Below are 115,343 nucleotides of genomic sequence, written 5' to 3'. Positions count from 1 at the left end.
TAATGTCAAGGGATCGAGCATCGCCAATAATATGATGAACAGTTAAACCAAAGATAAATTCTTCTGAGGTAATCTGCACTAATAAGACTCGCAAAAGGGGCAATTGTTCAAGATTAAAAGGCAAATTTGCGCACTCTTGAATTAAATCATCTGCTAGGGTTTGAGGGTTTTTTTCTCCTCTTAAATCTTTAAAAGTGATAAACTGTTCCGTTGGTATTTCTTCATGAATAACTTGGTGAATATCACCCTTAAAACTGGCAAAAGTTGTGCGCAAAATTTCATGACGATTGACTAATTCTTGAAAAGATTTGGCGAAAATAGAAACATCTAATTTACCCTTAATTCTCATGGCCAATCTAATATTATAAGCACTAGAAAATTCACTGATATGTTGCAAAATCCAAAGCCTTTTTTGACCGTGAGAAACTTCGTAATAATTTTGTTTTTCCGGTGGTTTAATTGAGTTTGATTGTTGTAGATTAATCATTGTTTTTGTCGTGATTGAATTAATAAAGCCTGTTCTTTTAACGTATTATAGGTGAAAATTTCCCGTAATCGCAAGGAAATGCCGAATTGATTGCGGATTTGAGACACTAATCGCATCGCTTTAAGACTATTTCCGCCCAATTCAAAAAATGATTGATTACTGTCAATTACTTCCACTTCTAATAATTCACCCCAAAAAGAAGCTAATAAAGTTTCTTGTTCATTAAAAGCAGGAATTAAGTTAATTGAATGGGAAATATTTTCTTCAGGTTTTGGTAAAGAAAAACGGTTAATTTTGCCATTAGGTAACAAAGGAAATGACTCTAAATGTATTAGAAAACTAGGCTGCATATAAATTGGTAAAAGTTGTTTTAATTTGCCCCTGATGTATTCCTCTTTAACCTGATCTTGTGCTTGATAATAGGCAATTACGGTTACTAATTCTTCTTTTTTATTGGCAATAACAAGAGCTTTTTCTACTCCTTGAATAGAAGTGAGTACATCTTCAATTTCCCCTAATTCAATGCGCACTCCATTTAATTTAATTTGATTGTCACTACGTCCGATCACTTCTAAAGTTAAATCAGGAAGCAGTCGGCCTAAATCTCCTGTTCGATAAACCAGATCCACGCCACCATTCAGAGGATTAGGTACAAAAACTGAGTTAGTTAATTTTTGATCCTGATAATAACCCTTGGTTAAATAAGGCGATTTGATGAAAACCTCCCCGACTTCGCCGATCGCACAGGGACGATCCCCATCAACCACTGCATAAGCCGCATCTGGTAAAGTTTGCCCCCCTGGGACTCGTCCATAAGGGATTTGATCGGGGTTAGGAATACGATAAAAATGTTTAACAAATGTAGTTTCACTCGCTCCATAAATATTAACAAATTCGGTTTGAGAACCAAAAATTTGATGCCATTCAGCTAGTTCTTTAACAAATAAAGGCTCACCTCCTAACACAAAAACTCGCAAATTTTTCAAAAGATTATGAGCATTAGGTAAACTACGCCCCATTTTTAAAAATAGACGCATAACCGAGGGAACAGTGTGCAGTAGATTAATTTCCCATTCTCCTATTTTCAGTAATAAAAGCTCTAAATCTTCTCGCTGTGTACTATCAGGAATATAGAGAGTGCCTCCTGAGCATAAAGTAACACAAGTTTCCCTCAAATAAGCATCAAAATTAATTTGAGCAATTTGTAAACAGCGCCAATTTTGATCAATGGCAAATTCTAATTTTTCCCAATTAATAAAATGGCGCAAACTGCCATGACTGCCTAAAATTGCTTTAGGTTCACCTGTTGAGCCTGAAGTAAACATAATATAATTAGAGTCATCAGCATGAGGCATAAGTAGACCTTCTTTTTGTTGATCTAAGTGTAAAGAAAAGCTTTGATAATCAACACTATTCCACTGATAATATTGCTTAATTTGATGATCATTAACAACTAAAATTAGAGGCGGTTTTTCTAAGGCTAATAATTTAAGTTTTACTGCTTCTAAATTTTCAGTAGCAACTAAAATAATTTCAGGAGAAGTTTTACTAATCATGCGTTGCCAACGCCCTTCAGGTTCATCTAAGCGTAGGGGTAAATAGATTCCTCCTGCTTTAAATATTGCCATCATTCCTATTAGTTGACGGTAATCTCCTTCTAGGATCACTCCACAAACTTTATCTTTTTGAAGGCCTAACTTTTGCAATTGATAAGCCCAAAAATCAGTCAATTCATGTAATTCTTGATAGCTAAAATTTCCTGCTGGATAAATCATTGCAGTTTTATGAGGTTGGGCTTTTACTTGATCAATAAAATCATGGATAACTGTGCGGTTTTCTAAGCGTGGAATAGGATTAATAAAACTTTCTATAAAAGTTATTTCTGTGTCTGATAATAGGGAAACTTTACTGATAGATTGATAGGGATTAGATAACATCTCATTTAACAATTTATCAAAATGAATGAGACATTTTTCCATTCTTTCTGCTTGGAATAAATCGGTGTTATAAATCAGATCTAATTTTAAGTTTTCCTGATCTTCACTAAATACAAAAGAAACATCAAATTTACTGGTTTTAGTAAGAGAATTGAGGGATTTTATTTCTATATTTTCTAAGGCTTGAGGTTGCTCAAAATTTTGTAGTAAAACCAATATATCAAATAAAGGAGTGCGGTTAATTTCTCTGGAAACGGCCAATTCTTCTAATAAAAGATCAAAAGGATAATCAGAATTTTCTAAGGCTTGTGTTACCGTTTCTCGAACTTGTGTTAGTAGATATTTATAGCCCTGTTGGGGTTCAATTTGATCACGAATAACCAAGGTATTAAGAAATAAACCGATTAAAGATTGAAGTTTAGGATGATTTCGAGTAGCAATTTCCGTGCCAATACTAATATCATGTTGACCAGTATAACGATATAATAAAACCTTAACGGCGGCGATCAAGGCGGTAAATAAAGTTATCTGACTTTCATGACAAATTCTTCTTAATTTAGACACAGTTTGAGGTGCAAATGTCCAGCTTAAATGAGATCCCTTAAAAGTTTTAATTTGGGGGCGCTGAAAGTCAGTAGGTAAATGTATTCTAGGAAGTTGGCCATTGTCAAGTTTTTCTCGCCAATAATCTAATTTTTGTTGATGATTTTCGCTTTTCAAAAGAGTATTTTGCCATGTGGCATAATCTTTATATTGTATGGGCAATGACTCTATTTTAGGCTCTAATTCTTGTACTAAATCATGGTAATATTTTAAACATTCTTTAGCTAATAAACCCATTGACCAACCATCACAAATAATATGATGAATTTCTAATAATAATATATATTCCTGATGGTCTAATTGATAAATTTTAGATCGCAAAAGAGGACTATTTTCTAAGTCAAAAGCGATTCTTTCTTTTTCAATTGTTTCCATAATCATATTTTGCGCATTAGGTTGATTGATCAACTCTTGAAATTCAAAATCAAAAGGACGATCTTTGAAGATTTTTTGTTTAGGTTCACCATTAATTAAAACAAAAGAAGTGCGCAAAGATTCATGGCGAGAAATCAATAATTTGAGGGCTTTTTGAAAAGCATCAGGGTTAAATTTTCCTTCTAATTTTAAGATAGAAACAATATGATAAGCAACATTATGAAGATCCATCTGTTGCAAGACAAAAAACCGCTTTTGAGCATGGGATGTTTCGTAGGTTTCCTGTTCAGAAATAAGGGGTATATCCTTTATTGTAAAAGGGCTAACGGAGTTTAATAATTCAGCTTGTTTGGCAATTGTAGGATGGGAAAATACTTGTTTAACCTGCAAAGATTGACCTAATTTTTCTTGAATTTTACTCACTAAAGAAATTGCTTTTAAACTATGGCCTCCCAACTCCAAAAAGTTATCATTAACCCCTATTTTTGAAAGATTAAGAACTTCTTGCCAAATCTGAACTAAGATAGTTTCTTTTTCATTTCTAGGGGGAAGATAGGTTGATTCAATGATTGAACTTTCATCGGGAATAGGTAACTTTTTAAGATCTATTTTTCCATTATTATTTAAGGGAAAATCTGGCAATCTTACCCAGGCCGAAGGAATCATATAAGCAGGGAGTTTTTGTTGTAAAAAGTGACGTAATTCTTTGATATTTAATGAAGCAAATTTACCCACTATATAAGCCACTAATCTTTGATGATCTTCTAAATCTTCTCGTAAAATAACTACTGCTTTTTCCACTTCAGAATGGCTTTCTAAAACCGTTTCAATTTCTCCTAATTCTATTCTTAATCCCCTTAGTTTTACCTGATGATCAATGCGCCCGATAAATTCAATATTTCCATCAGGAAGATAGCGCACTAAATCCCCCGTTTTATATAATTTTGTGTGGGTTTCTTTGGTGCTTTTTTCTGTTAGTTTTTCCCCAAAAAAAGGATTAGGAATAAATTTTTCTTGAGTTAATTCTGGGCGATTGAGATAACCGCGCGCCAAGCCTACACCACTAATATGTAACTCTCCAGGTACACCAATCGGAACAGGTTGTAAATTATGATCTAAAATATAAATTTTAGTATTACTAATGGGCTTCCCAATGGCAGGAGATGACAATTTTTCTTGAGTATCATAACATACTAAACCGGAAGTAGTTGCTACTGTATTTTCTGTGGGTCCATAGTTGTTAAAAAGCTGAAAAGGCATTAACTTAGAAGGGTAATGATGGAGTTTATCTCCACCAGTTGTGATAATTCTGAGGGCTATATTTTGATCCCATTCTAAAAATAACATCTTTTCAACTAGGGGCGTTGGCAAAAAGCTGACTGTAATTTTTTGACTAACTAACCAGTCTCTTAACTCTGGCGGTGTGGATTGCAGGATCTCAGGTTTAACTAAGACTAGAGTGGCACCGGCCGTTAAACAAGGCCATAACTCCCAAACCGTTGCATCAAAAGCGATGTTTGCTAGTTGAGTCGTTTTGTCTAAAGAGCTTATTTTAAAAGCATCTTGATACCAACAAATTAAATTAATTAACCCCCGATGATTAATTAATACCCCTTTCGGTTTACCTGTTGAGCCTGATGTATAAATAACATAGGCTAAATTGTCCGAATTGGTAATTTTAAGAGGATTTTTAGAGCTATAATTAGCTATTTTAGCCCAATCACGATCTAAACATAATAATTGAGCGCTAGTTTCTGGCAGAAAATTGAGGAGGGATTGCTGAGTTAAAATCAGAGAAACATCTGAATCTGCAAGAATATCAGCTAAACGAGCTTGAGGATAATTGGGATCTAAAGGCACATAAGCCCCCCCCGACTTCAGAATGGCTAACAACCCGATCACCATTTCTAGGGAGCGTTCCATCAAAATTCCTACTAAAACCTCTGATTTTACTCCTTTTTCCCGTAAATAATGGGCGACTTGATTGGCACGATTATTTAATTCTTGATAAGTTAATTTTTGTTCATCATAAATAATCGCTATTTTATCAGGATAATGATTAACTTGATTCTCAAATAACTCTATGAAAGATGTATCTAAAGGATAATCAACCTCAGTATTATTCCATTCTATTAATAATTGATTTCGTTCTTGTGGAGTTAAGAGAGGTAATTGTGTTATTGGTTGATTATGATGGGTAATAATAGCAGATAAAATAGTCTGTAAATGTCCGGCCATGCGCTCGATCGTATCCTCAGCAAAACGGCTAGTATCATAGATTAATTTAAGCATTAACTCCTGATTAGGAATGGCCGCCACCGTCAAAGGATAATTAGTTTCCTCAAAATTTTCCACCCCACTCACCTTGAAAACTTGATCCGAATTTTCCGAGATTGCATCTCTTGGATAATTTTCAAAGATGACCAAACTCTCAAATAAAGGCACTCCGGGTGCAACGTCACTCATTCTCTGCACCTCAGCCAAAGGGCTGTAAGCATAATCCTGAAGTTCGGCCGATAAATGCTGTATTTTTTCTAACCAAGGTAAAACTAAATCAGATTCATTAATTGAGAGGCGTAGAGGTAAAGTATTAATAAATAATCCTACCATATTCCCTACCCCCGCCAAATTATGAGGCCGTCCCGAAACCGTAACCCCAAATAAGACTTCTGACTCCCCACTGTAACGACTCAAGAGGATGCCCCAAGCGGCCTGCACTAGAGTAGATAAAGTCAGATTATGGTTTTGTGCTAAGGATTGTAGTTTTTCAGTAATAGAAGGGGATAAATAACAGTTAAACTCTTGATAATTGGGCTTTTGAGGCGATTTAATAAACTGAGTTCGTTCTACTCTTAAAGGGGTAGGAGTGGTAAAACCTTTGAGAGTTTGCCGCCAAAAATCCTCAGCAACGGAGGGATTTTGTTCTTTTAACCAAGCAATATAATCTTGGTAGGGGCGGGGCGAGGGAAGATCATAATTTTTCCCTTGAGTCAAAGCTTGATAAAAAGCTAAAACCTCTTGATAAATAATCGGCAAACTCCAACCGTCAAGAATGATATGATGGCGATTCCAGAGGAACTTATAGACTTGATCTGATAACTGGATCAGATGACACCGCATTAAAGGCGCAACCTTAAAATCAAACCCTTGTTTGCGCTCGTTTTCCAATAGGAGATCTAAACGCTTTTGTTGTTGATGAGGGGACAGATCACGCCAATCTATGACATACCAAGGTAATTCTACCTGTTTTCGCACAACTTGCAAAGGTTGTTCCCGTTTTTCCCAAAGAAACAAAGTCCTTAAGACGGCATAACGGCCGACTACCTTTTCCCATGCCTGTTTAAAGGCCGTAACATTAACTTCTCCCTCAAGAGTAATCAAGGTTTGGGTACAATAAACCCCTGCATCGGGAGTATAAAGACTGTGAAAGAGCATCCCCTCCTGCATCGGAGACAGAGGGTAAATAGACTCCACATTTTTGGCGACTTGAGTTTTTTGGGATACCATGAGCGAATGTTTTTTAAATGTCAATTTCTTCCAGAATATCATCTAAATGTTGTTGATTCAAATTGGCCAAGGGAAAATCTGAAGGGGTATAACCTCCAGCTTCGGGGGAAAGGCAATGATCAATCAACTTAAGTAAAGCATCTCGATAGCTATTGATTAAATATTCTACGGTGGACGCTTTATAGATGCGATCACTATAAGTCCAGCTTACTTGTAATTGTCCATCTAAGACTCTAGCGGTAATCTCTAATAAATGGGTGCGATTACTTTTAAGACTATGTAAAGTGCCGGATGACTCAGGGGCTAACTTCCAAGCTTCTTTTTCCATTGTGCTTTGATCAAATTGACCTAAATAATTAAAAACAAGCTCCCTTGGGGGAAGATCCGCCATTAATTCCCTAATGTTAGGATCAGGGCTTAAATAACGTAACATTCCATAGCCAACCCCTCGATCGGGAATCTGGCGCAACTGCTCTTTAATAGACTTAAGCCCCTCTGGGAGTTGATCATGGTCACATCGCAAAACTACGGGAAAAAGACTGGTAAACCACCCCACTGTTCGTGATAAGTCCACTTCCGAGAATAAGTCTTCCCTGCCATGGCCTTCTAAGTCAAGGGCTATGACCGGATTTTGCGTCCATTGTGTCAAAGTTTGCGCCAAAGCCGTTAATAACACATCATTAATTTGGGTATTGTAAGCAGAAGGCACTACTTGTAACAGATTGCGGGTTTGTTGCTCATCAAGGGTAATGGTGAGATTAACCGCAGTTTCTACCTTATTATTGTGTTTTCCCTGTTCATCATCCACTGGTAAAGGTTTTACCTCTGACCAAGGCCGGTTTAACCAGTAATCTAACTGCGATCGCATTTCTTTTTGTCTCAGAAGTTGCGCCCAATCTTGAAAAGACACCGTTTTTGGTGGTAATTGGGGTTTTTCTCCCTTTTCTAGCTGATAATAAGCATTAACTAAATCTTCCAACAAAATACGCCAAGAAACGCCGTCAACCGCCAAATGGTGAATAATAATCAGTAAACGGTGGCCTTGATTTTGGCCAGTAAATAACACCACTTTAACCAACTGCCCAGACTCAAGACTTAAGCTTCCCTGTTGAGTAGTCGCTATTGCTTCAAGAGTTTTTGCCTTTTGGGAAGGGGGAACATGGGCTAAGTCCACCACCTCAAAAGGCACATCCCCAACCATTCCTTCGTTGACTTGTTGCCATTGCCCTTCGCAATAGCTAAAGCGTAAGCGCAAAGCGTCATGGTGTTCTAGTAATTTTCTCAAAGATTGGCTCAACAAATCCCCCTTAACGTGATCGGGAATTTCTAAAAGGACGGATTGATTAAAATGGTGCATTTCCTCCCGATTTTGCTCAAAAAACCACTCTTGAATGGGAGTCATAGGTATAATTCCAGTTACCAAGCCCTGTTTGCCCCGAACTACGGTACAATCATCCGCCACTGTGGCCAATTCTGCAAGGCTTGGATATTGGAAGATCTGTCTGGGGGTAATTTTCAAGCCTCCTTGACGTGCTAAAGCCACCACTTGAATACTCAAAATCGAATCGCCTCCAATTTCAAAAAAGCGATCATAACGGCTCACCTGTTTAACCCCTAACACATCCTGCCAAATTTGCGCCAAAAACTGCTCATTTTTAGTTTGGGGTGCAACAAATTCCTGCTTACTTGTGAGGGTCATTTCAGGTTCTGGTAACTTTTGGCGATCGACTTTTCCATTAGGGGTAAGGGGGAGAGCATCTAAGAACACCCACAAAGCCGGAATCATATAATCGGGTAATTTTGCTCGTAAAAAACGGCGTAAATCCTCGGTATTAATTTTTTCTTGATCCCCTGCTAGATAGGCGACTAATCTTTTATTTCCTTGATGATCTTCCCAAACCCTCACAACTGTTTTAAGTTCTTGGGGGTAAGTCTCTAGGGTGGCTTCAATTTCCCCTAATTCAATGCGAAAACCGCGCAATTTAACCTGATTATCACAGCGCCCTAAAAATTCAAGATTGCCATTAGGTAAATACCGAGCTAAATCCCCCGTTTTATAGAGTTTGAGGGAACTGTTCTCAACCTCCTCAACAAAAGGATTATTAATAAATTTCTGGGTTGTTAACTCAGGTTGGTTCAAATAACACCGTGCTAAACCCTCACCGCCAATATATAATTCTCCCATCGTACCCATCGGAACGGGCAACAATAAAGAATCGAGAATATAGACTTGAGTATTAGCAATGGGGCGGCCGATGTTCGGTTGGTCAGTAGCGCCCTTCTTAACGAGGCTAAAAGTGGAATAGGTGGTGTCTTCTGATGGCCCATAGAGGTTGTAAACCTTTTCTATGGTTTCCTGTTGATAAAGTTTTTGGGGTAAATAGTTTGATAGGGGTTCTCCGGCAAGGTTTACCGTTCCCACCGTCTCAGGGATATTGCCGATCAATTGGGCGATCGCCGTTGGTACGGTGTTAATTAATGTCACCTCATCGGCGGCCTTTAAATTCGGTAATTCCAGAGCATTCTGAGCCATGATAATCTTACCCCCCACTGCTAAGGGTAAAAATAGCTCAAATACTGACAAATCAAAACAAATAGAAGTAGAGGCTAATACCCCCGTCAATTCTTGCTGAGTAAAGACTTGTTTCGCCCAATTAATGAGGGTAGAAGTGCTATGATGCTCAATTACCACCCCTTTTGGTCTGCCCGTTGAGCCTGAAGTATAAATTACATAGGCGCAATGACTCAAATTAACACCAGAATCAACATTTTCACAACTTTCTAGGGCTATTTTCTCTTTTTGCCCATCTAAGCTCACTATCTCTCCATGATAATCCGGTAAGCTCCCGATTACTTTCTCTTGCGTGAGCAAAACGCAAACCTCAGAATCTTTTAAAATCAGATCGAGGCGCGAAAGTGGATAAGCTGGATCTAAGGGAATATAAGCCCCTCCCGCCTTCAGAATAGCCAATAAACCGATCACCATGTCTAGGGATCTTTCTAAGCAAATTCCCACTAAAAACTCTGGTTTTACTCCTTTTTTCCGTAAAAAATGCCCTAATTGATTGGCTTTTTGATTAAGTTGGTCATAGGTTAAGCGTTCATTTTGATCAACAATTGCGATCGCATCTGGAGACCTTTTCACCTGTGCCTCAAACCATTCATGAATACAATGATCTGGGGTTTGATTTTGAGTTTGATTCCATTGTCTTAATAATAAATGCCGTTCTCGATCGCCAAGCAAACAATAATTTTCATAAGGTTCTAAAGCTTGAGTGGCAATCGTGGAGAGGGTTTTTTCATAATAGCCACCAATTAACTCCATTTGCTTTTCCCCTAAATAATTCCCATCATATTTAAGGGTAAGTTCCACTTCAGAGGATAGGGGATGAAGGCTAAAATTGGCTAGTAAAGTAAAATTAGTTTGATTATAAAATTTACCTCCCAATACCTCTAAATCTTCTATGCCGATAATACTTTGATAAACATGAAAATGGATAAAATTAAACGCTGTATCAAATAAAGAATGAGAGCCTAAAGACTTCTGTAATTCAGCAAGGGGGTATCGGCGCCATGACAAACACTCTCTTTCTGTTTCAAAAGTTTGCTTAATTAAATCGCTCCAAGTGCCTCCAGACAAATTTAAACGTAAAGGTAAAGTATTCAAAAATAAGCCTAAAACCCTTTCCCCGTCCGTATCTTCCAAACGTCCATTAGAAACTAACCCTGTGACAACGTCTTTTTGATTATTTAATAAACTAAGAACTCTGAAATGAGCGGCTAATAAAACGCTTTTTAGGGGAACTCCTACTTGTTTACTCAATTGTTTTAACTTTTGAGAAACCTCAGCCGAGATAGGCACAACCCAATTCCAATCCTGATCCCTTTCTTGAGATTTTGACCATTGAGGAAGCTTTGTCAGGGTAACATTTTTCAGCTTTTCGTGCCAATAATTACGACAATCCTCAGATTGTAAAATTTTCTTTTCCAAAGCCACAAAATCACGGAACTCAAGCTCAGGTGGTGGTGACAGGGGCAAAACATTTTTATCAATCAAATAAAGATATTGCTGTAACAACTCAGTCAATAAAGAAGCCACACTCCAACCATCCAAAATAGAATGATGAAAGCTAAATGTTAAATTAAAAGTTTCTGCACTGCGCCGATGAAGATGAAAGCGAAGTAAAGGGGGAGTCGCCCAGTCAAAAGGCCGGTTTTTCTCTTGTTCAATCCAATCATCAATCACCGCCTCTTGTTCAAAAGTTGATAAATGAGTTAGATCCTCAACGCTTAAAGGCAGATCAACCTGCTCATAAACCAATTGTAACGGCTCTTGGTAGTCCGTCAGTGCAAAGGCTGTGCGTAAGATGCCGTGACGGCCGACTACCTCTTTAATGGCAGTGTGGAAAGCGGGAAAATTGAAATCTGCGCGAATATGATAGGTAAAAACATCATGATAAACTGCTTCTTGGGATTCACTATGGAAGATCATGCCTAACTGTAAAGCCGTTAGGGGATAAGCGTCCACTATTGGCGCAGGTAAATTGGCTCGATCTTCTGAAAGTAGGGAAAAAGGCTCTGTTTTTTCAGTGGCCACACAGGTCATTTCTTGGCTGACTAAATTGGCTAATTCTTGGATGGTTTGATGTTGTAATAATTGGGGTAGGGTAAAATTAAAACCCATCGCGCGCGCCCTTGCAATTACTTGTATGCCTCGAATGGAGTCGCCCCCAAGTTCAAAAAAGTTATCATGAATGCCCACTTGTTCAACTCCCAAAACTTCCGCCCAAATTACGGCTAAGATTTCCTCAAGAGGGGTACAAGGTGCGACAAAATTATCCCCTAACTCTAAGCGTATTTTTTGTGGAGAGGGTAAAGCCCTGCGGTCAATTTTGCCGTTATGGGTTAAGGGGATGGCATCTAATAGTACAAACGCATTCGGAATCATATATTCCGGCAGTTGAGTTTGAAGATCACGGCGCAGTTGGGGGATCAATTGGCTGTTTAAATTAGATTGTAAGGGATGATTAGCGTAGAGATGCCATTGTGCTTTAAGAGGGGGAGAAAGGGAGAAAAGCTGACAGGAAATTTGAGGTTGGGTAAAAATAACATCGTAGGTGTCAATGGTATTTGATAAAGTCACCCTGACAAAATAGGATAATTCCTCTCCTAAACTCCAAAAAATGGACGGATCTTGACCATCTTCTCGGCTTATGGTGGAGATCATCTCTTTTAAATCGCCCAAATTCTCTAAATCTTGGGGATTTTTGAGCAAATCTGCACATTTTAAAGGTTTAACTAAACGAGCATTAGGAACTCCTCGCACCCATAAAATTTGGGGATGGGTACAAATTAGCTCATTTTTGATCTCACTGAGGTTGGTTGATTGCCAGTTTAACTCTTGAATGGCGGGACTAGGCTCCATCAAAGTTTTAGTATGGAGGACAACATTATAACGGAATTGACTTAACTCATTTTGAGAGCCGCGCTCTAGTTGAATTTCTACATCATTAATCTGAGGAAAATAGTCTTTTATTGCCTTAAAGAAATCAGGATCTATTAATAATTCATTTTCTTGTTCAATTTTTCTGTATATACGCTGTTTTAATTGGCTGATGGAAGTGTCAGGACTGGCTTTTTCAAATTCTACGTCAGCCTGAAAAGCTTCCATCAATTGCAAATTGCGCACATCCCCAAGGAAAATACACCCCCCCGGTGCTAGTACCTTAAGCCCCCCTTCTAACACCCTTAATAAGTAGTCAATATGAGGGAAATACTGCACAACCGAGTTAAGGATAATCGTGTCAAATTTGTGAGCCTCTAAACCCTCAAAATTATCCGCTCCACGCTGTAATAACGTCACTTGAGTGGAGAGGGGTTGACTCAACTGTTGACGGATGTAGTCTAGGGCAACTGATGAAATATCCGTTCCCCAGTAGTGGCCACAATGGGGGGCAACTTGGAATAAAATTAAGCCTGTTCCACAACCAATTTCAAGCACGTTTTGAGGTTTACTGTGGAGAATGGTTTTAACTTTATCCTCAAGCCATTCGGCCATTTCTTCCGCTGGGATCGGTTGTCCATTATAACTACTATTCCAGCCCACAATGTTAAACATTGGGGAAGATTGGGGGGATATTTGGCTATAGGTCTCGTTGTAAAGGTTTTGCCATTGGCCGACTTGAGCATCGAATAGTTGCCCTTGTTGTTTGTGGGGTACAACATAAGCAATCAAGGTTTTACTGCCAGTTTCGGCTTCATGAGCGATGACTACGGCCTGTTCTACGGCGGGATGTTGGCTGAGGGTGGTTTCAACCTCTCCTAACTCAATGCGAAAACCTCTGATCTTAACTTGGTAGTCAATGCGCCCCAAAAATTCAATATTCCCATCGGGTAAATATCGCGCTAAATCTCCGGTTTTATACAATTTTGAACTGATTGCTCCCCCATCCTTCGTTTTAAAGGGATTATCAATAAATTTCTGGGCGGTTAGTTCTGGACGATTGAGATAGCCACGCGCTAAACCGATCCCCCCAATGTGCAGTTCTCCCACCATTCCCACGGGGACTGGTTGTAAATCGGCGTTAAGAATGTAAATCTGAGTGTTGGCAATGGGGCGGCCTATGGGTACGATCGAGCGTTGGGAGTCGGGTAAACAAGGCCAATAGGTGACATCAATGGCCGCTTCTGTGGGGCCATAGAGGTTCTGGAGTTCACAGTTAAAATGTTCAAAAAATGATTGTGTTATGTCTAAGGTTAGGGCTTCACCGCTACAAATGACTCTTTGAAGGCAATTACATTTTTCTAGCCCCGGTTCTTGTAAAAATACCCGCAACATTGAGGGGACAAAATGAAGGGTTGTAATTTGTTGCGCTTGGATTAATTTAATTAAATAGGTACTATCTTTATGACCTTCGGGCTTGGCTACCACTAGGGTGGCTCCGGCCAATAAAGGCCAAAAAAATTCCCACACCGACACATCAAAACTGAAGGGGGTTTTTTGTAAGATGCGATCGCTTGGGGTAAGGTGATAAGTTTCTTGCATCCATAACAAGCGGTTTTTAATTCCTTGATGGGTGTTCATTGCACCTTTAGGCTTCCCAGTAGAACCTGAAGTATAAATTACATAGGCTAAATTTTCCCCCGTTACACCGCTATTACAATTGTCTTGATTTTCTTGAATAATTGTTGGCCAATCTGTATCTAAACAGATAACAATTCCCTGATATTGTGCTAATAATTCTCTGTTAAATTGATCGGTAATGATTATTTTTAGTTGGGTATCTTCTAAGAGATAATTTAAGCGCTCTTGAGGATAATTTGGATCTAACGGAACGTAAGCTCCTCCTGCTTTTAAAATTCCCAATAATCCCACTACCATTTCTAAGGATCGCTCTAAGCAAATTCCTACTAATTCTTCTGATTTTACCCCTAATTTTTGTAAGTAATGGCCTAGTTGATTGGCTTTTTGATTTAATTGTTGATAGGTTAATTCTTGATTTTCAAAAACTACCGCAATTTGAGAGGGAAAAAGTTTGACTTGCTCCTCAAATAGTTCATGAATCAATTGTTTTTGCGGATATTCAATTGTCGTATTATTCCAGTTTTTGAGCAATTGTTCTTTTTCTGGATCGGTTAATATGTCAATTTCTGATAAATTTAGATCGGGATTATTGGTTACAATTTCTAAAATGTTACAGAAATGTAGTAACATTCTCTTAATTATATCTTGAGAAAAAGTATCTTGAGAAAAAGTTACACCAACCTCATGATCATGCTCTGAAATTGTAAAAATTAATTGAAAATTATCTAGGGAAACAATATTACTAGAAAACCCTTCTTTGATCACGCAAACATCAAAAATTTGATTAAGATTACCCCCCCTTGCTAAAAAAGTTTTAACTAAATTTTCTATAGTATAATTCTGATGACGATAACCTTCTTGTAAATCTCTACGAATAATTTTTAATAATTCTTTAAATGAAATAACATTTTGTCGCTCGAATTTGCAAAAGATCAGGCTATCCGCCTTGTCTGTATTGATGGCGCTCGTAGCTGTAACAAACTCAATTTGTCCTGTATATTTAAACATTAAAACTTGGACAATCGCCAAATATAATGCTAATTTATTAATGGGATTTTTAGCGGTTAAATCATTAATTTTTTCCCGTAAATTTTCAGATATAATTTCAATAATGTGATCTTGTTGTTTAATTAGATCATGATTGACAGTATTAAATAAAGGGGTTACTGGATCTATTTCCTGAATTTGCTGAATTTGATAATCTATTGAAATGAGATTTGTTTCCATCACTGCTTTAACTTTGTCTGTAATAGGTACACAATATTGACATTGTGGCAAAACTGCTGTTCAGTATATCATGGTTTGGTCTATTACTGAACTTCCCCCTAAGAAAAATAACAAAAACCCTGAGCGAAGGTAGTTTCAGCGATTTTTAACTACCTATTAATGGATACATTTTTTGGAGAGGGATTGTGGTGAGTGGTTGAGGCGATTACCCTCTCGATCATTATATCCTAATCAACACTCAATTAATGTTAAGAAATCGTTATAATTACATGGACACAGAAAAAGGAGTAGTTGATTCGTAACAAATTTACAATGACAAATAATTAGTCACCTGTCAATTGCCAAATTATAAGTACCTAAGCAAAATTAATTACATATTCCGTTCCTAATAAATCAAGGACTTTTTTTAGATAGTTATAGCAATCCTAAATAGGTCATAACAGATATAATATTAATTATAATCTAAATTCAAGGAAAAAAAATGAACATTATTTCTGAGTTAAATGATTTTATCAATCAAACAAAAGAGGCTAAAGAAATAAAAAGGGCTTTAGCTGTCAAAATGATTTTAGAAGGAAAATCATACCATGAAGTAAAAGAATTATTACAAGTTTCTCATAGCTTTATTAGTATGTGGAAAAATCAAGCTCTTTTTTGTGGAGTAGAAAGCTTGAAATTACAGTTTAAAGGAACTAAAAGTGAATTAAAACCAGAAGAAAAAGACCAAGTTATTAATTGGTTAAGAGAGCAAGAATATTTAAGATTATCAGATTTAAAAATTTATTTAGAGCGAGAATATAATATTATTTATAAATCCAATCAAAGTTATTATAGTTTGCTCAAAGAAGCGAAAATAAGTTGGAAAAAACTCAAAAAAGAATCCGGCTAAAAATGACGAATTAGTCGAAGCTAAAAAAAAAGAAATCAGTGAAAAATTAGAGATTTGGAAAGAAGAAATAGAGAGTGGAGAGCTTGTAGTGTTTATGATTGATGAATGTCATTTACTTTGGGGAGACATTTTAGGTTATGTTTGGGGAAGAACAGATCAAAGAATAGAAATTCCCATTAAAAATGAAAAAAGCCGACAAACTTATTATGGGGCATTAGACTATCAAACTAAAGAATTTATTGTCAAAGAATATGAAAGTGGAAATACAGAAAATACGATCAAATTTATCAAGTATTTACTATCAAAAAGAAAAGGAAAAAGATTAGCAATATTTTGGGATGGAGCAACCTATCATGACTCAAAAGAATTTAGGGAGTATTTAACTATAATAAATCAAGATTTATTGGAAGAAGAATGGTTAATTACTTGTCATAAATTTGCCCCTAATGCTCCAGAACAAAATCCGGTAGAAGATATTTGGCTACAAGTGAAAAATTTTATTAGACAATTCTATCATTTATGTAAATCATTTAAAATAGTAAAGTGGCTATTTAAGTTTTTTGCGCATGGTCAAATATTTGATTTCCCCAAACTTTATCAATATGGAATTTTGCCACAACCTATTTAGGATTGCTATACTAAGACGCTATGCTGACAAGATTTGTAGCGATTATGGCATTAGCCGTAGTTGCCAATATGGTGATCTGCTTTTTGGCTTTTGCCGAACGTGGATCCGGCCGTGACTCTTGTAAATCTTCTCAATGTGAGGTGAAACGATGATCAGAAGCTTAGGCTATTACAGACTGAAGCATTTTGGCTGTAACCGCCAACAATTTTCAGAACTAATTAGAGCCTCATCGAGAACAGTTGATGCTTGGGAGCGTGGGGAGGAACTACCCTCTCCACGCCGTTTAGAACAATTAGCAAAATTCTTTGATGAAGATTTAAAAATTTTCAGTGAAGATTTAGCCAAATTTGCCGAACTTTCAAGCATTGAAAGAATGGAATATTTCAGGAAACAAATTAAAGCAGAAAAACGCAAAAACTTTCCGAACAAAGAATTTTTAAGAAAAAGAAATCTTGAGTATAAGCGGAAAGAGCAACCCACGAGATACATTGATGTAGAGGCTAACACAGCCATTACAAAGATTATCGCAAATGGGAGAAAAGCCAAGCTTAGTTTAACAGAAATAATCGTGCAGATTAGAAAATCAAACCCCTTTGATCCAAAGAATAAAAACGGCATAATCCGTAAATATTCAAAAATTTGGAAAAAAGAGATTCAAAAAAGAGTTGAAAGATTAGTTAATCATTCATCTTTTCTTGAGGGCGATCCAAAAAGAGGGAGGTTTTTATGATGAAATATAAACCGCATTCATGCCCTAAATGTAACGGTGAGATGCTAGTCAATACCTTTGACAGCAACGAATACCCCGATTATTACCAATGTTCACAATGTTTACACTGTGAAGATTTTTATATCCCATTTTCTGAACCATTAGAGGAATGGGAATTAGAAATTAACCTTGATGAAATTCCTTATTAACCTATGGATTTAAAAAAATTTTACGACAGATTACAAAACCTTAACCAATCTGTAACAGAGCTTTCTGAAGACGTAGCGGATTCAGAAGATTCAACAGTTAACAGTTATTCAGATGAAATTGATGATCTTCTTTTTGAAGTCGAGTTGGTCATCAATGCACTTAAAAACTTTCACAAAGAAGCCTTGAAAGAGGCGGGAGTAGAGATTTTATGACGCACATTCTTATTAAGATATTGAAACCTTATTCTCATAAAACCGAAGATTATGGCCTAGTTTTTGAGAATCAAGAAAACCATAAACACGCCGGAATAGCCATTAAAGACATCAAATCATGGATTTGGAAAAGTTCAGATAATGCAGAAATCAAATTCATTGATAGCAACGCTCAGGAAAACGTGATTCTGCTTAATCAATCAAGAGTTGATCTTAATGTTTTAAAGGCAGAAGGAATGTATTTAAGACATCGTACTCAAACGATGGGAGGAATACGACAAGGGCTAATGTCCACTGGATTATTCACACAAAATAACTTATTTGGAGTTTAGCCATGATCATCGAACTTAACAACATTTTTGAGAATAGCAAAATCAAAGTTGAGGGAGAAATCTTCAAACAAGATTTAGCTCTATATTCTCAAACTTACCAAATGAAAAACGGCAAAGAAAAGTTAATCAATCACTGGCACATGATCGCCCACATTCCCACCGGAATAGTTCTAGTCAATCAGGCTAAGGAATTAGAAGAAAACGGCAGAATGATTAACGACCGTCAAATGCGCAAAATTGCCGAAACATTAGAGCCATTTGTTTTTGGGGATAGCCCACAGCAATTAAGCAAAGATGTGGAGGCTCAAAATTGGATTTATAAAAGCATTTGTAGCTATGTTTCCGAAATTGTTAACAGCGTCTTAGAACAAAAAGAGCTTGAATACTCAAATTCAAGCCCTAACAAATAAATTCAAATAACTTAATTTAACCCTAAAAATGCAATTCCCTCTCGATTTTTTTCGAGAGGGGTTGACACTACAAAAACTCTATTTTATCCACCGGAGCATGAGATTTATGAATACTAGAAATACTAGATTAGCACAAGAAAACCCTAAAATGCAAGTTTTAAGCGATGCCCATTTACAAGAATTACAAGAATCAGGCTTAACAGAAATTCCCTCAAATTATGTTTCTTTAAGTGCAAAAGAAGCTAAAGAATTAACAGGTTATAGCGTTGATGGATTAGCAATTTATTATCATCAAAAAGACGGTAATCGCTTCTTTTACAAGAAACACGGCAACAAACAGCAGAAAATGTTTGTTAGATTTAAGCCAAATTGGAAAACAGCAGAAACCGCTTATCGTGAAAAATTTGAAGATGAATCGGGAGAACTTCCCAAATACTTAACTCCCAAAGGTGCAGGTTGCCGTCCTTATTTCAGTCAATTTGTGAAAGATTGGGAATTAAAACTTAAAAGAGCTAAAGAAGAAATTGACATTACTGAAGGTGAGAAAAAAGCCGATAAAGCTTGTTTAGAAGGGTTTACCACCATTGGTTTAAGTGGTGTAACTTGCTTTATGGACAAACGGATTCAAGAGCCAACATTTGATAACGCCCAAGGATCTCAATGGGATGTTGAGGAAGTAGAAGAACAGGTTAAGCCTGAAAATTCTAGCTTTTTACCAGAATTAGAAGAAATTAAATGGGGTAATCGTAGCGTTGGGATATGCTATGACTCTGATATTTTACGCAAATTATCTGTCCAAAGAGCTTTATTAAAATTATTTACGGAATTGAAAGGAAGAAACGCTTTTCCCTTCCCTATCTTTCTGCCATGTGAATTAGACGGCAGAAAAAACGGCTTAGATGACTTTTGGACTTTGGACAAAAAGAAATTGGTAGAGGTTAAAATAGAAGATAAAAAAATAGACAAAGTAAAACTAACCTAAAATAATTTTAGGGGAAAAAAGATTAATTAACAGTCGTTTCTAACAGCAATTTAGCTATTTTGTTGACATTTTTGATTCTTTTTTATAACCTGATAACGTGGTCTTTTCACTTGTATTTCACCTTTTTCCGTCCAGAAGAATAACCACGGGGTTTGGGAAAATTAGAATTGATCTCAATGGTGCTAATAATTCTATAAAAGTCTCTCTGAACAGCACTGGGGTAATCTTACTCTCACGAAAATTAGGCAAATATTTCTCCCAAGGGCGGGGTAAGCAAACAGCTAAATTCCTTGCATTCCACAATTGAATATAAGCAATTAAAATTAGGTTCATCCAGTTTTCTTCATAACTTGTATGAGAGGTTAAATAGTCGTTCATTAATAATCTTTGTTTGCCAAATCGAAAAAGTGTTCCAAGTCAAAACGTTGACGATAAGATTGATAAATTTCAAGCAAAGTTAATTCGTTACGGCGTTTACCAATGGCAATTAACCACATTGGTTTCCAAATAGAATTACCTTCTTGATCAGTAACAGTAATTTCCAATAATGTAAAGGGATAATCATGCAATTTATGTTCCTTTGTTCCCTTCATTAACATATTATTCCAACCCTTAATTTTGACATTTAATAATTTACCACGTTTCGTAGTAAAATTAGTTTGAATTAAATCATCAGGGGGATGCCAAGAAGTTGAATCTTTTAAATCAAATTTATCACCATACCAACGTGGATGTCCACTTTTTAACTCAGAAGAATCTTTGACAAAAGGACGAAAAAAAACACGATTACTTTTAACTCTGGTGACAACAAGTCGATCTTGATTAAGAACTTGTTTGCCAATAAAATCTTTTTGACTATAAAGACAATCTACGACAATAACTGATAGAATTATCTTAAATAATAATGAATCTGTCAAAACTTTATTAATCTGTTTATGAGCAACAGAAACATCTTTTTCATCGCTTTTTACTCGTTGAACTGATAAAGGAATTGTCCAAGAAGCATCACAATTAGATATTTTTTCAGGTAAGTAAAAAGCCAAGAATAAGCATGACCAATATTGATGGGTTTATTGCCTTTAATACTGTTAGGTTGATGAATAAACGTTTTATCAGATACAGTAGGAGAAAACTGGCGTGAATTAGGGGTTACATCAATGCCAAATAGATGAAACTTTCGCTGATTATTTTGAGGAATACTCTCTAAAATAATCTTAGATATTTCGGCTTTATTTGTGATTTGTGATTTCTTTTTTCCCGCTTTATTAAAATCAGCAATTGCTCGATAAATACTTTGGTATTTATGTTTAAATAGAGGATTTAAACTTAATTCCACGACTGTTTTAGCATCTTGATTACTACTAAGAGCATCGAGTAAATTCATCAAGGCATCTTTTCTTAAACCAAGACTTTGATATAATCGTTGACGACCTTGAATAAATTGTTCAACTTCTTGGTAATTTTTATTTTTGATTTTCATATTATTTTGAATAATAAACTATCTATTTATTCTAATCTATAGAACAAACTTGTTGAGAAAGAAAGTTTATTATTTGACATTATGCTATTAGACAATATTCAATTTCTCTTAATATAAATATCTTATTTTAATTTTTTCGGTCTGATGTGAGCTTCATTAAATCTAATTTTTTGTCCAAAGTCCAATCTTTACCTAATGGTGAAATTCAGGAGTTTCAAACTTTACGTTTGGCGATCGATCCTAGACGGCTTAACCAAGTTACTCAATTTTTGGATTCTTACTCGGTTAATTATCAACAAATTCCGGTGGAGCATCCTGAAATTGAACCGGAAACTCAACGAGGTTATGTGGTTTTACGCATGATTAAGGATGAAATACCCTCTGATTTACAGGCTAAATTAGATGCTAAGTTAGGACAACCTTTGGACGCTAATGTGACTAATTTTAATACTTTGAGTCCCTATCATCAAAAACTTGAGCAAATTCCCCTGAAAAGCAACGATGAAGTTAGAAGGATGAACGAGGAAAAAGAGGTTAATTCATCCCTCATACCTCATCCTTCATCCCTTCCCATGCGTGTTTTACCGACGGTATTATCAGTAGAGGAATATGAGTGGCAACGTCCTGATGGTTCAATGAGTTCTGCAATGACAACTTTAAGGTTATCCCTTGATCCTACGAAAACTGATATTACTCAATCATGGTTAGAAAAACAAGGTATTACTTTTGAAAAGGCTACTCATACAAAGGATATTGAAGCTGAATCAAAGCTTGGTTATGATTTAATTCGTTTAAATCCTGATTCAATTTCTCCTCAATTTCAACAACTTTTAGAGGGCAAATTTGGTTCTTCTTTAGATGCAACTAACCTTGAAGGCAGTTATTACAAGGCTTTGGATGTTATTAAACGAGGTGAAAGAGTCAATCCTCATCCTTCAGAATTACCTCAAATTTCCGGTAAAATAGTGTCTATGAACTATAATCTACGGTTACACGGTGAAGAAAATTCCTTACCTGTAACGACTACCATTGAGGCAATGAGAGGTTATGGACGTACTCACACCACCCGTAATTTTGAACCTTACAAAGCTTATTGTTTTCAAGAGGGGGATCTAGCGATCGCATCTGATGGTAACAAACAAGTTGCTTTTCGGGTAGGCAAACAATATCAGATTACACCTGAGATGATCCATGATCCTAACTATCGTCAACATTGGGCGAATGTTGAAAAGCATAGTTCACAGGAATTAGACACCTTTCAAGGTAAATCTAACGTTTGGGGCTTAGAAATGCAACCTTTAGGGGATTATGTGGATGGTAAAATTGTTCCCTTTCCTGAAATAGGCAATAGTAAAAAACTGGTCACTGGTCACTGTTCACTGGTCACTGAAAAAAATCCTCTGGCTAACTTACAACCTCTTAATTCCTCTGTTGCCCGTCATCAGGTTAAGGATGTGGCAATGGCAGAGGTAGCGACTCAATTTATTGGTTATTCATCCGCACCTCCTCACACTTCTTCTACTACCCGTAATTATCAACAGGCATGGGGTGATCGAGCCAATACAGGGAATTACAGCCCTTCTGATCTGATTATGGTTTCCGGTTCTGGGCCTTGGCGTGGTGTTACTAATCAACAAATCCAAACTACTTTTGATACCCATTATCAACCTCTTTTAGATCGGGCGATCGCTGCTAAAGCTCAGTTTGTGGTAGGTAATGCCCAAGGTACAGACCAGTTAGTACACAATTACCTTACCCAAAGAGGTTATCAGCTTAGTGATACAGGGAAAAGTTATTCGCACCTTGTGCCTTCAAGGGAACTTAATTTCCCACAAAACAATATGCAAAATCAAGAAAAACTGGTCACTGGTAACAGTTCACTGGTCACTGAAAAGCCATCATCCCTTAAAAATCTACCTTTAAACCTTGAATTTATGACAAATAACTTAGCAATCCAACAAGAACGCACAGACACCGTTGCACCCATTGTAACGGCATTCCTTGAAGCCAATCAAACCCATCATTTAGAGGGTAAATTTTATACTGCCTCATGGGACGGACAAAAACTCAGTTTAATTGATAATCAAATCCAACAACCCATTATGATTGCCTCTTATCAAGGGCGAAAAGATGATGGTAATGTGATTTGGCAATCTGAGCCTTTACCACAAGGGAGTTTAGGTTTAGCTGAAAAAGACGTTAAAACCTTTGTGGAGATGGTTCCGGCGATTAAACAAAAGATTTTAGACAATCATTTACAACAGAAGAAACAAGCCTCTGTTTCCGTTGAACATTAATTTAAAAAGACATCAATTCTATCACGAATTGATGTCTTTTTATTTAATAAAAATCTAATTGTTTGATAAAGGACTAGAGTCTTATATCAAGACACAAATTATTTTTCTGTACCAATAATATGTAAATCAATCTGTCTTTTAGCAATAAATTTCATAATTTTTTGGGTAAAAGAACCTTGAAAAAGTTGTTTCCAAAAAGACTGTAAACTTTCTCCAATGACAATTTGGGTAATTTTTTCTTGTTGAGCAATATCGGCGATCGCTCTGGGGACATTATAACTTTGAACTCGTAAAAAATTACCTCCAAAATCTCGACAAAGTTGTTGACAAGTTTCAAGATGTAAAGCTTCAGTTTTAGTTAAAAAATGATCAGGATTTTCGACAAATAAAATGAAAAGGGGTGCATTCATATAATTAGCTATTCTCGCCCCTCTACGCAATAAACGCAAAGAATTTGGATAGGTAGAAACACAAACTAAAACTCTTTCTTGAATAGGGCAAGTTTGTGCTAAAAATAATGATTGTTCACCATCATCTTCTACCGTATTAGCTACTTCTCTTAAAGCTAATTCTCTTAATGCAATTAAATTTCTTCTTTGAAAAAAGTTGGCTAAAGAAGTGTTAATTTTGTCAGGTGCATAAATTTTCCCTTGTAATAATCTTTCTTCTAAAGTTTCTGCTGTTACATCTACTACTACTACCTCATCCGCTTCTTCTAATAGGCGATCAGGGATTCTTTCCCTCACAATAACTCCTGTGATTCTCGCTACTAAGTCATTTAAACTCTCTAAATGTTGAATATTAACAGTTGAATAAACATCAATACCCGTCTTTAAAATTTCTTCCACATCCTGATAACGCTTTTCATAAGTAGAGCCGGGGATATTAGTATGTGCCAATTCATCAATCAGAGCTAACTGAGGTTTACGCTCAATAATTGCCTGAGTGTCCATTTCTGTTAAAATCAGATTATTGTGAGTTACTGAGAGCCGAGGGATAATCTCTAAGGTCTTTGCTTTATCGGCTGTTTCTTGACGATTGTGAGTTTCTAAAAGCCCAATTACCACATCAATACCCTGTTTTTTTAGATTTTTTCCCTCTTGTAACATTTTATAGGTTTTTCCCACCCCCGGAGCCATCCCGATAAAAATTTTATGTCGTCCACGTTTTTCTAACATCATTAATTTTAGAGGAGATCGAGTGCTAAATTTAATTTTAAAACATTAATTCTTGGTTCACCGAAAATACCTAAAAATCGCCCTTCAATCTGTTGTTTAATCAGTAATTCTAATTGATTTTTGTCCAATTTTCTTGCTTGGGCAATACGATTAATTTGATTTTGAGCAGACTGAATACTAATATGAGGATCTAAACCAGATCCTGAACTATAAATAAAATCAGCAGTAGGTTGAATCTGATTATTTTTTAATAGGTCAATTTGAGCAACAACATTATTAGTTAATTGTAGATTACTGGGAGCTAAATTACTAGCACTTGAAATACCACTATAATTATTAACACTGGGGCGACTCCAAAAATAGCGATCGCTGGTAAAAGATTGACCGATTAAAGTTGAGCCGATCACCACATTTTGGTCATTTTTAATTAAACTACCATTAGCTTGAAAAGGGAAAACTAATTGTCCAAAACTGAAAATAATTAAAGGATAAATTACGGCAGTAATTAACCATAAAATTAAGGTAACACGAAAGGCTTTTAAAATTTCTCTTAATAACATAACTTTAAAATTTCTCTGGTTGAAAAATAACGATAAAAAGATAAATAAATAAACTAAAAGTAACTAATCCTAATAAGACTAAAGCATAGGATTGACCTTTAGTTAAAACTGCACCTGTAGCACTATAAACCGCCGGAGCGATCATAATATTAATAATTAGAAGAATTAACAGGTACAGAGGTAATTTTTTCTGACGGAATTTTGACAAAATTTCGGTAATTGTTTCCATTGATTTTAAATAATTTGTCTTCATAATTAAAAATTTAATTGGTGAGAGTTAATAACGGATGCTCCTCATAAATACCTGCACGACTAACAGCATAATCAGAAAGAAAAGGTAGATGATCGCCAACTTCAATTAAAATTTTTTTGCGTCTTTGTGCCTTGGCGAGACATAAATTAAACCAACCCAATACTACTAATTAAAACATCAATCAATTTAATCGCAATAAAAGGAGCAATAACCCCTCCTAAACCATAAATTAAAATGTTTCTTTGTAATAATTGATCGGCGGTTAAAGGTCTAAATTTTACCCCCGTTAAAGCAATGGGAATTAAAACCGGAATAATTAACGCATTGTAAATTAAAGCTGATAAAATTGCTGATTGAGAACTACTTAATCCCATAATATTTAATTTACTAATACCAACTCCGGCAAAAATAGCAGGTAAAATAGCAAAATATTTGGCTACATCATTGGCGATCGAAAAAGTAGTTAAAGCCCCCCTTGTAATTAATAATTGTTTACCAATGGTGACAATATCAATTAATTTAGTAGGATCAGAGTCCAGATCCACCATATTAGCCGCCTCTTTTGCCGCCTGTGTACCTGAGTTCATCGCTACCCCCACATTAGCCTGAGCTAAGGCAGGAGCGTCATTTGTTCCATCCCCTGTCATTGCAACTAACTTCCCTTTTGCCTGTTCAGTGCGAATTACCTCTATTTTATCCTCTGGAGTAGCCTCAGCAATAAAATCATCAACTCCGGCTTCTGAGGCTATGACTGAGGCGGTAATAGCGTTATCTCCCGTTAACATAATGGTACGAATACCCATACGACGCATTTGATCAAAACGCTCTTTGATCCCCGGTTTAATAATATCTTTAAGATAAATTACGCCGTAAATATCACTACCCTGACAGACGGCTAAGGGTGTACCCCCTAAACGGGAAACCTGCTCATAAGTCTCATCTAAGTTACTCGGCAGTTGTCCTCCTCTCGATCGCACAAACCCTTTAATAGCGTCTACCGCACCTTTGCGCACCTCTAAGCCATTTGGTAAATCTGTCCCACTCATCCGAGTACGAGCGGAAAATTCCACACCAGTGGCGGTATCGGTATCAAAATCGAGAGCTACGCCCAAATTATTAGCTAAACTAACGATCGAGCGACCTTCGGGAGTTTCATCAAAAAGACTGGAAATGAGGGCAATTTTCGCCACTTCTTCCACACTATGACCATTAACGGGGATAAACTCCTCTGCTAAACGGTTTCCTAACGTAATTGTACCCGTTTTATCCAATACTAAAGTATTAATATCACCACAAGCCTCCACCGCTCTCCCTGACGTAGCGATGACGTTAAATTGGGCAACTCTGTCCATTCCGGCAATACCGATCGCACTTAAAAGTCCGCCGATGGTAGTGGGAATTAAAGCCACTAATAAAGCCACTAAAACCGCCACTGTCACAGGGTTTTGCACATAATTAGCAATAGGGGTAAGGGTGGCGATCACGATTAAAAACACTTGTGTTAACACAGCAAGTAATACCGTTAAAGCGATCTCATTAGGGGTTTTGCTCCTTTCCGCGCCCTCAACGAGGTTGATCATCCGATCAATAAAACCTTGTCCCGGATCCGCCGTAACCCTGATGGTTAACTCATCTGAGAGAATACGAGTCCCCCCCGTAATGGAACTCGCAATATCAGTCCCCGGTTGCTTCAAAACAGGAGCAGACTCCCCTGTAATAGCCGATTCATCTACCGAAGCCATCCCACCAATGACTTCACCATCCGCCGGAATAATATCACCTGCGATCACTTTAATAATATCACCTCGCTTTAAACTGGTGGAGTTGACTTCCTCAAGAGACTCATCAGGTAAAATTTTCCGCGCGATCGTATCACTTTTAGTAGCCCTTAAAGCATCCGCTTGAGCTTTACCTCGCCCTTCGGCCACTGCTTCCGCAAAATTAGCAAATAAAACCGTAAAAAATAAAATTACAGTAATTAAAGCATTAAATAAGATTTGATTAGACTGAGTAACATTACCAAATAAATTAGGATTAATCGTAACTAAAGCAGTAATAATTGTCCCAATCCAAACTAAAAACATCACAGGATTTTTAATAGCATGACGTGGATCTAGTTTGAGAAAAGATTGTTTAATTGCTCGTTGATAAAGGCCTTTATTGGTGGCTTTAGGAGTGTGTTTTCTTTGGTATCTTAATAATTTTCTCATAATTTAATTTGTGTTGACAAAGGTTTAATTTATTTCTCGCAAAGTAGCACAAGACGCTAAGATTTTCTACTCATTTTACCCTCCTAAATTAAAACCTTCGGCAACGGGGCCTAATATCAAGACAGGGAAAAAGGTTAACGCTCCTAAGATTAAAATTACTCCGCCTGTGACGGTGGTAAATAAAAGGGTATCGGTGCGTAATGTGCCTGTGGTCTTTGGTACTGGCTGTTTACGGGAGATATTATCTGCTAGTAATAAGAGTGATATGATGGGAATATATCGCCCCATTAATAAGACGACGCTACAACTTAAGTTCCACCAGAGGGTATTATCTCCTAATCCTTCTAATCCTGAGCCATTATTAGCGGCGGCGGATGTATACTCATAAATGACTTGGGTTAAGCCATGAAAACCGCTATTACTTATTCCTGCTAATGTTTCAGGGAATGCTAAGGTAATGGCACTAGGTATTAAGATGGCAATGGGATGAACTAAGAGGATCACACTAGCTAAAATAATTTCTTGTTTTTCAATTTTTCTCCCTAAAAATTCTGGTGTTCTTCCTACCATTAATCCTGTTAAAAAGACGGTAAGAATTAAATAGATAAATAAATAGGCTGTTCCTGTGCCTTGTCCTCCCCAAATTATTTGTAAAAATAAACTAAATATTGTGCTAAAACCGCCTGACGGCATCAAAGAGTCTAGCATTCCGTTAACTGCCCCGCACATGGTGGCGGTGGTGGCGATCGCCCATAAAGCCGTTTGTGACCAGCCGAAACGCACTTCTTTTCCTTCTAAATTAGGCTGTTGTCCTCTGATTATATTATTAATTAATTCGTTTCCGTTATATTCACCAACTGCTGTTATAGTAATTAAAATCAGAAATAAAATTAATACCAGACTAAAGATTAACCATGCTTGACGTTTATTTTCAGCAAAAATTCCATAAGTATAAATTAAAGCGGTGGGAATACTCAGCATTGCTACTGTTTCAATTAAGTTAGAAAAGGGAGTAGGATTTTCAAAGGGATGGGCAGAATTAGCACCAAAAAAACCTCCGCCATTTTCTCCTAATTGTTTGATGATTTCAAAATGTGCAAGGGGGGCAACTGGTATCATTTGTGATGATCCCTCTAAAGTATTTATGGTAATAGGAGAAGCCCAAGTTTCAGGCACACCTGTCAAGATTAAAATTACAGCACCAATCACAGAAATTGGTAATAAAATTCTAGTAATAGATTTAATTAAGTCTACATAAAAATTACCTAATGGTTTTCCTGTTAAACCTCTAATAAAAGCTATTCCAACTGTTAAACCAGTGGCGGCGGATGTAAACATTAAAAAACCTAAACCTAAAACTTGAGTGCTATAACTTAAAGTAGTTTCTCCTGTATAATGTTGTTGATCTGTATTAGTTAAAAAAGAAATAGTTGTATGTAAAGCTAAATCCCAACTAGGTGCATTTATTTGATTAAAATTAAAGGGTAATAATGGTTGTATGATTAAGATTAAATAAACCAAAAATCCCATAATTAAATTACTAATTAATATATTTCTGGCATATTGCCAACCCGTCATACTTTCTTGATTACGAATTGACATTAAAATATAAAGTTTTTGTTCAATATCATTAAAAAACGAATCAAAAACAGTCTTTTTCTCTAAAAAAACATTAGCAATATAATTCCCTAATATAGGTGTCAAAATACTGACAATCATTAGAGTTACAATAATTTGAATAAAACCTTCAAACATAAAATTAATATTTGCATAAATTATCTAAACAATGTTACAACAGTAATTAGTAAATTAACATTTTATTTGTTTAAATTTCTGTTTATTTTTTGTTTAGTTTAGAGCTAAACATGATCTAAACAAACTTAAACAATCAATAAAAAAACTTTGTGCCTTTGCACCTTGGCGAGAAAAATTAACTATCATCTCAAATTCTTAACTTATGATATTAACCAAAAAAGTATCTAAAGCAACTTTAATTATTGTCTTATTTTTGATTGTTTTTATCCTTGAATTAATGACACCTCCTGCTTATGTTTTTAGCTATTTATATACAGGATCAATTTTATTAGTCAATAATTATTTTGGACGAAAATTAACCATTGTTATTACTATAGTTACGGTGTTTATTACTTTACTTAATTTATGGTTTCCCTTAGCTGAAATTAACAATTTATCAACGATTGCTAATCGTTTAATTGCTGTATTTTCTTTAATTGTTACTGCTTGTTTATCAGAGCAAAATCGTTATCATCAAGAAAGATTAATTCAACAACAGTCTTTATTACAATCTCAAGAAAAATTAGTGCGCTTAAAACAAGATTTTGCTTCCACTTTAACCCATGATTTAAAAACGCCTTTATTGGGGGCGATCGAAACGATTAAGGCTTTTCAAGAGCAAAAATTTGGGGGGGTTACTTCTGAGCAACAGAAAGTTTTAAATACCATGATTCGCAGTCATCAATCTAGTTTACAATTAGTTGAATCTTTATTAGATGTTTATCGTAATGATTTGGAGGGTTTAAATTTAGATTTAAAACCATTAGATTTAACAGTTTTAATTGAAAATGTGACTAATACTTTAGCTGAATTAGCTAACTCTAATCAAGTCTATCTGGCTATTAATTTTGGTGAGTCTAATTTTCGTCAATCTTTATGGGTAAATGGTGATGAGTTTCAATTACAACGGGTTATGATTAATTTATTAGTTAATGCTATTAATCATTCTCGACGGGGCGATCTCATTGAGATTATTCTTTCTTCCCAATTTAATCAACAAACTGTTAAAATTTTAGATCAGGGAGCGGGTATTAAACCGGAAGAATTTTCTTATTTATTTGAGCGTTTTTATCAAGGAAATAGCGATCGCCAAGCTAAAGGCACGGGGTTAGGTTTATATCTTTGTCGTCAAATTATTGAGGCTCATGGTGGTAAAATTTTAGCGGAAAATAGACAGCCTTCGGGGGCAATTTTTGGCTTTATTTTGCCCCGTTTATGTCACAATGATGGTTAACTTTTTCTCGCAAAGGTGCAAAGTCGCAAAGGGGTTTTATGGCTGATTTAAAAATTTTGTTGGTGGAAGATGATGAGTTATTTCGTCTTGGTTTATCAGTAAGATTACAACAGGAAAATGATTTTAAACTGGTGGCTGAAGCTGAAGATGGTGAAACGGCGGTAGAATTAACTAATCGTTATGCTTTAGATTTAGTCTTATTAGATGTGGGTTTGCCTAGAATGAGCGGTTTAGAGGCTTGTCAACGCATTAAACAGCAACATCCTCACTTACCGATTTTAGCTTTAACTTCACACTCTGAATCCTCTTTAATTAATCGTTTAATTGAAACGGGCATTCAAGGTTATTGTTTAAAGGGGATTCCTGCCGAAAAGTTAATTTTAGCCATTCGCTCGGTGGTTGCTGGTGCTTCATGGTGGGATCACCGTGCCACTCAAGAGATTTATTCTGTTTTTAATCACTCTATACCTCTTAAAGATAATCTGATTAATACTTTAACCAAGCGAGAAAAAGAGATTTTTCAGTTAATGATTGAGGAAAAAACCGATCAGGAAATTGCTCATTTACTCTATATTTCTACGGCTACGGTGCGTGTACATATTCATACTATTTTACAAAAGTTAAAAATCAGCGATCGCCATCACGCTGTTTTGTTATTTAAAACCCAGATTCCCCATTTCAATTCATAGTATAAAAAAATACACAAACAACGAAAAAATAAGTAGAAATACTCAAATAATCTTAAAGATATTATCTCTTTCTTTTCTTTTTCTTCTCAGTGGCAAAATAAACACCTTCTTCAGCTAAAAAACGCTGTCGAAAACGTCTTTTTGCCATTTGTTGAGCCTCAGCAAAAGTCCATTGTTTCACTTTCGGTAATGGTTCAACTTCTTTTAATACTTCTAAAAATTCATAATTTCCTGTTAATTTAGCAATCACTTGAGCAATTTCTAAACAACATCTTTTCGGATATTTTACCACTTGTTCCTCCGCAAATCTAATCACCACCCAATTACCATTTAAAAAGTATTGATTACGGTTATAATCTTTATTGGACTTTGGACAAAAAGAAATTGGTAGAGGTTAAAATAGAAGATAAAAAAATAGACAAAGTAAAACTAACCTAAAATAATTTTAGGGGAAAAAAGATTAATTAACAGTCGTTTCTAACAGCAATTTAGCTATTTTGTTGACATTTTTGATTCTTTTTATAACCTGATAACGTGGTCTTTTCACTTGTATTTCACCTTTTTCCGTCCAGAAGAATAACCACGGGGTTTGGGAAAATTAGAATTGATCTCAATGGTGCTAATAATTCTATAAAAGTCTCTCTGAACAGCACTGGGGTAATCTTACTCTCACGAAAATTAGGCAAATATTTCTCCCAAGGGCGGGGTAAGCAAACAGCTAAATTCCTTGCATTCCACAATTGAATATAAGCAATTAAAATTAGGTTCATCCAGTTTTCTTCATAACTTGTATGAGAGGTTAAATAGTCGTTCATTAATAATCTTTGTTTGCCAAATCGAAAAAGTGTTCCAAGTCAAAACGTTGACGATAAGATTGATAAATTTCAAGCAAAGTTAATTCGTTACGGCGTTTACCAATGGCAATTAACCACATTGGTTTCCAAATAGAATTACCTTCTTGATCAGTAACAGTAATTTCCAATAATGTAAAGGGATAATCATGCAATTTATGTTCCTTTGTTCCCTTCATTAACATATTATTCCAACCCTTAATTTTGACATTTAATAATTTACCACGTTTCGTAGTAAAATTAGTTTGAATTAAATCATCAGGGGGATGCCAAGAAGTTGAATCTTTTAAATCAAATTTATCACCATACCAACGTGGATGTCCACTTTTTAACTCAGAAGAATCTTTGACAAAAGGACGAAAAAAAACACGATTACTTTTAACTCTGGTGACAACAAGTCGATCTTGATTAAGAACTTGTTTGCCAATAAAATCTTTTTGACTATAAAGACAATCTACGACAATAACTGATAGAATTATCTTAAATAATAATGAATCTGTCAAAACTTTATTAATCTGTTTATGAGCAACAGAAACATCTTTTTCATCGCTTTTTACTCGTTGAACTGATAAAGGAATTGTCCAAGAAGCATCACAATTAGATATTTTTTCAGGTAAGTAAAAAGCCAAGAATAAGCATGACCAATATTGATGGGTTTATTGCCTTTAATACTGTTAGGTTGATGAATAAACGTTTTATCAGATACAGTAGGAGAAAACTGGCGTGAATTAGGGGTTACATCAATGCCAAATAGATGAAACTTTCGCTGATTATTTTGAGGAATACTCTCTAAAATAATCTTAGATATTTCGGCTTTATTTGTGATTTGTGATTTCTTTTTTCCCGCTTTATTAAAATCAGCAATTGCTCGATAAATACTTTGGTATTTATGTTTAAATAGAGGATTTAAACTTAATTCCACGACTGTTTTAGCATCTTGATTACTACTAAGAGCATCGAGTAAATTCATCAAGGCATCTTTTCTTAAACCAAGACTTTGATATAATCGTTGACGACCTTGAATAAATTGTTCAACTTCTTGGTAATTTTTATTTTTGATTTTCATATTATTTTGAATAATAAACTATCTATTTATTCTAATCTATAGAACAAACTTGTTGAGAAAGAAAGTTTATTATTTGACATTATGCTATTAGACAATATTCAATTTCTCTTAATATAAATATCTTATTTTAATTTTTTCGGTCTGATGTGAGCTTCATTAAATCTAATTTTTTGTCCAAAGTCCAATAAACGATAAAATTTAGATTGATCTACCCGTTGATTATAACAAGCACGAATTAAAGCAAAAAAATCATCAACTTTAAAATTTAAACTAATGATACTATCAATTTCATCAATAAAAATTACAATATTTTCTGTGATTAAATCTAATAATATTTCTAAAAATTTACCGAATCTTTGAACCGTAGATAATTTGTCATTTTCTTCCCACCATTGATCCACATCAAAATCATCATATAAATCAAAACTATTAATAATTGTATCTATTAAACCAAAATACCATTCTTCTGGATTAATATTACTTGTACCGATGCTTGTAATATCAATAGAAGCACATTTTATTCCTTCATTTTGTAAGCGTTTCATTGTTTGTACTCTTAAAGAAGATTTACCCATTTGACGACTATTTAAGACATAACAAAACTCGCCATTTTTAAGGGCATAATATAAATCTTCATCGGCTTTTCTTTTAACATAAGTGGGGGCATTTATGGGTAAACTTCCCCCCACTTGATAGTTATAATTAGACATAATTAGTTCAAGATATAGTCAGAGAGAGAAACGACGCAATCTCTATCAGGTTATTTTGATTAAATTTTATAATTAATTAGACATCTCTATAATATAATATAAATAAAAAAATTAAGCTATCATCAACAAAAATTTTAAGGAGAAATAGCCAAAATGAGTAATTATACTTGGCAATATATTCAAGATCACAAACAAGCAACTAAAAGATTATTAGGAATTAATTATGAACAATTAGAACTGCTAATCGCACATCTTTTGATCTTGGAGAAACAAGCAAAAGAAGAATCCGAAAAACAAAAAACTAGAATTATCAATTCCGGTGGTGGTAGAGAGAGTAAGCTTTCAAAAGAAAACCAGATTATTTTGACTTTAATTTATTTAAGACATCACCTGAGTTTTCAACTATTAGGTATCATCTTTCAAGTAAGTGAATCAACGGCGAATAATTTGTTTGATTATTGGCAAAAATTATGAGAGAAGCTTTGCCATGCTCTTTACTAGAACAAGTAAAAAAGTCCCCAGAAAAAATAGAAGAAATGTTGGAAAAATTGAAGGAAAATGAATTATTAGTAGATAGTGAAGAACAGCCAAGAGAAAGACCTTTAGACTATCAAGAACAGAAAAAATATTATAGTGGAAAAAAATGTGAACATACTTTTAAAAATCAATTAATTAGTCTTCCAAAAGGCCGAGATATTGTGGATGTAGTGGCGGGAAAACCAGGGCCTTCAAGTGATATTAACATTTGTCGTCAAAATCTCAAGAAGTTTGGGATAGATCAAAGGTTTAAAGGGGATAAAGCTTATGTGGGAGAGCCACAAATTATTACCCCGAAGAAAAAACCGAAAAAAGGAGTATTAACTCAGGAAGAAAAAGAAGAAAATAAAAAGATTTCATCGGTCAGAATATTTATAGAACATTTAATTAGAATCATAAAAATATGGCGAGTAGCAAGAGAAAGATTTAGATTAAGAAAAGATAAATATCAGTCAGTATTTTTAACAGTTTGTGGGTTAGTGAGATTAAGAATTGAGAGTTTAGTTTTAGAAATAGTGAAATCATCGTCATCAAGTGAAGTAATTGATGTTTTAATCAGTCATACTTTTGGGACGAAATTAGATTTAGAGGAAATTTTGACGTGAAATTAACTTTACGGCGATTGATTGCTGAGTGCTGATTAAAGATGAAACTGTTACCATATAAGCTTTATCAGTTATTGGAGATGTCTATTATACCCACCTATTTATATTTTATTAAAACTTTCTCATTTTAACTGTTCAGAGGCGATAAATTTAAGTGATAATTGTATAAAGCAACGGGCTTATTTTGATATTTAAAATAATTGGGATCTTGGGGTGATAAATAAATAGAAGTAATTTGTTTTGCCTGAATATTGCCTGAAGGTAAATAATAATAATCGGTGGTAGTTTCCACTTCATTAAGATAAATTTCCGCTTTTCCTCTAAATATTTGTTGGGTAATTTCAATGGTTAAAAATTCTTGATCAGCAATAGTTTCTGTTAATCTTCCTGTAATATTAGAAATTAATTGTGTTCCATCTTTAAAGGTGGTAATTTGTTGATTAGGATTGTTAGAATCAACTTTCACTGTTAAAATATTTTCTTTGCCTAAATAAGTTTCTGCTATTTGTAAACCGTTAAAAGCTCGATCGGCAATAATGGCATTTTTATTAGTAATTAAAGATGGTAACAAATACTGTTTTTCACTGGTAAGAAGAGTGGGAATATATTGAACTTGAAAATTAATTTTTTGGTTTAAATATTGACGATTTCCCTCAAAACCCGGACTAATAAATTCAGGTGCTAAAGGTGCTACCATCTCAATTAAGGTACTTTCCACATTCCATTTTCCCGCAAACCATTGGGGGAAAATTAAATCTCCTTTAGCTATGTTTACTGTGGGTTTATTCTGCCAATTTGGATAATGATTGACTCGCTCTTTGATGGTTTCTGCGATGGCAATTTGACTATTAAAATTGAAGACTAAACATACACATAGTAAGAAATTAATGAGCTTAAAAATTACTTGAATTAAGGATGATTTGATCAGCATTTGTGATGAGAATTAAATTAAAATTTTATAATAATTAAATTACCAAATATTCGTATCACCTTGCCCCCAAAAACCGTCATATTTTTTAATAATTACATCATCTAAAACTTGAGTTTGACAGGCTAAACGCAGTTTTTGCTCAGGAGAATGGGGCGGTAAAGATAGTCTTGTTTTTTCTTTCCAATTAATTTGGGAAACTTCCCCTTCAATCATCACGGCACAAGTGCCACAAGTGCCGATTCCTCGACAATTAATCCATTTTGATTTACCATTATGGAGAGGAATCTTATTTTTGAGACAAATTTGACGAAGATTATCCCCTTTTTCACAGGTGATTATTGTATTTCCGGCAGTAATTTTTGGCATAATTTCTATTGTTAATTAAGGATTATTTTACTATTATAAACTAAAATAGAAATTTTAGTCTGATGAATTTAATTTTAACTATTTAATCTTTTAATTATCTCTTGATGTTGAGGAAATCTTTGGCTTAATTCTTGTGCTTTAAACATGGAAAAATCCTCAAATAAAAATCCGGGTGTCACTAAACAACTCACTAAAGAAAAAGAATTATTCTCCACCACTTCAGCCCCAAAAATTACCCCTGCTTTAATTAAAACCTGTGGTAATTGTCCATTTTCTACTTCAATTACTAATTTTAAAGTGTTGAAATTACCCTCTAAGTCAATGGTATGAATTAACAGAGATGAACCATAATGATAAAACCAAATTTCATCGGAAGTTAAACAATGAAATTTAGACACTTCTCCCGATTTTAAGAGATAATAAATTGTGGAAGCAAGTCCTCTTTTTTGGAGAAAATCATTAGGACATTCTTCATAATTTCGATAAATTTCTTTAAAATAACCCCCTTCAATATGGGGTGAAAGATTTAATTTTGTAATAAAATAGTCAGCAGTTAACATATTATTTTAAAATAAATTCAATGACAAATTTTTCACCATTTTCTTTAACTTTTCCTGTGCTTGGTTGTGGCACATGGGCTTGGGGTAATCGCTTTTTATGGGATTATAACCCCCAAATGGATCAAGAATTACAAAAAGTTTTTAATTTTTTGGTGGATCAGGGGGTGACTTTTTTTGATACGGGGGACTCCTATGGTACGGGTGTATTAAAAGGACGTAGTGAAATTCTCTTAGGGCAGTTTAGCAAAAATTATGGGGGCAAAAACAAAGATCGTTTAATTTTAGCCACCAAACTCGCCCCTTACCCTTGGCGTTTAACGCCTCAAGTTATGATCAGCGCCGCCCAACAGTCAAGCGATCGCTTGGGTCGTCCGATAGATTTAGTACAATTGCACTGGTCAACTCGTAATTATTTCCCTTGGCAGGAAAAGCCCTTATTAAGGGGTTTAGCCATGCTTTATCAACAGGGGTTAGTTAAAGGGGTAGGTTTATCTAATTTTGGCACAAAAGGGTTATTAGAGGTGGATCAGTGGTTTAGGGAATGGGGTGTACCGATTGTGAGTCTTCAGGTACAATACTCGTTATTATCCACTACTCCGGTTAATGAGTTGGGAGTGAAGGAAACCTGCGATCGCCTTGGGATTAAATTAATTGCCTATAGCCCCCTTGCCTTGGGCTTATTGACAGGAAAATATCGAGTGGGGGGAGTTTTACCCAAAGGGGTCAGAGGAAGCACCTTTAAACGAATTTTACCGCAAATAGAACCCCTTTTGAAACTATTAGAAGAAATAGCCCAACAACGTGGCAAAACAATGGCTCAGGTGGCTTTAAATTGGTGTTTAGTGAAGGGAACAATGCCTATTCCGGGTGCTAAAAATTTAGCCCAAGCTCAAGAAAATTTAGGGGCTTTAAATTGGCGTTTAACTTCAGCAGAAATGGAAGAATTAGACACAATTAGTAGTACAATTAAGGGTAAAATGGTACAAAATCCTTTTCAATCTAAATAAATTTAAACTGTTAGTTATTAATTGATAATTAATAATTAATTTTCTTTTTTATACTGAATTATTAACTATTAAATAATGCTGAATTTTAATCCCACAATTCTTGACTCGATCGCTAATTATCATTTATTAAAAATTCAATATCCTAACCAAAAAATTCAATATATTTTAGCTTTATATTTATCAGGAAAAGACTTATATACTCAAAGCGAATTTCCTTATCAAATTCTTAAAGTTAGTGATGAACCTTTTAATTTACCATTAATAGAAGAATGTCAAAAAATACATCATCAATTGATAATTGATAATGGTTTAACTTATCACTCTTTTTAAGTAGAGAAAATTATTAATAATTGATTATCCTAATAATTTAATTTTACTAGATTGAGAATTGCTAATTTGATGATTCATATTAATTTGATTACCCGCACTATTTCCCTCCTCATAACCCGACTGATTACTAATTATAATACTTTTAGTTGTTCTGAACTTATAATTTTGTTGATTGAGAAAATTAGTCACCGCCAAATTTTCAGAATTAAACCAATTTTGTACCGTTAAAGCACTAATATAATTAACTTCATTACTAGCAGAAATACCTTGATTTAATCTACTTTCAAAATCTGCTCTTAATCGTTCATTAAAATTATAAGCAATGCCCACTCTAAAAGCATTCCAATAAGCTCGATTTTGTTTAATTCCTTCCCTTTTTAACTCTTTTTGCTTCAATTTTACTAACTTTTCTAAAGCTTCTTCTAAATAATCATATAATAAAACTACCTGTGCTAAACGATGTTCTCTCCCAATCATTTTCCATTGAATATAACCGACTTTTCTTTGCCAAAATAATTGACAAGCATTAACATAAGCTAACCCCGATAACAAAATTTTACGCCAACTATCTGCTACTTTTGAAATAGCGATAACTTGTTCTTCTAATTGGGGTAATTCCTGTGCTAATAATAACGATTCATCAGTTAATTGTAAATCATATTGTTGTAAATATTGGGTAAATTTAGCGGCGGCAATCATCGCTTCATGTTCATTATTACTTTGGGTTCTTGCTAATAAAGCCCTTGCTTTTCTGAGGATTTTTTCAGTTTCAGGCATTTGATAATCATGGTAAATTTTAATAGCATCTCTGCCTAAAATTCCATTAATTCGATACATTTGAGTCCGAAAAGATTTACCATGAGGAGGTTGAATTACTATGCTATCATCAGGATGATTATATTGCCATAAATGGATTAATTCATGTAATAATGTTTCTTCTATTTCCTCTAACATTGTGGGTTTTAAAATCAAATTATTAAGAGCAATTGATTGGTTTTTATGGTAATAACAACCTGCCTTTTTTTGTCCTAAGTTACCCCAATTTACATAACTTAATTTCCACATCCAATCGCATTCTCGCCAATATTCTTTGATATAATTAAAAGCTAATTTAGTTAATTGTTCACTATTCATAGAGGTATAAAAATGAATCAAGATTTAATGTTATTTTTGTTGACTATTTTTGGTTTAATTGTTTATCTAATTCTATCAGCCAAAACCGAAATGTTTACTAAATTACCAGATTTTTTGAGAAAAAATCAAGTAAAATAAGATATATGAAAATAAGTTCAGATATTTAATTAATTTTATGCCAAAAACCCCCACCCACAACATCAAACCATTACCAAAATGTGAAGCCCACCCGATCGATCCCCAGAAAATAACTCTTTCTTCTACTTACCCCGATCTTTTGGATCTAGAAAAAGCCCAACGGATGGCAGAATTTTTTAGCTTACTTGGTGATCCCAATCGGTTAAGAATTGTATCAGTTTTAGCCCATCAGGAACTATGTGTGTGCGACTTGGCACAGACTCTAAAAATGACAGAATCCGCCGTTTCCCATCAACTGCGGACTCTTAAAGCGATACGTTTAGTTGGTTATCAAAAAAGAGGTCGTCGAGTTTATTATCATCTAAAAGATCATCATGTGTTCAACCTGTATCAATCAGTTTCCGAACATTTAGACGAGATCGACTAAAAATCAGATTATACCTCTAATTAAGCGTGACATTCGCAACCATGGTGAGAACATCCCGCACCTTGGAGATGCCCATTGGCACAAGCATCTGAACAGTAATATTTTCCATCTTTGAGAATATAGCAATCCTAAATAGGTTGTGGCAAAATTCCATATTGATAAAGTTTGGGGAAATCAAATATTTGACCATGCGCAAAAAACTTAAATAGCCACTTTACTATTTTAAATGATTTACATAAATGATAGAATTGTCTAATAAAATTTTTCACTTGTAGCCAAATATCTTCTACCGGATTTTGTTCTGGAGCATTAGGGGCAAATTTATGACAAGTAATTAACCATTCTTCTTCCAATAAATCTTGATTTATTATAGTTAAATACTCCCTAAATTCTTTTGAGTCATGATAGGTTGCTCCATCCCAAAATATTGCTAATCTTTTTCCTTTTCTTTTTGATAGTAAATACTTGATAAATTTGATCGTATTTTCTGTATTTCCACTTTCATATTCTTTGACAATAAATTCTTTAGTTTGATAGTCTAATGCCCCATAATAAGTTTGTCGGCTTTTTTCATTTTTAATGGGAATTTCTATTCTTTGATCTGTTCTTCCCCAAACATAACCTAAAATGTCTCCCCAAAGTAAATGACATTCATCAATCATAAACACTACAAGCTCTCCACTCTCTATTTCTTTTTTCCAAATCTCTAATTTTTCACTGATTTCTTTTTTTTTAGCTTCGACTAATTCGTCATTTTTAGCCGGATTCTTTTTTTGAGTTTTTTTCCAACTTATTTTCGCTTCTTTGAGCAAACTATAATAACTTTGATTGGATTTATAAATAATATTATATTCTCGCTCTAAATAAATTTTTAAATCTGATAATCTTAAATATTCTTGCTCTCTTAACCAATTAATAACTTGGTCTTTTTCTTCTGGTTTTAATTCACTTTTAGTTCCTTTAAACTGTAATTTCAAGCTTTCTACTCCACAAAAAAGAGCTTGATTTTTCCACATACTAATAAAGCTATGAGAAACTTGTAATAATTCTTTTACTTCATGGTATGATTTTCCTTCTAAAATCATTTTGACAGCTAAAGCCCTTTTTATTTCTTTAGCCTCTTTTGTTTGATTGATAAAATCATTTAACTCAGAAATAATGTTCATTTTTTTTTCCTTGAATTTAGATTATAATTAATATTATATCTGTTATGACCTATTTAGGATTGCTATAGCATCACTAAGATTAACAATACAAACACAAGACGGACAGGCACATTTCATTTGAGTTACGGTGGTTGTAGCCATTTCTTTGTCTCCTACTCTTTTGAGCTTTTCTTTACCATAACATCTGAACACACTTTCAGATATTCATTTGTAATAAAACTTAACATTTCATTTTTGGTAGAAGTTAGGGAATAGGAAATTGATTAAAAATAAGAAAGAAATGATTTGATTTATCATAGTTTTAATCTTGTAGATCAATTACTATTCCCTCTTTTGTGTGAAAAGTATCTTATTCAAACTAATAGCTGAATAAGATAATTTAGGCAGACAAAATAATTTCAGTTACGGGTGTTTGTTTTTGGTCATAAATTAATTCAGTAGTTAACTTTTTCACAATCATTAAATTATCATTTTTGATAATTTCGGCTTTAACCATTGCATCTAAAATACTACCAGATAAATTATCAATATCACCTTTTCTTGAATGTTTCCCAATAAAATTAATCGTAATTTCGATGGGATTAATGATAGTTGATAAATTCATTTGTAGTTTCTGACATTTTAAATCAAAGACTAATTCATCCTGATTTAGTACATAATGTTCAGGGTGAAATGTGCCATTATAGGTTACTCTTGGACGAGCTTTTGGGATCACTTTACCTTGGTAATGTAATCGAATTGTCATTATTTTTAATAATTTCTTTATAATGTTATCATCTTACCATAATCTTGACTTAATCTGTCAATCAGTAAATTAATTCCTCATTAAATCTTGCATGGCTAAACGGATTTGTTCTAATCTACGACGATTAACACCTAAATCTGATTGCCCTAATCTGGAAGCTGAACGTAAATGAATTACTTTTTGCTCCTCTGGAAAATAAAACTCTACATCATCAATAAAACCTAATAAAGCACTACCAGATTCTGTGCGAATATAGTTATCTTTTTGTTCAACAATTGTGGTTCTAGGTACAACTGTTAATACTTTTAATAATAACTGTTTTACCTTTTCTATCTCCATTGTATAACTAATTGGTTCAATTTTATGAAGGGGATCTGCCCCTTGACTAACTACACAATTAGGAGAAGGTGGACAAGATTGTAATAAACCAGAATGTACACCTAAATTAGTAGGAATTTGTCCTGCAAAGAGAGAAATATTAAATACTGGTTTGGCTACAATAACCAGTATTAATAAAGAAAATAAACCCACAATCATCGCCGTAACAATTTTTTTAGTCATCATCTAAAATTAATTTTTTGCTAATAGAAATAATCTTGATTAATCTTACCAAAATATAATAAAATATGTCTTGATGTCAAAAAAAAATATTATGGAAAAATCTGCTATTATCGCTTTAGCACAAAATTATTGTCAAAATATCATCCCTGAAATTATTGATCAAAATGAGACGGCTTTACAACAGGCTTTACAAGGTTTAGGCAAACATCAACTATTAGCCTTAAAAGTGCCTCAGTCTTGGGGTGGGGCGGGTTTTTCTGAGTTAGAATATCAACAATTTCAAGTGTTAATGGCTAGAACTTCGGGCATTTTAGCGTTTTTACAAACTCAACATCAAAGCGCCGCTAATCTGATTTTTCAGGGGAATAATAACGCCTTAAAATCTGAATATTTACCTAAAATGGCTACGGGTGAGAAGTTAGTAGGTATCGCCTTTTCCCATTTACGCAAAGATCAACCCTGTATCACTGCTATTCCCACCACTGACGGCTATCTTCTCAATGGTAACATTCCTTGGCTCACTGGTTGGAATTTTTTTGAGGAAATCATTGTAGGGGCGACTTTGCCAGATGGTAAGGCTTTGTATGGTATTATCCCTTTCAAAAGTAGTCAAACTCCACAGGGCAAAATTAATTTAAGTCAGCCTTTGCCTTTAGCGTCAATGATGGCAACAAATACCGTTAGTGCTATCGTTGAAAATTGGTTTTTACCTTGTGCTAAAGTGGTGATTATTAAACCGGAAAATGCCATTTTTCAGAGCGATCGAAATAATGTTTTAAATCATGGTTTTTTAGCATTAGGTTGTGCTTTGGCTGGAGTAGATTTGATTGAGAAAATAGCACAAGAAAAACAGTTATTATTCATCTTAGAAATATTACCAAAATTAAAGCAAAAAGTTCAATCTTGTTATCAAGAAATGTTAAAAGCAATTGATTCTAATGATTATAATTTGAAGTTAAAATTAAGAGTTTCAGCGATTAAATTAGCCCTACGTTGTAGCCAAATAGGAATAACAGTTGCCAGTGGTGCAGGTAATAGTTTAAACCATCCTGCCCAAAGAATTTATCGAGAAGCTTTAATCTTTACCGTAGCGGGGCAAACCTTACCCGTTATGTCGGAAACTGTGACACAATTATTCGATTTTTAAACAAAAAGATTTACTTTTAATTATCTTTAAGGATGATAGTAAAAATTTTGTTGAGTGTTAAGTAAATCAAAGTTTTGTTGACGAATAGGATTATATTTTAGTTTAATTTCTGCCACTTCTTTTTCCTTAACAATTGTTTCTAAATAATTATGTTTAAAAATAGGAAAATATGCCCCTTTTTGATAACACTTTAAAATAGAAAATAACATCATTTTTAAGCTATTATAAACAGGAAAATTAGCATGATAAATAAACCAAATTAGCCCACTACGTTGTTCTTTTTCACTACATTCTATACCATAATATTCTCCTTCAAAGCTAAATAATGGCAGAATATTTATTGGATAAATTGACCAATCTTGATTTAATTTTAACCATTCATTTCTGATAGCTAAAGCTTGATCAAGGGATAAAAAAGAATGATAATAAAATAATTCACAATCACTTTCCATTTTCATTCCATTATGCCATTGATAAAGTAACTGTGCTTCTTGAGGTAAAATAAAAGGAAAATTATTAAGTTTTGAGGCAATTTCTTCGGAAGAAATCCCCTTTTGTAAACTGCTTTTTAATTGTGGGTTAATACCCGTATAAGAAACTATTTTTTCAAGAATTTCAACTAATGTTAAATTATTCATTTTGCTTATCTAACATATTATTTTTCTGAATTATTGCTAATTATATTAATACTAAAACCTTGATCAAAAAAGATCAAGGTTTTAGAAAAAGAAAAGCTATCTTAATTAAGATCAACTACACAATATTAAATAGTGGTATGATTAGCCCAAGTAACTTTTTTTTGTTGTAAAAAAGAGAGGATCGAAGTTTTTTCTAATAAACCAATTAAACCTTGATTTTCAGAAACTACCGCTAACTCTTTTAAGCCCATCATTTCTAATTGTTTAGCCGCCTCTAATAAGGATTGATTACTATTAATAATACTGGTGCTAGGAATGGGTTTAGTTAACTCTTTAACTGAGGTAATATTCCAATCAGAAGTGTTAATTAATTTTAAATCATTCACATTAATTGCCCCTAATAAATTACCATTTTCATCAGTTACTAAAAACCGTTGCCATTTATTCTGACCAATGATATAATTATTGGCTAATTCCCGTAAAGTTAAATCACCAGAAATGATCGGACTATCAGCAATGACAGCATCTTCAGCTTTATATTGTTCAAGGGTTTCTTGTACTGTGGCAAATTGGGCAGAATTACCAGCATTTTGTAATAAAAACCAGCCAATTAATAGAGTCCAAAAATTACCCACAGGGAGAATATTAAGTATACCTAAAATACCTGCAATTACCCCTACCCATCCGAATAATTGCCCCACTCTACTGGCAAAAATAACTCCTCGATTAGCATTACCTGTAATTTGCCAAACTATTGCTTTTAAGATATTGCCACCATCGAGAGGTAAGCCCGGAATTAAGTTAAAGATTGCTAAAATTAAATTTACAGATGCGGTAGTATAAATGATAGCATTGAACGGTAAAGATAGGTCAAAAATACCTCCGGAAATTGTTAATATTCCCCAAATCAAAAAACTAACAAAAGGGCCGGCAATGGCAATTAAAAATTGTTGTAAAGGGGTTTTAGATTCTTCTTCTAAATTAGCTAATCCACCGAATAAAAAGAGGGTAATTTCTCTTACTTTAATCCCTTGGCTCATGGCAACTAAACTATGTCCTAATTCATGTGCCAATACAGAAATAAATAAGAGTAAAGCTGTAATTAATCCTAATAACCAAGGTGTAATTCCATTTAATTGAGGAAATCGGGCAAAATCTCCTCCATAATTTAAAGTAACGAGGGCTAAGATTAAAAACCATGAAGGATTAATCTTTACCGGAATCCCAAAAATTGTACCAACGGAAATGTTATTCATTGTTTTTCTTGAATCAATGTTTATGATTGAGGATTGATCCTTAAGTTTTGTTTGTTCGGTGTTATTAACTAATGTAACGCATTGTAAAGAAATATTACAGTGACTTGACAAATGAATAGATATGATTGTAATTACAGTTTTGATGTGATTGGAATATGGGATCAGGGTGATCGATCGGGCAAAACACAATCAAGCAAAGGAATCATTGCTTAAAATTGAATCAAAAACCAATTCTATTTATTGAAAGTTTTGAAGAAAAAGATGGTATTTTTCTAACATTTCTGGGGAAAATTTAGGATTAAACCAAGCCATAATCATTTCAGATTCAAAATTGCCTTTAATATTTCTAATTTTATCACGGCTAGAATTTTCCATAACAAAACCATGTTTAACATAGAAATTAATTGCTTTTTGATTACTCGCAAAAGGTAATACTTCAAAACGATAAATATGACGCAAATTTGTTTTAATTTCTGTTAAATAAGCATTCATTAATTGACTACCATAACCCTGATTTTGCCATTGAGGATCAATCATCATAGTGGTGTTAGTTAGCACATGGGCGCAACGTCTATAAGGGGAAGTAAAAGCTTTTAAATAACCAATTAAAGAGGAGTCTTTTTCTAATAAGAGAATTAAGCCACGTTTTAACCCATTGTTTAACATTTCTTGAACATAAGAAATAGAAATTTCATCTATTCCTTGCATTAAATTATTAGGATTGGCTGAGATCACTTTTTGATAGAGTGAATAAATTGGTTTTAAATCGGCTAAAGTTGCTTGACGAATCATCACTTTAAAATGTAATTATCTAGTTATTTTTTATTAGAAAATAGAGCAAAAATACCTCATGTATTAAGATAAAAAACCACCAGTTTCTAACCGATGAAGCAAACCTGAACGACGGCGATATTTTTGACGTATTTGTTCTATTTGACTGTTGAAAAAGGTTACTTTATTTTGATAGACAGCTAACTGATAAAGTTCTTTTAATAAGCTAATAGCAGAATCATAAGATTTTGATGTTCCTGTTACAATTAATTTGTCAACTTCTTGCCATAGTTCTTGTTCATTTTGAGCTAATTTTTCTAAGGCTTTAATACGTTGTGCTTCTGCTTCTTGTTTTTGTTTTAATTGCTCTTGGATTCTTTGATTTTCTGCTTCTTTTAATAAACTTTTTACACTTCTTTTCTCTTGAATTTTATCTTGAGATAAGAAATTTTTTGATAATTTTTGATAGAGTATTGCTTTGACTGCTGTTTCGCCTTTGGCTAATTGAAATAAGATTTCATCACATTCAAGCCTTGTCAGTTTTTGAATTGCTTTTTGTAAATCTTGATCCGATCTTTCTTTTAAATTTTGACTTGATTGGGAAGCAATTTTAATTAATTTTTCCTCTATCTTAAATAGTTCAATGAATGCTTCTAATGCAGGAGATAATTGATTTAATCCTTGGGGAATTGGTGGTTCTAATATTGATTGATCTACTTCCATCAACTCAGACATCGCTTTTAAGTACATTAAATATAAACAGCGATAATCTTGTTGTAAAATCTCATCTCGTAAACCAATTAATGAATCAAGATAACCCTCTCCTTCTAACCATCCAAAACTATCTTCTTGCTCAACTGTCATTGTTAAAATTAGATGCTCTTTTCCCACGGAAATATTCAAAAATTCTTTGACTTCTTTTGAACAATAAGCTTTAATTTGGGGTAGATCAATTGACTTTTTGGGAAAGCGAAACATTAACTGAATTGTTCCCCAATTAGCAATATAAAATAAAGCATCAAAATATTTTTCTAATATCTCTTTTTCATCGGCTGGAAAATCCCCATAACTATATACAAAAATGGCTCTTTTTCCACTCAATTGAACACGAGAAGATAATTTCTTAATTTGAGCTTTTTCCTCTGCTGTTAACGAGCACTCTAGCGTTTGAAATTCGTAATATTGATATTCACTCATAATCTTGTTTTTGATTTAATTTATTTGGACTTTTTATTTATTTTACTTTCAATGACAGCAAAAATTTTAGCAAAAGTTGGTTCTGTTATGATAAATTAATGATTATAATTTAGTGCTTAAACTTTGACAAATAATAATAGATTAATTATGACTAAAAAAACCGAATCTCAATTTGAAAGTAAATACCCTCATCTTACTCGCTTTGTGGAGGAAGAAGGCTGTATCGAAATAGGCGAGGATTATAATACATCTTCCTTTGTCAGAGCATATAATGAAGGCGGTACAGTTTATGAGGGTGAAAGCAGTTATCCTAATTTAGATTTAGCTCTTGAAGATTTAGACAGGGGAATCAAAGAATTTATGGAAGATTTAGGTATTTGGTAATTTTTTTTTACAATTAGAAGAATGATCAATATTTTTGTTTATGGAACTCTCAAACCTAATCAAGTAAATTATCACATAATTGAACATCAAGTAATTAATGTAAAAGAAAGTTTTGCTAATGGAGAATTGTATGATTTATCATTAGGTTATCCGGCTATGATTAAAGGTCAATCAAAAGTTCAAGGCTTTTTATTATCTTTTGATGATCAAACTGTTTTAGAAATTTTAGATCAATTTGAGGATGATTTTTACCAAAGATCTTTAATTCCTGTTTCTGATCAAAAAGGTCATAAAATAACCGATGCTTGGGCTTATTTAACTACTTTGGAACAAGTCAAACAGTTGGGAGGTATTCTCATTCCTTCTGGCTGGTGGCAACCACATCATTTATTTTATTGAAATAAGATGACTCCTTTTTATTGGCAAGAGGCGATTAATTTTCTTCATCAACAAGATACAATTTTAAGTAATTTAATTAAAATTTATCCCGATTGTATTTTAAAAAATTATCATAATCCTTTCCATACTTTAACCAGAGCGATCGTTGGTCAACAAATTTCTATCAAAGTTGCCGATCTAATTTGGAGTAGATTAGAAACAAAACTTAATTCAATTTCTCCAGAGCATTTTTTAAGATTAGAAGAACAAATGTTAAGAGAATGTGGATTATCTCGTCAAAAAATTAATTATATTACTAATGTGGCGATCGCTTTTGAGCAAAATATTTTAACTCCTCAACAATGGCCACAAATGAGCGATCTTGAGGTAATGAAACAACTCACCAGTATTAAAGGAATTGGACAATGGACGGCTCAGATGTTCTTAATTTTTCATTTACACCGTCCTGATATTCTACCATTAACGGATTTAGGTTTAATCAATGCAATTAAACTCCATTATGGCGATATGACGATTGAGGAAATCAAAGTTTTTTCCCAACAATGGAAACCTTATCGCACCGTGGCCACATGGTATTTGTGGCGTAGTCTTGACCCCGTAACGGTTCAATATTAGTCTTTTTTGCCTCCATAACGCTGTTGTTGCCATGGATCCCCTCGATGATGATAACCTGCTTTTTCCCATAATCCCAATTCCTGATGATCCAGAAACTCTAATCCATTTAACCATTTCGCACTTTTCCATGCGTATAGATGGGGAATTACACTTCGCATCGGATAACCTCTTTCTTGAGATAAAACTTCCCCATTTAGTGCGATCGCTAAAAAGTTTTCCTCACGTTTAAAATCAGCAAAAGTAACATTAGTAGTATAACCGCCGTAACAATGCTGTAACACATGGGTAGTAGTCGGTTCAATTTCTAGTAAGTTGAGGAAATCAGTAATTTTAATCCCCGTCCACTTCACATCTAACTTTGACCAACGGGTAACGCAGTGAAAGTCAGCCGTAAACTCAGATTGGGGTAATTTCATCATTTCTGACCATGTAAAACTTTGCTCTTTAACTAATTGGACTTTGGACAAAAAATTAGATTTAATGAAGCTCACATCAGACCGAAAAAATTAAAATAAGATATTTATATTAAGAGAAATTGAATATTGTCTAATAGCATAATGTCAAATAATAAACTTTCTTTCTCAACAAGTTTGTTCTATAGATTAGAATAAATAGATAGTTTATTATTCAAAATAATATGAAAATCAAAAATAAAAATTACCAAGAAGTTGAACAATTTATTCAAGGTCGTCAACGATTATATCAAAGTCTTGGTTTAAGAAAAGATGCCTTGATGAATTTACTCGATGCTCTTAGTAGTAATCAAGATGCTAAAACAGTCGTGGAATTAAGTTTAAATCCTCTATTTAAACATAAATACCAAAGTATTTATCGAGCAATTGCTGATTTTAATAAAGCGGGAAAAAAGAAATCACAAATCACAAATAAAGCCGAAATATCTAAGATTATTTTAGAGAGTATTCCTCAAAATAATCAGCGAAAGTTTCATCTATTTGGCATTGATGTAACCCCTAATTCACGCCAGTTTTCTCCTACTGTATCTGATAAAACGTTTATTCATCAACCTAACAGTATTAAAGGCAATAAACCCATCAATATTGGTCATGCTTATTCTTGGCTTTTTACTTACCTGAAAAAATATCTAATTGTGATGCTTCTTGGACAATTCCTTTATCAGTTCAACGAGTAAAAAGCGATGAAAAAGATGTTTCTGTTGCTCATAAACAGATTAATAAAGTTTTGACAGATTCATTATTATTTAAGATAATTCTATCAGTTATTGTCGTAGATTGTCTTTATAGTCAAAAAGATTTTATTGGCAAACAAGTTCTTAATCAAGATCGACTTGTTGTCACCAGAGTTAAAAGTAATCGTGTTTTTTTTCGTCCTTTTGTCAAAGATTCTTCTGAGTTAAAAAGTGGACATCCACGTTGGTATGGTGATAAATTTGATTTAAAAGATTCAACTTCTTGGCATCCCCCTGATGATTTAATTCAAACTAATTTTACTACGAAACGTGGTAAATTATTAAATGTCAAAATTAAGGGTTGGAATAATATGTTAATGAAGGGAACAAAGGAACATAAATTGCATGATTATCCCTTTACATTATTGGAAATTACTGTTACTGATCAAGAAGGTAATTCTATTTGGAAACCAATGTGGTTAATTGCCATTGGTAAACGCCGTAACGAATTAACTTTGCTTGAAATTTATCAATCTTATCGTCAACGTTTTGACTTGGAACACTTTTTTCGATTTGGCAAACAAAGATTATTAATGAACGACTATTTAACCTCTCATACAAGTTATGAAGAAAACTGGATGAACCTAATTTTAATTGCTTATATTCAATTGTGGAATGCAAGGAATTTAGCTGTTTGCTTACCCCGCCCTTGGGAGAAATATTTGCCTAATTTTCGTGAGAGTAAGATTACCCCCAGTGCTGTTCAGAGAGACTTTTATAGAATTATTAGCACCATTGAGATCAATTCTAATTTTCCCAAACCCCGTGGTTATTCTTCTGGACGGAAAAAAGGTGAAATACAAGTGAAAAGACCACGTTATCAGGTTATAAAAAAGAATCAAAAATGTCAACAAAATAGCTAAATTGCTGTTAGAAACGACTGTTAATTAATCTTTTTTCCCCTAAAATTATTTTAGGTTAGTTTTACTTTGTCTATTTTTTTATCTTCTATTTTAACCTCTACCAATTTCTTTTTGTCCAAAGTCCAAGATGAACATAACCACAGTTTAACTATTAGCAAAATTAGTCTCAATCTCATTTCTATTTTATTACTGACTATTTCCATTACCACTTTAATGATTATTCCCGTTGAGAAAAATGCTCACAAAACATTAAGATTATGGAGTTTAGTGATTGGTGCGATTTCTTCAGGAATTTGTCTTACTTTAACTAAACCTTTAGAAACAATAGAAAAAGAATTACAAGGTCAGGATTATCTCAAAACAGAAGACAGAATTACGAGAGTTGGTGTTAGTCAATATCTCAATGAGCAGAAGTATACTCAACCTTTTCTTTCTCAAGAACCAGAAACGCATCAACCTTCTTACCTTGATTCTATAATGAAAATGTTTGATGAGGTTGAAGTTAAACCTGAGCCAAATCATAACCAACAAAATTTAACTCATTCTCAATCTAATGAGCTTATTCCTAATAGTAATCATCTAACTATTACTAACCATAATCACCTAACTTTGTTTGACTGGAATAACTTTAAAAATAAAGATGAATTTCCTAATCTCGCCGTCATCGGTAAACCCGGAAGTGGTAAAAGCACTCTTGCTCAATGGTTAGGCTCTATTTTTAGCGGTTTTACCATTGCGATTGCTCCCCATTACAAATCGGGAGATTTCCCTACGGCGGATCTAATTTGTGGAAAAGGCAGGAATTATGGTGCTGAAGTTGAGCAAGAACCTTTAATTCCGTTTAATCAGTTGCTCACTGGAAAGCATAATCTCAGTTGTTTAGGTGTTATTAAATCTATTCATCATGAGATGACAAATAGATACCAATTAGATGATTATGAGAATCCAAAAGTTAATCCACCAATGACAATAATTCTTGATGAATATAACAGTTGGGCAAAGAAAAAAGGGCTATCTGATTACATGGGAGAATTACTAAGAGAAGCCCGTAAAGTTAACATTAGAATTATCATACTTTGCCATCAATTCAATGTAAAACCTTTGGGCTTTGAAGGGGAAGGTGATATTAGAAAAAGTATCAATCAAATTAGATTAAATAGTCATGCTTTAGAAGAAGCAAAAGTTAGACTAAATAATGCGAAATTTAACTCAGCTAATTATCACTATTGGGAAGCAGTTAATCAATATTTAGCTAATAATAATCGCCCCTGTTTGATTGATGATAATTTAGCAGAAATACCTGACTTAACCAATTGGTTAGCTACCCCTAATTCTAATCAATTGGTATTAGGAAATCACCAACAGTCTCACCCACATTTACCTACACCAACCTCACCACCTACAAGCACCTACAATGCTACGGGCATAAGTCATGTAGGTAACTACCAACACCACCAACAGTTGGCACAATACCTTGATAATCTCTATGAAATGGACTACCCACAACCAACACTTACTTGTCCACATTGTGAAGGAATAAATATCATTAACTGGGGTAATGGTAGAAAAAAATGTAAGGACTGTAATCGTACTTTTTCTGTTTAATAATAATTAAAATTTGGCTCAATTAATTAATTTTAATTTTTATTTAAAAAAACAGAATTTGCTGATTTTTAAACTTTCTTGAAAGGAGCTACGCTCAATTGTGAACAACACCAATAATCACCATGACTATTAATTATTTTAATTGATAAAAAATAGGCATGAGTGACACAATTGAGGAATCACTTATGCAACTTTCACTGTTTGACTTAACACCGGATCTTAACCCTACTGTCCTCAAATTTCCTAATCCTCATAAAGCCCAACGCTTAAGGGATTTAGCTGATTCGATGAGGGCTAAAATCAAAGACAAACTTAACCCGCCCATTGCTAATCAACGCACTACCGCCCGTCGTGCTAGGATCACTCGTTCAATCATTCAGGAAGGGGAAAAACTACAGCAAATCCAATCGTGGCTTTATGCGATGGCAGACGCTTCTGAGGATGGGACGTTACCTGATATTTTAGCTAAAATTACCACCAAATCCCAATTACAACAACTTCAGATTTTCCATTCTGGTAAGTGGCTAGACGGTGAGATCCAATCTTTCTTTGACGATCGCAACGGTTACAATACCGACGAGATTAAACGCCTGAACAAAGCTAAACTCACCAATCTTCAAACAGTTCTCAAGGCGATCGAGGCTTTACTCTCCTTACCTCAACCCCAACCCGTTAATCCAATTGAGTCACAAATTAAACAGTTAGAATATGATTTAATTGGGAGGAAAATACCCTACTATTTCCCCACTCCCAAATTAATCTGTCAGCAAATGGTTCAACTAGCCTTATTAGAGGAAGGAATGAAAGTTTTAGAACCAACGGCTGGGAAAGGGGATCTTGCCCAAGCTATTGAGGATGTTGTCAATATTAACCTTGACGTTTGTGAGATTAACTGTGATTTACGGGAACTTCTTAAACTCAAAGGTTTTAACGTCATTACCAATGACTGTTTTCAACTCACTGATCCTCAATGGCATCGCATTATTGCTAACCCACCCTTCGGTAAGTGCTTAGAAGTAGAACATATTTATCATTACTATAATTTGTTACTCAATGGTGGACGCATGGTAGTGATTGTACCTGAATCGGTTGAGTTTAGTTCCCAAAAGGTTTACAAGCTTTTTCGTCACTGGCTATCGGATAAATGTTACTTCAATGAAAGTTTACCCGATGGCACATTCTTAAACAGCGATCGTCCCACAGGAGTTAAAACTCGAATTTTGGTGATTGAAAAAGAGTAGCCTTTTTCCTTTTTACACACTCAAAAAAATATAAATCATTATGCTTAATCAACTGATTCAATTTCAAACACCCTTACCACCAATGTTATGCGATACCATTGGGATTGTCTCTACCCAACGCTTTATTAAGCTTACCTACGAAACTTCCAAACCCTTCTGGACTGATGGTAGTTTTGGCACAACCTTCAGTTATTACGGAGTATTTGAACCCTTGATTGAGCATCCCACCATTGCTATTAATTTATTAGCTAATACCATTGATTTAGGCTCGGATGATACCTTTCCTACCCATGCTATTGTCTTAGACAGAAAGGAAAATAAAATTTATCTTGGTAGTCTTGAAACTGTCAATGAACTATTAGAAAATCATCAAGAAAGTATGAGTGAAGTTAATCAATTAACTTTGGAAAAATGGGAAGAAACAATGACAAATAATCCTCAAAAGTTAGGAATGTTTGAGTTTTTTGGTAACATTAGTCAACAGCAGAAATTAGAACGGGCAAATCTCATTCATTGGTTAGATCAACAAATCACCACTGAACTAATTGATCAGTTAGTTTCTGCTTCTAATCAAGGCTATTCTAAAGCCTATTTCATCATTCTTCAATTAAAACAAAGATTACAACAAAATCGTTAATTTTGTAAACAAAACTTGAGTTGGGTAAAACCAACTTAAGTCTTAACTTAATTTCTAACCTCGTTAAATTTTTCAGATCAGACATTTTGATCCTATAATTAGATTTTTTATATCTTCATTACAATGACATCTCCTTCATTACCCCATTTGATTGTTAATCGCTCATTTATGAGTGACTTCGTTCAGGCACAACCCCCTTGTTTGGCACTTGGCCTAGTCGAAGTGAAAAATCAAGAATGTGCATTTGTCGCCCTGCGACCAGAACAACCGATTTCCTCTGAAATATCCGACCAAGGTTTGCGTTTTGGACATTGCCTTTTAGGAACGCAAAATTATGAGGTTATTCATTTTTCCTTTGAGTTCTATGGCTTTGCCCTTTACAATGTTCTGATTAATCCTAATAACCCACTGATGAAAGTAGTTTTAACAAAAATGATTGAAGATGAAGATTGCTTTTTCTTTGTTCTTGATCCTATTGGCAATGTTACAGTCTTTAGAACTGAAATTGATAGTGAAATTCTCACCTCTCTCAAATCTCATTTACCACGACTCATCAACTCTAAAACTACTCAGCACCAATACCTTCAAGCAGTATCCTCTTTCTGTCAAAATCCCGTGCCTCAAGGTACTTTTCTCAATTGGGTTTGTCAAAATCAGCTTTCTTATTTAAACCTCACCCATGATCGCCTAAGCTTAACTCCGATGTAAGAATTAATTTAACATTTTTTCAACTAGCTGTTTTTGCACATTGAGAAATCAGGTCAATTTATCTATATTTGGATAATCTCATTTTATATGAACTGTTCAATCCTTTTTGTCATTGAATGTGTTATAATATTTAGTCAGATAATTTGACCAATAGAATTGATCTCACTATTTTGATTGATGATTAATTCCAAGGAGTAAAGGTATTAAAATTTATGAGTATTAAAATTTATGATTCCTCAAGATTTTCTTAAGAATGTCACTAAACGTCTTGGCGTTTCCCAAACCGAGTTAGAAGCTTTAGAAGAAGCCTTAAAAGGTCAAAATGTAGATGAGATCGCCTCCAAGTTAGAAGTAACAAGAGAAGCGATCCAAAAAAGATTAGGAGAAATTTATAAAAAATTTCAAATTCCGGGGCGAGGGCCGGGAAAATTAACTCGTCTTCAACAACAATTAATGGAGGAATATCAAAAATATTTAGATCATTTTGGTCAATTAGCAACGGGGAATACTCCCACTAATGAAATTAAACCTTTTTTACCTTTAGAACTTGATAGTTTATCTCCTTGTGAAACTCAAATTTTATACACTTTGACCTTAACAGAAACTCCCCTTAGTTTAGACCAAATTCAAAAGGCCGTTTCCGGTGAAAATTTATCGGAATTACTGATCGCTTTAGCTTCCCTTTTAAAACAGTCTTTAGTGGAACAAATAACTAAGGGTGAATCTACTCAATTTGTGGGGGCATTTAGCTTTAAACAGTGGGTTTTACATCAATGTAAACAGTTTGAATTAGATCGAACTAATCTTTTGTTACAAGATTACCCGAAGTTTTATCACCAATTAGCTAAACATCTTAATCAATCGGGTTATGAAAGTTATTGTCAAGGGGAATTATTTACCGCTAAATTTAACTTAAAATTAGCTTGTAATTTAAACCCAAAATTAGCGGCGGCTCATTATAATTTAGGTTCAACTTATGAACAGTTACAACAAAATAATTTAGCAAAAAAACATTATCAAATGGCCGTATCTTTAAATAAAAAAGCTTCAGATTCAGCCCTTTGTAATTTAGCAAGATTAAATATTTTAGATGGTAATATTAATCAAGGAATTAAAGATATTAATTCCATCTTAGAGACAGTCAAAGATGATTTAGTCAAAGCAGATTTATTGAAAAATTTAGCTTGGGCTTATTTATTAAAAAATGAATTAGATTTAGCCTTAACCAATATACAGTTAGCTTTACAACTAAATCCTCATAAACCGGTAAATAATTGTTTAATGGCACAAATTTTAGAAGCACAAGGCAAAGAAAAAGAAGCCTTAGAATATTGGCAAAAAGTGTTAATTTTTGAGAGAAATGAAGAAGAAAATCACGGTTTAAATTGGCTACCTCCAGAGTTAATTATGTGGCGTTTACACGCTTATCAAAAAGTTAATATAGTTTTGAAATAAAAATTAAATTTAGATTATATTTGATTGATAGAATAAAGAGAATTATCATCATGCTTAAAAGTTTTTTGATAGATATTTTTTAATAAAATTGTCAGCCGTAATACATTCAAAATCAGCAATAGTTTTAATTAATTCCCGATTACCAGATATAAAGCAATCGGCTTCTCCATATTTAGCCGTTAAATAAATATAAATATCCTCTCTAGGAATTAATTGATTAACTAATAGTTGATTAGCTTCTCTTTTAATTTCTTCAGTTTCAGGAATAAAAATACAATTGAGGTTATACCAAATTTGATCTACTATTTTACTACCCCAATCTTTACCTTGCACCCTTTTAGAAACTCTTAAAATTTGGTTAATCAATTCTTGTGATATGATAACTTGAATCTTACTCTTTTTAAGGGGTTGATAAAATCCCAACCAACTTAAAATTATTTCTTCATCAGATTGAGGTTGTAATTGTCCGATAATATAAACATTGGTATCTAAAAAGATTCTTTTCATTAATTGCGTTCATTCATTAATTCTAATTTTACCTCCCGAATAAGCTCAAAAATTTGTTCACGGGTTTCGATTCCTACTTCTTTAAATGCAGTTTGCATTTCTTGACGTGCTTCTTTAAATTCCTCTTGTTTATTAGGCTCTTTTAAAATAATTACTACTTCAATTTCTTGATTATTTAGTAATTCTTGAGGCGGAGATTCAAGAATAATTTTTCCATTTTTAATCTTGGCTTTACTTTGAATAATTTGCATAGTTTAAATACCTGAATAAGTATTGAATATTTTTATTATAACATAATCAATAACTGTAGGGTGGGCATTTTTAGAAAATTAAATTATTAAAAGTTAACTTATGTAAAAAATACCCACCCTATAAAATTAATCTACAGGTAACAAATATAATCCCGCTTTTACATTAGCATCGGGTAATAATTCTTTGCTACTTTTAACGCCTTTTTCTTCACATAATTGAGCAAAAGATTGTAAACTATCTAATCGGGCGGTTAATTCGCTTAATGTGTCTAAATATTCGGTGATCGCTATTTGCTGATGTTGCCAAGTTTGATTATATCTTTCAGGGGAATAGGACATTTGAAACTCAACTTCAACTTCATTTTTTTTTCGGCGAATTTGATCATCATTTAAGTTAAGATCAGCCGGAGAAATTTGTTTAATTCTCTGTATTCTTTCCTGAGTAATATAATCTTTAAAAGGTGAGCCTTCAAAACGATAAGCCGTAGCTAAAGCCGAATTATTATGATTAATTAATTCCTTACCCCAACTATTAGCTACCTGTTGAAATTTTGGCACTTCTTCAGCTAATAATTGTCGTGCTTCTTGATGTTGTCCGATTTCTAATAATAATTGTGCTTCCGTAGCGGTGGCAACAGCCCAACCTTGTATAGAAACATCAGTATTTAACATTAATTCTGCATCTAATTCTGGGGTTGATCTCATTGCTTCACTACCCAGAAATAAACGCACAGCAGAAGCGGTTTTTAATGCCTGTCTTGGGGATTCATTAGGGAAGCGTTTTAAGTCGTCTAATTCTGCTTTTAAATGGGCAATTTCTTTCATTAACATGGCTTTATGTAAGTTAGAAATTCCCTTTGCTAAACTATTTTGTTTTTGACGACTATCTTCTACTAATAAATATAAATAATTTAGTTGTCCTGACATTGTATCTAAACGGTTATCAAGATGATTTAAACCGTTTAAAACAACTGTAAAACCTTCTGTCATTTGATCACCAAGACGTTGTAAACTTAATTCAACTTGTTGAAATCCTGTTTCCATTGTTTGTTGAATTACGCCTAATTTTTGTTGAACTTTATGGAGTTGATAGCCCATATAAGCAAATCCGGCTATACTTACTCCTAAGTTTAAAACACTTGCACCTGCGGCAATTTGGCTTAAGCCCATTACTTGCCCTAGTGTTTTTTCCATGCCTATTAATCTTTTATCAATTCCTAGTAATTTATGGTAATTGATACCATGTCCAATTAAGTCACCAGCAACGGCAATTCCGCCTACTACTGGATTAGCTGAAATCATTGCTAATTTGCTAGTTAAACCAGAGGCTTCTGATAAGTTTTTAAAAATGTGACCTCCTACAGATTCACCGCCGACAGAAGTACCTGCGGCATAACGAATCATGCTACCATAACGAACTAAAGTACCATCTGATAATCCTTGAACAATAGCCGGATCATTCATTAATAAAGTGATATTTTGTAACATTTGATTGACTCCTTTTTGTTAATAAACATTAAAATTTTGGTAAGCTTCTAGGCGGTATCTTGGTGTTACCATAGCTTGTAAATTAACTAATCTATAAAAAGCATTAGTTTTCACATTTTTATTAGCATTTGGTTGAAAACCTTGTTCTTTTGCATTGATATTGTCTATTTTTACAAAATAAATATCAGATGCGCTTTCTTCTCCTTCTTTTACAAATAATTCATTATTGATACTAGATAATTGACGAGATAAATTTTCAGGAATATCTAAACATAAATATCTAGTAGCATTATATAAATTAGAACAATCTTGTTTAGTAAGTCTTACTGTTTGATTGTTGATTAATAATTCAATTAAGTAAGATTTTTCAGCAGGAATTACTAAAATCAAAGATTTTTGTACTGGATTTGGTTGAAATACAATAGGCTCAACTTTAGAGGTTTGATCTTGTCGAATATCAGCTTGATTAAGGTTTTCTGAATCTTCTAGGTCAGTAGTTTCTTTTTGCTTATTATTAAGAATATAAGCTAAAAATAAAACTGCTACGATTACAAAAGCTAAAAGTACGATAAAATTCACTTGTGACTCTCCTATTTTAAGTAATTTAAAAATTGGTTTAAACAAAGAATAAAAAGGACGGCGTAATGTAACTTTTTCAATAATTTCCTTATAATCCCATTCTTTATATATGTACTTACTTAATTTTTTTACATCCTCATTACTAACTTTGACAGTAATATCATCAGTATTTTTTGATGCAAAATTCAAAATTTTGACAGTTTCTAATCTTTTACACCACTCCTCAATTGCATAATTAAAAGCGTCATAAAATGTGTTAGTTTTATTTTTCGTAAGCTTATCATTGACTTGTGTTGATACTTGATTAATTAGAACATACAAATTAGTGGATAATATCATAAGCAATTAAAATCGAGAATAAGGGAATTAGATGAAAACCTATTTTGATTAAATAATCAGTTAAAATTTTGTTTTAACTGTTGATAAATTAAATTTACCTCATCTTTAGTAAATTCAAACTTACGCCAAAATTCTTTTTCCTCCTCAAAATTCTGTTCAATAATTTTTAATTGTTTTTCTAAAGCCCGATCTGCTAAATCAGTAATATCAATAACAGATTCTTGAAAAAGATGATTAACCTCTTTTAAGCGTTCAATAATCCATTTTTTCAAGATATTCCATAATTCATCTTTACCTTTTTCAATTCCACTAGCCCATTGTTGAGCCATTAAATCCGGTGAAGGTAAGCAAAGCTCACGATATTCAATATCTTTTCTTATATCATATTGAACATTTCTTGTTTTTGTTTTCTTTACTGGTCGTGTACCTGTTTTTTGCTCTGGTGATTGAAAACAGGATTTATCCTTATAATAAGTATAAGTTTCATATTCAGTTTCTTGATAAGTTTCCTGTTTTGTTCCTTGACCGACAACTTTATTTTCTATTTTCTTTTTTTGTTTTATATCAACTGGAAAATCAAAAAACTTTTCTGGTAAAGTTGGTGGATTTTCTGTTAATTTTTTCTTTAAATCAGTAAAGACTGCTTCATCTAAATTAATCTCAGATAAGCCATATTTAGATAAACTGTCTTGCAATTCATTAAGAAAATTGTCAACTAAATATGATAAAAAATCTTGAAATAATTTTGCTTTTCCTTGTAGCAAAAATTCGGCTCTTGTGGTAATTGCTTGTCGCATAGTGTGATAAAGTAACTTAACATAACGCTCATCATGTTCAAGTTCTTTAACTGCTGATTGATCACTAGCTTCAACTTTTTTAACAAAAATATCTGATTCACCAGAAAAATTAGTTAATCTTCGGCTAACATGATCATATTGTCGGGAGACATCTTCTGCTATTTTAGGAGAAATTATTTTAGCTAATTCTTCTTTAAGCTCATAAACTCCTGAATTATTTTTAAAAGCATTTTGTACTAAAAGAATTAAAGAGTTATTTAAGTCTTTCTCTATATCTCTAACAGCATCAATAATTTTTGCTATTGCTTCCTCTTTAATTCCTTTTTTTTTCGCATATTGGTAAGCTTTAATGTCACTTTCGGGTTGATGAGTTTTGATAATTTCTATAATTTCACCAGTTTGAGTATTAAAACCGTTTTGATGTTGTTTACAACTCTTTTCTAAATCTCTCCTAATGTTAGCAATTTTTTCTCTTTCGCTTTCAACTTTTTCTTGATTGTAAATTTTACGAGTTGCAATTAAAGTATTAAGTGATGCTGAAAAAGCATCATAACTTTCAAATACAGAAAATAAAGCAGGAATTAATACTAATTCTGAGAAAGATTCCTGAATCCTGTTTCTAATACAACTCCACAAAGCTTCACCACCACTCCATTTTAGAGCATAGTTTAAAAGTTCTTGCATTGTTTCATCATTAATAAAAATACCATCTTCAAGATTATCCTCAATATCTCTAAACCAATTTCTTAAATTGCGATCGCCTGAAGTATTATCTTTAATTACCGTAGCACAATCAAGAAACATTGATTTTAATAATTTTGATCTCACTTCTGGATTAATATTAGATTCTGTATTTAAAGCAGTTGTACCCCAAGCACATTGAGCATAATATAAAAGACGAGCATTAAAAGGAATAACATCAGGTAATTCTGGTAAAGATAAAACCTCTTTAATTTCCTGTTTTAATTTCTCTAAACGTACCTCCATCGGTAAATCATCAGAGCCTCGATTATCCACCCGATTTAAAATAAAAATCATGGAATCTGTACGCCCTTGTAAATATTCTACAACTCGCTTTAATTCTCCTAATAGTTTTTGTCTGTGTTGCTCATCTACCTGCATATAATCAAGAGCAACTAAACTAAAAGCTTTACCAACTAAAGGCTGAATTACTGCTAAATTATCCCGATCTTGTACTGATTTTAGTCCGGGTAAATCTAAAAATTCAACTCCTACACCTTCAGGAAGCCCTGATAAACTTAAATCATTAGCCGGAAAAAGAGGAGCAAAAGCCTTAATTTGAGGAGCAATTAACTCTTTTTTCTTCCTTGTTTCATGGTAACTGTGCATTACCACCTGAATTTTATTGTAAAGCTCATCATCACTTAAACCAGTCCATTTGCCCGTTTCCCAAACCGCTTCAGGAGTAGCTTCTATAATTAATTTACGCTCATGAGAATGCTTTAAAGTTAAAACACCGCCACTCATTTCTCCTGCTTCAATAGGCGCGATTCTCCGCCCCATCAAAGCATTAACAATAGTGGATTTACCCGATGAAACTGTGCCAATAGTCGCTATAGATAAAGTATCAAGGCGTTGAGTTGCTTCATCGTGGGCTTTACGGAAATCATCTAAACTCCTTTTAATTGTCTCATCTTCAAAGACATCAGGAGAAGAATTAACCAAGTTAGAAACGGCGTTTCCTAACTGATTGAGGAGTTGACGGGTGTTTTCTAATTTTGTGTGGATGTTCATAAATTTATAGTAATATTTTCTTGTAAAAAATAAATTAAATCTTCTTTACTAATTTGATGCTTAGCAACTCTTATAACTAAATTATAAGCTGACTGATTACTTAAAGTTAAATTGTAACCATTGATTCTTAAAAAAGTATCCATAACCGCAAAAGCCGTTCTTTTATTACCATCAATAAAAGGATGATTCATTGTTAAATGATACAAATAAGCTCCTGCTTGTTGATGTATTTCAGGATGAAGGAGTTGTCCATCAAAAGTTACTTGAGGTTGTGCTAAAGCTGATTCTAATAACCCTTGATCTCGAAGTCCATTAGTACCTCCAAATCTTTCAATTTGTCTAGTATGAATCTTTAACACAATTTCTAAATTCAGAAAATTAGGAGTCGGCAAGACGTTGATAAACCTCCTCTCTTTCTTGTTCTGATTGTAAATAAGCTAACCAAATTTCATCATTACATTTTAATGAAGATGAATTACTTTTATTAATAGTTATTTCAATTTCATCTCCTTTTTGAAAAGGTAAATGATCAAGGATTAATTTTCCGGTTTCTGTTAGTTTAGTTTTAATTGAATAAGTAGTCATATTTCATCCCCTTTCAATTGCTAATTTTTCTAATTTAGGTAAAATTGTGGCACAAGGAGGCTTAAAATGTAACTCTAAAGCCTCTTGAAGATTATTTAAAGCAGAAATTTCCGTTTCCCCTTGACTAGCAATATCTATTTCTAAACATTGCACTACAAACCATTTTCCTTCAGGAAAAACTCTTGCTGTAAAAGTCTGTGTCATTTTTAACTCCAGTGTTGAGGTATTACATATTATAAATTATAAGAGTATATTTAATAACTGATTACTTAAAGTTAAATTATAATCATTAATTCTTAATTTTTCAATTTGTTTAGTATGAATCTTTAACACAATTTCTAAATTAATAAAGTTATTCATAGAAAGTTTAAATTAATCTGTATTAATTGGCGTTTGAGTATCATCGGCTTAAGGGAACTTTTGGCACAGTTGCTACTCAAACACCTAATTTTACTCTCTTACAAACTGTAATCTAAGTAAAATAAGAGCAATAAGAGCAATAAGAGGTTTTGTTTTGGCAAAATCTACTTTTTTATCTGTATCTAAGTTATCTCACTTTAAAGAGAATGTCAACTATTCTCAAAAAAGTCGGGAATTTTAGTCAAAAGGGAAAATCTCCGATTTTAATGGGATTGAAAAGGACTTAATAAGTTGGTACAATAGGCTCTCCATCTTCATCATCTTGATTTTGATTAGAATGATTGTTAATGGTCTTAAAATCTTCTTTTAACTGGGGTATTAAGCTTAAATCAGTAGTTAAAATTGGTTGATTGATTGCCCCATAACTAACCTGAGTTACAGTTAAAAGTAAGAATAAAGATAAAAATGCTGATTTCATCACTGGTTTCTCCAATAAAATTAAGTTTCACCTATTAACCAGTGGGTTTTTCTGTTTTTATGCAAATTTTGAGAAAAATTTTTTTAGATTTTTTTCAAGGGAGATGACGATAATAGTTTTAATCTCTTGACACTCTCTCGTAAAGCTAATGATTTATACTTTAGGACATCTGTACCAATAAAGGATAAGATCGGGCGGGTTAGTAGCGAAAATTTTAAAATGTGATCTGCAAACTGCCTATACTATTCTTTGGTGAATACGGTTTTGCTATTATTGACTATGATCAAGAAGAATGGGAATTCGAGTTAGAAACAAGTAAAAAAATTGCTAATTAAATAAATCAATTTACCTTAATCCTGAACAAATAAAACCTGCCCAATAATAAGGATGAGAAAATGGTTGATTTTCTTGACAAAACAGAGAAATATTATTAACAATCTCAGATTTTACTTTTCTCATTTTATCAGCAATTGTTCCAAATTGTTTCATTTTTTGATAACATTGTTTATATTCAATTGTATTTTTTTCATATTGTTTTAATTCTTCTTTTGCTTGTTTATAACATTGATTAGTATTAGTAAATTGACTTTGAAAAAAGTCTATTAATTGCGGTTGATAAACTTTAGTTAAAGTTTCGGCTGTTAAATTTCTTAATTCATCTTGTGCTTGTTGTAATGCTGATACACGGGTAGCTCCTTCTTGACGATAACGATGATAAAAAATGGAAAATAAGGAGGTTGCTAAGTCATTTACTGCCCATAATGTGCTAACCACATTTCTCGCTCCGGCACATAAAAAACCAGTGGATAAGGTTAAAGGATCATCGGTAATTTCTGTTACGGTTAAACCTGTTTCACAACAGGATAAAAACACATCACAAAGCTCAGGTGATCGCCATGCAGGAGTCATTAATTGCCCTAAAGTTATTTCACCATCTGCTAAGATTAATTTTGATTCTAAAGGTTTATCTAAACGACTTGAAGCATGATGGGAAGATAGCAAAACATTTACCTTTTTTTCCTGTAATAATTGACGGTAATTATTAACAGTTGCTTCTTGTTTTCCTTTCAGTCTTAAATCTTGATTAATTTGATATAAATTAGCAATTTGCTCACATTCAAATTTAGTAAAATATAAATCTTCTGTGGCATCTTCTACGATACCATAAACCAAATTATTTTCTAATAGTGGGCGGTTGTGACAAAATTCTAAAATTTGACAAGAGGGAATATAACGAATTAAAAATTTATCTCCCAAATAGCCCTCACCCCCGCCCCCACAGACAAGAGGAGAAATAGGTAAAGCAGAAAAGGGTATTTGATGTAAATAAAGATGGGGAATAATTATTAATTCTTCTATGCCTAAAAGATGATGATTAATGAGATTATCTATTTCTAAAAACTGAGACAAATCTCTTAAAAAAGGTTCAATATTATTACGCCATTGTAATTTTAATTTTTCTCTTTCTTCCTTAGTTTTAGTTAGATCACAAGATTCTAAATAGGGTGTTAACCAATTATCATTAATTAATTGTTGTAAATTATTAGTCTTAAGAGAATGTAAATTTATTTCATCTTTTTTAATCACAAAAATATAACTATTTGTTTCTGTAATATAAAAGCTTAAAATCGCAGTTATTTGATCATCAATTAAACTTTGAATAGTTAGTAAATTTATATCTGCTGGTTTAATTTTTCCCGCTAAAACAGGATCTAATTCTCTAATTTGTTGCCATAATTTTTGCTTTTGAGTTTCTAAAAATTCAATATTTTCATTAAGACTTTCTAAAACAGCACGACTATTAGCAACTAATTCTTGATTATTTTGATTTAACTTAGATTGATTAGTTTTTAAACGCTCTTGATCTATATCTTTTTGTAAAGCTTCAAATTGTTCAATATACATTAACATCTCTGTTGAGATATTATCATTATTGATCGTAGTAACATCATTACTAGAGAATATTTCAATTAATCTTCTGGAACGAGTTTTTTCTAAATATTGTAAAGCTAAGTCAATTTTATTAGCAGAGATACAAGCTTTAATCATATTGTGATAAATTTCCTGATCTTCTTGGAAAAATTTGTGACGATTAGATTCTTTTTTTGTCCAATTATAAACTTTTTCTGATGCTTCAATAGCTAAAGAATAACCTTTGATTGCTTGATCATATAATTGATTTTCTAAAGCCATATCTCCTAAATTAATACCAACACGGCGACATTCATCAGGATAGGTGTTAATTGTATAAATTTCTAATGCTAATTGACAACAATCTATTGCTTGATTAATCTGTTTTAATTCACTATAACTTAAAGCTAAATTACTTTGTACTAATGCCCAATCTTCAGGATATTGATCATAAGTATAAACTGTTAATGCGTCTTGATAATAACTAATAGATTTTTTTAAATTTTCTACTTTATTAACTTTCAAATCAGCATAAATATTACCCAAATTAATTGAAACCATTGCCCAATCATTAAGAAACTCATAAGATTTATAAAATCCTAACGCTAATTGATAATAATTAATTGCTGTTTCTAAATTTTCTGGTTTATCTCCTTTAATTCGATTACGATAAGCGATCCCTAATTGATTATGAATAGAGGCGATTTCTTCTAAATCATTTATTTCCTGATAAGTACCTAAGCAAAATTAATTACATATTCCGTTCCTAATAAATCAAGGACTTTTTTTAGATAGTTAGTAAGATTTTCCCAACTATCATATGCTGATAATTCAATCCATTCATATTTAATAAATCTCCATAAGATTTCAATTAAATTAAGATGGGGTGAATAAGGGGGCAACCAGAAGATTTGTAAATTTTTCTTTTCCCATTCTTCAAGCTTGTTCAAGATTTTTTCACTGGTATGAATTGAGGCTTGATCCATTAATATTACCGTTTTTTTACTTAAATTTTCGCTGAATTTATCTATTGCTTTATTCAACAGATCACTGTTGATTGTTCCTTCATAGATCTCATAATATATTTCATTTCTTCGATTCATAATTCCCAAAATATTTTTTCTTTTACTTTGGCTACTTAACAGTAATTTTTCTTGCCCTTTTTCTTGCCACGCATAAGGCACAGTTGGAATTAAACTGACCCCACTTTCATCTAAATATCTTAAGTCTATTTCCCCTTTTTTGTCTAGTTCAATTAATTCTTGTAATTTCGGTAATTTTACTTCTAGCTCCCAATCTTGAGCTTTACCTCTTACCGTTTTTCTCACCCTTTTCCATCTCATTCCTTTTTTTTTTACTATTCTTTTGATGGTGTCTTTACTAACTTTTATTCCCCATTCTTTTTCAATTTTTTCTTTAACTTTATCTAACTTTTTTGGCTCTTCTTTTACCCATGCCTTTACTTGAACCTCTTGTTCTTCTTTTAATTTTGGTTTTCTTCCTCTTCCTTTTTGATTATATAAGCCAACTAATTGGTAATTATCCCATGCTGTGAACCAATTAAAAATTGTTTTTCTTGTCACCTTAAAAATCAAGACTAATTGCTCAATTTTTAAACCATGATAACTTAACAAGATGCAACTAGCTCTTTTTCTTACCTGAGCAGATTTACTTGAGTTTTGAATCCGCTCAAGCATCTTTTGTGTGTCTCCACTTAATCCTCGAATAAATCTCATGATTGTTTCTTTTTTACTTGTTCCACTTTTAGTTTAGCGCTTTTTCTGTAAATGAGTAATTTTTTTTGCATAAGCACTTAGAATGCTAAAAGCTGATTATAATTTGCGATTGCATTGTCAATATTTTCCTCTTTTTCACCCTCGATTCTATCAAGATAAAGAGAAGCTAAACTATGTTTAAAATTAGCATACATTTCTGGCATTTCATCTTGATCAATAAGTTCTAAAATATCCTGACAATGTTTAATAGCTATTTCAATATTTTCAGAAGGATCACCTAAAAGTCTATCTTGATAAGCTAACATTAATTGCTCCTTTGTATCAACCCATTCTGCTAAATAATGATGTTTGTGTCTCACAGTTGGACTTTGGACAAAAAGAAATTGGTAGAGGTTAAAATAGAAGATAAAAAAATAGACAAAGTAAAACTAACCTAAAATAATTTTAGGGGAAAAAAGATTAATTAACAGTCGTTTCTAACAGCAATTTAGCTATTTTGTTGACATTTTTGATTCTTTTTTATAACCTGATAACGTGGTCTTTTCACTTGTATTTCACCTTTTTTCCGTCCAGAAGAATAACCACGGGGTTTGGGAAAATTAGAATTGATCTCAATGGTGCTAATAATTCTATAAAAGTCTCTCTGAACAGCACTGGGGTAATCTTACTCTCACGAAAATTAGGCAAATATTTCTCCCAAGGGCGGGGTAAGCAAACAGCTAAATTCCTTGCATTCCACAATTGAATATAAGCAATTAAAATTAGGTTCATCCAGTTTTCTTCATAACTTGTATGAGAGGTTAAATAGTCGTTCATTAATAATCTTTGTTTGCCAAATCGAAAAAGTGTTCCAAGTCAAAACGTTGACGATAAGATTGATAAATTTCAAGCAAAGTTAATTCGTTACGGCGTTTACCAATGGCAATTAACCACATTGGTTTCCAAATAGAATTACCTTCTTGATCAGTAACAGTAATTTCCAATAATGTAAAGGGATAATCATGCAATTTATGTTCCTTTGTTCCCTTCATTAACATATTATTCCAACCCTTAATTTTGACATTTAATAATTTACCACGTTTCGTAGTAAAATTAGTTTGAATTAAATCATCAGGGGGATGCCAAGAAGTTGAATCTTTTAAATCAAATTTATCACCATACCAACGTGGATGTCCACTTTTTAACTCAGAAGAATCTTTGACAAAAGGACGAAAAAAAACACGATTACTTTTAACTCTGGTGACAACAAGTCGATCTTGATTAAGAACTTGTTTGCCAATAAAATCTTTTTGACTATAAAGACAATCTACGACAATAACTGATAGAATTATCTTAAATAATAATGAATCTGTCAAAACTTTATTAATCTGTTTATGAGCAACAGAAACATCTTTTTCATCGCTTTTTACTCGTTGAACTGATAAAGGAATTGTCCAAGAAGCATCACAATTAGATATTTTTTCAGGTAAGTAAAAAAGCCAAGAATAAGCATGACCAATATTGATGGGTTTATTGCCTTTAATACTGTTAGGTTGATGAATAAACGTTTTATCAGATACAGTAGGAGAAAACTGGCGTGAATTAGGGGTTACATCAATGCCAAATAGATGAAACTTTCGCTGATTATTTTGAGGAATACTCTCTAAAATAATCTTAGATATTTCGGCTTTATTTGTGATTTGTGATTTCTTTTTTCCCGCTTTATTAAAATCAGCAATTGCTCGATAAATACTTTGGTATTTATGTTTAAATAGAGGATTTAAACTTAATTCCACGACTGTTTTAGCATCTTGATTACTACTAAGAGCATCGAGTAAATTCATCAAGGCATCTTTTCTTAAACCAAGACTTTGATATAATCGTTGACGACCTTGAATAAATTGTTCAACTTCTTGGTAATTTTTATTTTTGATTTTCATATTATTTTGAATAATAAACTATCTATTTATTCTAATCTATAGAACAAACTTGTTGAGAAAGAAAGTTTATTATTTGACATTATGCTATTAGACAATATTCAATTTCTCTTAATATAAATATCTTATTTTAATTTTTTCGGTCTGATGTGAGCTTCATTAAATCTAATTTTTTGTCCAAAGTCCAAAAATAATATCACAGTCAACTTCATTATATTCGTGAACTAATCGGTTTCGCATTCCTCTAATTTCGTTAAAAGGAATTTGAGGATATATTTGTTTAAATTCTTCAGATAAACGGTTAATAGCTTCGCCAATAATTACCAGTTGATAAAGTACAGAAGATTGAGTCTTTTCATCATTACTAAATTGTTCTGAAGTCATACCTTGAGTAAATTTAAGAATTTTCTGTAAAGCATGATAAAGGTCTAAAATTGTTTCTTTATCTTTCTGCATAAATTACCTCTGCACTTTCAAGAATATTACAACGGCGAATCCAGTTTTTACTGTTTTCAATTGCTTTTTTAGAAACTAAATCAATGTCTCGATTAAGTAATATTTTAAGTTCATTTTCTATCTTAATCATTCCTAATAAGCTAATATGAGCTTCTGGAGCAAATTTTACTAATAGATCAATATCACTATCTGAGTTAAAATCATCTCGCAAAATTGAACCAAATAAAGCAAGTTCGATAATTTGTTTCTCTCGACAAAATTCCCTTAAGGTTTTTAAGGAAATTCCTAAGCGAGTTTCAAGAAGTTTTTGTTGAATAAAAGAAAGATTATTAATTGTTTTTATCATTTTGTTTTCCTTTTTAATAGGTTGATAAATTTATTGATATTATTCAACTATACGAGGTTTAATTGCTTTTTCAAGAATCAATATTATTTGTTCTTTATTTAATTTGTTTTCAGCAATATCAATTACTAATTGATAAGCTTGATCTTCAGATAATATAAGATCATAACCATTAACGGCTAAAAATGTAATCATCACCTCAAAAGCAGTCCGTTTATTGCCATCAATAAAAGCATGATTTTTCACCAAAGAAAAAAGATAAGCGGCGGCTTGTGCTGATAAGGTTGGATTTAATAATTGTCCGCCAAAAGTGACTTCAGGTTGTGCTAAAGCTGATTCTAGCAAACCTTGATCTCTAATACCATAACTACCTCCATGTTCTTTAATTTGGTCATCATGGATTAAAATAACAATTTCAATGGGGATAAATTTAGGATTTTGCAAGGCGACTACATACCTCCTGCCATTGGGGTTTTGTTTGTAAATAAGCTTCCCAAATTTCTGAATTTTCGGTTTCTGTTGGTAAACTTTGAGCTTTCATTTGACGAATATTAATCAATATTTGCTCTAGTTCACTTTCAGAAAGTTGCTCAATTTCTTGGATAATTTGTTCTTTTGTTGTCATAGCTTTGAAAACTTAAGGTAATTTTTTTATTTTAATCGCTTTAGCCGATTTTTGCTATTAGCCTTGTCAATTTATTGCAAGGCGGTTTAATTGCTCAAAACCTTTATCTCGCAATGAAATAAATTTCATTACTAATAGCTTAAGTCTGCTAAAGCGACTTGTGCAAATTCAATTTTATCTCTTTTTTTTCTGACTGTTAGAATCAATAATATTACCAAATAAATCCACTGGTAAAGGATTACCAAATAAGTCTTTGGGTGCTTCAAAATTAGGATCGCTAGGTAATTTTGCTGATTTAGCTGGAGGTGCTGAGTTATCTTTTTGGGTTTGGTTTTCTGTCATGGTTTCTCCTAATAATTTACTTAAATTATCGGCGTGTCTTTCACATTCTAACCAACTTGCTTCGGGTGTTTTGGCAAGTTGCCAGGGATAAAAGCGTTGGCGGTAGTTAAGAGGCGCATTAGGGGGAGTTTCTAGGTTGTCCCATTCTTCTATGGTAAAGCGACTGGTGACGGGTTGGGGTTGTTTTGCTCTGTCGTCATGGCCTAAGTTATAGTCGGCTAGGGTTAAGGTATCGGGTAACATCCAGCCTTCTCCATTGTTGAGGTTGAGGAAGTTGTCTAAACCTATTTCTTTTAGTTTGTGGAAGGCGACAAGGGATAAGACGGTGTGACGCATTTCGGGATCTTTTTCTTTGTCAACTCGCCAAAAACCTTTAGTGTCAAGGGTTCTGGCGAAGGTTTTTTCGTTGACTTGGGCGCTGGGATAGTCGCTTTCTTTGAGTATCCATGCAAAATCTTCTATTTCTAAGCCGTATAATTCTGCTATTACTGCATCTAAGATACTTCTTAATCTTAATCTTTCATAGGGTGTTATTGCCCAAAGTTGATACCAGTTTTCGGGAGTTTTTCGGGAGTCGGGAGTCGGGAGTCGGGAGTCGGAAGTTTGAGCATTTTGCTCACTATTTTTTAAGATTTGCCAAATTGGAGCATAAATAACAGAAATACAATTAATTTTACAAACAAAATTAGCTATTATTGACTTATATTTATTCTTTTCAACTAAAACCAATTCAGCTAAAACGTGCCAATCTACTTGAGTAGAAGGAACTTTAATTCTTGCTATAAAATCTAAAGTAAAAGAATTAATATAACCTGTAACGGCTAGTTTATCTATTTGATTTAATGGTGATACAATTGAAGCTTTATCTCCACAAGGCATTGAGGGAATTAATGAACAAACCAAAGTTCTTTGATTAGTTGCGTTAGATATTCTTCTAACACATACTTTAAAATCTTTGATTAATCTTTCTTTGTTTTTTAAATTATCTATTGACATTAAAAATTGAGGGGAATAATATTTATTATTCCATTCTATATTATCCCATTTTGCTCTATTTCCCGCCCCCGAAATATAACCAGAAGCACTAAAATCAAATTGCCAAATCATTACACCTTGATACAAAGGTAAAGCAATATCTTCAACATCATCAATATAAATAAATTGAGTTTTATCTCTTGATAAAATAACCCCTTCAGGACGTTTTAAAATATCCTCAAAATCCGACTCCCGACTCCCAACTCCCGACTCCCGCAAATCTTGCCATTTACCCTTTAACCAATGTCCATATTCATCGGCAATATAACCATTATTTTCCCATTTTGGACGGGGTGGAAATAGTTTAGAATCATTAGTCATATCAAATTCTCTTGCATATTGAATACCCCAACCTTGAGGCGTTTCATCACCTAATAAAACACTATTATTATAGATTTTGGTTAATACTTCTAAATCTCGATTTGAGCGAATTTCTAAGATAGCTTTAGACTTAGGACTAAATTTTTCTACTCTTGCTTGAGGATAATCTAAAACATAATTTTCCGCATTTTCCCAAGTGCTTAAACTACGTTGCATAAAAGTAGCTTTGATTGATTTAGTTTTACCGCCTTTCTGCACAATTACCGGACAGAATTTAAAACGACTATCAATAGAAAAAATCTTATCTCTATTTTCAAAACCAAATAACCAAAGCCATTGATTAAACTCTAAAAATTCGGTTCTTAAAGTAGTTGAACCTTTATCAGTGTAAATTCCTGAAGGTACAATTAAGCCTAAAATACCTTCATTAGAAAGTAGAGATAAGGATAACTCTAAAAACATTTTATAAGTATTAATATCTGCTGAACCTTGCAAAATAAAGGGATGATTCGGGTCAGCATAACCTTTATTTTTTACTCTGCGATTGTGCCATAAATCATGTAAATATTCTGTTTCTTTAGCAGATTTAGATAAACTAAATTTATTGATTTGTTGCCCTAAATTGCCTCGTTTTTCTACTTCATAACCCCAAGGAAAACCGACATTTTTAGTCCAATTTGATAAAGCTTTTAGTTTGGCATTATAAGCTAACCAATCTTTTTCTATTTGAGGGTTATTAGTAAAATATTCGCCTTGTTTATTAATAGCTTCCTGTTTGCCATAAGTGCGATAAAGTGGATCAATATTACTGAAAAATTCCATTGAATTTGGTTTTTGAATTTCCCAAGGGGGATTACCAATAATGGCATTAAAGCCCTGTATTTCTGTAGTAAAAACATCAGGAAATTCTAATTCCCAATGAAAAAATTGATATTTTTGAGCTAAATTTTCAATAATTGCCCTTGTTTCTTCAGGAGGATCATAAAATTTATTAGGAGTGGGTGCAAAATCGAGATCATCCCCTTCCCAAAACCAGACAGCGCACCATGTATCAAAAGCAAACTTAAGACGCTTAATAGCTTCAGAATCAGCTATATTTTCTTGATAAACTGCTTCTTGCTCCCAGGGGTTAGTAACTTGACTATGTATTCTCTCAAATACTGTTAAAGCCTCATCATGTATAGCTTCTGGTAATTGAGGTAAATCAAAATTAGGAAAACTTAATCTGGTCTTGGTGGGGTCAAGACATTCTAATAAAGCCTTTAATTCCCCTTTAACTAAACCATTACGCAGATCCTTAATGGCTTGAGTCCATAAATCACCCTTTTGGTTAACTTTTCCTTGTTTTGTCTCTGTTTCTCGAAAATGATGGACAAATTTAGTATGATTTTTGTCGCCACCTTCCCTTTCCCAAGCCATTACGGGATAATCTTGAAAACGGTCAAACCAACAGCCTACTAAGGCGTTACCGCATTTAATTTTATGGTCTAAAAAACTAAAAGCTAAGGTTTTATCCATAGTTTCTACCCATAAAGCGAGTCGTCCCAATTCCACAGCTAAAGGGTTCAAATCCACACCATAAATACAATTTTCGACTATATATCGCTTTAATTGAGCTTTACTAATTTCTTCAGCTTTTTCCGCAGTGAGGGGAAAATCCTCAACTACTTGCACAAACCATGCTGGTTGGGCATTTTTGGGAATACCGACTCGAATTAACTGTTTTTCGGGATCTTCTATTAACCAACCATGGGCAAATAAACTCTGCCATAAGGCTTCGGTTAAATAACGTAACCCTGCTACTAGGAAAGAAGCAGAGCCACAAGCGGGATCACAGATTTTTAAGTTGAGAATTTCCTCTGGGGTTTTAATGCCCTCACCCCCAACCCCTCTCCCATCGAGGGAGAGGGGAGTCGGAGGAGTATCTGAGATACTCTCTTGTTCCCCTTCCCCCTGCTTGGGGGAAGGGGTTAGGGGTTGGGGGCTACCATAGACCAACGGCTCTAAAGTCCTTCTGACAGTGGGTACAGCTAATTGAGGGCGTGTGTAGAAAGTCCCAGAACCCTTACGAGTGCCACCCCATCGCACTAAAAACCATTCACCAGGCAGAATAATTCGAGCAATTAATTTTTTGGCTAAACTATTGACATCTGACTCATATTGTGCTAGAGCATCAGTCTTTTTACTGCGAGGTTTGTTGACTAATTTACCTACTTTAACTGCTTTAATTGCCCATTGATAGGCACGGTTTCTTAATTGGGCTATTACATCATCTTGAAATAAATCTTCTTCATTTTCTTCAGTAATTTCGGTTTCTTCTGCTAATTCTTCCTCATTATCTTCTGTTATTACTTCTTCTGAATCCTCATCTTCACTATCTCCTTCCCCATGGGGAGCAGATTTTGCCTCTTTTTTGAGATTTTCGACTAAAGACTCTAGGGTTTTATCATCCATTTCCTCTAAGCGTGATAGGGGTAAAACAGGCTGTTTACCCAAATTTAAGAAAATCATGGGATTATCGGCTTCTGCTTGTCTTAATTCAAAGTCTAATAAACCCTCATAAAGAATACCAATATATTCTGATGATAAATCAGAAAAATCAACAGGTGCGCTCACCCAAATAGAGCGTTTTCCTTGACGTATTTTTACTTGAGAGCGAGTTAAAAGCTCTAAAATGCGATAAATTACCTCATCAGAAGGGATTTGTTCATCTTCTGGTTGTTCAAATAGTGCCAAAGCTCGTAGGATAGGATCAGAGGATTGAGAATCCCCGTGTTTAAATAAACCACCGCCATATTGGGGAATTTTTAATTTATCGTGGTTACAACCATGATAAATTAAGCTAAATAAAGCTAATAAACGTGGATAGGCACTAAAACGGTGTCGTAGGGTTTCTGAGGCTTTACCTCCGCTAAAGCGATCTAATTGTTCCCTTAAACCCTGTAAACTATAGGATTTATAATAAATACGGTCAGAGAGATCTAATAAATTTCTGGATTCAGCAAAGAGGATAAAAACACAACGCATAATGAAGCGAGTGGCTGAAATATAGAGAGATTTATGATCAATTTCTAAATTTCCCTGTTTACTAATAGACATCTCCAATAACTGATAAAGCTTATATGGTAACAGTTTCATCTTTAATCAGCACTCAGCAATCAATCGCCGTAAAGTTAATTTCACGTCAAAATTTCCTCTAAATCTAATTTCGTCCCAAAAGTATGACTGATTAAAACATCAATTACTTCACTTGATGACGATGATTTCACTATTTCTAAAACTAAACTCTCAATTCTTAATCTCACTAACCCACAAACTGTTAAAAATACTGACTGATATTTATCTTTTCTTAATCTAAATCTTTCTCTTGCTACTCGCCATATTTTTATGATTCTAATTAAATGTTCTATAAATATTCTGACCGATGAAATCTTTTTATTTTCTTCTTTTTCTTCCTGAGTTAATACTCCTTTTTTCGGTTTTTTCTTCGGGGTAATAATTTGTGGCTCTCCCACATAAGCTTTATCCCCTTTAAACCTTTGATCTATCCCAAACTTCTTGAGATTTTGACGACAAATGTTAATATCACTTGAAGCGCCCTGGTTTTCCCGCCACTACATCCACAATATCTCGGCCTTTTGGAAGACTAATTAATTGATTTTTAAAAGTATGTTCACATTTTTTTCCACTATAATATTTTTTCTGTTCTTGATAGTCTAAAGGTCTTTCTCTTGGCTGTTCTTCACTATCTACTAATAATTCATTTTCCTTCAATTTTTCCAACATTTCTTCTATTTTTTCTGGGGACTTTTTTACTTGTTCTAGTAAAGAGCATGGCAAAGCTTCTCTCATAATTTTTTGCCAATAATCAAACAAATTATTCGCCGTTGATTCACTTACTTGAAAGATGATACCTAATAGTTGAAAACTCAGGTGATGTCTTAAATAAATTAAAGTCAAAATAATCTGGTTTTCTTTTGAAAGCTTACTCTCTCTACCACCACCGGAATTGATAATTCTAGTTTTTTGTTTTTCGGATTCTTCTTTTGCTTGTTTCTCCAAGATCAAAAGATGTGCGATTAGCAGTTCTAATTGTTCATAATTAATTCCTAATAATCTTTTAGTTGCTTGTTTGTGATCTTGAATATATTGCCAAGTATAATTACTCATTTTGGCTATTTCTCCTTAAAATTTTTGTTGATGATAGCTTAATTTTTTTATTTATATTATATTATAGAGATGTCTAATAGTTTCTCTAATTAATAACTCTATTGCTTGTCTGACTCTTTCCCCTAAATTTTCTGATAATTCGGCTTGACCTTGACGAGATGCTTCAATTGCTGATAATAAAGGACTTAAGCTCTGTTTTTTTTCTGGAGTAAGGGTAGTAGGAGATAGGAGCGATCGCAAAGCAACTACTTGTAAACTTGGTTTTCCTTCTTCAAACCAAAGACTGGTATCAGCTTCACACCAAGCATCATAGTCACTTCCGGCATGAATTAACCGCCATTGATAACCATTGGTTAACAAGGCTATTTTCGCTTTAGCATGACGTAACCATTCAATAACACGGGAAACGGCTCGTCTTCCCTTTCCTATGCCCAAACGAGTAATATTACTAACTGTAAAAACAGGTAATAAACCCCCTTTAGGCTCTTGCCAAATTCGTTGTGGTTTAAGGGTTTCACCAGTTATTAATGGTTGTGACCATCTGGTATCTACATTATTACCTTTACGCCAATAGACAGCAGTTAAACCTAAAACACGCTCTAAAACTGTATCTAATAAATTACTAAAAGTTTCTGAATTTTGAGGATTAAATAAATCTAAATCTTTACGAAGGCGATCGCTAACGTAGCGGGGGAGATCGCCGACATTTTCCACAAAAAACTCACCTAACCTTGCGGGTGCAATGAGTAAACCACCATGATTAAGAATAGACCACCAAGGGTATTTATCAACGGTTTCTAAGGTTTTTTGCATAGTGTTTGAGTTTTTTTACAACTTGATTTAAGATTACAATGTTTAGCTGTTGATTAATTTAATTTTCAATAGTTAAACGTGGATCACTTTTAGGAGGATGCCAACCTCCTTGTATCCAGAAACGACGGGCTTTTTTAATCCAACCTTGATTATGACGCTCATCATTAAAATCAAGACGTTCACAAGTTGCTCTACCCGTAGAAGTTATACCAATAATAATTAAACCATCAACAGACCAAATAAAATGTGTTGACCATTGTTGTTGACGAGGATTAAACAGTGGTACATTTGTTCGAGTTTGTGGATCAAACCCTGTTGTAAAATTGTAGCGGTAACTATTACAACGTTGACAGGCAAGGGCTAAATTATCAAGATTATCTGAACCGCCAAGAGATTGCGGTAAAATATGATCTATTTCAAACTGTGCGGCACTAGCTTCTTCTGATGAATGGCAATATTCACAAAGATATTCGGCTCTTTTTCTAACTAATTGGCGAATTTTGCTATTAATAGTCATTTTCAGCAATAATACGGGCATTAAGTAAGGTAAAAATTCGATCTAATTCTAAAATACCTGTCAATTCCGCTTCATCTTCTGAAGTAAGTTGATTGGCTTTTCTTTTTTGAGAAAGTTCATCTAAACGAGATTGAAGTTCATCCGTAAATTTAAACAAATTTAGATTTCTAACTTTAGTAATTTTAATTCCCGACTCTACCCAAGATGAGGGTTGAACCATAACTTGTGTCATCATCATTTTTCTGCTCTTAATTTTAACAGAGGATATTTTTTAAGACTATTATAGTCTAGTTCAAATGCGATCGCTATAGTGAACATAAATTTCTTTTAACAGCAATTTGAGTTGCTTTTGCTTTTTGAATCAAGCCTTGACGATAAATTTGCATTAAATTAGTAAGTTGTTGCTGTTCATTACTACTAAGATTTTCTTCTCTTTGTTTTGCCAATAATTCACTTAATTGAACTTGATCTTGTTCTGACATTTTTTGGTCGTATAAGGATAAAATTTCTGCATCCGATAGTAACTCTAAGGGAAATTTAGAAGCTCCCTGCTCAATCAAGTTAATCACCAATTCTTCTAAAGATTGCTCTTGTTTAATGGCAATTCCTTTAATTTTTTGAGTTAATGAATCTGATAATTCAAGAGTTATTTTTTGAGTCATATTAAAATTTATCTCCTGCATCAATAAAATCTACAGAATTAATTATTTCTAATTATATCACAAAACAGTAATTTAAGATGAATATTTTTTCAAGTTACTGGTCACTGAATTGATAACCGTTATTGCTCCCCCATTCTAACCAAATTTTAATCATTTCTTGAGTTTTTCCTCTTAGTTCTAAGGGGACAGGATTTTGTCTAGTAATTGATTGTAAAGCCCAAAACCAACGTCCAGTTTTTTGTTCTAATTCTCTTAGTAATAAAGGGATTACTTCTTTACCCATCCCAATAATTTGTTGATAAGCAGGGTGTAAAATTAATTCTGTAGAGGAAGAAATAAGCTGTTCAGCATTTAAACCACTTTAACAGAATTACCTTTGTGTTTTAACTTACGATGCCATTGAATAATTAGTTCCCCTTCATTCAGGAGTTTATGTAATAATAATTCTAAATCTTCAATTGATCTAAAAAGACGATTAGCTACATATTCTTTTGCACTATGCCATACTAATTCTATTAAGTTATAATCAGGGCTATATGTCGGCAAAAATTCTAATCTTAAATTTGGCATTTCTGCTTCTATTTTCTGATTTATTTCTTCATTTTTATGAAAACTAGCATTATCCAATATAATCACTATTTTTGCACCTTTTTCAGCAAAATCTTTCGCCTCATTTCCTTGTGCTACCCACTCATCAATTAACTCTTGATAAAATTCTTTCATTACTTCATAAAAATTTTGTTTATCTCCTTTTCTATAAATTCTACCCATCTTTTTTATCTGAATATCTGATCGCCCCCATGACATTTATTCTTCCTTTTCTTCTATCCCCTCTTACTTTTTTCTCTTTCCTTTTTTACACCAATTTTTTCTTCTTATTACTCTCAAACTGAATCCACTTTCATCCCAAAACCATACCTGTAGCCTTTCTGGATTTTTTATTGTTATTTTTAAATATTCTTTTAATTCCTTTTTAAACACTTTTCTTTTCTTCTCATCCCACTTATCTTCTAAGCTATGTTTTGCCCAGATATAAACGTACTTTTTTCTCTCTAATATTCTTGTTACTTGTGAACTACTTAATTTTATTCCTGTGATTTCTTCTAAGTATATTGCTAATCTTTTTCCTGTCCATCTGCCAAATTCATAACCTAATTCTTCTGGGTCTTTTTCTACTGTTTCTAATAATATTTCTATATATTTATCCGTCGCTTTTCTATGATTTCCTTCCATTCTTTTATCTTTCAATGTCTCCATATTTTCTGGATCAGCGTGAATACACCAGTAGTTTACTTTGTTGACACCACAACCGATAAAATCTGCAATTTCTGCTTGAGTTTTTCCATCATTTAACAATAATAAGATTAAAATTCTTTCTCTAATATCTGGATGTTCCTCCTCTTTTAGAGCTTTTTGTAACATTTCTTTTTGTTCTTGTTTTAGATAATTCTTAACTGGCATTTTTTTTCACTCCTTTTCTTTTTGCTTTTATTATAAGTACCTAAGCAAAATTAATTACATATTCCGTTCCTAATAAATCAAGGACTTTTTTTAGATAGTTAGTAAGATTTTCCCAACTATCATATGCTGATAATTCAATCCATTCATATTTAATAAATCTCCATAAGATTTCAATTAAATTAAGATGGGGTGAATAAGGGGGCAACCAGAAGATTTGTAAATTTTTCTTTTCCCATTCTTCAAGCTTGTTCAAGATTTTTTCACTGGTATGAATTGAGGCTTGATCCATTAATATTACCGTTTTTTACTTAAATTTTCGCTGAATTTATCTATTGCTTTATTCAACAGATCACTGTTGATTGTTCCTTCATAGATCTCATAATATATTTCATTTCTTCGATTCATAATTCCCAAAATATTTTTTCTTTTACTTTGGCTACTTAACAGTAATTTTTCTTGCCCTTTTTCTTGCCACGCATAAGGCACAGTTGGAATTAAACTGACCCCACTTTCATCTAAATATCTTAAGTCTATTTCCCCTTTTTTGTCTAGTTCAATTAATTCTTGTAATTTCGGTAATTTTACTTCTAGCTCCCAATCTTGAGCTTTACCTCTTACCGTTTTTCTCACCCTTTTCCATCTCATTCCTTTTTTTTTTACTATTCTTTTGATGGTGTCTTTACTAACTTTTATTCCCCATTCTTTTTCAATTTTTTCTTTAACTTTATCTAACTTTTTTGGCTCTTCTTTTACCCATGCCTTTACTTGAACCTCTTGTTCTTCTTTTAATTTTGGTTTTCTTCCTCTTCCTTTTTGATTATATAAGCCAACTAATTGGTAATTATCCCATGCTGTGAACCAATTAAAAATTGTTTTTCTTGTCACCTTAAAAATCAAGACTAATTGCTCAATTTTTAAACCATGATAACTTAACAAGATGCAACTAGCTCTTTTTCTTACCTGAGCAGATTTACTTGAGTTTTGAATCCGCTCAAGCATCTTTTGTGTGTCTCCACTTAATCCTCGAATAAATCTCATGATTGTTTCTTTTTTACTTGTTCCACTTTTAGTTTAGCGCTTTTTCTGTAAATGAGTAATTTTTTTTGCATAAGCACTTACCCTATTTAAAAGACGAACAGCTTACCTCTAGTTTCTTGTTGCCATTGATTGACTAATTCTTGAAAAGTCAATTCTATTTCTTCTAAATTTATTTCTCTGGTAATTGTTTTCATTTTTATCTCCTGAGTTTAATGATTTTAAGAAAGATACTTGTCGTAAGAAGCTAAATAAATTATTCTAAAATGGTAAACGAATTTCAACAGTTACGGGGAAAATTTGAGCTTTACCTCGTAATTGATAGCGATTAACTAAAACTTTGTTAATAACACGATTTTGTTCATTTTCAAGAAATTTTAAGAGATTTTCGTAATGTCCTTGACGGCGTTTTAACTCATCCTCTAAATTTCTGAGTTTTTCTTCTTGCTCTTTCTCATCTTCAAGAAATAAAGTTAATTGTTGCATTTCTAAGAGTAAATTATCTCTTTCCTTTTCTAACTTCTGAATTGTATTATCAGACATGGCTTTTTTTACTTCCTGTAGGCGTAACTTAAACCGTTCATTTTCTTCATTTTTTGCCTGTTGATAGCGTTGTTTTAATTCTGTTGATATATTTTGAGTTAATTGCTCAGTTAAGCGAGTAATTTGTTTTTTCACATCTTTTTCAAGATCGCCCCAAAGTTCTTGTACTTGTGTAATAACATCAGGCTCTTCTACTACGGCTAAAGGACGATCTTCTGTAGGATTAAGAAAGGGTAATTGTTCGCCTAATTCTCCATCTTCAATAGCAAAACGATAAGTTTTTACCCAGTGATGAAAAGACTCTCTTAGGGAATTAACAGCCATTTCTTCTACTGTTAACAATAAAATACCATCTAACCCTGCTGGAATATCACCATAACGCATAAGCCAACGACTCGCTTTTTGCTCTTCTCCGGGAAACCTAGCACGGGCAAACATAGCTAAAGCTTGATGAAATAGGGGATGTCCTAAATGGAGTAAAGTGGTATCTTTAGAAGTTCTAAAAACGGGACGTTGATTTTTATAATCAATAAAATGTTGAGGATCAAAGACAATTGCAGGTAAACTTCCTTGTATTTCTGATCCTAAATTAATTCGCAAATAATCATCAATAATTTTTTGCCATTTACTCGGAATTGGTAAAGGTAAATGAAAACGCCCTTGCTCATCCATTTGTAAAGATTGTTTACTAATACCTAAACCTAACGCTTCTTCTAAAGTTAATTTTAAAGTTTCAGGGGATAAATCAAGAGCTTGTTTTAATGCTTCACACGAAGCTACACTATCTTCAATCAAAAGTGAAGAATTATCTGTCGGAATTTGCGCCCTTCCTTTCGTTTTTTTAATGGCTTGATCTAAATTATTGGACTTTGGACAAAAAATTAGATTTAATGAAGCTCACATCAGACCGAAAAAATTAAAATAAGATATTTATATTAAGAGAAATTGAATATTGTCTAATAGCATAATGTCAAATAATAAACTTTCTTTCTCAACAAGTTTGTTCTATAGATTAGAATAAATAGATAGTTTATTATTCAAAATAATATGAAAATCAAAAATAAAAATTACCAAGAAGTTGAACAATTTATTCAAGGTCGTCAACGATTATATCAAAGTCTTGGTTTAAGAAAAGATGCCTTGATGAATTTACTCGATGCTCTTAGTAGTAATCAAGATGCTAAAACAGTCGTGGAATTAAGTTTAAATCCTCTATTTAAACATAAATACCAAAGTATTTATCGAGCAATTGCTGATTTTAATAAAGCGGGAAAAAAGAAATCACAAATCACAAATAAAGCCGAAATATCTAAGATTATTTTAGAGAGTATTCCTCAAAATAATCAGCGAAAGTTTCATCTATTTGGCATTGATGTAACCCCTAATTCACGCCAGTTTTCTCCTACTGTATCTGATAAAACGTTTATTCATCAACCTAACAGTATTAAAGGCAATAAACCCATCAATATTGGTCATGCTTATTCTTGGCTTTTTTACTTACCTGAAAAAATATCTAATTGTGATGCTTCTTGGACAATTCCTTTATCAGTTCAACGAGTAAAAAGCGATGAAAAAGATGTTTCTGTTGCTCATAAACAGATTAATAAAGTTTTGACAGATTCATTATTATTTAAGATAATTCTATCAGTTATTGTCGTAGATTGTCTTTATAGTCAAAAAGATTTTATTGGCAAACAAGTTCTTAATCAAGATCGACTTGTTGTCACCAGAGTTAAAAGTAATCGTGTTTTTTTTCGTCCTTTTGTCAAAGATTCTTCTGAGTTAAAAAGTGGACATCCACGTTGGTATGGTGATAAATTTGATTTAAAAGATTCAACTTCTTGGCATCCCCCTGATGATTTAATTCAAACTAATTTTACTACGAAACGTGGTAAATTATTAAATGTCAAAATTAAGGGTTGGAATAATATGTTAATGAAGGGAACAAAGGAACATAAATTGCATGATTATCCCTTTACATTATTGGAAATTACTGTTACTGATCAAGAAGGTAATTCTATTTGGAAACCAATGTGGTTAATTGCCATTGGTAAACGCCGTAACGAATTAACTTTGCTTGAAATTTATCAATCTTATCGTCAACGTTTTGACTTGGAACACTTTTTTCGATTTGGCAAACAAAGATTATTAATGAACGACTATTTAACCTCTCATACAAGTTATGAAGAAAACTGGATGAACCTAATTTTAATTGCTTATATTCAATTGTGGAATGCAAGGAATTTAGCTGTTTGCTTACCCTGCCCTTGGGAGAAATATTTGCCTAATTTTCGTGAGAGTAAGATTACCCCAGTGCTGTTCAGAGAGACTTTTATAGAATTATTAGCACCATTGAGATCAATTCTAATTTTCCCAAACCCCGTGGTTATTCTTCTGGACGGAAAAAAGGTGAAATACAAGTGAAAAGACCACGTTATCAGGTTATAAAAAAGAATCAAAAATGTCAACAAAATAGCTAAATTGCTGTTAGAAACGACTGTTAATTAATCTTTTTTCCCCTAAAATTATTTTAGGTTAGTTTTACTTTGTCTATTTTTTTATCTTCTATTTTAACCTCTACCAATTTCTTTTTGTCCAAAGTCCAATAATATAAATATCTTATTTTAATTTTTTCGGTCTGATGTGAGCTTCATTAAATCTAATTTTTTGTCCAAAGTCCAACTTAACGGAAATCAAGAGTTAATCAAATTCTTACAAGCATGGTTTAAGTGGGTTCTCATGCCCAAAAATAAAAATGATGTTTTCCCTATCCAAAATATCGTTTATTTAATCGGCCGCAAAGGTACGGGTAAAGGAACGGCTTTAAATATTTTGATGAAACTTGTGGGAGAGGAAAACACCGCTTCAGCAACTCCTAAAACTTTCGGGAATCCCGAAGCATTAGGACGGTTACTTGATAAAAAATTAGGGGTTGATCCCGATGCTACTCAATATTTAGAAGATGTGGGTGATCTGAATAAAGTTGTCTCTAATGAATTAGTAGAAATTCGTAAACTTTACGTTGGATCTTCCCAAAAAAGACTGGGTTGTGTTCTCACTATGGCCATGAATGAATTTATCAAAGTTCCTAGCAGTGGTTCGGAAGGTTTATTAAGACGTATTATTCCCGTGCCGTTTATGAAACGGCCGAAGGAAGTTGATCCAGATTTGGCCCATAAACTTCAAGAGGAATTAGCCGGAATTTTTCAATGGGCATGGCAACTAAGTTTTATTCAAGTTAAGCAAAGAATCATCTTTGCGGGTAAATCAGAGGCTATTGCTGAACAGGCTAAAGAGCGGTTTTATCATGACAATCCTGAATTTGAATTTCTTAAAGAACAATTCCCATACGGCACTGAGATTCTCTCATCAGAGCTTTATTCTCTCTATGCAGAATGGGCGAGATCATCCGGTTTTAAAGTGATGAGTTTAACTTCATTTGGCTCAAAATTGTCAGGTTATTATAGTTTTGAAAAACTGAGAAAACAAGCAGGAAATGTTTATGTCATTCCAAATATGTCCACTTTTGATTTAGATGAGTTCTTAGGTTTAGGTGGTAATAATAAATCTGATAAATCAGAGGTAATTGATTATCAAGAAATCATGAGTCAAATTGATGAGGAATATAACAGATTAGGATGGGAATTAGAAGAAAAAGTTAATCATTTATTTGAGAATTTTGGAGTGAAAAAACGTCAATTATTAAAAGATGAACAATTGCCGGAATTATTAGCAAAATTAAGAGCTATTCCCACCCCACCAAATTTAATCCCCATTGATGAAATTCCCGTAGCTAAAGACGGTTATGGAAAAGTTTTAGATATTAGTTTCGGTACTGTTCCTAATGCCCCTCAACTATTAAAAGAAGGGCAAAAAACGGTTACCCGCCGTAAATGGAAAGAATCTTATATTAAACATTTCCAAAAAGCTCAAATGAGAAATCAAAAAATAGCGGTTTACAACCACAAAGGCGAAGGTGGCTATCAAATCGGATGGATTTTGATTGAGAAAATCTATCAGGAAATATTATCAGAAATGCCAGAGGAACATTTAGCCAAAGAGGGCGGAATGTGCCACACCAAAGAACATTTTATAAACCGTTATTTTGATGGGGATTCATCACAAACTGTAACAGTTATTGAGTTTAAATATTTTCCTTACACGGGAGAAATAAAACCCATTGAAAAACCTTTTACCCCAAAATCTAACAACTCAAAACCTGTGACTCCCGTTGAGGTTGTGCAATCTGTTCCGGCTGTTAGTGATTCTGTACAAAATCAGAAAAAAGTGTACTTGATTGATGATGAAGAAACAGAAAAACCGGAATTAGATCAACAATTTGTCGTTGGTAATTGTGTTATGTCAAAAATTGATTATCCCGATCAAGTTGGCTTAATTGTTGATAACAAATTAGAAGGCAAATTATGGATAATCAAAGTTGAATGGGCAGACGGCAAAACCGATTTTTATTATCCTGATCAGCTTTTACCCTATCAATCTTCTAATGAATAATTAAGTTAATTAAGTTGATAGTTAATAGTTATTAAAAACTTTATCTGAGGAAAGGAAAATGATTAATTTGCAAATAGGTAAAAAATACCGCTTTGCTACTAAAAGAATGGTTAATTGTGCCATTGGTGAGGTAGTCAATATTTACCCTAAATCTAACTTTGTAGCGTTCGTAATTAGTGATGGTTTAGGCATAGCCAAAATAGGCTGTGATATTAAAGATTTAGTTGTTTGTGAGGAGGTTTAAATGTGGGTATCAACTAATGAAGCGATTAAAGTTTTAGGCTTCTCCCGTCAACATCTTTACAACTTAAAAAAAGACTATTTTAAGGAGGGATTCCACTTCAGGAATATCTCAAGAAAAGGGGCTAAAAAAAATAGTTACCAGTGGGATATTGAACGCATTAATAACTTTTTGAATAAGGAGGCTAGAAAAAGATGTTGATTGAACGAAGTTATTTAACTTTAGCAGTTGAACAAATAGAAGAAATTAACAATATTTTAAATAATTCGTTACTTTCTTCAGTTTATTTAGAGTTAACAACTGCGGTTAATTTAGCTGAAGCTTACCTAAAAACTAGAGATTCTATTTATTGGAGAAATGCTAATGTTCAGACTCAAAAACGGGTTAAGAAAACTTTAGATAATCTGCTTAAACAGATTCTAAACCATGTCACAGAATCTAAGAAAACTTTTAATTTATTCTGTGATGAACAGGAAAGATTAAAAGTTAAACCTAATCCTGAAATTCTTAAAGGGTTATATCAATTTAAAAACAAATTTAGAGAATTTGAAAACCTCTTAAATGAGGAATATCAAGAAGATATTAACCCACGTCAACTTAAATTATTAGAGGTGTAATTATGTCAATAATGGAAAAAAGATTACAAGCGGTAAGAATTGTAAAAACAATTAATGAGATTGAATCACGATTAATAGAGCTAGACGCTATCATGTTAAAAATATCAAACCCAAAACAAATCATAATATGGGCAGAAAAAAACAACATTTTTGAATTAAATGATAACGCCACATATTCTGATGCAGATGTTACTAATTTATTTTATTTTTACCATTTAAAAAATGAACTGTTATCTGAAAATGAAATAAATATCATGAAATTGTCTTATCAAAATTTTAACTTTAATTTTAACTTTAATTTCAAAATTGATATACCTTTAAGTGAATTTATTGAAAGATTAAATCTTAAATATATTAAAACAACTTCATATTATGGAAAAACAATTATACAAAAATATGAAAGAGGGTTAAACAGTAAATTGACAATATATTTTAAAGATTTAATTGGAGATATTTTTTCTCGTCAGAAAAAAGGAGTTAGGTTAATTACAAATTAAATAACTGATCATAAGCTTTTTGATGAACGCTATCATCTAACCATCTTTGATAAACGTCACAATGAACTCGCACAGAATGACCCATTTGTTTAGCGGCTAAACTAACATCTAAACCTAATTCAATAGCACGAATCGCCCATTTATGCCTTAAATCATACGGCTTAAATGGGATTTTATTTCTTCTAAAAAATACCGCTACTCTATGCCCTAAATCACGATTAGAACCGCTACAATTAGGCATTTTAATATTTTCCAAATCAAAATCCTTAAGCCATTGTGGTGGGAGAGGCCACACCCGCCGATCTCCTGTTTTACCATCCAAAATTTCAAGAATGGGAAATTTAGAATTAAGATCAATATTGAACACTTCATGAGGTCTTAAACCATAAACAGCTAACATCCCAAAAAGCCATTGCCATTGAGGGTTTTTAATAGATTTAAAAGTTTCTACAATTAATTCATCAGAGGGTAAATTACGGGGCTTTAATTTGTGTTTATTGTACTCGCCCTTATACTTTTTCAAATCAATATCTAAACCCGCAAATTTAGCCAAAGAACTAAGAATAATAACCGATTTTTGACGGCTACGGGTATCCGGTTTATACTTCAAAATTACATCTAAAATAGCCTTTTCTGTTAATGGAGAATCCTGATCCAATTGATGAAAATAACTTAAATAATCAACTTTAAAAGTGGCTTCAATTTCTTCTGTACACGGACGGCGGGTAAAATAATCATATTCAAATTTCTTGATTAGATCTTTAACCAACAAATCCCCACCTTCTTCAATGTAATCTGACCATGAGAAATTACCAAAAGCTAAACTATCGCCTAACTTTCTAGCCTCTTTTTCTGCATATTGTAACCCGGCCGCATTAGCATAACAACCTAATAACTAATTGTTACCATTATTAACTACATGAGAATACGAAAGACAAGCTAAAAGCTTATCAAATAAAGGTTTTCAGATATGGAAAATAAGCCGATGATGAGATTTGAACTCACGACCAACTGATTACGAATCAGCTACTCTACCACTGAGCTACATCGGCAATTTTGATTTACTCTAATTTTAAAACTAGACTTTTATTATCATATCAGAAATTGTGACGATCGCAAGGGACTTTAAAAATTTTTTTGGCTCATCTTGTTATAATCAAAAAAAATCAACTTTGATCACAGGAAAAAGTCATGCCAACTTATACAGCAATATCGAGTGAAGCTTTTAGACATCCCTTAGATAAACAGGCTGAACAAGCTTTGCGTAGTGTCCCCGGTTTTGATCTCGTTGCGCGCACTTTTATTGAATATCTCTATGAACGCCCTCAAAAGGTGTTTTTAATGGGTAACAATATAAAGGCCGGAGTTAGACAATATTCTACTCTTTACGGCATTTTTCGAGAATGTTTGAAAGATTTAGATCTTAACTGCGAACCGATTTTATATGTTAATCAAAATCCTTCGGTTAATAGTTATGCTTTAGGCGATGAAATGCCTTATATTGTGGTGAATACCGCTTTGATGGACTTATTGACTGAGGCTGAGTTGCGCTGTGTGATAGCGCATGAGTTAGGGCATATCAAATGTGGTCATACTATCTTAATCCAAATGGCGATCTGGGTGATGAATGCGGCCTCTTGGTTGGGTGATTTAACTTTAGGGATCGGTAATATTATTACTACTGGTTTGATTTTGGCTTTTTATGAATGGCGACGTAAAGCTGAATTATCGGCCGATCGCGCGGCTTTGTTGGTGATGGATGATCTCAACCCCATTCTGACTTGTATGATGAAAATGGCTGGGGGCAGTGTCAAATATGGACATGAGTGTAATATTAAGGAATTTGAACTTCAAGCCGATCAATATCAAAATTTAAATCAAGATAATTTGAATCAAATTTATAAATTTTTACTTTATAACGGTGGGAATGGTGCTTTTTTAACCCATCCTTTCCCTGTGGAAAGAATAAAACATATTCGAGAATGGTACAATTCCTCAGAATATTTAGAGATTAAACGAGGTAATTATAAGCGAACTACAGAGGGTTCAGTTGATGTAAATTCCTCAGAGGATGAAGCGGAAACTTTACGCCGTCAAATTGAACAGTTAAAAGCAGAAATTGATCGAATTAAATCAGATGAAAATAGTCATTAATTAGTCATAATTATCAATTAATTTAACTATGAAATTATTAACACAAAAAACTTTAAAATTATCTATTATTTCAAGTTTATGTTTAGGCTTAAATTTGACAACAATTAAAATAATTCAAGCTCAATCTTTAGAAGATCAATTAAATATTAATCCCCAAATTAATTTAAACTTAGAAGTAAGATCTAATGCTGATCAACAGGTTAATTTAGGACGAGAAGCTTTAAATCAAGGTGATAGAAATTCAGCCATTAATCATTGGTTAGAAGCCTTAGCTTTATATGAATCTATCCCAGATCAAGTGGGAATTGGTAGAGTTTGTGCCTATTTAGCACCTGTTTATTTAGAATTACGAGATTTTGCGGCCGCTGAAAATATGATGCGCCGTAATTTAGCAGTATTAAGAGATAGACAAGATCAACAAACTTTAATCAGATCTCTTAATAATTTAGGGACTTTATTATTAGAAATGGATAGAAATTTAGATGAAGTAGAATTTTTATTTAATGAAGCTTTAACCATTTCTCAACAAGTGGAAGATGTGACTGGACAAGGTTTATCCCTTAGTAATCTTGGGCGTTTAGCTTATGTTGAGGGTGATTATATTTTAGCAATTGAGCTTTATGAGTCTGCGGTTAGATTACGCCGTCAAGGTCACGATTTTTTAGGACAGGCTAACAGCCTCAATAATTTAGGTGACGCTTATCAAGAAACTCGTCAATATTGGCAATCTATCAATAATTATCGGTTTGCTCAAGTGGTTGCTCAAGGCATCGGTAATTTAGACAATCAATACAGAGCTTTAGAAGGCTTAACTGAGTCTTACGGAGCTTTAGGTTATCATAAAACGGCTTTTCGGTTTTTAAATGAATGGGGCAACATGGCGATCGCACAAGAAGATTTAATTCAACAGTTAAATGTAACTCGTTTATCTGCTTATTTTTATGCCGAGTTAAAAGATCGAGAAAATGCGATTATTTTTTATCAAAAAGCCATTGATCTAGCAACTTTATTAGGAGATGATCAAGAAATTGCTTTATTAAAAACTCAATTATCTCAAGTGATCTATCGTCAACCAATTGAGAATAGTAATAATGGATAATTAATAATTGATAAATAACCAATAAACGATAACACAAAAATGAATTTAGCAGATCAAAAACACCCTCAAGAAAAGAATGATCGTCAGATTATTAATAAGCTTTTACAAGGTAAAATGAATGATGAAAACCTTGCTGATTTAGCACGTTTAAGGATTCGTTACCGTAATTTTCCGGGGGCTAGGGATTTACAAAGAGACTTAAATTTAGTCTTACAACAATGGGGATTAACAGAAGAAGAATTATTTGAACAAACTCGCAAAATTCACGCCCAAAGAAAGGCTTATCAAAGACAAGATCAAGATGTTGAAGATTGGAGTTAATATAATACCAAATCCTATTCTAAAACAACTTTTATCAGATAAAATTTTAACTTAGATTATAAAACTGGTGATCTGTTTGTATCCGTTAGTTTTTGCCATAAAAAATCAGGAATACTATGATTTTGATCATCAATAGAATTATATTTTTGTTCTAATTTTTGCCAATAAATAGAAGTATCTGTTAAAATTTCTTGACTAAACATCGTCAAGGCTTTTCCCGATAAACCCTTTTCTAAACATCTTTTAAACATTAAACGACTTTCATCAATTTCGCCAATACATTCAAAAGGTTTATGATGAGATAAACCGATCATTTCTCGAAAAATTGGCTGTAAATCTTCATCATCAAATAAATTAGTTTGGAAAACAACATCTACTAAATTTTTGGGGAAAAAAGCCATTAAACCTAGCCAAACATAGGCACATTTTGGGCATTTTTTACACCAAGGTTTTTTGATATTACAAGAATGAATTTTCGGTAAAAGTTCGGGATATTGACTAAATTTTTCAAAAATACGAAAGTCATAAATAGGTTGTAAAATACTAAAATATTTAAAATTAGATAACAGATTTTCCCGAATATAATTATCTAAAAGTTGTTCTGCTTCCCAACTTTTACCCCATTGATGATTAACTTTTTTACCTAGTTTTTCCCAAAATAAATTACCAGTATTTGCACTTTTTTCATGGGCCAAACATAAATAATGATAGTCTTGTGCTAACATTAAAAATAATGATTCAAATACGGAAACAGGAGTTTCTGGGGCTATGATCCCTGAAATTTTAGGAAAGTATAATTTAAAAAAAGGAAAGTCAACAAAATCATCATAAATTGAAATTTGATGTTTTTTAATAGGATTAACTTGATCTAAAACTTCACTAATTAAGTTATGTTGAAAATCAGCTTTTCCATAAATAATATGGGAATATTGCATTGAAGCAAAAGGAATGTCAATTTTTTGCAACATTTTCTTCGCTAAAATACTATCTTTACCCCCACCACAACCAGTCAAAATAGTTTGATTATCTCCTACAATAAAAACCGGATCACTTATTCCCCAATTTTCATGACTAATAATTTCAGGATGTTGATAATCTGTAATATTATTTTCATACCAATGTTGAGCAAAAACCCCTTGATATACTTTAATAAATAAGTCAATAACCGACTTTCCTAAATATTTAGCAATGGAAGAAATATCATAAAACTTAGGGAAAAGTGAACAAAATTTCATCCCTTCAAATAAGGCAATATGGGAAGCAATACGCTGGATCAATTCAGCAGAATATTTATGTTTTAATAATGAAAATGAAAGATCATGATAAAAAACTTTAGTGCAAAATTTTAATTGATCTGCACTATAAAAAATGTCAAGATGATGCTCATGAATGATGACATCATCTATTTTGATGACTTCAATTTTCCTTACCATCCCCAAGTTCCCTGCCCTCCTTTAAAAGGCCCGACAATATCGGCTGTGATCCAACCGCCATAAAAATCACCTGCTTGGGGTGTTACTAACTCATCATTGACGTAACAGGCATCCATTAAAGCCGCTATAAAACCATAATATTCAGCAATCCCTACAAAATCCGGTGTTGGATCATCATATCGCCAAACCGCATAATTGAGATAGCGATCGCCAATTTTCACATCATAATACTTATATCTACCCTTCCATTCACATAAACCTATTTTTGGAGTCTCAATTAAATACTCCAGTTTAATGTCTTCAGGAGGAAAATAATAGGTAGGAGGGTGGCTAGTTTCTAAAACTCTTTTTCCTCGGTTAGTTTCTGCTAAAATAATACCGTTACAAATCACCTTGAGATGTTTATTCGTATCTTCTAAAATAGCAGGGCGGGGATAATCCCAAACAGATTCTTGACCCGCTTGGGGGGGAATAGGATTTGGTCGCATCATAATTAAAGAGATTAATTTAAGAGAATTACTAATTATTTTTAGAGTTAGAGGACATTTTAGTTAAACCACCATGATAATTGATCAATTTAGATTCCGCTTTACCAATCTCGGCTAAACGAATTTGCCACTCAGAAATATCCTCATAACTGAGATGATGGGTGTCACAACTAGGTGTCCAAAAACCACCAACAATTGAGGGATCATCAAAGCGTAATAATCCTGATTTGCGGATATTGTCCCCTTGAGGTGTTCCGGGGATGGGTGAAATGGCATAAGAAGCCACTTGAAATTCCAAATTGGGATTAATGTCTCTCAGTTGTTGATGAAGTTCTAAAACCGCTTCTTCAAGACGCTGTAAACTATCATGGTTATCATCAGGAAAACCAATAATTAAACCATAGACAATCACCGGAAGCCCAACACTCACAATCGTGCGCATGATCTCACAATGTTGTTGCCAAGGGAGAAGCTTACTATAGGATTCTCTCCCAAAAACAGGACGTTCCGCCGGAATATAGCCCAGAAAACCACCTACTTTACCATCCCATCCCCAAAGTGCTTCGATCAGTTCTTCATCAGGTGTTAGATCCGTGTGATCATAATTACGGCCTCTGCCTAAAGTTGCCTTTCTCAATTCCAAACCATTAGGCCATAAAAGGGGCATTCCCATTTCCCTTGCACCTTTGGTAATTTCTAAAATTTCCTCTCGCCCCCCCGGAAAGAGGACTCGGCCAAGAAATTGATCCGATCCCATCACCGTACATTTAGCCCCAGCCTCTTTTTGACGCTTGAGCCAATTGAGGGTTGTTTGAGGTGACATCCTACGGTAGCCCGATGTATAGGTGGGAGTCTGGCAAAAATCACATTTGCGATCGCAGCCAATATCGGGATAAACTGAACCAATGGGAACTAATCCTTCCACAAAAGGTTCTTCCGAATATTCTTGACCTAAACATTGTCTAGCCACCTCCACCGAGGGTAAAGCCCATTCGTCTGGACTCATGGCTTTAATGCGGGGGGGATGGTAAGTACCATCAGCTAAGATCACGCCCGTGAGTTTTTCCCTTGGGGTTTTGCCTAATACATAATCAAAAATTGGCCAGTTAGCCGCCCCAGATTTATCAATCACGATGGCCTTTGCACCCGCCTTGAGATAATGATGAGGTTCTGCGATCGCATCGCTACCCCCCACAACCACAGGTTTACCTTGACTGGCAAGATGGGCGATGGTCATACAAGTAACTTGACGTTCTTGAGTATAATTAACGGTAACACCCCAAGCATCGTAGGCCGATGGATCAACATCAAAAATCCGTTGCCCCACATAGGCTTTAGTCAAGTTCATCCCTTTCCAAGTTAACTCTCCAAATGGTTCTCGCAAATCACCATCTTTAAGATTAACTAATTGAGCATCAAAACCCCCTGCTTGTAGATCGGCCATTAAAACCTGTTTACTTAACAGGGTATTTTTTCGATATAAAGCAGTCCAATTATTTCCATCTGGGTCATATAATCCCAGTGCCGGAACTTCTACAAGTCCAATGGAGTAAGATTTTTCAGATATGGCTGTCATAGTACGCTAAAAACCGTGTTGATGAGTTTTGACAAGAATTAGTAACTTTTCCATTCTATGTTCAAATATTTTCAAACAACAGTTGTATTTAGATTAACAATAATAATATTATTTAATATTTTGTTAGAAAAATTTACTCAGATCGCCTTAGCAATCAATGTTAGGACAAAAAATCATCAAATTAATTAAATGAGGGGAATTTTTAAGCTCAAACATAAATTTTTAAAATTCTAAACATCAATCACAGCAAAGCTTTAAGCTAAAAAAGTTCAAGAAAAATCAGAAAAATCAAAAAAATTTTTTCAAAACCCCTTGTTATTTTTGATACTTTATGGTTATAATAAAAAAGACAGCGCGGGATAGAGCAGTCTGGTAGCTCGTCGGGCTCATAACCCGAAGGTCGGTGGTTCAAATCCGCCTCCCGCCATTAAGCTAAATTATTAAATTTAATTATTAGATTTAATTATCAAGTTAAACTTGAGATGACAAACCCTGAAATTTGATCAAATTTCAGGGTTTCATCATTTATTTTTGCTTTACCCCTTACTAAAATAGTCGTTTGAGTTTTAAGATTAAAGAAAAATACTTATTATTTTAAGAAAGGAGTTAAACTTTTGAAAAAAGTAGAAGCGATTATCCGTCCATTTAAACTTGACGAGGTTAAAATTGCCCTTGTTAATGCAGGGATCGTTGGTATGACTGTTTCTGAAGTGCGTGGTTTTGGTCGTCAAAAAGGTCAAACTGAGCGCTATCGTGGGTCTGAATATACAGTCGAATTTCTCCAAAAACTAAAAATCGAAATTGTGGTTGAAGATGATCAAGTTGATATGGTTGTTGATAAAGTAATCACGGCCGCTCAGACTGGAGAAATTGGAGATGGTAAAATTTTCATTTCGCCTGTTGATCAAATTATCCGCATCCGAACTCAAGAAAAAGGTAAAAATGCAGTTTAATTTAAAAGTCTGCTGATCACACAAAAGCTAGGTTTCATTACGGAAATCTAGCTTTTAATTTTGGGATTTGACTATTAAATTGTTACTGATAATTGCGGTTACGTTAATTAATTTCTTAATAATTTTTGACGTAAATGTTGAATTTGATCCCGATATTTAGCCGCTTCTTCAAACTCTAAAGTTTGAGCGGCTTCTTTCATTTTTTGTTCTAATTGGCCAATTAAATTGGGAATTTGATCTAAACTTAAATCATCTATTTCTTGAGTAACTTTTGTTAATTGGTCTTGATTTAATTTGCGAGAAAAATCTAAAAATTCTAAGATAGAATTAACGGATTTTTTTATAATTGGTTTAGGGATAATATTATTAATTTGATTATATTCTTCTTGAATTTTCCTACGTCTTTGGGTTTCTTGTAATGCTTTTTTCATGCTATCTGTTAGGTTATCAGCATATAAAATTGCTTGGCCATTAATATGACGTGCCGCCCTTCCGATGGTTTGAATTAATGATTTTTCTGAACGTAAAAAACCTTCTTTATCTGCATCCATAATAACCACTAAAGACACTTCGGGTAAATCTAATCCTTCTCTTAATAAATTTACCCCTATTACTATATCAAATTCTCCATTTCTTAAAGCTTGTAAAATTTCAATTCTTTCGATGGCTTGAACTTCTGAATGTAAATATTGAACTTTGAGATCCCTTTCTTGAAAATAGGAAGTTAAATCTTCGGCCATTTTTTTAGTTAAAGTAGTAACTAAAACCCTTTCTTTGCGTTTAATTCTATCAAGAATTTCTCCATATAAATCATCAACTTGGCCTTGGGTTGGTCTAATCAAAATTTCCGGATCAAGTACACCTGTTGGCCTGATTATTTGTTCAATAATACGATTTTCTGATAATTCTAATTCCCACTGCGCAGGGGTAGCTGAAACAAAGATACATTGATCTACTTTTTGCCAAAATTCTTCAGCTTTTAGGGGGCGATTATCTCTGGCGCTAGGGAGACGAAAACCATGATCAATTAATACTTGTTTTCGGGCTTGATCACCGTTATACATACCCCTAATTTGTGGAACTGTAACATGGGATTCATCCACAATTAATAACCAATCTTTAGGGAAATAATCTATTAAACAATCGGGGGGGCTTCCCCCTTGTCTGCCTGTTAAATGTCTGGAATAATTCTCAACCCCGTTACAATATCCTACCTCCATTAATAGGTCTAAATCATAATTAGTTCTATTCTCTAATCTTTGTGCTTCAACTAATTTACCTTGTTTTTGTAATTCATCTAATCTCAATTTTAATTCTTCTTTAATAGCCTGACAAGCCCTTTCCCTTTGATCGTCAGGGGTGACAAAATGACGGGCGGGATAAATATTAATTTTCTCTAATTTTTCTAATACTTCACCTGTGAGGGGATCATGATAGGAAATAGACTCTATTTCATCACCGAAAAAATCAATTCTAATTATGCGATCTTCATAAGCAGGAACTATCTCTAATATATCCCCTTTTAAGCGAAAATTGCCCCTTTTTAATTCCAGATCATTTCTATTATATTGAACGGTCACTAATTCCCTTAATAATTGTCTTTGATCTTTTTCCATTCCCACTTTTAAACTAATAGCGGCCTTTAAATATTCTACGGGCATTCCTAAGCCATAAATACAACTAATTGAAGCCACAACAATGACATCTTTTCTTTCAAATAATGATCGAGTCGCCCTATGTCTTAACATATCAATTTCATCATTAATAGATGAACTTTTTTCGATATAAGTATCAGTAACGGCAATATAAGCTTCTGGCTGATAATAGTCATAATAACTCACAAAATATTCTACTGCATTTTTCGGAAAAAATTGTCTTAATTCATTACATAATTGAGCAGCTAAGGTTTTATTATGAGCTAAAACTAGAGTTGGTTTACCTATATTTTCAATAACTTTTGCTACGGAAAAAGTTTTTCCTGTCCCTGTAGCTCCTAATAAAGTCTGAAAACGATGTTTATTTTTGATAGATTGAGTTAGTTGGGCGATCGCAGTTGGTTGATCTCCCGTAGGCTGAAAGGGTGCTTTGAGATTGAAAATTGTCATTAGTTATTGGTTATTTGTTATTGGTTGTTTATTAACTATCAACTATCAATTATTAATAAACATCTCTATAATATAATAGAAATCAAAAAATTAAGCTATCATAAACAAAGATTGAAGGAAAAATAGGGAAAATCAATAATGATACTTGGCAATATATTCACGATCACAAATAACTAACTAAAAATATTAAAAATTAATTAATAAACATATTACTATATAAAGCTTATCAGCTAATTAAAATTTATATTTTTAGTAGTAAAATTATTTATATTAGCACATTAAAAACGATAGAAAAACAAGCTGATGTTAAATTTTATGATCAGATATACCTTATCATAAAAAAAACAAAATTTTAAATTAATTTTCCTGAAGAATGCCCCCATCATCTTGATCAATTACCCGATGAAACTTATTGATAAAAATTTAGATAAAACTAACTAATCAGGAAAATTGCCTCAATCTGACCCAGATCGCCTAAAATATGAAATATTAACGATTGACTAAATAAGATGAAAATTAATGATTAATTTAGTTTCACTACAACATATCTTAGACAACACTTCTTTTGCCGTACTCTTTCTGACCATGTTAATCTATTGGAGTGGTGCGGCCTTCCCCAATATTCCCTATTTAACTACTTTTGGCACAGTAGGCATGACGATCGCCAATTTGTGTATTTTTACCCTCTTAGGGGCAAGATGGTTGGATAGCGGTTATTTCCCCTTAAGTAATCTTTATGAGTCTCTCTTTTTCTTAACTTGGGGTGTTACCCTCATTCATTTAATCGCCCAAAGATGGTTAAATAGCCCTTTAGTTGGGGTTTTTACCTCCCCCGTAGCCATGGGTATTACCGCTTTTGCCGCTTTATCCTTACCCTCTGAAATGCAAAAAGCCGAGCCTTTAGTACCCGCCTTAAAATCTAATTGGTTAATGATGCACGTTAGTGTGATGATGTTGAGTTATGCCACTTTAATGGTAGGTTCTTTACTGGCGATCGCCTTTTTAGTGATCACCCGTGGCCAAAATATCGAGTTAAGGGGCAGTTCCGTTGGCACTGGTGGTTATCGCAATGTCAAAAACTTTGAAAAATCAGAATTACAACCCTTAACAAATAGTTTAAGCCTTGATTCTAGTTCTAATCATAGCACCGTTTCAGTTCTCAATCGTCAAACAGAGATTGCCACAACGGTCATGCTTTCCCCCCAAAAATTAACCCTCGCTGATACCTTAGATAATATTAGTTATCGCATGATCGGCCTAGGTTTTCCCCTCTTAACTATTGGGATCATTGCCGGAGGAGTCTGGGCTAATGAAGCGTGGGGATCATACTGGAGTTGGGATCCCAAAGAAACATGGGCTTTTATTACATGGTTAGTTTTTGCGGCCTATCTTCATGCCAGAATAACCAAAGGTTGGCAAGGAAAAAAACCCGCCCTTCTCGCATCTACTGGTTTTATTGTAGTTTGGATTTGTTATTTAGGAGTTAATCTTTTAGGCAAAGGTTTACATTCCTACGGCTGGTTTTTCTAAGTGTGGAAAAACTGATTAAATTTTCTAACGACTCTGACAAAACAAGCATAAAATACAAAAAAAGTTAATTTTTATGATTACGTTAACCTATCTAAATTTAGGAGAAAAATAGACGTGGATAAACAATTTAAACCCTTAAATAGTGGTGAAGTTCTATCAGTAAGTAAATCCAATCAATTTATGATTGGACATGGTACTTTTAGAGTACAAGAATTTATGAATACTCTCAAAGAACAAATGATCCAGCATGGTTTTGGCAGTGTGAGTAGTGATAAAGCCCAATGGTTGAGTGAAGATGGGATCGAATGTGAAGTTCTCCAGTTTGGCAGTAATGGGTGGCAAAAGGGAAAAGTTAGGTTATATTTAGAATTTGCTCCCGATCAATCTGTTGAACCCCCTACTCCTACTCCTAAAGTCGCCGTAACTCCGGTAACTCCAGTCGAGGAAAAACCCGCCCCCCTTGAACTGATTACGGCTGAAGCTGAAGAAGAAGAAGAAGAAATGATTGTTGAAACCACCGCTACGGCTACGGCGGCCGCTGAGTTAGAAATAGCACAGGAACAAGACTTAAGCTTTGATCAAGATTTTGAAACTGAAGAAGAATCAGATTTAGGTTTTGAGGATTCTTTTAATGAGGAAATACCACTGCTTTCAGATAATTTAGGTGATGATTTTGAGGATGAAGGCTTAGGTTTTGAAGAATCTGTAACTGAGGATTCTGCTGATGAAGGTGATTTTAATCTCAGTTTAGAAGATGATGACAATGGTTTTGATTTCTCGGAGGATATTGGAGGGGAGGAACTTGGAGAAAGCCTCACCGATGATAATGGTTTTGGCGATGATGATTTTGATTTAGGAGATAATGATTTTGATTCAAGTAAAAATACAGATGGTGAAGGTTTAGGTATTGGTGATGTTTTCAATGATGAGTCCCTAGATCTTAACCTTGGTGATGATAGTATGGACGATGTTTGGGGTGAAATGGAAGACCTTTAAACAGTAACCAGTCACCAGTGATCAGTCAATAGTCAACAGTCAATAGTCAACAGTGAGCAAAATTTGGACAGATCTCCATAGTCGGGTACATCAAACGATTAAACAACAAGCCCTGTTATCTCCACAAGCAAAATTATTAATCGCTGTTTCGGGGGGGCAAGACTCTTTATGTTTATTAAAATTATTGTTTGATCTTCAATCAAAATGGCAATGGCAACTAGCGATCGCCCATTGTGATCATCAATGGTCATATGATCAGGGTATTGCCGATCATGTGGCGGCGATCGCTCAAACTTTTCAACTACCTTTTTTTGTCAAAACGGCGATCGATCTAAAGGAAACGGAAGCCTGCGCCAGAGAATGGCGTTATCAATCGTTAATGGAAATTGCGCAAACTTATCACTATCAAAACATTATCACAGGACATACCCTCAGTGATCGCTCTGAAACTTTTTTACATAATTTAATGAGAGGTTCGGGTGCGGATGGTTTACAAGCTTTGACGTGGAAACGTCTTTTAAGGGAGGATCTTAATCTTGTGCGTCCTCTTTTGGGGGTTTCACGCTCTCAAACCTACCAATTCTGTCAACAGTTTAATCTACCGATTTGGGATGATACGGCTAATCATAATCCTCGTTATACTCGTAATCGGATTCGTTCCCAGTTGATCCCCTATTTACAAAAGGAATTTAATCCCCAAGTTGAAGCCCATTTAGCTCAAACTGCCGAAATTTTAAAAGCAGAAGTGGATTATTTAGAAGAAATTACTCACAACTACCTCTTAGAAATAATTGCTGAAAATCAAGAAAAATTAAACCGTAGCCAATTAAAAAAACTACATTTAGCAATTCAAAGAAGAATTATTAGAAAATTTCTTCAAATTAATTTGAAAAGAAATCCTAATTTTGAGCAAATTGAGAGTTTAATTAAATTAATTAATGCTCCTCAGGGCAGTTGTACTTCTACGTTACAAGGCGGCGCGATCGCACAGGTGGATCAAGATTGGCTTGTGATCAAGATAATTGAGCATAAAACTTCAAATGTTGAAGTAAGCTTAAAAGGGCGGTAATGTCTTTTATTGATTAGTGATAATTAAATCAAAAAACATTGCCCCCCTAATCATTAAAATTAATCTAATAAAGATTTAAGATATTCTGTATTAACTCTCGATTCTCGAATTAAGGAAACTTTTCCGGTACGAGAAATTTCTCTAATCCCAAATTTATTGAGCATTTGGATAAAGGCTACCATTTTACCCGGATCACCTACCACTTCAATGGTTAAAGTTTCTTCAGACATATCTACAATGCGCGCTCGGAAAATTTGAGCCACTTGAATGATCTCGCTACGGGTGGCAGGAGTAGAATTAACTTTCACTAACATTAATTCCCTCTCTACACAAGGAATTAAAGTAATATCCTGCACTTTTAAAACATTAATTAATTTGTAAAGTTGCTTAGTTAATTGTTCAATGGTATCTTTATCTCCCGGCACAACCATGGTAATGCGAGAAATGCCAACTTGTTCAGCCGGCCCTACGGCTAGACTTTCAATATTAAACCCACGACGGGCGAAAAGTCCAGCAATGCGTGTTAACACTCCGGCCTCGTCTTCTACTAAAACAGAAAGTGTATGTTTCATAATGATCACAAGATTTTGTTAAGATGAAAAGAACTTTTTAATTTTAGCGGATCTGTTTAATTTCGTAAGAAGTTTATAATAAAAAATAACCTCAGATCACAAGTAAGTTAAAGACTTAAGGCTTGATTTGAGACATAATTTAAAATTTTAAGATTGATCTTATTGAAAAATACATGAGAAATTATCTTCAATGGACTTTTAAAGGTTTATCCTTGTGTTTAAGTTTATTATTGATTCTGTGGGGTTTAGTTTGTCCCCCCGTTTTAGCTTTAACTCAAACTCCTAGTTCAATTCAACCTTATTTAGATCGGGTTATTGAAAGAGTTACAGAATTTACTCTGGATAATGGGTTAAAATTTATTGTTTTAGAGGATCATCAAGCTCCGATTATTTCTTTTACTACTTACGCTGACGTAGGGGGGGTAAACGAGCCAGAGGGTAAAACTGGAGTGGCTCATTTTCTCGAACATTTAGCTTTTAAAGGCACAAGAGAAATCGGCACAACCAATTATGAGGCTGAAAAGGTTTTATTAGCTCAACTTGATCAGATTTTTACTCAAATACAACAAGCGCAAACTGAGGATAATCAGGAGAAAATAACTCAACTTCAAGCTCAATTTTCTCAATTAGAAGAAGAAGCTAATCAGTATGTTAAACAAAATGAATACGGTCAAATTGTGGAAACGGCCGGAGGAGTAGGCTTAAATGCTGTAACATCTTCTGATTATACGATGTATTTTTATAGTTTTCCTTCTAATAAATTAGAGTTATGGATGTCCTTAGAATCAGAGCGTTTTTTAGAGCCTGTTTTTCGTGAATTTTATAAAGAAAAAGAGGTAATTTTAGAAGAAAGACGCATGAGAACAGAAAATTCTCCCATTGGTCAAATGATCGAAGCCTTCTTAAATCAGTCTTTTAGCACCCATCCCTATCAACGTCCAGTCATTGGCTATACTGAGGATTTGCGTAATTTAACCCGTCAAGATGTGATTGATTTTTTTGAACAATATTACACCCCCAATAACCTAATTATGACCATTGTGGGGGATGTTCAGCCTAGTGAGGTGCAAAAATTAGCTCAAATTTATTTTGGACGTTTTCCCAAAAAGCCCAAACCCCCTCAGTTAAATATTGTTGAGCCTCCCCAAACTCAAGAAAAAGAAATTACCCTTAATTTAGTTTCCCAACCTTGGTATTTGGAAGGTTATCATAGTCCGGGTTTAAATGATCCCGATCATGCTGTCTCTGAGATTATTTCCGGTTTAATGAGTAATGGCCGTACTTCCCGCCTTTATCGCTCTTTAGTGGAAGAAAAAAAGGTAGCCTTACAAGCTCAAGGTTTTCACGGTTTTCCGGGGGATAAATACCCTAATTTAACGCTTTTTTATGCTTTAACCGCTCCTTCCTCTACGGTGGATGACGTGGCGATCGCCTTGAGAAAGGAGATTGAAAAATTAACAACTGAGTTAGTAACAACAGAGGAATTAGAGCGTATTAAAACCCAAGCTAGGGCAGGATTATTACGGAGTTTAAACTCTCAATCGAGTTTAGCCAGTTTATTGGCCGAATATGAGGCAAAAACTGGGAGTTGGCGTAATTTATTTACTCAGTTAGATCAATTAGCACGGGTGACACCGCAAGACATCCAAAGAGTAGCCAAAGCAACTTTTACCACGCAAAATCGTACCATTGGCAAAATTTTACCCCTGAATTAAGTATTAAGTAATAAGTATTAAGTAATAAGTAAAAACCTTAGAAAAATCAAAAAATTTTAGGCAACATCTGGATTAATACTTACGTCTGTTGTAAAAGAAAATAAATCTATCAAAATTATTGAAAATTCCCCACGATCCAAATTATGAATATTAAAAAATTTAAACTAAATTTATCTCATTTCTCCAAAGGAAAAAAACCTTTAAGCTATGGCTTAACTGGTTTTTTGATGGCGATCGCTCTATCGGTAGGAGTTCCCCAAGTAGCCTATAGTTGGAGTTTATTTGATTTATTAATTCCGGCGATCCAAGTCTTTCAATTATCTAATTTATCCGATGCTCAAGAAATAGACTTAGGAAAACAAATTAATCAAGAAATCAGCCAAGAAGTGACCATTTCACGCAATCGTCAATTAACTAATTATGTCAATGAAATTGGCCAAAAATTAGCTCAAAATAGCAATAGATCAAATATTCCCTACGTTTTTCAAGTAGTAGAAAATGATGAAATTAACGCCTTTGCTACCATGGGCGGTTATGTTTATATTCAAACAGGTTTACTCAAAGCGGCCAAAAATGAAGCGGAGTTAGCCAGTGTGATCGCCCATGAAATAGGTCATATTGTAGCAAAACATTCCGTTAAACAAATGCGCCAACAAGCCCTAACCCAAGGTTTATTAACCGCCGCAGGTTTAGATCAAAGTGCGGCCGTTCAAATCGGTGTACAATTAGCCCTAAGTCTTCCCCATAGCCGAGCAGATGAATTAGAAGCCGATCAACTAGGTTTAGATAACATCACCAGAGCTTGTTATAATCCTTCAGGAATGGTTAATTTTATGAGAACTTTAGAACAAGCTAGTGGGGGATCTAATGTTCCCACTTTTATCAGTACCCATCCCTCACCACAAAATAGAGTTTCTTTACTGCAACAAAGAATTAATACAAATAATCAAACTCCTGAAATAACTTCTTATGTTTCTGACCATTGTGCGGGACAAAATAACGGTTTAGATCAACAAGTTTATCGTAATAGACTACAATCAGTTGGCCTTAATTTTTAAATCAAGAAAAAGCCCTTATTCATCGGGGCATAAGATTTTAAAGGTATTGATTAAAATTAAAATTTAAGATATTATGCCCTTACAATTATCAATTTTCAATTGATAATTAATAATTGTCTAATAATGATCAATTGTCCACTGTCCACTGTCCATTGTTGAATAATTTTATTTGATTCTGATTTTTGATTTGTCTATTATGGTCAATCTTTGTCACAATAGTTAAAGTCTTTTTTATTATTTTTGAGAAATTTAAGATTGTGTTGCTATCCAAAGGTTTAGAAATCGAGGTTTATACCGGAACTCCTCAAGGAGATATTATTGGTCTATCAGATCGCATTGTACACGATTTAGACGGCTTTGTCAGAGAGCCGGATAATCGCAATGTGGAATATACCACCGCCCCCTTTACTAACTATGATCGCCTCTTATGTGCGATCGTACGGCCTCGTCAACAATTAAGATCCTATTTAAGTCAATTAGGTGATTATACTTTAATTCCTGGCAGTACCCTTTCATTAGGTAACAGTGAGATTTTTTATCGTTCCGATCCCCATAATCCCTATCATGATTATATAGAGAACACCTATCATACCAAAATTGTAACCGCTAGTATTCACATTAATATCGGAATTGACGATCCAGAATTATTAATTAAAGCCTGTCGTTTAGTTAGGGTTGAAGCCCCCTTATACCTTGCCTTGAGTGCATCTTCACCCTTTTTAGACGGGAAAATGACAGGCCATCACTCTACCCGTTGGGCTACTTTTCCCAAAACACCCACCCATGTGCCATTATTTGAAAGCCATCGTCATTTTATCCAATGGACAGAAGAACAGTTAGAATTAGGTACAATGCAAAATGTACGTCATCTATGGTCATCTGTGCGCCCCAACGGCGATCGCCGCCCCTATCATCTTAACCGCCTTGAGTTAAGAATTTGTGATTTAATGTTAGAACCTATTAGTTTATTATCAGTTATTGCTTTATTAGAAGCCCGTTTATTACAGTTATTTAATGATAGTAATTTAGACCCTTTAATTGGTAGTCAAATTAAAGATCAAAATTTAGCTCAAGCCCTAATTGAAATTACAGATCATAACGAAGAAGCAGTTAGTAAAAATAGTTTAGATGCTAAATTAATTCATTGGCAAACAGGGAAAGAAATTATCGCTAAAGATTTGATTATGCAGGTATATGAAGAAGTTTATCCCATTGCTAAAAAAACAGGATTTGCTTGTTTTCTATCTCCCTTAACTAAAATTATTAAACAAGGAAATACCGCCCAAAATTGGTTAAATCAAATTAATAATGGCGTAGATATTCGTAATCTTTTAATTAATGAAATTAACCTAGCTGAACAACAAGAAAAAGATTTAGAAGATAAATTATGTGAACTTTTAAATTTATAAATTAGAGTGATCAAAAATAAGATTAACGCATTTGTTATTCTTTAGTCTTTATTTATAACAAGGCTTTGCGTCTCTTTTAAAAACTAATTAATTTGCAACAACCGATTTAAGATTGTTATATTTTAAAACAGTTTAATCAGTATTTTAAAAGATTTTAATAAGTTTTTGTAATTCTTTAGAGTGCATTTTCCCTAAAACAACTAATTTTTAGTTGATCCTTCGCCATTTTCACTTGATCCCCATCTCCGGCAAGGCAAAACCAAAATTAACCACAATAGTTTACAAATTTTAATCAATGGGAAAGGGGATCCATTAATTTAAAATTTCTTATAGGTCAATAGGTAAATTTTCCCAAAAAAATTTAACCTCACCTTGACCAAAAAAACCAGAAAAAACGATTAAATATTAGCTTTTACGTCATTATGCCTAGATTAGTCCTAGTAGAACCCCAAATTCCACCCAATACGGGAAATATTGCCCGAACTTGTGCCGCCACTGGTACACAATTACATCTTGTCGCCCCTCTAGGGTTTGAGTTGAGCGATCGCTATTTAAAACGAGCAGGTCTTGATTATTGGCCTCACGTTGATTTACATTATCATACGGACTTAGAAAACTTTAAAAACTTTCACCAACAAAAGGGCGGCCGTCTTTTAGGTTATTCTATTCATGGGAAATGTAACTATGTTGACTATCAATATCGAGAAGATGACTGGTTAATTTTTGGCAGTGAAACATCTGGCCTACCTAAGCCCTTTTTAGAATACTGTGATCAAACCCTTTATTTACCCATGAAAAGTAAGGTTGTGCGCAGTTTAAATTTATCCGTAAGTGCGGCCATCGGACTGTTTGAAGCCCATCGTCAACTAGGATATTTAAACTAAATTAATAATCTCAATGATTAAAACTCACTGTTTACTGATTTAGTAAAATTAAGCACAAAAATCTGATGAATGATAAGAAATTCATATCAAACAAATAGTCAAAATTGACAATTCAATGATAGATATTTCTGATAGTATCAACTCCTTTTGATTATCAAAAAAAACAAAATTTAAGCAATAATTTGTCATTTTAAAAATCGGATTAAGCCTTAAGTCAAAAGGAATTAGACCATTCATTCCTGATCAAGAAAAGTCATTAATGTAGACGTTTTTATCGCAGACAATCACTAAAAAAAAATCCGATCTTAATGGGGGGAAAACCCTTGTCAAATCAGGACTTAATCCATTGATATTTGCTTAAACTTGTCAAAAATCAAAATCCAAGGTAATCTGTCCTACAAAGAAGTAAAAAAGTTTAACTGTTTTAATGGCGGTAGTCATTAGTTGCCAAAAAACAATCCTAAATTGATAGGTTTTTCCCTCAATCTTTCATTAGGCAAGAACAAAGGGAATGATCATAAAACAGTTAAACGCTCATCACACACACAGGAGGTTGTTTTTGAAAGACACACAACTTAAAAAGGCTCAAGTTAATCCTTCTCTTTGCTTTGACTTCTGCGATGTCAATTTAAAAGCAAAACAAAAAGCTTCAACTGAGGTTGTTGCTACCACTGAGGGATACCGTAAAGTTCGTCATTCTGCCGCAATGATTGGACTGGCTCTATCCGTAGGGGCAACTGGAATCTTAGTTCCCAAAGGCGATCAAGCTGTTTTAGCTAATGAACCGACTACTGATGAATTATCATTAACCACAGTTGCACCCATCAACGAACCAGAAGCTAAGGCGAATCAAGTTCTTGAAACTAATTCGGTTGTATCTGAATCTTCAACTTCTAATCATGACGAGTCTTTAGAACCAAAAGTTGCTAATCAAGATTCTACTCTTACCGAAGTTAAGGCCATGCCTACCCCTACTTTTCAACATGAACTGAAAAAGGGGGATACTTTATGGGAATTATCTCAAGAATATCAAGTCACCACCGAACAGATCGCTAATTCTAATCAAATTAGTCCTGATGACAAAATTATTGCGGGAGAAACTATTAAAATCCCAGTAGAAAATGCAAATGTTGATCTTGATTCAGTCTTAAAGCAAAAACAAGGGTTAGAAAAACAACTTAGTCTTTCTACTGCTGGCCGTAAATCGGATCAATCTGAATTTTCAGGGCAGGAAATAGCCGTTATTCCCCCCCAAAAGATTGAACAATCCTCTGAAGTTGCGCCTGTTTTACCACAAAATCAAAATAATCAAACGGCTTTAAATGTTCCGGCTAGTCAGCCCCAAGTAAGTCCTTCTACTATTATTCCTGAAACGGCGTTATTACCTAGTGCGAAACCAACATCAGTTGATTTTCACAATTTTTCAGAACCAATTAATATTCCCGTTCCCTTACCAGGTGTACAGGAGCAGATTCAGCCAAGCACTCAAAATAACAATCTTTCTAATAATTCAAATCGAACCGTTAATCTAACTGCTCAACCACAGGAAATTCCTATTCCCGTTGAACAACCTATTGCCTTTGCATCTACATCGTCAGAACTTTATACTGTACGTCAAGGCGATACACTGGATATTATTGCCAGAAATCACGGTTTATCAGTTTCCGAACTGATGGAGGAAAATAATCTAACTAATCCTCATTTAATTAAAGTCAATCAACAGTTAAAATTACCTGAACAATCGGCTATAAATAATAATGCCACCAATCAACGAACCGTTGCTTTAGTTCAGGAGTCTAATCAATCTTTACCCACTCCCAGTGCTACTAATTTTGTAGATACGGCCAATGCTACAGATGAGGGGGTAAATCGCATGACTCAACAAGTTAACCGTTTTAAAGAAGAAGCTTCTGCGGTTAATAATGATGAGCAAAATAATACCATTGCTTTAAATACTTCTACTTCTTTTAATCAACCGATTGAAATACCCGTAGATCCTTATCGTTCAGTTAATCCAGAGTGGCAACCGGAAAATAATGTTACCCCTGCCCCTCAAACTAATATTCAGCCAACTCAGCCAGTTCAAAGAACAAATACTGCTAGAGTTAATCCCACTATTCAACAGCAACCAGAAGAATTAATTGCGGCCGCTCCCATTTCTTCTGGAAATTATAATCCAATGTTGGAAGTGCCAGTGGGAGAAACGGTTGCACCCCAACTGCCAGATTTGGCAAGTGCCGATCAATATTTACCCAGTGCCAGACCTAATTTTGAAGGTTATATTTGGCCAACCAAAGGAGTCATATCTTCCGGTTATGGATGGCGTTGGGGCAGAATGCACAAAGGTATTGATATTGCGGCTCCCATTGGTACACCAGTCGTAGCCGCCGCCAACGGAGAAGTCATTTTTTCAGGATGGAACTCTGGAGGCTACGGCAACCTAGTCAAAATCAGACATGAAGATGGTAGTGTCACCTTTTACGCTCATAATAACAAGCTTCTAGTGCGTACTGGCCAATATGTCACTCAGGGACAACAAATCTCAGAAATGGGAAGCACAGGACGCAGTACGGGGCCTCACCTTCATTTTGAAGTTCGTCCTTCGGGGAATCAAGCGGTTAATCCTATTTCCTATTTACCCAGACGTTAATTTCAACCTACTTAACTAAAAAAGGGAGCAATTTGCTTCCTTTTTTTTTGAAAAAGTCAAGAAAAATACTTGCCAAATAGAATGTAGTTATGCTAAAGTTATTAAGGTGATTAAATAAAAGGCTCGGTAGCTCAGTTGGTTAGAGCAGGGGACTCATAAGCCCAAGGTCGGCAGTTCAAATCTGCCTCGAGCCATTCTTCTAATGTCTAAATTTCTTAAATCTTACGGGTTTTAGCTTTGTTACAATTTGTAAATTATGACAAATTAAGACAAACTATGCCAAATTAGTACACGATTTTTAGGCTAAATTTAGGCTAATGATTTTTGAACAGAAATTAGAACAGATTAACCAACGGTTAAAGTTAGCTAACATTAAATTAACAATTCAAAAACAGGGAAATTCTTTATATCTTCGGGGTATTTTTCCCCCTAAGCATGGTGATCGCTCTTGGCATCAACAAAGATTAAGTTTGAAAGTGGGAGCTACTCCAGAGGGTTTAAAATATGCTGAGGCCAAAGCTAAGGAAATCAGCGCCCTGTTAGATCTAAAACAATTTGATTGGTCAAAGTTTATTTCTCAAAAATCAGAAAATTTCACTTTGACTGATTACCTTGAGAAGCTCAAAAAAGATTATTTTTCCACAAGGGCGAAAACTCCCTCCACAATCAACACATGGGAACATGAATATTTAAAGCCCCTAAGCGGTTTACCTAATAAGCAGATCACTGTCGAAATTCTCAAAAACCATATTTTGACCACCGAACCTGATACCCGTAGTCGTAGGCGTTATGCTTTAGCCTGTGCAAAATTAGCTGATGTAATCGGTTTAGAGCATGATTTACGCTCTTTGGTAGGCAATTATGGGATTAAGAGTTTATCTCCCCGTTCCCTTCCAGACGATGTGACGATCGCCAATTTTATCGAAAAGTTTGAAAGTCAGTCGTGGCGTTGGGTTTACGGAATTATGGCTTGTTATGGGGTGCGTAACCATGAGGTTTTTAATTTGGATCTACTTGATTTTCCCATTGCCTTTATTAATCGTGGGAAAACTGGGGAGCGTTACGTTTGGCCACTTTTCCCTGAATGGTCTGAAAAGTGGAATTTACAAAAAATAATTCTCCCAGAGGTTACGGGGAGAACTAACAGCGATTTAGGGAATAGGGTAACAAAGGCTTTTGCTAAAGCTCAAATTTCTTTCAGTCCTTACAATTTACGTCATGCTTGGGCGGTTAGGAGTTTAGAATTTGGGCTTGATATTAGTTTAGCCGCCGCTCAAATGGGTCATTCCGTAGCGGTACATTCAAAAATTTATCACCACTGGATTACAAAAGATGTTCACCAACGGGCTATGAATTTAATCTTGAGCAGTCCTAATCGTCCACAACCACCATGTTTATAAAACAAAAATCAGGTTATACGCATAACCTGATTTATAAAAAGTTTTGAATAATTAATCTTGATCTTCCTTTTCTGGAAAAATGTCATGAAATTGTAAATAGTCAACAATTTCGTCTCTAACATCACAAACAAGGTCACATAAATCATCTAATTCAATTTCTATGTCCTTATGGGTTTCTTGCATTTTTTGAATTTCTCCAAAAATATTAGTAAAAGCATCCTTAATAATTTCAGGATCGGGGATTGCCGTAAAGTTATAAATCCCAATAGTTCTAGTTTCCATAATTCTCCTTTGTTCTTAGTGTTATTTTTCTTCATAAAAAATTTCCGATTCGTAAGTCCATCCAAAATGTCTTTCTTTGTTCATCATTGATGTGTCAACAATATTTTTATCGTGTAATAATTCATTAGCTAATTCATTATGCTTATTTCTTATTACGTTTAAAAAATATTCCCCTTTTTCGTAATCTCTATCATTCCAAAATAGATCGTTACCAATGACTGTAATTAATTTAATAGATCTCATACGATTTGACCTCTCAATTTCATAATTAAATATTGAAGAAAATTAACTTTTTTGTACTTTTCAAGATAAACGTAATAGTTGTAATATCTATATGAAATATTGTCTATTTCTTCAATCCAAATATTAAATAAATAATCAAAGATTGAAGGGAAAACGGCACGATTTAAAGCATCATAAAAACACCATACTCTATTAAAATGGGGGTTTTCAAAATATCCCTCATAAGGCTCGAAAAACATTTGTTTCCATTCACGAAAAGGAGAAATATAATAAAATTTTCTCAAATCGAAACGATAATCGCCTTTTCCTAAACCATCAAATCTGTAATATTTAGGGAGAGGGAAACGATTATTTAAGTATTCAAAGAATTTGATGTTATTCCCTTCTTTGAAGTCAGAGTTAAGGTAATAAAGCCAAGTATTGAACATTTGACGAAATGAACCAGTAACTATTTTTTCTTTAAAATGGGTGTTACCCCCATGTTCATAATTGAGATTAAATGCTTTAATTAAGTCCATGATTTGCCCTCTCTAGTTGCTTTGCTTTTTCTAGTGAATACAATCTTTTCTAAGTGTTCATACCAAGGTTGACAAAAATCCTTAATAAAATCTTGAGGATCAATATAATCATCACAGGATTCAATGGTTATTAAATGACTACCTAAAGAGCAAATAACCATCATATCAAAACGATAGAAACTATCTTTAAATATCTTTAACAAAGTATCCTCTGATATTTGGTGAATATCACACAAATAAGCTATAGCTGTTTTCATTTGTTGATAGTTATGAGGTTGAAATATAAATTTTTCGGTCATATTTTTATTGCTTGTAAACAATAAATTAAGTATATATTAATTATCTCAATATTGCAGTGTAAATTTTACACTAGAAAACCACCTAAATTTGATTAAACTTAGGTGGTTATTTGCCTTAACTTTACCGTTATGATGATAACTCTTGTTTAATTTTATCTAAACAGAAAAAACTCATTTTAACATCATAACACTTGAATTGTAAAAGCCATTTTTTCTGTTTATCTCCGTCCAAATTTTCCTCAACTTTTCCGATTATTCCCTCATACCGAGTAAGCACTAAATCTAATTTTTTTCTAACCTCAATTAAGGTTTTTTTGATGGGGGAATAAATCGTTGCTATGATTAAATCTGATTCTGATAATTTAGCTTCACCATTGACCAATTCGCTTACCCTTTCATATTCGATAAAATCACAATAATCATGGCGAACACTGATATACTTTTCATCATGGGAATCTAAACTTAAATCTGATTCTTTAATTTCATTATTTTTTTCTGAAATCTGGTTATACGCATAATCAGATTTTTTTTCAAATTTATCAATTAACTCTATTAGCCCTTCAATCGTGTTAATTGCATCAATACGAATATTTTGATGGTTAGTCAATGGGTAGTCAAAACCGTAGTAATGATAATCAAGATCGTGAGCTTCAATGTAGTCAATTAAAGGATTTTTAAGATGTTTGGGAACGATTAAAAAATAACCATGTTCACGATTAAATTTAAGAATAAACTCCCCATGTCGAACCATTGCGGTTAACCTTTCTTGATCATGTTGTTTTCTATTCTCAAGTTTAAATTTGAGAGTTTTTAGCTGTTCTTTTAATTGTTGATTTTCCAATTTGAGATTGTCAACCTCAAATGTTTTCTGTCTAATGCGTTCCTCAAGATAGGTATTAGTTTTTTCTAATTCCCAGCAACGCTTATCAAGTTGAGTATTGACATTATTTTCCCTTGCTTCTAAAACGTCATTTTGAAGGTTAGCTATTCTGATCAACAATTGGTCACGATCTTTAGTGGTATTTTCAAGACGGGATTTGTACCAATGGACTGTTGACTCTGGAGCATAACCAGAAACTAATTGATCAATCCCTTCAGAAACAGAATGATAATTTTGTTTTAAAAATTCAATGGTTTCCGGTTTCAGGGTTAAGTTGATTCGTTGCTTCCCCAAAAAGCGGTTATTGGGAACTAAGTTTGATAAGCATTTTGGATTAACCATAATTTAAGCCTCCAGTAAAGTTAATAACGATAATTGAATGACTCTTGAATTTTGCTCTTTAATGACCTGTTGAATGGCTTTTTTAGCCTGTTTAACCATCTTTAAAGCTTGGTCTTTTTCTTCTAACCAATAGAAAAAGAGGGCATCTTTAAAAATGACATCCACACATTCCCCAGAAGAAACCCCTATTTTCCATCCCTTAACAGTGGCTAGTGGTTTAACTTCCCATTCTTCAAAAGTTGAGTAATCTTTGCTCAGTCCTAAATAGCCAAAACCTAAATCAATCAATGCTTGAGCCTGTTCTAATTCGTCAGGAGTGAGCCATGAGGGGGAATTGCCTCTTGCGTTTTTTATTCTTTCCATAAGTCAATCTCAAAGTAATTTTTCTAATTACATTATAGATACTAACTATATATACTGTCAAGAAATTACTAGATATATGTATCTATACTTTGTTATTGACAAACCAAAATACTATAGATACAATATAGATAAACACTAGATAACCGATCGGTATGGACTTAGAAAAAGTAAACACAGAGAAACAAACATTGTTGATTATTGCCTTAAATATTGCTTTATGGCGGTGTTGTATGTTTAATCAATCTGCTACCCGTAAATATTGCTTAGGTGGTATTACTACCGCTAGACAGTTATCCCCCCAACAAAGACAACGTATTTTAGAGGTTATGTTATCTATACTCTAATTTCGGTAAGTATAGATAATAATAAGTATAGATACATTATTAAATAAAGGATTAAAAATCATGGCTACTAAAAAAAATCTCATTCAATTTTCTGCTCCCCAAGAGGTACTCGATCAACTTGAAGCTTTACGTCAAGATGGGGAGTCAATCGGTTTATGTGCCAAACGGATTTTATTAAATGCCCTTGGTCAAGGTGACAACCAAAGGGATCCTTCTAATGAAGATGATCAAGTTGAGAAAAGATTGAAAAAAATAGAATCTAGCCTAACCAAAAAAATTAACCAATTAGAGCAAAGGGTTAACCAATTAGAAAGTCAAAATTCTGGTTATACGCATAAACCGATTTTGGACGATCAGGTTAAGGGTGATTCTGAAGTTTCTGAACCAATAAAACCAATTGATCAACTTCCGGCTGTTGATGATTCTGTACAAAATCCTCCGCCGGAGAAAATTGATCATCCTTTAGAGGTTGATCAAGAGGTTGATCAGAGGGAAAATACCGATGCTAAAAGGGATGAAGAAACGGATCAACCTGATCACCTTAAAACAAAAAAATCTAGTGAAGCTTATCAAAGACGCATTCGTCCGTTCAGTCCAATCCGTCCGTTAAGTCGAAGACGTTGATCAAAGTATTTGTAGTATGGTTTAGGGTTTTATCGAGAAGCTGTATTAAAAGGGGCGAATCACTATATACATTTAGTTTTTAATACTTTCTAGCCCCTCAAAAATGTTTGTAGTACGGGAGCGGTTATGTTACAGACTCGAATGGTCATTTTACGAAAAATGGGCGTTTCAGCGATTTGCAGGAAAAGTTTTTTTAGCTTTTTTGGGCAAAAGGTTGATCAGCGATGGTCAAAACGCTTAATTTAAGGGGCGTGTGGCTACTGATCAACCTCTGATCAACCTTTTTTATAAAAAAAGAAAAAAAGTATCTGTAAAGCCGTCATATCAATCATTTTCAGAAGTGATCAACCTCCTGATCAACCTCTGATCAACCTCATTCTGAAAAATAGCCACAAAAACGGCAAAAACCCCATAACATCTAAGTTACGAGGTTTTGATCAACCTGATCAACCTTTGATCAACCTTTTTTATTCAATTTTTGGAAAATCGTTTCACAACCACCCGTTATTTTTGGCGATCGCATAAAGCCCGATCTGAGTAATAAGGGCTGGATCGTTTCTCCCACTCCCCCAACGCTTGATCAGATCAATTTTTCCATCA

108 protein-coding genes, 3 tRNA genes and 7 pseudogenes (2 of these 118 cut by a window edge) are annotated in these 115,343 nt (G+C 33.7%); 49 read left to right on the top strand and 69 right to left on the bottom strand.

What is annotated here, in order from left to right:
• The 3 genes in view from Anndu_RS10365 to Anndu_RS10355 are tightly spaced (at most 13 nt apart) and all read right to left on the bottom strand, a layout consistent with a single transcriptional unit that may run on beyond the window.
• Positions 1 to 487 carry the 5' portion of a non-ribosomal peptide synthetase gene (locus tag Anndu_RS10365; RefSeq protein ID WP_464101128.1) on the bottom strand. Its footprint begins 3,392 nt before the window's first position, so only the first 487 of its 3,879 coding nucleotides appear in the window; the start codon lies at positions 485 to 487; its stop codon lies off the left edge, out of view.
• On the bottom strand, positions 484 to 6,909 hold the full coding sequence (locus Anndu_RS10360; RefSeq protein ID WP_464101127.1) for an amino acid adenylation domain-containing protein: 6,426 nt from the start codon (positions 6,907 to 6,909) through the stop codon (positions 484 to 486). Before Anndu_RS10360 ends, Anndu_RS10365 begins: the two co-directional genes overlap by 4 nt.
• Before the next feature lie 13 nt (positions 6,910 to 6,922).
• The gene (locus Anndu_RS10355) at positions 6,923 to 15,220 is read right to left on the bottom strand and encodes an amino acid adenylation domain-containing protein (protein WP_464101126.1); all 8,298 of its coding nucleotides are present in this window, start codon (positions 15,218 to 15,220) and stop codon (positions 6,923 to 6,925) included.
• A 490-nt stretch (positions 15,221 to 15,710) separates the two neighbouring features.
• On the opposite strand from Anndu_RS10355, the gene Anndu_RS10350 reads away from it, so the two are divergent.
• The 8 genes from Anndu_RS10350 (at position 15,711) to Anndu_RS10315 (ending at position 19,592) form a co-directional block, all read left to right on the top strand.
• Positions 15,711 to 16,737, top strand: a protein-coding gene (locus tag Anndu_RS10350; RefSeq protein ID WP_464104064.1) for an IS630 family transposase whose coding sequence is annotated in 2 segments (ribosomal slippage) — positions 15,711 to 16,090 and positions 16,089 to 16,737 — 1,029 coding nt in all. Because the reading frame shifts where the segments join, the coding sequence is not laid out codon by codon here.
• Between the two features lie 20 nt (positions 16,738 to 16,757).
• Entirely contained in the window at positions 16,758 to 16,889 is a 132-nt protein-coding gene (locus Anndu_RS10345; protein ID WP_464101125.1) for a hypothetical protein, read from the top strand.
• Entirely contained in the window at positions 16,886 to 17,467 is a 582-nt protein-coding gene (locus Anndu_RS10340; protein WP_464101124.1) for a helix-turn-helix domain-containing protein, read from the top strand. The genes Anndu_RS10345 and Anndu_RS10340 overlap by 4 nt, the downstream gene beginning before the upstream one ends.
• A 41-nt stretch (positions 17,468 to 17,508) precedes the next feature.
• A complete protein-coding gene (locus tag Anndu_RS10335; protein ID WP_464101123.1) occupies positions 17,509 to 17,655 on the top strand; it encodes a hypothetical protein in 147 nt (48 codons plus the stop codon).
• Positions 17,656 to 17,658: 3 nt separating this feature from the next.
• The gene (locus tag Anndu_RS10330; protein ID WP_464101122.1) at positions 17,659 to 17,868 is read left to right on the top strand and encodes a hypothetical protein; all 210 of its coding nucleotides are present in this window, start codon (positions 17,659 to 17,661) and stop codon (positions 17,866 to 17,868) included.
• Positions 17,865 to 18,200, top strand: a complete 336-nt coding sequence (locus Anndu_RS10325; protein WP_464101121.1) for a hypothetical protein — start codon at positions 17,865 to 17,867, stop codon at positions 18,198 to 18,200. Before Anndu_RS10330 ends, Anndu_RS10325 begins: the two co-directional genes overlap by 4 nt.
• A 2-nt stretch (positions 18,201 to 18,202) precedes the next feature.
• Positions 18,203 to 18,610, top strand: coding sequence for a hypothetical protein (locus tag Anndu_RS10320; RefSeq protein ID WP_464101120.1), 408 nt, complete (start codon positions 18,203 to 18,205; stop codon positions 18,608 to 18,610).
• A gap of 106 nt (positions 18,611 to 18,716) precedes the next feature.
• Positions 18,717 to 19,592: a DUF3854 domain-containing protein gene (locus tag Anndu_RS10315; RefSeq protein WP_464101119.1), complete on the top strand. Its 876-nt coding sequence runs from the start codon at positions 18,717 to 18,719 to the stop codon at positions 19,590 to 19,592.
• 50 nt (positions 19,593 to 19,642) lie between these two features.
• Here the strand turns inward: Anndu_RS10315 and Anndu_RS10310 are convergent.
• Positions 19,643 to 21,072 (bottom strand): annotated as a pseudogene (locus tag Anndu_RS10310) (NF041680 family putative transposase).
• A 170-nt stretch (positions 21,073 to 21,242) separates the two neighbouring features.
• Between Anndu_RS10310 and Anndu_RS10305 the strand changes: the two are divergent.
• Positions 21,243 to 23,369 carry a hypothetical protein gene (locus Anndu_RS10305; RefSeq protein WP_464101118.1) on the top strand — a complete coding sequence of 709 codons (2,127 nt, stop codon included), beginning with the start codon at positions 21,243 to 21,245 and terminating at the stop codon, positions 23,367 to 23,369.
• Between the two features lie 98 nt (positions 23,370 to 23,467).
• On the opposite strand, the gene Anndu_RS10300 is transcribed toward Anndu_RS10305, so the two are convergent.
• The 6 genes from Anndu_RS10300 to kdpA all read right to left on the bottom strand — a co-directional run bounded on the left by Anndu_RS10300 (position 23,468) and on the right by kdpA (position 29,325).
• Complete coding sequence (locus Anndu_RS10300; RefSeq protein WP_464104072.1) at positions 23,468 to 24,547, bottom strand: sensor histidine kinase KdpD; 1,080 nt, start codon at positions 24,545 to 24,547, stop codon at positions 23,468 to 23,470.
• A gap of 8 nt (positions 24,548 to 24,555) precedes the next feature.
• Positions 24,556 to 25,107 (bottom strand): K(+)-transporting ATPase subunit C, encoded by a 552-nt coding sequence (gene kdpC, locus Anndu_RS10295; RefSeq protein WP_464101117.1) that lies wholly within the window; start codon positions 25,105 to 25,107, stop codon positions 24,556 to 24,558.
• A 4-nt stretch (positions 25,108 to 25,111) separates the two neighbouring features.
• Positions 25,112 to 25,360 carry a K(+)-transporting ATPase subunit F gene (gene kdpF / locus Anndu_RS10290; protein ID WP_464101116.1) on the bottom strand — a complete coding sequence of 83 codons (249 nt, stop codon included), beginning with the start codon at positions 25,358 to 25,360 and terminating at the stop codon, positions 25,112 to 25,114.
• A gap of 10 nt (positions 25,361 to 25,370) precedes the next feature.
• Positions 25,371 to 25,520, bottom strand: a complete 150-nt coding sequence (locus Anndu_RS10285; RefSeq protein ID WP_464101115.1) for a hypothetical protein — start codon at positions 25,518 to 25,520, stop codon at positions 25,371 to 25,373.
• The gene (gene kdpB, locus Anndu_RS10280; protein WP_464101114.1) at positions 25,507 to 27,570 is read right to left on the bottom strand and encodes a potassium-transporting ATPase subunit KdpB; all 2,064 of its coding nucleotides are present in this window, start codon (positions 27,568 to 27,570) and stop codon (positions 25,507 to 25,509) included. Before kdpB ends, Anndu_RS10285 begins: the two co-directional genes overlap by 14 nt.
• A gap of 75 nt (positions 27,571 to 27,645) precedes the next feature.
• A complete protein-coding gene (gene kdpA / locus Anndu_RS10275) occupies positions 27,646 to 29,325 on the bottom strand; it encodes a potassium-transporting ATPase subunit KdpA (protein WP_464101113.1) in 1,680 nt (559 codons plus the stop codon).
• A gap of 202 nt (positions 29,326 to 29,527) precedes the next feature.
• Between kdpA and Anndu_RS10270 the strand changes: the two genes are divergently transcribed.
• The gene (locus Anndu_RS10270) at positions 29,528 to 30,598 is read left to right on the top strand and encodes a sensor histidine kinase (protein WP_464101112.1); all 1,071 of its coding nucleotides are present in this window, start codon (positions 29,528 to 29,530) and stop codon (positions 30,596 to 30,598) included.
• Positions 30,599 to 30,636: 38 nt separating this feature from the next.
• Positions 30,637 to 31,287, top strand: a complete 651-nt coding sequence (locus tag Anndu_RS10265) for a response regulator (protein WP_464101111.1) — start codon at positions 30,637 to 30,639, stop codon at positions 31,285 to 31,287.
• A 61-nt stretch (positions 31,288 to 31,348) separates the two neighbouring features.
• On the opposite strand, the gene Anndu_RS10260 is transcribed toward Anndu_RS10265, so the two are convergent.
• From Anndu_RS10260 to Anndu_RS10250, 3 genes and pseudogenes are all read right to left on the bottom strand, one after another.
• Entirely contained in the window at positions 31,349 to 31,606 is a 258-nt protein-coding gene (locus tag Anndu_RS10260; protein WP_464101110.1) for a hypothetical protein, read from the bottom strand.
• 141 nt (positions 31,607 to 31,747) lie between these two features.
• Positions 31,748 to 33,204: pseudogene (locus tag Anndu_RS10255) on the bottom strand (NF041680 family putative transposase).
• Between the two features lie 122 nt (positions 33,205 to 33,326).
• Positions 33,327 to 33,914, bottom strand: coding sequence for an AAA-like domain-containing protein (locus Anndu_RS10250; protein ID WP_464101109.1), 588 nt, complete (start codon positions 33,912 to 33,914; stop codon positions 33,327 to 33,329).
• Between the two features lie 153 nt (positions 33,915 to 34,067).
• Between Anndu_RS10250 and Anndu_RS10245 the strand changes: the two genes are divergently transcribed.
• Positions 34,068 to 34,388 carry a helix-turn-helix domain-containing protein gene (locus Anndu_RS10245; RefSeq protein WP_464101108.1) on the top strand — a complete coding sequence of 107 codons (321 nt, stop codon included), beginning with the start codon at positions 34,068 to 34,070 and terminating at the stop codon, positions 34,386 to 34,388.
• A complete protein-coding gene (locus Anndu_RS10240; protein ID WP_464101107.1) occupies positions 34,385 to 35,056 on the top strand; it encodes a transposase family protein in 672 nt (223 codons plus the stop codon). The genes Anndu_RS10245 and Anndu_RS10240 overlap by 4 nt, the downstream gene beginning before the upstream one ends.
• Before the next feature lie 127 nt (positions 35,057 to 35,183).
• On the opposite strand, the gene Anndu_RS10235 is transcribed toward Anndu_RS10240, so the two are convergent.
• The 3 genes from Anndu_RS10235 to Anndu_RS10225 all read right to left on the bottom strand — a co-directional run bounded on the left by Anndu_RS10235 (position 35,184) and on the right by Anndu_RS10225 (position 36,913).
• Entirely contained in the window at positions 35,184 to 35,987 is an 804-nt protein-coding gene (locus Anndu_RS10235; protein ID WP_464101106.1) for a DUF6816 family protein, read from the bottom strand.
• Between the two features lie 39 nt (positions 35,988 to 36,026).
• Entirely contained in the window at positions 36,027 to 36,353 is a 327-nt protein-coding gene (locus Anndu_RS10230) for a 2Fe-2S iron-sulfur cluster-binding protein (protein ID WP_464101105.1), read from the bottom strand.
• Between the two features lie 74 nt (positions 36,354 to 36,427).
• Positions 36,428 to 36,913 (bottom strand): cupin domain-containing protein, encoded by a 486-nt coding sequence (locus Anndu_RS10225; RefSeq protein WP_464101104.1) that lies wholly within the window; start codon positions 36,911 to 36,913, stop codon positions 36,428 to 36,430.
• Between the two features lie 20 nt (positions 36,914 to 36,933).
• On the opposite strand from Anndu_RS10225, the gene Anndu_RS10220 reads away from it, so the two are divergent.
• Positions 36,934 to 37,920 (top strand): aldo/keto reductase, encoded by a 987-nt coding sequence (locus Anndu_RS10220; protein WP_464101103.1) that lies wholly within the window; start codon positions 36,934 to 36,936, stop codon positions 37,918 to 37,920.
• A 75-nt stretch (positions 37,921 to 37,995) separates the two neighbouring features.
• Entirely contained in the window at positions 37,996 to 38,250 is a 255-nt protein-coding gene (locus Anndu_RS10215; RefSeq protein ID WP_464101102.1) for a hypothetical protein, read from the top strand.
• Positions 38,251 to 38,274: 24 nt separating this feature from the next.
• Here Anndu_RS10215 and Anndu_RS10210 read toward each other — a convergent pair whose 3' ends face one another.
• Positions 38,275 to 39,384: a SprT-like domain-containing protein gene (locus Anndu_RS10210; protein ID WP_464101101.1), complete on the bottom strand. Its 1,110-nt coding sequence runs from the start codon at positions 39,382 to 39,384 to the stop codon at positions 38,275 to 38,277.
• Positions 39,385 to 39,559: 175 nt separating this feature from the next.
• Between Anndu_RS10210 and Anndu_RS10205 the strand changes: the two genes are divergently transcribed.
• The gene (locus tag Anndu_RS10205) at positions 39,560 to 39,949 is read left to right on the top strand and encodes an ArsR/SmtB family transcription factor (RefSeq protein WP_464101100.1); all 390 of its coding nucleotides are present in this window, start codon (positions 39,560 to 39,562) and stop codon (positions 39,947 to 39,949) included.
• Between the two features lie 20 nt (positions 39,950 to 39,969).
• Here the strand turns inward: Anndu_RS10205 and Anndu_RS10200 are convergent, their stop codons facing one another.
• The 5 genes from Anndu_RS10200 to Anndu_RS10180 form a co-directional block, all read right to left on the bottom strand.
• The gene (locus Anndu_RS10200) at positions 39,970 to 40,068 is read right to left on the bottom strand and encodes a hypothetical protein (protein ID WP_464104071.1); all 99 of its coding nucleotides are present in this window, start codon (positions 40,066 to 40,068) and stop codon (positions 39,970 to 39,972) included.
• Between the two features lie 9 nt (positions 40,069 to 40,077).
• A complete protein-coding gene (locus tag Anndu_RS10195; protein ID WP_464104070.1) occupies positions 40,078 to 41,106 on the bottom strand; it encodes an IS630 family transposase in 1,029 nt (342 codons plus the stop codon).
• A gap of 51 nt (positions 41,107 to 41,157) precedes the next feature.
• Entirely contained in the window at positions 41,158 to 41,232 is a 75-nt protein-coding gene (locus tag Anndu_RS10190) for a hypothetical protein (protein WP_464104069.1), read from the bottom strand.
• A 262-nt stretch (positions 41,233 to 41,494) separates the two neighbouring features.
• Positions 41,495 to 41,860, bottom strand: a complete 366-nt coding sequence (locus Anndu_RS10185; RefSeq protein WP_464101099.1) for a RusA family crossover junction endodeoxyribonuclease — start codon at positions 41,858 to 41,860, stop codon at positions 41,495 to 41,497.
• Positions 41,861 to 41,929: 69 nt separating this feature from the next.
• Positions 41,930 to 42,424 (bottom strand): DUF1499 domain-containing protein, encoded by a 495-nt coding sequence (locus Anndu_RS10180; RefSeq protein ID WP_464101098.1) that lies wholly within the window; start codon positions 42,422 to 42,424, stop codon positions 41,930 to 41,932.
• A gap of 88 nt (positions 42,425 to 42,512) precedes the next feature.
• On the opposite strand from Anndu_RS10180, the gene Anndu_RS10175 reads away from it, so the two are divergent.
• Positions 42,513 to 43,568, top strand: a complete 1,056-nt coding sequence (locus Anndu_RS10175) for an acyl-CoA dehydrogenase family protein (protein WP_464101097.1) — start codon at positions 42,513 to 42,515, stop codon at positions 43,566 to 43,568.
• Positions 43,569 to 43,594: 26 nt separating this feature from the next.
• On the opposite strand, the gene Anndu_RS10170 is transcribed toward Anndu_RS10175, so the two are convergent.
• The 4 genes from Anndu_RS10170 to Anndu_RS10155 all read right to left on the bottom strand — a co-directional run bounded on the left by Anndu_RS10170 (position 43,595) and on the right by Anndu_RS10155 (position 47,430).
• Complete coding sequence (locus Anndu_RS10170) at positions 43,595 to 44,206, bottom strand: SMI1/KNR4 family protein (RefSeq protein WP_464101096.1); 612 nt, start codon at positions 44,204 to 44,206, stop codon at positions 43,595 to 43,597.
• Positions 44,207 to 44,331: 125 nt separating this feature from the next.
• Entirely contained in the window at positions 44,332 to 45,462 is a 1,131-nt protein-coding gene (locus Anndu_RS10165; RefSeq protein ID WP_464101095.1) for a site-2 protease family protein, read from the bottom strand.
• 237 nt (positions 45,463 to 45,699) lie between these two features.
• Positions 45,700 to 46,254, bottom strand: coding sequence for an N-acetyltransferase family protein (locus Anndu_RS10160; protein WP_464101094.1), 555 nt, complete (start codon positions 46,252 to 46,254; stop codon positions 45,700 to 45,702).
• Positions 46,255 to 46,317: 63 nt separating this feature from the next.
• Positions 46,318 to 47,430, bottom strand: a complete 1,113-nt coding sequence (locus Anndu_RS10155) for a hypothetical protein (RefSeq protein WP_464101093.1) — start codon at positions 47,428 to 47,430, stop codon at positions 46,318 to 46,320.
• Positions 47,431 to 47,577: 147 nt separating this feature from the next.
• On the opposite strand from Anndu_RS10155, the gene Anndu_RS10150 reads away from it, so the two are divergent.
• From Anndu_RS10150 to Anndu_RS10140, 3 genes are read left to right on the top strand one after another with little or no spacing between them, the layout of a single operon-like run.
• Entirely contained in the window at positions 47,578 to 47,814 is a 237-nt protein-coding gene (locus Anndu_RS10150) for a hypothetical protein (RefSeq protein ID WP_464101092.1), read from the top strand.
• A gap of 21 nt (positions 47,815 to 47,835) precedes the next feature.
• Positions 47,836 to 48,213 (top strand): gamma-glutamylcyclotransferase family protein, encoded by a 378-nt coding sequence (locus Anndu_RS10145; RefSeq protein ID WP_464101091.1) that lies wholly within the window; start codon positions 47,836 to 47,838, stop codon positions 48,211 to 48,213.
• A 6-nt stretch (positions 48,214 to 48,219) separates the two neighbouring features.
• Positions 48,220 to 48,828, top strand: coding sequence for a DNA-3-methyladenine glycosylase family protein (locus tag Anndu_RS10140; RefSeq protein ID WP_464101090.1), 609 nt, complete (start codon positions 48,220 to 48,222; stop codon positions 48,826 to 48,828).
• On the opposite strand, the gene Anndu_RS10135 is transcribed toward Anndu_RS10140, so the two are convergent.
• The gene (locus Anndu_RS10135) at positions 48,825 to 49,247 is read right to left on the bottom strand and encodes a molybdopterin-dependent oxidoreductase (protein WP_464104068.1); all 423 of its coding nucleotides are present in this window, start codon (positions 49,245 to 49,247) and stop codon (positions 48,825 to 48,827) included. The genes Anndu_RS10140 and Anndu_RS10135 overlap by 4 nt on opposite strands.
• 218 nt (positions 49,248 to 49,465) lie before the next feature.
• On the opposite strand from Anndu_RS10135, the pseudogene Anndu_RS10130 reads away from it, so the two are divergent.
• From Anndu_RS10130 to Anndu_RS10105, 6 genes and pseudogenes are all read left to right on the top strand, one after another.
• Positions 49,466 to 50,898 (top strand): annotated as a pseudogene (locus Anndu_RS10130) (NF041680 family putative transposase).
• Positions 50,899 to 51,009: 111 nt separating this feature from the next.
• Positions 51,010 to 52,503, top strand: coding sequence for a transposase (locus Anndu_RS10125; protein WP_464101089.1), 1,494 nt, complete (start codon positions 51,010 to 51,012; stop codon positions 52,501 to 52,503).
• 185 nt (positions 52,504 to 52,688) lie between these two features.
• Positions 52,689 to 53,744, top strand: a complete 1,056-nt coding sequence (locus Anndu_RS10120; protein WP_464101088.1) for a DNA methyltransferase family protein — start codon at positions 52,689 to 52,691, stop codon at positions 53,742 to 53,744.
• 40 nt (positions 53,745 to 53,784) lie between these two features.
• Positions 53,785 to 54,381, top strand: a complete 597-nt coding sequence (locus Anndu_RS10115) for a hypothetical protein (RefSeq protein WP_464101087.1) — start codon at positions 53,785 to 53,787, stop codon at positions 54,379 to 54,381.
• Between the two features lie 168 nt (positions 54,382 to 54,549).
• Positions 54,550 to 55,089 (top strand): hypothetical protein, encoded by a 540-nt coding sequence (locus tag Anndu_RS10110; RefSeq protein ID WP_464101086.1) that lies wholly within the window; start codon positions 54,550 to 54,552, stop codon positions 55,087 to 55,089.
• A 228-nt stretch (positions 55,090 to 55,317) separates the two neighbouring features.
• Positions 55,318 to 56,544 carry a hypothetical protein gene (locus Anndu_RS10105; protein WP_464101085.1) on the top strand — a complete coding sequence of 409 codons (1,227 nt, stop codon included), beginning with the start codon at positions 55,318 to 55,320 and terminating at the stop codon, positions 56,542 to 56,544.
• 54 nt (positions 56,545 to 56,598) lie between these two features.
• Here the strand turns inward: Anndu_RS10105 and Anndu_RS10100 are convergent, their stop codons facing one another.
• The 28 genes and pseudogenes from Anndu_RS10100 to Anndu_RS09965 all read right to left on the bottom strand — a co-directional run bounded on the left by Anndu_RS10100 (position 56,599) and on the right by Anndu_RS09965 (position 82,364).
• On the bottom strand, positions 56,599 to 57,051 hold the full coding sequence (locus Anndu_RS10100) for a PIN domain-containing protein (protein ID WP_464101084.1): 453 nt from the start codon (positions 57,049 to 57,051) through the stop codon (positions 56,599 to 56,601).
• On the bottom strand, positions 57,051 to 57,302 hold the full coding sequence (locus tag Anndu_RS10095) for a hypothetical protein (protein WP_464101083.1): 252 nt from the start codon (positions 57,300 to 57,302) through the stop codon (positions 57,051 to 57,053). The genes Anndu_RS10100 and Anndu_RS10095 overlap by 1 nt, the downstream gene beginning before the upstream one ends.
• A 126-nt stretch (positions 57,303 to 57,428) precedes the next feature.
• On the bottom strand, positions 57,429 to 58,790 hold the full coding sequence (locus Anndu_RS10090; protein ID WP_464101082.1) for a hypothetical protein: 1,362 nt from the start codon (positions 58,788 to 58,790) through the stop codon (positions 57,429 to 57,431).
• A gap of 18 nt (positions 58,791 to 58,808) precedes the next feature.
• Positions 58,809 to 59,708: a hypothetical protein gene (locus tag Anndu_RS10085; protein ID WP_464101081.1), complete on the bottom strand. Its 900-nt coding sequence runs from the start codon at positions 59,706 to 59,708 to the stop codon at positions 58,809 to 58,811.
• Between the two features lie 56 nt (positions 59,709 to 59,764).
• Positions 59,765 to 62,260 carry a dynamin family protein gene (locus Anndu_RS10080; RefSeq protein WP_464101080.1) on the bottom strand — a complete coding sequence of 832 codons (2,496 nt, stop codon included), beginning with the start codon at positions 62,258 to 62,260 and terminating at the stop codon, positions 59,765 to 59,767.
• Positions 62,257 to 62,652: a type II toxin-antitoxin system death-on-curing family toxin gene (locus tag Anndu_RS10075; RefSeq protein ID WP_464101079.1), complete on the bottom strand. Its 396-nt coding sequence runs from the start codon at positions 62,650 to 62,652 to the stop codon at positions 62,257 to 62,259. Before Anndu_RS10075 ends, Anndu_RS10080 begins: the two co-directional genes overlap by 4 nt.
• On the bottom strand, positions 62,639 to 62,845 hold the full coding sequence (locus Anndu_RS10070) for an SH3 domain-containing protein (RefSeq protein WP_464101078.1): 207 nt from the start codon (positions 62,843 to 62,845) through the stop codon (positions 62,639 to 62,641). The genes Anndu_RS10075 and Anndu_RS10070 overlap by 14 nt, the downstream gene beginning before the upstream one ends.
• 3 nt (positions 62,846 to 62,848) lie before the next feature.
• The gene (locus tag Anndu_RS10065) at positions 62,849 to 63,049 is read right to left on the bottom strand and encodes a type II toxin-antitoxin system HicB family antitoxin (protein ID WP_464101077.1); all 201 of its coding nucleotides are present in this window, start codon (positions 63,047 to 63,049) and stop codon (positions 62,849 to 62,851) included.
• A gap of 439 nt (positions 63,050 to 63,488) precedes the next feature.
• Positions 63,489 to 63,683 (bottom strand): hypothetical protein, encoded by a 195-nt coding sequence (locus Anndu_RS10060; protein ID WP_464101076.1) that lies wholly within the window; start codon positions 63,681 to 63,683, stop codon positions 63,489 to 63,491.
• 345 nt (positions 63,684 to 64,028) lie between these two features.
• Positions 64,029 to 66,155, bottom strand: a complete 2,127-nt coding sequence (locus Anndu_RS10055; RefSeq protein WP_464101075.1) for a CHAT domain-containing protein — start codon at positions 66,153 to 66,155, stop codon at positions 64,029 to 64,031.
• A 176-nt stretch (positions 66,156 to 66,331) separates the two neighbouring features.
• Positions 66,332 to 67,330 carry an IS630 family transposase gene (locus Anndu_RS10050; RefSeq protein ID WP_464101074.1) on the bottom strand — a complete coding sequence of 333 codons (999 nt, stop codon included), beginning with the start codon at positions 67,328 to 67,330 and terminating at the stop codon, positions 66,332 to 66,334.
• A gap of 77 nt (positions 67,331 to 67,407) precedes the next feature.
• Positions 67,408 to 67,689: a hypothetical protein gene (locus tag Anndu_RS10045; protein ID WP_464101073.1), complete on the bottom strand. Its 282-nt coding sequence runs from the start codon at positions 67,687 to 67,689 to the stop codon at positions 67,408 to 67,410.
• 128 nt (positions 67,690 to 67,817) lie between these two features.
• Positions 67,818 to 69,249, bottom strand: a pseudogene (locus Anndu_RS10040) (NF041680 family putative transposase).
• A gap of 162 nt (positions 69,250 to 69,411) precedes the next feature.
• Complete coding sequence (locus Anndu_RS10035; protein WP_464101072.1) at positions 69,412 to 69,702, bottom strand: HepT-like ribonuclease domain-containing protein; 291 nt, start codon at positions 69,700 to 69,702, stop codon at positions 69,412 to 69,414.
• Complete coding sequence (locus Anndu_RS10030) at positions 69,689 to 70,048, bottom strand: nucleotidyltransferase family protein (protein WP_464101071.1); 360 nt, start codon at positions 70,046 to 70,048, stop codon at positions 69,689 to 69,691. The genes Anndu_RS10035 and Anndu_RS10030 overlap by 14 nt, the downstream gene beginning before the upstream one ends.
• A gap of 39 nt (positions 70,049 to 70,087) precedes the next feature.
• Positions 70,088 to 70,489: a type II toxin-antitoxin system death-on-curing family toxin gene (locus Anndu_RS10025; RefSeq protein WP_464101070.1), complete on the bottom strand. Its 402-nt coding sequence runs from the start codon at positions 70,487 to 70,489 to the stop codon at positions 70,088 to 70,090.
• A complete protein-coding gene (locus Anndu_RS10020; protein WP_464101069.1) occupies positions 70,476 to 70,670 on the bottom strand; it encodes a DUF2281 domain-containing protein in 195 nt (64 codons plus the stop codon). The genes Anndu_RS10025 and Anndu_RS10020 overlap by 14 nt, the downstream gene beginning before the upstream one ends.
• Before the next feature lie 174 nt (positions 70,671 to 70,844).
• Complete coding sequence (locus Anndu_RS10015; protein WP_464101068.1) at positions 70,845 to 75,467, bottom strand: Eco57I restriction-modification methylase domain-containing protein; 4,623 nt, start codon at positions 75,465 to 75,467, stop codon at positions 70,845 to 70,847.
• Between the two features lie 80 nt (positions 75,468 to 75,547).
• Positions 75,548 to 75,883, bottom strand: coding sequence for a transposase family protein (locus Anndu_RS10010; protein WP_464101067.1), 336 nt, complete (start codon positions 75,881 to 75,883; stop codon positions 75,548 to 75,550).
• Between the two features lie 70 nt (positions 75,884 to 75,953).
• The gene (locus Anndu_RS10005) at positions 75,954 to 76,538 is read right to left on the bottom strand and encodes a helix-turn-helix domain-containing protein (RefSeq protein ID WP_464101066.1); all 585 of its coding nucleotides are present in this window, start codon (positions 76,536 to 76,538) and stop codon (positions 75,954 to 75,956) included.
• 51 nt (positions 76,539 to 76,589) lie between these two features.
• Positions 76,590 to 77,351 (bottom strand): hypothetical protein, encoded by a 762-nt coding sequence (locus Anndu_RS10000; RefSeq protein ID WP_464101065.1) that lies wholly within the window; start codon positions 77,349 to 77,351, stop codon positions 76,590 to 76,592.
• A gap of 58 nt (positions 77,352 to 77,409) precedes the next feature.
• Positions 77,410 to 77,868: an HNH endonuclease gene (locus Anndu_RS09995; protein WP_464101064.1), complete on the bottom strand. Its 459-nt coding sequence runs from the start codon at positions 77,866 to 77,868 to the stop codon at positions 77,410 to 77,412.
• Positions 77,858 to 78,088, bottom strand: a complete 231-nt coding sequence (locus Anndu_RS09990) for a hypothetical protein (protein WP_464101063.1) — start codon at positions 78,086 to 78,088, stop codon at positions 77,858 to 77,860. The genes Anndu_RS09995 and Anndu_RS09990 overlap by 11 nt, the downstream gene beginning before the upstream one ends.
• An 85-nt stretch (positions 78,089 to 78,173) precedes the next feature.
• Complete coding sequence (locus Anndu_RS09985; RefSeq protein WP_464101062.1) at positions 78,174 to 78,530, bottom strand: hypothetical protein; 357 nt, start codon at positions 78,528 to 78,530, stop codon at positions 78,174 to 78,176.
• A gap of 94 nt (positions 78,531 to 78,624) precedes the next feature.
• Complete coding sequence (locus tag Anndu_RS09980) at positions 78,625 to 78,813, bottom strand: hypothetical protein (protein ID WP_464101061.1); 189 nt, start codon at positions 78,811 to 78,813, stop codon at positions 78,625 to 78,627.
• Between the two features lie 68 nt (positions 78,814 to 78,881).
• Positions 78,882 to 79,991 (bottom strand): annotated as a pseudogene (locus Anndu_RS09975) (IS630 family transposase).
• Positions 79,992 to 80,031: 40 nt separating this feature from the next.
• Positions 80,032 to 81,029 (bottom strand): annotated as a pseudogene (locus Anndu_RS09970) (IS630 family transposase).
• A 258-nt stretch (positions 81,030 to 81,287) separates the two neighbouring features.
• A complete protein-coding gene (locus tag Anndu_RS09965; RefSeq protein ID WP_464101060.1) occupies positions 81,288 to 82,364 on the bottom strand; it encodes a hypothetical protein in 1,077 nt (358 codons plus the stop codon).
• Between the two features lie 252 nt (positions 82,365 to 82,616).
• On the opposite strand from Anndu_RS09965, the pseudogene Anndu_RS09960 reads away from it, so the two are divergent.
• From Anndu_RS09960 to Anndu_RS09935, 6 genes and pseudogenes are all read left to right on the top strand, one after another.
• A pseudogene (locus tag Anndu_RS09960) lies at positions 82,617 to 84,049 on the top strand (NF041680 family putative transposase).
• Between the two features lie 187 nt (positions 84,050 to 84,236).
• The gene (locus Anndu_RS09955; RefSeq protein ID WP_464101059.1) at positions 84,237 to 86,081 is read left to right on the top strand and encodes a DUF5906 domain-containing protein; all 1,845 of its coding nucleotides are present in this window, start codon (positions 84,237 to 84,239) and stop codon (positions 86,079 to 86,081) included.
• A 58-nt stretch (positions 86,082 to 86,139) separates the two neighbouring features.
• Positions 86,140 to 86,325 carry a hypothetical protein gene (locus tag Anndu_RS09950; protein ID WP_464101058.1) on the top strand — a complete coding sequence of 62 codons (186 nt, stop codon included), beginning with the start codon at positions 86,140 to 86,142 and terminating at the stop codon, positions 86,323 to 86,325.
• Positions 86,326 to 86,523: an excisionase family protein gene (gene xisR / locus Anndu_RS09945; protein ID WP_464101057.1), complete on the top strand. Its 198-nt coding sequence runs from the start codon at positions 86,326 to 86,328 to the stop codon at positions 86,521 to 86,523. It begins immediately after the preceding gene.
• Positions 86,517 to 86,939, top strand: a complete 423-nt coding sequence (locus tag Anndu_RS09940) for a hypothetical protein (RefSeq protein WP_464101056.1) — start codon at positions 86,517 to 86,519, stop codon at positions 86,937 to 86,939. The genes xisR and Anndu_RS09940 overlap by 7 nt, the downstream gene beginning before the upstream one ends.
• A gap of 11 nt (positions 86,940 to 86,950) precedes the next feature.
• The gene (locus Anndu_RS09935; protein WP_464101055.1) at positions 86,951 to 87,436 is read left to right on the top strand and encodes a hypothetical protein; all 486 of its coding nucleotides are present in this window, start codon (positions 86,951 to 86,953) and stop codon (positions 87,434 to 87,436) included.
• On the opposite strand, the gene Anndu_RS09930 is transcribed toward Anndu_RS09935, so the two are convergent.
• Both Anndu_RS09930 and Anndu_RS09925 read right to left on the bottom strand, forming a co-directional pair.
• Positions 87,426 to 88,205, bottom strand: coding sequence for a site-specific integrase (locus Anndu_RS09930; RefSeq protein WP_464101054.1), 780 nt, complete (start codon positions 88,203 to 88,205; stop codon positions 87,426 to 87,428). The two genes, Anndu_RS09935 and Anndu_RS09930, sit on opposite strands and share 11 nt — an antisense overlap.
• A gap of 211 nt (positions 88,206 to 88,416) precedes the next feature.
• Positions 88,417 to 88,488, bottom strand: a tRNA-Thr gene (locus Anndu_RS09925).
• Positions 88,489 to 88,627: 139 nt separating this feature from the next.
• Here Anndu_RS09925 and Anndu_RS09920 point away from each other — a divergent pair.
• The 3 genes from Anndu_RS09920 to Anndu_RS09910 are packed head-to-tail and all read left to right on the top strand — an operon-like array spanning position 88,628 to position 91,010.
• The gene (locus Anndu_RS09920; RefSeq protein ID WP_464101053.1) at positions 88,628 to 89,590 is read left to right on the top strand and encodes a M48 family metallopeptidase; all 963 of its coding nucleotides are present in this window, start codon (positions 88,628 to 88,630) and stop codon (positions 89,588 to 89,590) included.
• A 28-nt stretch (positions 89,591 to 89,618) separates the two neighbouring features.
• Positions 89,619 to 90,689 (top strand): tetratricopeptide repeat protein, encoded by a 1,071-nt coding sequence (locus tag Anndu_RS09915; RefSeq protein ID WP_464101052.1) that lies wholly within the window; start codon positions 89,619 to 89,621, stop codon positions 90,687 to 90,689.
• Positions 90,690 to 90,728: 39 nt separating this feature from the next.
• The gene (locus tag Anndu_RS09910) at positions 90,729 to 91,010 is read left to right on the top strand and encodes a DUF3288 family protein (protein WP_464101051.1); all 282 of its coding nucleotides are present in this window, start codon (positions 90,729 to 90,731) and stop codon (positions 91,008 to 91,010) included.
• Positions 91,011 to 91,066: 56 nt separating this feature from the next.
• On the opposite strand, the gene Anndu_RS09905 is transcribed toward Anndu_RS09910, so the two are convergent.
• From Anndu_RS09905 to Anndu_RS09895, 3 genes are read right to left on the bottom strand one after another with little or no spacing between them, the layout of a single operon-like run.
• Positions 91,067 to 92,443 carry a hypothetical protein gene (locus Anndu_RS09905; protein ID WP_464101050.1) on the bottom strand — a complete coding sequence of 459 codons (1,377 nt, stop codon included), beginning with the start codon at positions 92,441 to 92,443 and terminating at the stop codon, positions 91,067 to 91,069.
• Positions 92,437 to 92,934, bottom strand: a complete 498-nt coding sequence (locus Anndu_RS09900; protein ID WP_464101049.1) for a DUF427 domain-containing protein — start codon at positions 92,932 to 92,934, stop codon at positions 92,437 to 92,439. Before Anndu_RS09900 ends, Anndu_RS09905 begins: the two co-directional genes overlap by 7 nt.
• 28 nt (positions 92,935 to 92,962) lie before the next feature.
• Positions 92,963 to 94,507: a radical SAM protein gene (locus Anndu_RS09895; protein WP_464101048.1), complete on the bottom strand. Its 1,545-nt coding sequence runs from the start codon at positions 94,505 to 94,507 to the stop codon at positions 92,963 to 92,965.
• 353 nt (positions 94,508 to 94,860) lie between these two features.
• Between Anndu_RS09895 and Anndu_RS09890 the strand changes: the two genes are divergently transcribed.
• Together Anndu_RS09890 and Anndu_RS09885 are read left to right on the top strand one after the other, a co-directional pair.
• Positions 94,861 to 94,934 (top strand) — tRNA-Met (locus tag Anndu_RS09890).
• A 187-nt stretch (positions 94,935 to 95,121) separates the two neighbouring features.
• On the top strand, positions 95,122 to 95,460 hold the full coding sequence (locus tag Anndu_RS09885) for a P-II family nitrogen regulator (RefSeq protein WP_464101047.1): 339 nt from the start codon (positions 95,122 to 95,124) through the stop codon (positions 95,458 to 95,460).
• A gap of 107 nt (positions 95,461 to 95,567) precedes the next feature.
• On the opposite strand, the gene uvrB is transcribed toward Anndu_RS09885, so the two are convergent.
• Complete coding sequence (gene uvrB, locus Anndu_RS09880; RefSeq protein WP_464101046.1) at positions 95,568 to 97,565, bottom strand: excinuclease ABC subunit UvrB; 1,998 nt, start codon at positions 97,563 to 97,565, stop codon at positions 95,568 to 95,570.
• Between the two features lie 522 nt (positions 97,566 to 98,087).
• Here uvrB and ccsB point away from each other — a divergent pair.
• From ccsB to tilS, 3 genes are all read left to right on the top strand, one after another.
• Entirely contained in the window at positions 98,088 to 99,095 is a 1,008-nt protein-coding gene (gene ccsB / locus Anndu_RS09875) for a c-type cytochrome biogenesis protein CcsB (RefSeq protein ID WP_464104067.1), read from the top strand.
• Between the two features lie 114 nt (positions 99,096 to 99,209).
• Positions 99,210 to 100,091, top strand: a complete 882-nt coding sequence (locus Anndu_RS09870; RefSeq protein WP_464101045.1) for a KGK domain-containing protein — start codon at positions 99,210 to 99,212, stop codon at positions 100,089 to 100,091.
• Positions 100,092 to 100,143: 52 nt separating this feature from the next.
• On the top strand, positions 100,144 to 101,160 hold the full coding sequence (gene tilS / locus Anndu_RS09865; protein ID WP_464101044.1) for a tRNA lysidine(34) synthetase TilS: 1,017 nt from the start codon (positions 100,144 to 100,146) through the stop codon (positions 101,158 to 101,160).
• Positions 101,161 to 101,219: 59 nt separating this feature from the next.
• Here tilS and ilvN read toward each other — a convergent pair whose 3' ends face one another.
• Positions 101,220 to 101,732 (bottom strand): acetolactate synthase small subunit, encoded by a 513-nt coding sequence (gene ilvN, locus Anndu_RS09860; protein WP_464101043.1) that lies wholly within the window; start codon positions 101,730 to 101,732, stop codon positions 101,220 to 101,222.
• Between the two features lie 173 nt (positions 101,733 to 101,905).
• On the opposite strand from ilvN, the gene Anndu_RS09855 reads away from it, so the two are divergent.
• The 7 genes from Anndu_RS09855 to Anndu_RS09825 all read left to right on the top strand — a co-directional run bounded on the left by Anndu_RS09855 (position 101,906) and on the right by Anndu_RS09825 (position 110,848).
• Positions 101,906 to 103,447: a M16 family metallopeptidase gene (locus Anndu_RS09855; protein ID WP_464101042.1), complete on the top strand. Its 1,542-nt coding sequence runs from the start codon at positions 101,906 to 101,908 to the stop codon at positions 103,445 to 103,447.
• A 143-nt stretch (positions 103,448 to 103,590) separates the two neighbouring features.
• Positions 103,591 to 104,505: a M48 family metallopeptidase gene (locus Anndu_RS09850; RefSeq protein ID WP_464101041.1), complete on the top strand. Its 915-nt coding sequence runs from the start codon at positions 103,591 to 103,593 to the stop codon at positions 104,503 to 104,505.
• 257 nt (positions 104,506 to 104,762) lie between these two features.
• Positions 104,763 to 105,914 carry a glutamate--cysteine ligase gene (gshA, locus tag Anndu_RS09845; protein ID WP_464101040.1) on the top strand — a complete coding sequence of 384 codons (1,152 nt, stop codon included), beginning with the start codon at positions 104,763 to 104,765 and terminating at the stop codon, positions 105,912 to 105,914.
• 422 nt (positions 105,915 to 106,336) lie between these two features.
• On the top strand, positions 106,337 to 106,798 hold the full coding sequence (locus tag Anndu_RS09840; RefSeq protein WP_464101039.1) for a tRNA (cytidine(34)-2'-O)-methyltransferase: 462 nt from the start codon (positions 106,337 to 106,339) through the stop codon (positions 106,796 to 106,798).
• Between the two features lie 559 nt (positions 106,799 to 107,357).
• Positions 107,358 to 109,448 (top strand): peptidoglycan DD-metalloendopeptidase family protein, encoded by a 2,091-nt coding sequence (locus tag Anndu_RS09835; protein ID WP_464101038.1) that lies wholly within the window; start codon positions 107,358 to 107,360, stop codon positions 109,446 to 109,448.
• A gap of 120 nt (positions 109,449 to 109,568) precedes the next feature.
• Positions 109,569 to 109,642: transfer RNA gene (locus Anndu_RS09830), tRNA-Met, on the top strand.
• Between the two features lie 123 nt (positions 109,643 to 109,765).
• The gene (locus Anndu_RS09825; RefSeq protein WP_464101037.1) at positions 109,766 to 110,848 is read left to right on the top strand and encodes a site-specific integrase; all 1,083 of its coding nucleotides are present in this window, start codon (positions 109,766 to 109,768) and stop codon (positions 110,846 to 110,848) included.
• 51 nt (positions 110,849 to 110,899) lie between these two features.
• On the opposite strand, the gene Anndu_RS09820 is transcribed toward Anndu_RS09825, so the two are convergent.
• The 6 genes from Anndu_RS09820 to Anndu_RS09795 all read right to left on the bottom strand — a co-directional run bounded on the left by Anndu_RS09820 (position 110,900) and on the right by Anndu_RS09795 (position 113,775).
• Positions 110,900 to 111,130 (bottom strand): hypothetical protein, encoded by a 231-nt coding sequence (locus tag Anndu_RS09820; protein WP_464101036.1) that lies wholly within the window; start codon positions 111,128 to 111,130, stop codon positions 110,900 to 110,902.
• Between the two features lie 21 nt (positions 111,131 to 111,151).
• Positions 111,152 to 111,373, bottom strand: a complete 222-nt coding sequence (locus tag Anndu_RS09815) for a hypothetical protein (protein WP_464101035.1) — start codon at positions 111,371 to 111,373, stop codon at positions 111,152 to 111,154.
• A complete protein-coding gene (locus Anndu_RS09810; protein ID WP_464101034.1) occupies positions 111,370 to 111,891 on the bottom strand; it encodes a hypothetical protein in 522 nt (173 codons plus the stop codon). Before Anndu_RS09810 ends, Anndu_RS09815 begins: the two co-directional genes overlap by 4 nt.
• Positions 111,882 to 112,148 carry a hypothetical protein gene (locus Anndu_RS09805; protein WP_464101033.1) on the bottom strand — a complete coding sequence of 89 codons (267 nt, stop codon included), beginning with the start codon at positions 112,146 to 112,148 and terminating at the stop codon, positions 111,882 to 111,884. The genes Anndu_RS09810 and Anndu_RS09805 overlap by 10 nt, the downstream gene beginning before the upstream one ends.
• 169 nt (positions 112,149 to 112,317) lie before the next feature.
• The gene (locus Anndu_RS09800) at positions 112,318 to 113,412 is read right to left on the bottom strand and encodes a hypothetical protein (RefSeq protein ID WP_464101032.1); all 1,095 of its coding nucleotides are present in this window, start codon (positions 113,410 to 113,412) and stop codon (positions 112,318 to 112,320) included.
• A 3-nt stretch (positions 113,413 to 113,415) separates the two neighbouring features.
• Positions 113,416 to 113,775 (bottom strand): hypothetical protein, encoded by a 360-nt coding sequence (locus tag Anndu_RS09795; RefSeq protein ID WP_464101031.1) that lies wholly within the window; start codon positions 113,773 to 113,775, stop codon positions 113,416 to 113,418.
• Positions 113,776 to 113,927: 152 nt separating this feature from the next.
• On the opposite strand from Anndu_RS09795, the gene Anndu_RS09790 reads away from it, so the two are divergent.
• Together Anndu_RS09790 and Anndu_RS09785 are read left to right on the top strand one after the other, a co-directional pair.
• Positions 113,928 to 114,119 (top strand): hypothetical protein, encoded by a 192-nt coding sequence (locus tag Anndu_RS09790; RefSeq protein WP_464101030.1) that lies wholly within the window; start codon positions 113,928 to 113,930, stop codon positions 114,117 to 114,119.
• A gap of 60 nt (positions 114,120 to 114,179) precedes the next feature.
• Positions 114,180 to 114,743: a hypothetical protein gene (locus Anndu_RS09785; protein WP_464101029.1), complete on the top strand. Its 564-nt coding sequence runs from the start codon at positions 114,180 to 114,182 to the stop codon at positions 114,741 to 114,743.
• 491 nt (positions 114,744 to 115,234) lie between these two features.
• Here Anndu_RS09785 and Anndu_RS09780 read toward each other — a convergent pair whose 3' ends face one another.
• Positions 115,235 to 115,343: the 3' portion of a hypothetical protein gene (locus tag Anndu_RS09780; RefSeq protein ID WP_464101028.1), read on the bottom strand. It continues 92 nt past the right edge of the window; the window shows 109 of its 201 coding nt (coding positions 93-201); the start codon falls outside the window, past its right edge; its stop codon occupies positions 115,235 to 115,237.

The organism is Annamia dubia NIES-4383, assembly GCF_055394725.1.
The sequence above is the reverse complement of the archived record's forward strand: the minus strand, read 5'-3'. Positions and strand labels throughout refer to the sequence as shown.

Bases quoted from the DNA above. Each gene is read 5' to 3' on its own strand.
- Anndu_RS10165 (WP_464101095.1), bottom strand. From the start codon at position 45,462: ATGAATAACATTTCCGTTGGTACAATTTTTGGGATTCCGGTAAAGATT.
- Anndu_RS10235 (WP_464101106.1), bottom strand. From the start codon at position 35,987: ATGCTGATCAAATCATCCTTAATTCAAGTAATTTTTAAGCTCATTAAT.
- Anndu_RS09855 (WP_464101042.1), top strand. From the start codon at position 101,906: ATGAGAAATTATCTTCAATGGACTTTTAAAGGTTTATCCTTGTGTTTA.
- Anndu_RS09980 (WP_464101061.1), bottom strand. From the start codon at position 78,813: ATGGGTAAAGAAGTAATCCCTTTATTACTAAGAGAATTAGAACAAAAA.
- Anndu_RS10005 (WP_464101066.1), bottom strand. From the start codon at position 76,538: ATGAGTAATTATACTTGGCAATATATTCAAGATCACAAACAAGCAACT.
- Anndu_RS09840 (WP_464101039.1), top strand. From the start codon at position 106,337: ATGCCTAGATTAGTCCTAGTAGAACCCCAAATTCCACCCAATACGGGA.
- Anndu_RS09990 (WP_464101063.1), bottom strand. From the start codon at position 78,088: ATGGTTCAACCCTCATCTTGGGTAGAGTCGGGAATTAAAATTACTAAA.
- kdpB (WP_464101114.1), bottom strand. From the start codon at position 27,570: ATGAGAAAATTATTAAGATACCAAAGAAAACACACTCCTAAAGCCACC.
- Anndu_RS09805 (WP_464101033.1), bottom strand. From the start codon at position 112,148: ATGAAAACAGCTATAGCTTATTTGTGTGATATTCACCAAATATCAGAG.
- Anndu_RS09850 (WP_464101041.1), top strand. From the start codon at position 103,591: ATGAATATTAAAAAATTTAAACTAAATTTATCTCATTTCTCCAAAGGA.
- Anndu_RS10210 (WP_464101101.1), bottom strand. From the start codon at position 39,384: ATGAATAGTGAACAATTAACTAAATTAGCTTTTAATTATATCAAAGAA.
- Anndu_RS10020 (WP_464101069.1), bottom strand. From the start codon at position 70,670: ATGACAACAAAAGAACAAATTATCCAAGAAATTGAGCAACTTTCTGAA.
- Anndu_RS09915 (WP_464101052.1), top strand. From the start codon at position 89,619: ATGAAATTATTAACACAAAAAACTTTAAAATTATCTATTATTTCAAGT.
- Anndu_RS10360 (WP_464101127.1), bottom strand. From the start codon at position 6,909: ATGGTATCCCAAAAAACTCAAGTCGCCAAAAATGTGGAGTCTATTTAC.
- Anndu_RS10135 (WP_464104068.1), bottom strand. From the start codon at position 49,247: ATGATGAAATTACCCCAATCTGAGTTTACGGCTGACTTTCACTGCGTT.
- Anndu_RS10230 (WP_464101105.1), bottom strand. From the start codon at position 36,353: ATGCCAAAAATTACTGCCGGAAATACAATAATCACCTGTGAAAAAGGG.
- Anndu_RS10080 (WP_464101080.1), bottom strand. From the start codon at position 62,260: ATGAACATCCACACAAAATTAGAAAACACCCGTCAACTCCTCAATCAG.
- Anndu_RS10330 (WP_464101122.1), top strand. From the start codon at position 17,659: ATGGATTTAAAAAAATTTTACGACAGATTACAAAACCTTAACCAATCT.
- Anndu_RS10115 (WP_464101087.1), top strand. From the start codon at position 53,785: ATGCTTAATCAACTGATTCAATTTCAAACACCCTTACCACCAATGTTA.
- Anndu_RS10140 (WP_464101090.1), top strand. From the start codon at position 48,220: ATGACTCCTTTTTATTGGCAAGAGGCGATTAATTTTCTTCATCAACAA.
- Anndu_RS09910 (WP_464101051.1), top strand. From the start codon at position 90,729: ATGAATTTAGCAGATCAAAAACACCCTCAAGAAAAGAATGATCGTCAG.
- Anndu_RS10100 (WP_464101084.1), bottom strand. From the start codon at position 57,051: ATGAAAAGAATCTTTTTAGATACCAATGTTTATATTATCGGACAATTA.
- Anndu_RS09995 (WP_464101064.1), bottom strand. From the start codon at position 77,868: ATGACTATTAATAGCAAAATTCGCCAATTAGTTAGAAAAAGAGCCGAA.
- Anndu_RS10145 (WP_464101091.1), top strand. From the start codon at position 47,836: ATGATCAATATTTTTGTTTATGGAACTCTCAAACCTAATCAAGTAAAT.
- Anndu_RS10060 (WP_464101076.1), bottom strand. From the start codon at position 63,683: ATGAAATCAGCATTTTTATCTTTATTCTTACTTTTAACTGTAACTCAG.
- Anndu_RS09820 (WP_464101036.1), bottom strand. From the start codon at position 111,130: ATGGAAACTAGAACTATTGGGATTTATAACTTTACGGCAATCCCCGAT.
- Anndu_RS10335 (WP_464101123.1), top strand. From the start codon at position 17,509: ATGCTAGTCAATACCTTTGACAGCAACGAATACCCCGATTATTACCAA.
- Anndu_RS10185 (WP_464101099.1), bottom strand. From the start codon at position 41,860: ATGACAATTCGATTACATTACCAAGGTAAAGTGATCCCAAAAGCTCGT.
- Anndu_RS09900 (WP_464101049.1), bottom strand. From the start codon at position 92,934: ATGATGCGACCAAATCCTATTCCCCCCCAAGCGGGTCAAGAATCTGTT.
- Anndu_RS10105 (WP_464101085.1), top strand. From the start codon at position 55,318: ATGATTCCTCAAGATTTTCTTAAGAATGTCACTAAACGTCTTGGCGTT.
- Anndu_RS10160 (WP_464101094.1), bottom strand. From the start codon at position 46,254: ATGATTCGTCAAGCAACTTTAGCCGATTTAAAACCAATTTATTCACTC.
- kdpC (WP_464101117.1), bottom strand. From the start codon at position 25,107: ATGTTATTAAGAGAAATTTTAAAAGCCTTTCGTGTTACCTTAATTTTA.
- xisR (WP_464101057.1), top strand. From the start codon at position 86,326: ATGTGGGTATCAACTAATGAAGCGATTAAAGTTTTAGGCTTCTCCCGT.
- Anndu_RS10155 (WP_464101093.1), bottom strand. From the start codon at position 47,430: ATGAGTGAATATCAATATTACGAATTTCAAACGCTAGAGTGCTCGTTA.
- Anndu_RS10325 (WP_464101121.1), top strand. From the start codon at position 17,865: ATGACGCACATTCTTATTAAGATATTGAAACCTTATTCTCATAAAACC.
- kdpA (WP_464101113.1), bottom strand. From the start codon at position 29,325: ATGTTTGAAGGTTTTATTCAAATTATTGTAACTCTAATGATTGTCAGT.
- Anndu_RS10055 (WP_464101075.1), bottom strand. From the start codon at position 66,155: ATGGTTTCAATTAATTTGGGTAATATTTATGCTGATTTGAAAGTTAAT.
- Anndu_RS10180 (WP_464101098.1), bottom strand. From the start codon at position 42,424: ATGATGACTAAAAAAATTGTTACGGCGATGATTGTGGGTTTATTTTCT.
- Anndu_RS10220 (WP_464101103.1), top strand. From the start codon at position 36,934: ATGACAAATTTTTCACCATTTTCTTTAACTTTTCCTGTGCTTGGTTGT.
- Anndu_RS09895 (WP_464101048.1), bottom strand. From the start codon at position 94,507: ATGACAGCCATATCTGAAAAATCTTACTCCATTGGACTTGTAGAAGTT.
- Anndu_RS10120 (WP_464101088.1), top strand. From the start codon at position 52,689: ATGCAACTTTCACTGTTTGACTTAACACCGGATCTTAACCCTACTGTC.
- Anndu_RS10225 (WP_464101104.1), bottom strand. From the start codon at position 36,913: ATGTTAACTGCTGACTATTTTATTACAAAATTAAATCTTTCACCCCAT.
- Anndu_RS09800 (WP_464101032.1), bottom strand. From the start codon at position 113,412: ATGGTTAATCCAAAATGCTTATCAAACTTAGTTCCCAATAACCGCTTT.
- Anndu_RS09825 (WP_464101037.1), top strand. From the start codon at position 109,766: ATGATTTTTGAACAGAAATTAGAACAGATTAACCAACGGTTAAAGTTA.
- Anndu_RS10065 (WP_464101077.1), bottom strand. From the start codon at position 63,049: ATGACACAGACTTTTACAGCAAGAGTTTTTCCTGAAGGAAAATGGTTT.
- kdpF (WP_464101116.1), bottom strand. From the start codon at position 25,360: ATGAAGACAAATTATTTAAAATCAATGGAAACAATTACCGAAATTTTG.
- Anndu_RS09810 (WP_464101034.1), bottom strand. From the start codon at position 111,891: ATGGACTTAATTAAAGCATTTAATCTCAATTATGAACATGGGGGTAAC.
- Anndu_RS09920 (WP_464101053.1), top strand. From the start codon at position 88,628: ATGCCAACTTATACAGCAATATCGAGTGAAGCTTTTAGACATCCCTTA.
- Anndu_RS10245 (WP_464101108.1), top strand. From the start codon at position 34,068: ATGAGTAATTATACTTGGCAATATATTCAAGATCACAAACAAGCAACT.
- Anndu_RS10175 (WP_464101097.1), top strand. From the start codon at position 42,513: ATGGAAAAATCTGCTATTATCGCTTTAGCACAAAATTATTGTCAAAAT.
- Anndu_RS09940 (WP_464101056.1), top strand. From the start codon at position 86,517: ATGTTGATTGAACGAAGTTATTTAACTTTAGCAGTTGAACAAATAGAA.
- Anndu_RS10170 (WP_464101096.1), bottom strand. From the start codon at position 44,206: ATGAATAATTTAACATTAGTTGAAATTCTTGAAAAAATAGTTTCTTAT.
- Anndu_RS10015 (WP_464101068.1), bottom strand. From the start codon at position 75,467: ATGTCTATTAGTAAACAGGGAAATTTAGAAATTGATCATAAATCTCTC.
- Anndu_RS10085 (WP_464101081.1), bottom strand. From the start codon at position 59,708: ATGATATTATCCACTAATTTGTATGTTCTAATTAATCAAGTATCAACA.
- Anndu_RS10300 (WP_464104072.1), bottom strand. From the start codon at position 24,547: ATGTTAGAAAAACGTGGACGACATAAAATTTTTATCGGGATGGCTCCG.
- Anndu_RS10150 (WP_464101092.1), top strand. From the start codon at position 47,578: ATGACTAAAAAAACCGAATCTCAATTTGAAAGTAAATACCCTCATCTT.
- Anndu_RS09795 (WP_464101031.1), bottom strand. From the start codon at position 113,775: ATGGAAAGAATAAAAAACGCAAGAGGCAATTCCCCCTCATGGCTCACT.
- Anndu_RS09950 (WP_464101058.1), top strand. From the start codon at position 86,140: ATGATTAATTTGCAAATAGGTAAAAAATACCGCTTTGCTACTAAAAGA.
- Anndu_RS10315 (WP_464101119.1), top strand. From the start codon at position 18,717: ATGAATACTAGAAATACTAGATTAGCACAAGAAAACCCTAAAATGCAA.
- Anndu_RS09785 (WP_464101029.1), top strand. From the start codon at position 114,180: ATGGCTACTAAAAAAAATCTCATTCAATTTTCTGCTCCCCAAGAGGTA.
- Anndu_RS10205 (WP_464101100.1), top strand. From the start codon at position 39,560: ATGCCAAAAACCCCCACCCACAACATCAAACCATTACCAAAATGTGAA.
- Anndu_RS09935 (WP_464101055.1), top strand. From the start codon at position 86,951: ATGGAAAAAAGATTACAAGCGGTAAGAATTGTAAAAACAATTAATGAG.
- uvrB (WP_464101046.1), bottom strand. From the start codon at position 97,565: ATGACAATTTTCAATCTCAAAGCACCCTTTCAGCCTACGGGAGATCAA.
- Anndu_RS10270 (WP_464101112.1), top strand. From the start codon at position 29,528: ATGATATTAACCAAAAAAGTATCTAAAGCAACTTTAATTATTGTCTTA.
- Anndu_RS10345 (WP_464101125.1), top strand. From the start codon at position 16,758: ATGCTGACAAGATTTGTAGCGATTATGGCATTAGCCGTAGTTGCCAAT.
- Anndu_RS10340 (WP_464101124.1), top strand. From the start codon at position 16,886: ATGATCAGAAGCTTAGGCTATTACAGACTGAAGCATTTTGGCTGTAAC.
- Anndu_RS10030 (WP_464101071.1), bottom strand. From the start codon at position 70,048: ATGATAAAAACAATTAATAATCTTTCTTTTATTCAACAAAAACTTCTT.
- Anndu_RS10110 (WP_464101086.1), top strand. From the start codon at position 54,550: ATGAGTGACTTCGTTCAGGCACAACCCCCTTGTTTGGCACTTGGCCTA.
- Anndu_RS10090 (WP_464101082.1), bottom strand. From the start codon at position 58,790: ATGTTACAAAATATCACTTTATTAATGAATGATCCGGCTATTGTTCAA.
- Anndu_RS09985 (WP_464101062.1), bottom strand. From the start codon at position 78,530: ATGACTCAAAAAATAACTCTTGAATTATCAGATTCATTAACTCAAAAA.
- Anndu_RS10265 (WP_464101111.1), top strand. From the start codon at position 30,637: ATGGCTGATTTAAAAATTTTGTTGGTGGAAGATGATGAGTTATTTCGT.
- Anndu_RS09905 (WP_464101050.1), bottom strand. From the start codon at position 92,443: ATGGTAAGGAAAATTGAAGTCATCAAAATAGATGATGTCATCATTCAT.
- Anndu_RS10355 (WP_464101126.1), bottom strand. From the start codon at position 15,220: ATGGAAACAAATCTCATTTCAATAGATTATCAAATTCAGCAAATTCAG.
- Anndu_RS10320 (WP_464101120.1), top strand. From the start codon at position 18,203: ATGATCATCGAACTTAACAACATTTTTGAGAATAGCAAAATCAAAGTT.
- Anndu_RS09790 (WP_464101030.1), top strand. From the start codon at position 113,928: ATGGACTTAGAAAAAGTAAACACAGAGAAACAAACATTGTTGATTATT.
- Anndu_RS09815 (WP_464101035.1), bottom strand. From the start codon at position 111,373: ATGAGATCTATTAAATTAATTACAGTCATTGGTAACGATCTATTTTGG.
- Anndu_RS10095 (WP_464101083.1), bottom strand. From the start codon at position 57,302: ATGCAAATTATTCAAAGTAAAGCCAAGATTAAAAATGGAAAAATTATT.
- Anndu_RS10240 (WP_464101107.1), top strand. From the start codon at position 34,385: ATGAGAGAAGCTTTGCCATGCTCTTTACTAGAACAAGTAAAAAAGTCC.
- Anndu_RS10000 (WP_464101065.1), bottom strand. From the start codon at position 77,351: ATGCAAAAAACCTTAGAAACCGTTGATAAATACCCTTGGTGGTCTATT.
- Anndu_RS10215 (WP_464101102.1), top strand. From the start codon at position 37,996: ATGCTGAATTTTAATCCCACAATTCTTGACTCGATCGCTAATTATCAT.
- ilvN (WP_464101043.1), bottom strand. From the start codon at position 101,732: ATGAAACATACACTTTCTGTTTTAGTAGAAGACGAGGCCGGAGTGTTA.
- Anndu_RS10250 (WP_464101109.1), bottom strand. From the start codon at position 33,914: ATGTCTAATTATAACTATCAAGTGGGGGGAAGTTTACCCATAAATGCC.
- Anndu_RS10050 (WP_464101074.1), bottom strand. From the start codon at position 67,330: ATGAGATTTATTCGAGGATTAAGTGGAGACACACAAAAGATGCTTGAG.
- Anndu_RS10070 (WP_464101078.1), bottom strand. From the start codon at position 62,845: ATGACTACTTATTCAATTAAAACTAAACTAACAGAAACCGGAAAATTA.
- Anndu_RS10035 (WP_464101072.1), bottom strand. From the start codon at position 69,702: ATGCAGAAAGATAAAGAAACAATTTTAGACCTTTATCATGCTTTACAG.